The organism is Pseudoxanthomonas putridarboris (assembly GCF_038321125.1).
Lineage (GTDB): Bacteria > Pseudomonadota > Gammaproteobacteria > Xanthomonadales > Xanthomonadaceae > Pseudoxanthomonas_A > Pseudoxanthomonas_A putridarboris.
Genome location: NZ_JBBWWT010000007.1, coordinates 1 through 113,207, shown reverse-complemented (window position 1 = coordinate 113,207; position 113,207 = coordinate 1). Strand labels below are relative to the sequence as shown.

The 113,207-nt window shown below is 68.8% G+C and carries 102 protein-coding genes, 1 tRNA gene and 2 pseudogenes (1 of these 105 running past the window's edge); 41 read left to right on the top strand and 64 right to left on the bottom strand.

Features of this window, described 5'->3' with window-relative positions; all coding sequences use genetic code 11:
* On the bottom strand, positions 1-392 hold the 5' portion of the coding sequence (gene prmC / locus AAD027_RS14775; protein ID WP_341726791.1) for a peptide chain release factor N(5)-glutamine methyltransferase. The gene continues 457 nt to the left of window position 1, outside the view; the window shows 392 of its 849 coding nt (coding positions 1-392); the start codon lies at positions 390-392; its stop codon lies off the left edge, out of view.
* Between the two features lie 425 nt (positions 393-817).
* On the opposite strand from prmC, the gene ahpC reads away from it, so the two are divergent.
* From ahpC to AAD027_RS14745, 6 genes are all read left to right on the top strand, one after another.
* The gene (gene ahpC, locus AAD027_RS14770) at positions 818-1,381 is read left to right on the top strand and encodes an alkyl hydroperoxide reductase subunit C (RefSeq protein WP_341726790.1); all 564 of its coding nucleotides are present in this window, start codon (positions 818-820) and stop codon (positions 1,379-1,381) included.
* A 231-nt stretch (positions 1,382-1,612) separates the two neighbouring features.
* Positions 1,613-3,193 (top strand): alkyl hydroperoxide reductase subunit F, encoded by a 1,581-nt coding sequence (gene ahpF, locus AAD027_RS14765; protein WP_341726789.1) that lies wholly within the window; start codon positions 1,613-1,615, stop codon positions 3,191-3,193.
* 163 nt (positions 3,194-3,356) lie between these two features.
* Entirely contained in the window at positions 3,357-4,325 is a 969-nt protein-coding gene (gene oxyR, locus AAD027_RS14760) for a DNA-binding transcriptional regulator OxyR (RefSeq protein WP_341726788.1), read from the top strand.
* Positions 4,326-4,438: 113 nt separating this feature from the next.
* Positions 4,439-4,840: a nucleoside diphosphate kinase regulator gene (rnk, locus tag AAD027_RS14755; RefSeq protein WP_341726787.1), complete on the top strand. Its 402-nt coding sequence runs from the start codon at positions 4,439-4,441 to the stop codon at positions 4,838-4,840.
* Between the two features lie 965 nt (positions 4,841-5,805).
* Entirely contained in the window at positions 5,806-6,783 is a 978-nt protein-coding gene (locus tag AAD027_RS14750) for a transaldolase (protein ID WP_341726786.1), read from the top strand.
* A gap of 22 nt (positions 6,784-6,805) precedes the next feature.
* A complete protein-coding gene (locus AAD027_RS14745; RefSeq protein WP_341726785.1) occupies positions 6,806-7,447 on the top strand; it encodes a hypothetical protein in 642 nt (213 codons plus the stop codon).
* A gap of 119 nt (positions 7,448-7,566) precedes the next feature.
* Here AAD027_RS14745 and msrA read toward each other — a convergent pair whose 3' ends face one another.
* On the bottom strand, positions 7,567-8,241 hold the full coding sequence (gene msrA, locus AAD027_RS14740) for a peptide-methionine (S)-S-oxide reductase MsrA (protein WP_341726784.1): 675 nt from the start codon (positions 8,239-8,241) through the stop codon (positions 7,567-7,569).
* A gap of 31 nt (positions 8,242-8,272) precedes the next feature.
* The gene (locus tag AAD027_RS14735; RefSeq protein ID WP_341726783.1) at positions 8,273-8,542 is read right to left on the bottom strand and encodes a putative signal transducing protein; all 270 of its coding nucleotides are present in this window, start codon (positions 8,540-8,542) and stop codon (positions 8,273-8,275) included.
* A 310-nt stretch (positions 8,543-8,852) separates the two neighbouring features.
* On the opposite strand from AAD027_RS14735, the gene AAD027_RS14730 reads away from it, so the two are divergent.
* The 6 genes and pseudogenes from AAD027_RS14730 to AAD027_RS14705 all read left to right on the top strand — a co-directional run.
* A complete protein-coding gene (locus tag AAD027_RS14730) occupies positions 8,853-10,610 on the top strand; it encodes a glutamine--tRNA ligase/YqeY domain fusion protein (RefSeq protein WP_341726782.1) in 1,758 nt (585 codons plus the stop codon).
* Between the two features lie 78 nt (positions 10,611-10,688).
* Positions 10,689-11,111 carry a hypothetical protein gene (locus tag AAD027_RS14725; protein ID WP_341726781.1) on the top strand — a complete coding sequence of 141 codons (423 nt, stop codon included), beginning with the start codon at positions 10,689-10,691 and terminating at the stop codon, positions 11,109-11,111.
* Positions 11,111-11,671 carry a nucleoside deaminase gene (locus AAD027_RS14720; protein WP_341726780.1) on the top strand — a complete coding sequence of 187 codons (561 nt, stop codon included), beginning with the start codon at positions 11,111-11,113 and terminating at the stop codon, positions 11,669-11,671. The genes AAD027_RS14725 and AAD027_RS14720 overlap by 1 nt, the downstream gene beginning before the upstream one ends.
* Positions 11,672-11,761: 90 nt before the next feature.
* Positions 11,762-12,805, top strand: coding sequence for a 23S rRNA (cytidine(2498)-2'-O)-methyltransferase RlmM (gene rlmM, locus AAD027_RS14715; RefSeq protein ID WP_341726779.1), 1,044 nt, complete (start codon positions 11,762-11,764; stop codon positions 12,803-12,805).
* Positions 12,806-12,914: 109 nt separating this feature from the next.
* Complete coding sequence (locus tag AAD027_RS14710) at positions 12,915-13,253, top strand: hypothetical protein (protein WP_341726778.1); 339 nt, start codon at positions 12,915-12,917, stop codon at positions 13,251-13,253.
* A gap of 59 nt (positions 13,254-13,312) precedes the next feature.
* Positions 13,313-13,420 (top strand): annotated as a pseudogene (locus AAD027_RS14705) (SMP-30/gluconolactonase/LRE family protein); the annotation flags it as partial.
* 13 nt (positions 13,421-13,433) lie between these two features.
* Here the strand turns inward: AAD027_RS14705 and AAD027_RS14700 are convergent.
* Entirely contained in the window at positions 13,434-14,216 is a 783-nt protein-coding gene (locus tag AAD027_RS14700; protein ID WP_341726777.1) for an SGNH/GDSL hydrolase family protein, read from the bottom strand.
* Between the two features lie 157 nt (positions 14,217-14,373).
* On the opposite strand from AAD027_RS14700, the gene AAD027_RS14695 reads away from it, so the two are divergent.
* The gene (locus AAD027_RS14695; protein ID WP_341726776.1) at positions 14,374-15,096 is read left to right on the top strand and encodes a hypothetical protein; all 723 of its coding nucleotides are present in this window, start codon (positions 14,374-14,376) and stop codon (positions 15,094-15,096) included.
* 9 nt (positions 15,097-15,105) lie between these two features.
* On the opposite strand, the gene AAD027_RS14690 is transcribed toward AAD027_RS14695, so the two are convergent.
* The 3 genes from AAD027_RS14690 to ubiH are packed head-to-tail and all read right to left on the bottom strand — an operon-like array spanning position 15,106 to position 18,694.
* Positions 15,106-16,242 (bottom strand): Gfo/Idh/MocA family protein, encoded by a 1,137-nt coding sequence (locus tag AAD027_RS14690; protein ID WP_341726775.1) that lies wholly within the window; start codon positions 16,240-16,242, stop codon positions 15,106-15,108.
* Between the two features lie 59 nt (positions 16,243-16,301).
* Entirely contained in the window at positions 16,302-17,489 is a 1,188-nt protein-coding gene (locus tag AAD027_RS14685) for a UbiH/UbiF family hydroxylase (RefSeq protein WP_341726774.1), read from the bottom strand.
* Entirely contained in the window at positions 17,486-18,694 is a 1,209-nt protein-coding gene (gene ubiH / locus AAD027_RS14680; RefSeq protein WP_341726773.1) for a 2-octaprenyl-6-methoxyphenyl hydroxylase, read from the bottom strand. The genes AAD027_RS14685 and ubiH overlap by 4 nt, the downstream gene beginning before the upstream one ends.
* Before the next feature lie 96 nt (positions 18,695-18,790).
* Between ubiH and AAD027_RS14675 the strand changes: the two genes are divergently transcribed.
* The 10 genes and pseudogenes from AAD027_RS14675 to AAD027_RS14630 all read left to right on the top strand — a co-directional run bounded on the left by AAD027_RS14675 (position 18,791) and on the right by AAD027_RS14630 (position 28,811).
* Positions 18,791-19,396, top strand: coding sequence for a hypothetical protein (locus AAD027_RS14675; protein ID WP_341726772.1), 606 nt, complete (start codon positions 18,791-18,793; stop codon positions 19,394-19,396).
* Between the two features lie 22 nt (positions 19,397-19,418).
* Entirely contained in the window at positions 19,419-19,994 is a 576-nt protein-coding gene (locus AAD027_RS14670) for a cob(I)yrinic acid a,c-diamide adenosyltransferase (RefSeq protein ID WP_341726771.1), read from the top strand.
* Entirely contained in the window at positions 19,991-20,899 is a 909-nt protein-coding gene (locus AAD027_RS14665) for a histone deacetylase family protein (protein ID WP_341726770.1), read from the top strand. Before AAD027_RS14670 ends, AAD027_RS14665 begins: the two co-directional genes overlap by 4 nt.
* Positions 20,900-21,030: 131 nt before the next feature.
* Entirely contained in the window at positions 21,031-23,472 is a 2,442-nt protein-coding gene (gene lptD, locus AAD027_RS14660) for an LPS assembly protein LptD (protein ID WP_341726769.1), read from the top strand.
* Entirely contained in the window at positions 23,469-24,800 is a 1,332-nt protein-coding gene (locus AAD027_RS14655; protein WP_341726768.1) for a peptidylprolyl isomerase, read from the top strand. Before lptD ends, AAD027_RS14655 begins: the two co-directional genes overlap by 4 nt.
* Positions 24,801-24,803: 3 nt before the next feature.
* Complete coding sequence (gene pdxA, locus AAD027_RS14650; protein ID WP_341726767.1) at positions 24,804-25,802, top strand: 4-hydroxythreonine-4-phosphate dehydrogenase PdxA; 999 nt, start codon at positions 24,804-24,806, stop codon at positions 25,800-25,802.
* Between the two features lie 164 nt (positions 25,803-25,966).
* Positions 25,967-26,755 carry a 16S rRNA (adenine(1518)-N(6)/adenine(1519)-N(6))-dimethyltransferase RsmA gene (gene rsmA, locus AAD027_RS14645; RefSeq protein ID WP_341726766.1) on the top strand — a complete coding sequence of 263 codons (789 nt, stop codon included), beginning with the start codon at positions 25,967-25,969 and terminating at the stop codon, positions 26,753-26,755.
* A gap of 122 nt (positions 26,756-26,877) precedes the next feature.
* Positions 26,878-27,258: a Co2+/Mg2+ efflux protein ApaG gene (gene apaG / locus AAD027_RS14640; protein WP_341726765.1), complete on the top strand. Its 381-nt coding sequence runs from the start codon at positions 26,878-26,880 to the stop codon at positions 27,256-27,258.
* Between the two features lie 13 nt (positions 27,259-27,271).
* A pseudogene (locus tag AAD027_RS14635) lies at positions 27,272-28,096 on the top strand (symmetrical bis(5'-nucleosyl)-tetraphosphatase); the annotation flags it as partial.
* Between the two features lie 58 nt (positions 28,097-28,154).
* Positions 28,155-28,811: a DUF1287 domain-containing protein gene (locus AAD027_RS14630; protein WP_341726764.1), complete on the top strand. Its 657-nt coding sequence runs from the start codon at positions 28,155-28,157 to the stop codon at positions 28,809-28,811.
* A gap of 159 nt (positions 28,812-28,970) precedes the next feature.
* Here the strand turns inward: AAD027_RS14630 and AAD027_RS14625 are convergent, their stop codons facing one another.
* The 8 genes from AAD027_RS14625 to AAD027_RS14590 form a co-directional block, all read right to left on the bottom strand.
* On the bottom strand, positions 28,971-29,474 hold the full coding sequence (locus AAD027_RS14625; RefSeq protein ID WP_341726763.1) for a dihydrofolate reductase: 504 nt from the start codon (positions 29,472-29,474) through the stop codon (positions 28,971-28,973).
* A gap of 71 nt (positions 29,475-29,545) precedes the next feature.
* A complete protein-coding gene (locus AAD027_RS14620) occupies positions 29,546-30,340 on the bottom strand; it encodes a thymidylate synthase (RefSeq protein ID WP_341726762.1) in 795 nt (264 codons plus the stop codon).
* Complete coding sequence (gene lgt / locus AAD027_RS14615) at positions 30,337-31,227, bottom strand: prolipoprotein diacylglyceryl transferase (protein WP_341726761.1); 891 nt, start codon at positions 31,225-31,227, stop codon at positions 30,337-30,339. The genes AAD027_RS14620 and lgt overlap by 4 nt, the downstream gene beginning before the upstream one ends.
* Positions 31,228-31,493: 266 nt before the next feature.
* Positions 31,494-31,985, bottom strand: coding sequence for a TPM domain-containing protein (locus tag AAD027_RS14610; protein ID WP_341726760.1), 492 nt, complete (start codon positions 31,983-31,985; stop codon positions 31,494-31,496).
* Entirely contained in the window at positions 31,985-32,890 is a 906-nt protein-coding gene (locus tag AAD027_RS14605; protein WP_341726759.1) for a TPM domain-containing protein, read from the bottom strand. The genes AAD027_RS14610 and AAD027_RS14605 overlap by 1 nt, the downstream gene beginning before the upstream one ends.
* A 16-nt stretch (positions 32,891-32,906) precedes the next feature.
* Positions 32,907-33,539 (bottom strand): LemA family protein, encoded by a 633-nt coding sequence (locus AAD027_RS14600; RefSeq protein WP_341726758.1) that lies wholly within the window; start codon positions 33,537-33,539, stop codon positions 32,907-32,909.
* A gap of 287 nt (positions 33,540-33,826) precedes the next feature.
* The gene (locus AAD027_RS14595; RefSeq protein ID WP_341726757.1) at positions 33,827-34,561 is read right to left on the bottom strand and encodes a TerC family protein; all 735 of its coding nucleotides are present in this window, start codon (positions 34,559-34,561) and stop codon (positions 33,827-33,829) included.
* A 42-nt stretch (positions 34,562-34,603) separates the two neighbouring features.
* On the bottom strand, positions 34,604-34,984 hold the full coding sequence (locus AAD027_RS14590; RefSeq protein WP_341726756.1) for a diacylglycerol kinase: 381 nt from the start codon (positions 34,982-34,984) through the stop codon (positions 34,604-34,606).
* A 206-nt stretch (positions 34,985-35,190) separates the two neighbouring features.
* On the opposite strand from AAD027_RS14590, the gene AAD027_RS14585 reads away from it, so the two are divergent.
* From AAD027_RS14585 to AAD027_RS14570, 4 genes are all read left to right on the top strand, one after another.
* Positions 35,191-35,913, top strand: coding sequence for an SGNH/GDSL hydrolase family protein (locus AAD027_RS14585; protein WP_341726755.1), 723 nt, complete (start codon positions 35,191-35,193; stop codon positions 35,911-35,913).
* A gap of 37 nt (positions 35,914-35,950) precedes the next feature.
* On the top strand, positions 35,951-36,367 hold the full coding sequence (locus AAD027_RS14580) for a hypothetical protein (protein WP_341726754.1): 417 nt from the start codon (positions 35,951-35,953) through the stop codon (positions 36,365-36,367).
* Positions 36,364-36,711, top strand: coding sequence for a nucleotide pyrophosphohydrolase (locus tag AAD027_RS14575; protein WP_341726753.1), 348 nt, complete (start codon positions 36,364-36,366; stop codon positions 36,709-36,711). Before AAD027_RS14580 ends, AAD027_RS14575 begins: the two co-directional genes overlap by 4 nt.
* 146 nt (positions 36,712-36,857) lie before the next feature.
* Complete coding sequence (locus AAD027_RS14570) at positions 36,858-37,316, top strand: VOC family protein (protein ID WP_341726752.1); 459 nt, start codon at positions 36,858-36,860, stop codon at positions 37,314-37,316.
* A gap of 250 nt (positions 37,317-37,566) precedes the next feature.
* Here AAD027_RS14570 and AAD027_RS14565 read toward each other — a convergent pair whose 3' ends face one another.
* The 9 genes from AAD027_RS14565 to AAD027_RS14525 form a co-directional block, all read right to left on the bottom strand.
* Positions 37,567-37,944, bottom strand: coding sequence for a VOC family protein (locus AAD027_RS14565; protein ID WP_341726751.1), 378 nt, complete (start codon positions 37,942-37,944; stop codon positions 37,567-37,569).
* A 26-nt stretch (positions 37,945-37,970) separates the two neighbouring features.
* Entirely contained in the window at positions 37,971-38,615 is a 645-nt protein-coding gene (locus tag AAD027_RS14560; RefSeq protein WP_341726750.1) for a sigma-70 family RNA polymerase sigma factor, read from the bottom strand.
* 110 nt (positions 38,616-38,725) lie between these two features.
* Complete coding sequence (locus AAD027_RS14555; protein ID WP_341726749.1) at positions 38,726-39,682, bottom strand: isoaspartyl peptidase/L-asparaginase family protein; 957 nt, start codon at positions 39,680-39,682, stop codon at positions 38,726-38,728.
* 75 nt (positions 39,683-39,757) lie between these two features.
* Positions 39,758-40,993: an ABC transporter permease gene (locus tag AAD027_RS14550; RefSeq protein ID WP_341726748.1), complete on the bottom strand. Its 1,236-nt coding sequence runs from the start codon at positions 40,991-40,993 to the stop codon at positions 39,758-39,760.
* 70 nt (positions 40,994-41,063) lie between these two features.
* Positions 41,064-41,807, bottom strand: a complete 744-nt coding sequence (locus tag AAD027_RS14545) for an ABC transporter ATP-binding protein (RefSeq protein WP_341726747.1) — start codon at positions 41,805-41,807, stop codon at positions 41,064-41,066.
* Complete coding sequence (locus AAD027_RS14540) at positions 41,804-43,339, bottom strand: efflux RND transporter periplasmic adaptor subunit (protein WP_341726746.1); 1,536 nt, start codon at positions 43,337-43,339, stop codon at positions 41,804-41,806. Before AAD027_RS14540 ends, AAD027_RS14545 begins: the two co-directional genes overlap by 4 nt.
* Positions 43,340-43,452: 113 nt before the next feature.
* Positions 43,453-44,724 (bottom strand): sensor histidine kinase, encoded by a 1,272-nt coding sequence (locus AAD027_RS14535; RefSeq protein WP_341726745.1) that lies wholly within the window; start codon positions 44,722-44,724, stop codon positions 43,453-43,455.
* A gap of 51 nt (positions 44,725-44,775) precedes the next feature.
* Entirely contained in the window at positions 44,776-45,477 is a 702-nt protein-coding gene (locus AAD027_RS14530; RefSeq protein ID WP_056879702.1) for a response regulator transcription factor, read from the bottom strand.
* A gap of 222 nt (positions 45,478-45,699) precedes the next feature.
* Positions 45,700-46,248, bottom strand: coding sequence for a TetR/AcrR family transcriptional regulator (locus tag AAD027_RS14525; protein WP_341726744.1), 549 nt, complete (start codon positions 46,246-46,248; stop codon positions 45,700-45,702).
* Between the two features lie 159 nt (positions 46,249-46,407).
* Between AAD027_RS14525 and AAD027_RS14520 the strand changes: the two genes are divergently transcribed.
* A complete protein-coding gene (locus AAD027_RS14520; protein ID WP_341726743.1) occupies positions 46,408-47,022 on the top strand; it encodes an NAD(P)H-dependent oxidoreductase in 615 nt (204 codons plus the stop codon).
* Positions 47,023-47,030: 8 nt separating this feature from the next.
* On the opposite strand, the gene AAD027_RS14515 is transcribed toward AAD027_RS14520, so the two are convergent.
* The 4 genes from AAD027_RS14515 to nudE form a co-directional block, all read right to left on the bottom strand.
* Positions 47,031-47,333 (bottom strand): Mpo1-like protein, encoded by a 303-nt coding sequence (locus AAD027_RS14515; RefSeq protein ID WP_341726742.1) that lies wholly within the window; start codon positions 47,331-47,333, stop codon positions 47,031-47,033.
* A 149-nt stretch (positions 47,334-47,482) separates the two neighbouring features.
* Positions 47,483-48,319 (bottom strand): nucleoside triphosphate pyrophosphohydrolase, encoded by an 837-nt coding sequence (gene mazG / locus AAD027_RS14510; RefSeq protein WP_341726741.1) that lies wholly within the window; start codon positions 48,317-48,319, stop codon positions 47,483-47,485.
* Positions 48,297-49,136, bottom strand: coding sequence for a 3'(2'),5'-bisphosphate nucleotidase CysQ (gene cysQ, locus AAD027_RS14505; protein ID WP_341726740.1), 840 nt, complete (start codon positions 49,134-49,136; stop codon positions 48,297-48,299). Before cysQ ends, mazG begins: the two co-directional genes overlap by 23 nt.
* Positions 49,133-49,681, bottom strand: a complete 549-nt coding sequence (gene nudE, locus AAD027_RS14500) for an ADP compounds hydrolase NudE (protein ID WP_341726739.1) — start codon at positions 49,679-49,681, stop codon at positions 49,133-49,135. Before nudE ends, cysQ begins: the two co-directional genes overlap by 4 nt.
* Positions 49,682-49,755: 74 nt before the next feature.
* Here nudE and bioA point away from each other — a divergent pair, with 74 nt between their 5' ends.
* Both bioA and AAD027_RS14490 read left to right on the top strand, forming a co-directional pair.
* Positions 49,756-51,150, top strand: a complete 1,395-nt coding sequence (gene bioA / locus AAD027_RS14495; protein ID WP_341726738.1) for an adenosylmethionine--8-amino-7-oxononanoate transaminase — start codon at positions 49,756-49,758, stop codon at positions 51,148-51,150.
* A 106-nt stretch (positions 51,151-51,256) separates the two neighbouring features.
* The gene (locus AAD027_RS14490) at positions 51,257-51,988 is read left to right on the top strand and encodes a 16S rRNA (uracil(1498)-N(3))-methyltransferase (protein ID WP_341726737.1); all 732 of its coding nucleotides are present in this window, start codon (positions 51,257-51,259) and stop codon (positions 51,986-51,988) included.
* Between the two features lie 62 nt (positions 51,989-52,050).
* Here AAD027_RS14490 and AAD027_RS14485 read toward each other — a convergent pair whose 3' ends face one another.
* From AAD027_RS14485 to AAD027_RS14455, 7 genes are all read right to left on the bottom strand, one after another.
* A complete protein-coding gene (locus AAD027_RS14485) occupies positions 52,051-52,425 on the bottom strand; it encodes an EF-hand domain-containing protein (RefSeq protein ID WP_341726736.1) in 375 nt (124 codons plus the stop codon).
* Between the two features lie 137 nt (positions 52,426-52,562).
* A complete protein-coding gene (locus AAD027_RS14480; protein WP_341726735.1) occupies positions 52,563-53,033 on the bottom strand; it encodes a chemotaxis protein CheW in 471 nt (156 codons plus the stop codon).
* A gap of 10 nt (positions 53,034-53,043) precedes the next feature.
* Positions 53,044-54,258 (bottom strand): chemotaxis protein CheB, encoded by a 1,215-nt coding sequence (locus AAD027_RS14475; protein WP_341726734.1) that lies wholly within the window; start codon positions 54,256-54,258, stop codon positions 53,044-53,046.
* A complete protein-coding gene (locus AAD027_RS14470) occupies positions 54,251-60,376 on the bottom strand; it encodes an Hpt domain-containing protein (protein ID WP_341726733.1) in 6,126 nt (2,041 codons plus the stop codon). The genes AAD027_RS14475 and AAD027_RS14470 overlap by 8 nt, the downstream gene beginning before the upstream one ends.
* A 90-nt stretch (positions 60,377-60,466) precedes the next feature.
* A complete protein-coding gene (locus AAD027_RS14465) occupies positions 60,467-62,503 on the bottom strand; it encodes a methyl-accepting chemotaxis protein (protein WP_341726732.1) in 2,037 nt (678 codons plus the stop codon).
* A gap of 34 nt (positions 62,504-62,537) precedes the next feature.
* Positions 62,538-63,068 carry a chemotaxis protein CheW gene (locus tag AAD027_RS14460; protein WP_341726855.1) on the bottom strand — a complete coding sequence of 177 codons (531 nt, stop codon included), beginning with the start codon at positions 63,066-63,068 and terminating at the stop codon, positions 62,538-62,540.
* 54 nt (positions 63,069-63,122) lie between these two features.
* Positions 63,123-63,524, bottom strand: a complete 402-nt coding sequence (locus tag AAD027_RS14455; RefSeq protein ID WP_056879689.1) for a response regulator — start codon at positions 63,522-63,524, stop codon at positions 63,123-63,125.
* A gap of 246 nt (positions 63,525-63,770) precedes the next feature.
* On the opposite strand from AAD027_RS14455, the gene gshB reads away from it, so the two are divergent.
* Together gshB and AAD027_RS14445 are read left to right on the top strand one after the other, a co-directional pair.
* Positions 63,771-64,721, top strand: a complete 951-nt coding sequence (gene gshB / locus AAD027_RS14450) for a glutathione synthase (RefSeq protein ID WP_341726731.1) — start codon at positions 63,771-63,773, stop codon at positions 64,719-64,721.
* A gap of 195 nt (positions 64,722-64,916) precedes the next feature.
* Positions 64,917-65,792: a TonB family protein gene (locus AAD027_RS14445; protein ID WP_341726730.1), complete on the top strand. Its 876-nt coding sequence runs from the start codon at positions 64,917-64,919 to the stop codon at positions 65,790-65,792.
* 24 nt (positions 65,793-65,816) lie between these two features.
* Here AAD027_RS14445 and tsaB read toward each other — a convergent pair whose 3' ends face one another.
* The 4 genes from tsaB to mrcB all read right to left on the bottom strand — a co-directional run bounded on the left by tsaB (position 65,817) and on the right by mrcB (position 71,783).
* Positions 65,817-66,512: a tRNA (adenosine(37)-N6)-threonylcarbamoyltransferase complex dimerization subunit type 1 TsaB gene (gene tsaB, locus AAD027_RS14440; RefSeq protein ID WP_341726729.1), complete on the bottom strand. Its 696-nt coding sequence runs from the start codon at positions 66,510-66,512 to the stop codon at positions 65,817-65,819.
* A 73-nt stretch (positions 66,513-66,585) separates the two neighbouring features.
* Positions 66,586-68,676: a DNA repair helicase YoaA gene (gene yoaA / locus AAD027_RS14435; protein ID WP_341726728.1), complete on the bottom strand. Its 2,091-nt coding sequence runs from the start codon at positions 68,674-68,676 to the stop codon at positions 66,586-66,588.
* Between the two features lie 96 nt (positions 68,677-68,772).
* Positions 68,773-69,366, bottom strand: a complete 594-nt coding sequence (locus tag AAD027_RS14430; RefSeq protein WP_341726727.1) for a tetratricopeptide repeat protein — start codon at positions 69,364-69,366, stop codon at positions 68,773-68,775.
* The gene (gene mrcB, locus AAD027_RS14425; RefSeq protein WP_341726726.1) at positions 69,363-71,783 is read right to left on the bottom strand and encodes a penicillin-binding protein 1B; all 2,421 of its coding nucleotides are present in this window, start codon (positions 71,781-71,783) and stop codon (positions 69,363-69,365) included. The genes AAD027_RS14430 and mrcB overlap by 4 nt, the downstream gene beginning before the upstream one ends.
* Before the next feature lie 303 nt (positions 71,784-72,086).
* On the opposite strand from mrcB, the gene AAD027_RS14420 reads away from it, so the two are divergent.
* Together AAD027_RS14420 and AAD027_RS14415 are read left to right on the top strand one after the other, a co-directional pair.
* Positions 72,087-73,226: a glycosyltransferase family 4 protein gene (locus AAD027_RS14420; RefSeq protein WP_341726725.1), complete on the top strand. Its 1,140-nt coding sequence runs from the start codon at positions 72,087-72,089 to the stop codon at positions 73,224-73,226.
* Positions 73,226-74,509, top strand: a complete 1,284-nt coding sequence (locus tag AAD027_RS14415; protein ID WP_341726724.1) for a glycosyltransferase — start codon at positions 73,226-73,228, stop codon at positions 74,507-74,509. The genes AAD027_RS14420 and AAD027_RS14415 overlap by 1 nt, the downstream gene beginning before the upstream one ends.
* A 24-nt stretch (positions 74,510-74,533) precedes the next feature.
* On the opposite strand, the gene AAD027_RS14410 is transcribed toward AAD027_RS14415, so the two are convergent.
* Together AAD027_RS14410 and AAD027_RS14405 are read right to left on the bottom strand one after the other, a co-directional pair.
* Positions 74,534-76,018: a tetratricopeptide repeat protein gene (locus tag AAD027_RS14410; RefSeq protein WP_425605471.1), complete on the bottom strand. Its 1,485-nt coding sequence runs from the start codon at positions 76,016-76,018 to the stop codon at positions 74,534-74,536.
* Between the two features lie 116 nt (positions 76,019-76,134).
* Positions 76,135-78,291, bottom strand: a complete 2,157-nt coding sequence (locus tag AAD027_RS14405) for a RelA/SpoT family protein (RefSeq protein ID WP_341726722.1) — start codon at positions 78,289-78,291, stop codon at positions 76,135-76,137.
* 76 nt (positions 78,292-78,367) lie between these two features.
* Here AAD027_RS14405 and AAD027_RS14400 point away from each other — a divergent pair, with 76 nt between their 5' ends.
* Positions 78,368-78,889: a hypothetical protein gene (locus AAD027_RS14400; protein WP_341726854.1), complete on the top strand. Its 522-nt coding sequence runs from the start codon at positions 78,368-78,370 to the stop codon at positions 78,887-78,889.
* Positions 78,890-79,180: 291 nt separating this feature from the next.
* On the opposite strand, the gene hrpA is transcribed toward AAD027_RS14400, so the two are convergent.
* Positions 79,181-83,296 carry an ATP-dependent RNA helicase HrpA gene (gene hrpA, locus AAD027_RS14395; protein ID WP_341726721.1) on the bottom strand — a complete coding sequence of 1,372 codons (4,116 nt, stop codon included), beginning with the start codon at positions 83,294-83,296 and terminating at the stop codon, positions 79,181-79,183.
* 91 nt (positions 83,297-83,387) lie between these two features.
* Here hrpA and AAD027_RS14390 point away from each other — a divergent pair, with 91 nt between their 5' ends.
* The 3 genes from AAD027_RS14390 to AAD027_RS14380 all read left to right on the top strand — a co-directional run bounded on the left by AAD027_RS14390 (position 83,388) and on the right by AAD027_RS14380 (position 87,322).
* On the top strand, positions 83,388-83,948 hold the full coding sequence (locus AAD027_RS14390; RefSeq protein ID WP_341726720.1) for a Dps family protein: 561 nt from the start codon (positions 83,388-83,390) through the stop codon (positions 83,946-83,948).
* 1,022 nt (positions 83,949-84,970) lie between these two features.
* Positions 84,971-86,767: a DNA helicase RecQ gene (recQ, locus tag AAD027_RS14385; RefSeq protein WP_341726719.1), complete on the top strand. Its 1,797-nt coding sequence runs from the start codon at positions 84,971-84,973 to the stop codon at positions 86,765-86,767.
* 102 nt (positions 86,768-86,869) lie between these two features.
* Entirely contained in the window at positions 86,870-87,322 is a 453-nt protein-coding gene (locus AAD027_RS14380; protein WP_341726718.1) for a hypothetical protein, read from the top strand.
* Positions 87,323-87,438: 116 nt separating this feature from the next.
* Here AAD027_RS14380 and AAD027_RS14375 read toward each other — a convergent pair whose 3' ends face one another.
* The 21 genes from AAD027_RS14375 to AAD027_RS14275 form a co-directional block, all read right to left on the bottom strand.
* Positions 87,439-88,608, bottom strand: a complete 1,170-nt coding sequence (locus AAD027_RS14375) for an MFS transporter (RefSeq protein WP_341726717.1) — start codon at positions 88,606-88,608, stop codon at positions 87,439-87,441.
* 25 nt (positions 88,609-88,633) lie between these two features.
* Positions 88,634-90,814 carry a beta-glucosidase BglX gene (gene bglX, locus AAD027_RS14370; RefSeq protein WP_341726716.1) on the bottom strand — a complete coding sequence of 727 codons (2,181 nt, stop codon included), beginning with the start codon at positions 90,812-90,814 and terminating at the stop codon, positions 88,634-88,636.
* 244 nt (positions 90,815-91,058) lie between these two features.
* A tRNA-Lys gene (locus AAD027_RS14365) sits at positions 91,059-91,134 on the bottom strand.
* 69 nt (positions 91,135-91,203) lie between these two features.
* Positions 91,204-91,869 (bottom strand): 7-cyano-7-deazaguanine synthase QueC, encoded by a 666-nt coding sequence (gene queC / locus AAD027_RS14360; RefSeq protein ID WP_341726715.1) that lies wholly within the window; start codon positions 91,867-91,869, stop codon positions 91,204-91,206.
* Positions 91,870-93,130: 1,261 nt separating this feature from the next.
* Positions 93,131-93,805, bottom strand: coding sequence for a 7-carboxy-7-deazaguanine synthase QueE (gene queE, locus AAD027_RS14355; RefSeq protein ID WP_341726714.1), 675 nt, complete (start codon positions 93,803-93,805; stop codon positions 93,131-93,133).
* 167 nt (positions 93,806-93,972) lie between these two features.
* Positions 93,973-94,791 carry a tol-pal system protein YbgF gene (gene ybgF / locus AAD027_RS14350; RefSeq protein ID WP_341726713.1) on the bottom strand — a complete coding sequence of 273 codons (819 nt, stop codon included), beginning with the start codon at positions 94,789-94,791 and terminating at the stop codon, positions 93,973-93,975.
* Positions 94,792-94,806: 15 nt separating this feature from the next.
* Positions 94,807-95,322 carry a peptidoglycan-associated lipoprotein Pal gene (gene pal, locus AAD027_RS14345; protein ID WP_341726712.1) on the bottom strand — a complete coding sequence of 172 codons (516 nt, stop codon included), beginning with the start codon at positions 95,320-95,322 and terminating at the stop codon, positions 94,807-94,809.
* A 56-nt stretch (positions 95,323-95,378) separates the two neighbouring features.
* Entirely contained in the window at positions 95,379-96,698 is a 1,320-nt protein-coding gene (tolB, locus tag AAD027_RS14340) for a Tol-Pal system beta propeller repeat protein TolB (protein WP_341726711.1), read from the bottom strand.
* Between the two features lie 100 nt (positions 96,699-96,798).
* Positions 96,799-97,158 (bottom strand): hypothetical protein, encoded by a 360-nt coding sequence (locus tag AAD027_RS14335; protein WP_341726710.1) that lies wholly within the window; start codon positions 97,156-97,158, stop codon positions 96,799-96,801.
* Positions 97,159-98,160, bottom strand: coding sequence for a cell envelope integrity protein TolA (gene tolA, locus AAD027_RS14330; protein WP_341726709.1), 1,002 nt, complete (start codon positions 98,158-98,160; stop codon positions 97,159-97,161). It lies immediately after the preceding gene.
* Positions 98,150-98,593: an ExbD/TolR family protein gene (locus AAD027_RS14325; RefSeq protein ID WP_341726708.1), complete on the bottom strand. Its 444-nt coding sequence runs from the start codon at positions 98,591-98,593 to the stop codon at positions 98,150-98,152. The genes tolA and AAD027_RS14325 overlap by 11 nt, the downstream gene beginning before the upstream one ends.
* A gap of 12 nt (positions 98,594-98,605) precedes the next feature.
* Entirely contained in the window at positions 98,606-99,382 is a 777-nt protein-coding gene (gene tolQ, locus AAD027_RS14320; RefSeq protein WP_341726707.1) for a protein TolQ, read from the bottom strand.
* Between the two features lie 48 nt (positions 99,383-99,430).
* Complete coding sequence (gene ybgC, locus AAD027_RS14315; RefSeq protein WP_341726706.1) at positions 99,431-99,889, bottom strand: tol-pal system-associated acyl-CoA thioesterase; 459 nt, start codon at positions 99,887-99,889, stop codon at positions 99,431-99,433.
* Between the two features lie 54 nt (positions 99,890-99,943).
* Positions 99,944-100,981 carry a Holliday junction branch migration DNA helicase RuvB gene (gene ruvB, locus AAD027_RS14310; RefSeq protein WP_341726705.1) on the bottom strand — a complete coding sequence of 346 codons (1,038 nt, stop codon included), beginning with the start codon at positions 100,979-100,981 and terminating at the stop codon, positions 99,944-99,946.
* A 118-nt stretch (positions 100,982-101,099) separates the two neighbouring features.
* Positions 101,100-103,022: a potassium transporter Kup gene (locus tag AAD027_RS14305; protein WP_341726704.1), complete on the bottom strand. Its 1,923-nt coding sequence runs from the start codon at positions 103,020-103,022 to the stop codon at positions 101,100-101,102.
* Positions 103,023-103,074: 52 nt separating this feature from the next.
* A complete protein-coding gene (gene ruvA / locus AAD027_RS14300; RefSeq protein ID WP_341726703.1) occupies positions 103,075-103,659 on the bottom strand; it encodes a Holliday junction branch migration protein RuvA in 585 nt (194 codons plus the stop codon).
* A 121-nt stretch (positions 103,660-103,780) separates the two neighbouring features.
* Positions 103,781-104,302, bottom strand: a complete 522-nt coding sequence (gene ruvC, locus AAD027_RS14295; protein WP_425605468.1) for a crossover junction endodeoxyribonuclease RuvC — start codon at positions 104,300-104,302, stop codon at positions 103,781-103,783.
* 108 nt (positions 104,303-104,410) lie between these two features.
* Positions 104,411-105,142 carry a YebC/PmpR family DNA-binding transcriptional regulator gene (locus tag AAD027_RS14290; RefSeq protein ID WP_341726702.1) on the bottom strand — a complete coding sequence of 244 codons (732 nt, stop codon included), beginning with the start codon at positions 105,140-105,142 and terminating at the stop codon, positions 104,411-104,413.
* Between the two features lie 64 nt (positions 105,143-105,206).
* On the bottom strand, positions 105,207-105,842 hold the full coding sequence (locus tag AAD027_RS14285; protein WP_341726701.1) for an esterase/lipase family protein: 636 nt from the start codon (positions 105,840-105,842) through the stop codon (positions 105,207-105,209).
* Between the two features lie 87 nt (positions 105,843-105,929).
* The gene (locus tag AAD027_RS14280) at positions 105,930-107,054 is read right to left on the bottom strand and encodes an efflux RND transporter periplasmic adaptor subunit (protein WP_341726700.1); all 1,125 of its coding nucleotides are present in this window, start codon (positions 107,052-107,054) and stop codon (positions 105,930-105,932) included.
* On the bottom strand, positions 107,051-110,245 hold the full coding sequence (locus tag AAD027_RS14275) for an efflux RND transporter permease subunit (RefSeq protein ID WP_341726699.1): 3,195 nt from the start codon (positions 110,243-110,245) through the stop codon (positions 107,051-107,053). Before AAD027_RS14275 ends, AAD027_RS14280 begins: the two co-directional genes overlap by 4 nt.
* Before the next feature lie 199 nt (positions 110,246-110,444).
* Here AAD027_RS14275 and AAD027_RS14270 point away from each other — a divergent pair, with 199 nt between their 5' ends.
* Complete coding sequence (locus tag AAD027_RS14270; protein ID WP_341726698.1) at positions 110,445-111,386, top strand: AraC family transcriptional regulator; 942 nt, start codon at positions 110,445-110,447, stop codon at positions 111,384-111,386.
* 15 nt (positions 111,387-111,401) lie between these two features.
* Here the strand turns inward: AAD027_RS14270 and AAD027_RS14265 are convergent, their stop codons facing one another.
* Positions 111,402-112,232, bottom strand: coding sequence for an AraC family transcriptional regulator (locus AAD027_RS14265; RefSeq protein ID WP_341726697.1), 831 nt, complete (start codon positions 112,230-112,232; stop codon positions 111,402-111,404).
* 116 nt (positions 112,233-112,348) lie between these two features.
* On the opposite strand from AAD027_RS14265, the gene AAD027_RS14260 reads away from it, so the two are divergent.
* Positions 112,349-112,777, top strand: a complete 429-nt coding sequence (locus AAD027_RS14260) for an organic hydroperoxide resistance protein (RefSeq protein ID WP_341726696.1) — start codon at positions 112,349-112,351, stop codon at positions 112,775-112,777.
* A 43-nt stretch (positions 112,778-112,820) separates the two neighbouring features.
* Positions 112,821-113,207 (top strand): alpha/beta fold hydrolase (locus tag AAD027_RS14255; protein WP_341726695.1); only part of this gene is annotated, 387 nt, incomplete at its 3' end.

Here is a 113,207-nt window from a genome sequence, read left to right as displayed (position 1 = left end):
AGGGCGATGGCGCCGCTGCCGGTACCCAGGTCGGCGACCCGCAGCGGCGCGTCGCCGGGAAGCCGCTCCAGCGCAAGCTCCACCAGCCGTTCGGTCTCCGGGCGCGGGATCAGCGTGGCCGGTGTGACCCGCAGGTCCAGCGTCCAGAAGCCGCGTCGGCCGACCAGGTAGGCGACCGGTTCGCCCGCCGCGCGACGGGCCAGCAAGGCCTCGAAGGCGACCGCCTGGTCCGTCGTCATCGGGTCGGTGCCATGCGCGAACAGCCACGCGCGGTCGCGGCCCAGCGCGTGCAGCAGCAGGTGTTCGGCCTCGTGGCGGGCCTCGGGGCCGGCGAGCCGGGCCGCGCCATGGCGTACCGCCGCGTCCAGCCGGAGCGGTAGGGGAAAAGTCATCGGCCTCATGGTACCCGGGCCGGCCCTTTCCGCCGCTGGACTGCGGCAGCGCACCATCATCACGCCCTATGGCGTATGGAGGCGGCGGATGGTGCCGCACGACCATCCGCTGGCCCGGCCCGACTCGTCCGGCAGCGCGCGATATGCCGAATACCCCGTCCCCTGGCCTGACCGACCACACCGGTACGGCGGACCACGCCCTTGAATTTCCCTTGTCGATCCGCAACTTGCCGTCAGGCAGGCGGCCGGCATCGGCCCGCACTGGCCCATCCGGCACTGTCTGCGGCGGCCAACGACAGCGGCCCCATCACATTGATAGTTAGAAACTATCTATTCAATGTCATCAATCGATTTGAAATATCAATAGACCCTGCCTACCATGGCGCCATCGTTTCACCACACCCACTCCACTACGAGGATCACCGATGTCCCTGATCAACACGCAAGTCAAGCCGTTCAAGGCGACCGCCTTCCACAACGGCGAGTTCATCGAAGTCACCGACGCCAGCCTGAAGGGCAAGTGGTCCGTGGTGGTGTTCATGCCGGCCGCGTTCACCTTCAACTGCCCGACGGAAGTGGAAGACGCCGCCGACAACTACGCCGAGTTCCAGAAGGCCGGCGCCGAGGTCTACATCGTCACCACCGACACGCACTTCTCGCACAAGGTGTGGCACGAGACCTCCCCGGCGGTGGGCAAGGCCCAGTTCCCGCTGGTCGGCGATCCGACCCACCAGCTGACCCGCGCGTTCGACGTGCACATCGACGAGGAAGGCCTGGCCCTGCGCGGCACCTTCATCATCAATCCGGAAGGCGTCATCAAAACCCTCGAGATCCACGACAACGCCATCGCCCGCGACGTGTCCGAGACCCTGCGCAAGCTGAAGGCCGCCCAGTTCGTCGCCGCCAACCCCGGCCAGGTCTGCCCGGCCAAGTGGAAGGAAGGCGCCCAGACCATCGCCCCCTCGCTGGACCTGGTCGGCAAGATCTGAGCAATCCCTGTCCGCCCCGAGCGGACACACGCGACACGCATCAAGCAACACCGCAATCCGCCATCTCCGGGCGCGCAGCGCGCCCGGAGACTGGCCAGGACACCGCAAGGCGTTTGCAGCAGCGGCTTGTGCCGCTACCGGTTCCCCTCCCCGCCGGCACTCTCTCTCTCCCGGCACAGGCCGCTTCTGCAAGCGCCCCCCCTCCCCCACGCCATCCACGGAGCCGTTCCCATGTTGGACGCCAACCTCAAGACGCAACTGAAGGCCTACATGGAAAAGGCCGTGCGCCCCATCCACATCACCGCCCGGTTGGACGACAGCGACAGTTCTGCCGAACTGCAGGCGCTGCTGAAGGATCTGCAGGACGTGTCGGACAAGATCAGCGTCACCGAACAACGCGGCGGCGAACGCACGCCTTCGTTCTCGCTCGCCTCGCCCGGCCAGGACATTCACCTGACCTTCGCCGGCCTGCCGATGGGGCACGAGTTCACCTCGCTGGTGCTGGCGCTGCTGCAGGTGGGCGGCCACCCCTCCAAGCTGGCGCAGGACGTGATCGAGCAGATCGCATCGCTCGACGGCGATTACGCGTTCGAGACCTATTTCTCGCTGTCCTGCCAGAACTGCCCGGACGTGGTGCAGGCGCTGAACCTGATGGCCGTGCTGAACCCCAACATCAAGCACGTCGCCATCGACGGCGCGCTGTTCCAGTCGGAAGTCGAGCAGCGCCAGGTGATGTCGGTGCCGACGGTCTTCCTCAACGGCGAAGTCTTCGGCGCCGGCCGCATGGGCGTGGAAGAGATCGTCGCCAAGCTGGACACCAATTCCATCGCGCGCGAAGCCGAGAAGATCAAGGCCAGGGCGCCCTACGACGTGCTGGTGGTCGGCGGCGGCCCCGCCGGCGCGGCGGCGGCGATCTATGCCGCGCGCAAGGGCATCCGCACCGGCGTGGCGGCCGAGCGCTTCGGCGGCCAGGTGCTGGACACCATGGCCATCGAGAACTTCATCTCCGTGCCCTACACCGAAGGCCCCAAGCTGGCCGCGGCGCTGGAACAGCACGTCAAGGACTACCAGGTCGACGTGATGAACCTGCAGCGCGCGGAGAAGCTGGTGCCGGGCAAGGAATTCGTCGAGGTGCAACTGGCCAACGGCGCCACGCTGAAGGCGAAGACGGTGATCCTGTCCACCGGCGCCCGCTGGCGGCAGATGAACGTGCCCGGCGAGAACGAATACCGCAACAAGGGCGTGGCCTACTGCCCGCACTGCGACGGCCCGCTGTTCAAGGGCAAGCGCGTGGCGGTGATCGGCGGCGGCAACTCCGGCGTGGAGGCGGCCATCGACCTGGCCGGCATCGTCAGCCACGTCACCCTGGTGGAGTTCGACGGCAAGCTGCGCGCCGACGAAGTGCTGCAGCGCAAGCTGCGCAGCCTGCCCAACGTGCGCATCGTCACCAGCGCGCAGACCACCGAGGTGCTGGGCGACGGCGGCAAGGTCACCGGCCTGGTCTACAAGGACCGCGAGGGCGGCGATTCCCACCGGGTGGAACTGGAGGGCATCTTCGTGCAGATCGGCCTGCTGCCCAACACCGAATGGCTGAAGGGCAGCGTGGCGCTGTCGCCGCGCGGCGAGATCGAAGTCGATGCGCACGGCCGTACCTCGGTGCCCGGCGTGTTCGCCGCCGGCGACGCCACCACGGTGCCGTACAAGCAGATCGTCATCGCCATGGGCGAAGGCTCCAAGGCCGCGCTGAGCGCCTTCGACCACCTGATCCGCACGTCGGCGCCGGTGGAAGTGGCGGACGCGGTGGCGGCCTGAGCCCGGGGTGGCGGTACGGCGCGTTTTCGGCCGCTGGCCCGCACGGATGTCCGCGGATAGTGCGCGCCATCGCGTCGTCCGCGACCATCCACGCGAATCCGTGGCACATTGCAGGCTGTCCGGCTGAACCGGACGGCCTTCGTACGTCGGGAGGGGTCCCACGATGAACCTGCGCGATCTGAAGTACCTGGTGGCGCTGGCCGACCACAAGCATTTCGGCCGCGCCGCGGCAGCGTGCTACGTCAGCCAGCCCACGCTTTCCACGCAGATCAGAAAGCTGGAAGACGAACTGGGGGTGTCGCTGGTCGAACGCGCGCCGCGCAAGGTGATGCTGACGCCCGCCGGGCGCGATGCGGCCGACCGCGCGCGCCGCATCGTGGCCGAAGTCGAACAGATGAAGGAAGCCGCCCGCCGCAGCCAGGACCCGGAAGCGGGCACGGTGCGCCTGGGCATCTTCCCCACCCTCGGCCCCTACCTGCTGCCGCACGTGGTGCCGCGCCTGCGCGCGCGCTTCCCGCAGCTCGAGCTGCTGCTGGTCGAGGAGAAGAGCGACGTGCTGCTCTCGCGGCTGCGCGAAGGCAAGCTGGACGCCGGCCTGCTGGCGCTGCCGGTGATGGACGACCAGTTGCACACCGAGTTCCTGTTCGAGGAGCCCTTCCTGCTGGCGGTGCCCGAATCGCACCCGCTGGCGCAGCGCGATTCGCTGACGCTGGCCGAACTGTCCGACCAGAAACTGCTGCTGCTCGAGGACGGCCACTGCCTGCGCGAACAGGCGCTCGACATCTGCCGCATCTCGGGCGCCAACGAGAAATCCGAGTTCCGCGCCACCAGCCTGGAAACGCTGCGGCAGATGGTGGCGGCCGACGTGGGCATCACCCTGCTGCCGACGCTGGCGGTGAAACCGCCGGTGGCCCGTTCGGAGAACATCCACCTGCTCGGCTTCAGCGATTCGCACCCCAGCCGGCAGATCGCCATGGTCTGGCGCAAGAGCTCGGCGATGAGCGGATTCCTGGGCGAACTGGCCAAGGTCTTCCGCGAACTGCCGCAGTCCCTGTTCGAGCCCGAGGCGCCCGGCGTCCGGCTGCGATCCGCAGGCAGGACCGCGCCACGTCCCCGCCCGCGCGCGGCTTGAACCGGCTCCGCTTCCCGGCTACGGTAAGCGCGCAAACTGGAATCCGATGGGCGGCGCGGCGACGCGTCGCCCGTTTCCTTTTCTGCGTCCACGAAAACCCACAGGAATCCGTCATGAACAACACCCGCACCAGCGGCCTGCCTCCCTCGCTGACCGTCTCCAGCCGCGACCTGTCCCGGCTGGAAGCCTTGCTCGACACGCCCGCGCTGCGCCGCCACCCCGCCGCGCTGGCGCTGATGGAAGAACTCAACCGCGCCGACGTGCGCGCGCCGGACGAGATGCCGGACAACGTGGTGACGATGCATTCCCGGGTGGAATGCGAGGACGAATTCACCGGCGAGCACCATCGCCTGACCCTGGTGTATCCCCACGAGGCCAACGTCGAGACCGGCCAGGTCTCCGTCCTGGCGCCGGTCGGCAGCGCCCTGCTGGGGCTGTCCATCGGCCAGAGCATCGACTGGCACGCGCCCGGCAACCGCCCGCTGCGCCTGCGCGTGACCGGGATCAGCCAGTAGGGTGCGCCCTGGCGCACCACTGCTCACCGACATGCACGATCCAAGCCACCTCCCACCGGGAGAGGGGTTGGGGAGAGGGGCAAACGAAGCCTGTCTGTGTCTTGCCCCTGTATCGGCGGCAAGTGAATTCACTTCTTGCGTTCATTCACGTTGAACGCAATGTGTTCACTCTTCGGAAGGGTCTGCTTTCGCTTCCGGCATGGCGCGCTCGCCGCGAGGCGTCACTTTCTTTGCTTGTGCAAAGAAAGTAACCAAAGAAAGCACACCCCAGGCGGCACGCCCTGCGCGCTGCGCGCTCCGGGTCCGCAAGCGGGCCGGGAATTTCCGTAAGGCACATCCATGTGCCATACGGAAACGCCGCCCATCCCGGGCGGCGCCCTTCGGGTTTAACCCGGCCCGCTTGCCGCGCCTAAATGGGGGCCCCTGAAAGCAAGAGCACAAGCAGGCTGCCCCAGCATCCGGAAGCCCGCTGTCGGGGCCCCTTTAGGTCCGGCAGTCCCGGCAGGTACAACCCGCAGGGCGGCGCACAAGGATGTGCGCCGTTTTCGTATGGGCCAGGATGGCCCTTACGAAAATTCCTGCCGGGACTGCGCACCCGCCACGCAGTGGCGGGCGGACCGCCGGGGTGTGCTTTCTTTTGCCTACTTTTCTTTGCACAAGCAAAGAAAAGTAGGGCCCCCGCGGCAAGCGGCGCCATGCCCGATGAAAGAAGACCTTTCCGAAGGTAGCCGCCTGGTCGAGCGAAGAGGGATGGTGCGCCAAGGCGCACCCTACGTGCTTGTTCTCGCCATTCCGGTCCACCAAGACAAAGAGACTCCGTTCGCCCCTCTCCCCAACCCCTCTCCCGATGGGAGAGGGGCTCAAAGTCATCCGCGAAACGCTGCAAACCGCCCCGTATGGCGGGAAATCCCGCCCGCACAAGGCATACTTGCGCACTCGATTCCCGCCTGTCCGAGCCCCCACGCATGAACTCCCCCGCTCCCAGCAAACTCCAGCAGCTCCGCGAACTCTCCGTCGTCGTCGCCGACACCGGCGACTACGACGCCATCAAGCGCCTCAAGCCCGTGGACTGCACCACCAATCCCACTCTGGTGAAGAAAGCCCTGGACCTGCCGGTGTACGCCGACCTGATCGAGGAACAACTGGCCTGGGCGCGCGCGCAGGGCGGCGGCGAAGCGTGGGTGAACGAAGTCGTCGATCGCCTGACCATCGGCGTCGGCGCCAGGCTGTCCGGCCTGATCCCCGGCCGCGTCTCCACTGAAGTGGACGCCGACCTGGCCTACGACACCGCCGCCACCGTGGCCAAGGCCCGCAAGTTCGTCGCCATGTACGCCGAACAGGGCATCGGCCGCGAGCGCATCCTGATCAAGGTCGCCTCCACTTGGGAAGGCGTCGAAGCCGCGCGCCAACTGCAAGCCGAAGGCATCGACTGCAACCTGACCCTGATCTTCAACCCCACCCAGGCCATCGCCTGCGCCGAAGCCGGCGCGTTCCTGATCTCGCCGTTCGTGGGCCGCATCCTCGACTGGTACGTCGCCAACGGCCAGACCCCGGCCAGCATCGACGAAGACCCGGGCGTGGTGTTCGTGCGCGGCGTCTACGACGAATTCAAGCGCCGCGGCGCCGCCACCGTGGTGATGGGCGCCTCGTTCCGCTCCACCGCGCAGATCGAGGCCCTGGCCGGTTGCGACCGCCTGACCATATCGCCCGACCTGCTGGAGAAACTGGACCAGGACCACGGCGACCTGCCGCGCAAGCTGGCGCCCCTCGCGGCGCAGCCGGTCACCGCCGCGCCGGTGACCGCGGAAAGCTTCGCCGCCGCCATCGAGGCCGACCCGATGGCGAAGGAAAAGCTGTCCACCGGCATCGAGATCTTCGCCAGGGACCTGGTCGAACTGCGCAAGACCATCGCGCAGAGGCTGGCGGAAACCGCGACGGCCTGACACCGCCATACAGGGGACAAGGATGAGCCTGCGTACGTTGCTGGTGCTGGGCATCCTGGCGTGCATCGCCGGCTGGTGGTTCTCCGACCACCGCAAGGGACCGCAGGCGCCCGCCGCCGCCGGCGACCTGACCCTGGAATGCCCGCTGCCGCCGCGCGTGGCGGCGGGCGATCCGCCCTTGCAGACCGATGCGCCCGGCCAGTTGGCGCCCTTCGCCTTGCGTGCCGCCACGCTGACGCCGCTGGCCGGTTTCAGCGTGGACGCGCGCGTGCTGTCGCGGAAGGATTATGCCAGTGGCCGCGAAGCGGACCTGTCGCCCACCGACCTGGCGCTGGGCTGGCAACGCATGTCCGACGATGACGTGCTCAACGCGCTGGCCATCAGCCAGTCGGGGCGCTGGTACCACTACCGCTGGAGCGACCAGCCACCGTTGCCGCCGGCGGAAATCGTGCGCAGCAGCGCCAACATGCACATGATCCCCGGCACCGACGCGGTGGCGCGCGCGCTTGCCGAAGTGCGCGCCGACCAGCGCGTGCGCATCGACGGCTGGCTGGTCGAAGCCAAGGCCGGCGATGGCTGGCGCTGGCGCAGTTCCACCAGCCGCACCGACAGCGGCGGCGGCGCTTGCGAAGTGGTCTACGTCTGCGCGATCACCCGGCTGTAAGACGTTTCTTGGCGGCTGTGAGACATTTCTTGCTTGTAGGAGCGCCCTTGGGCGCGATGCTTTTCTCCATAAACATCATCGAAGAGCATCGCGCCCAAGGGCGCTCCTACAAAGGTGGTTCAGGCCTCCAGCCCGATCGGGCAGCTGACGCCGGTGCCGCCCAGGCCGCAATAGCCATTCGGATTCTTCGCCAGGTATTGCTGGTGGTAGTCCTCGGCGTAGTAGAACGGCGATGCCGGGTACACGATCTCGGTGGTGATGTCGCCATATCCCGCCGCGCGCAGGCGCTGCTGGAATGCCTCGCGGCTGGCTTCCGCGGCGACCTGCTGCTCCCGCGTGTGGCAGTAGATGCCCGAACGGTACTGGGTGCCGACGTCGTTGCCCTGGCGCATGCCCTGGGTGGGATCGTGGCTCTCCCAGAACACCTGCAGCAACCGGTCGAACGACACCTGCGCCGGGTCGTAGACCACGCGCACGACTTCGTTGTGCCCGGTCATGCCGGAGCACACTTCCTCGTAGGTCGCGTTCGGCGTGCCGCCGCCGGCATAACCCACCGCGGTGGTGAACACGCCCGGCAGCGTCCAGAACGTGCGTTCGGCGCCCCAGAAGCAGCCCAGGCCGAACTCGACCTGCTGGAGGCCGGCGAAGCTTGCCCCGGACCCCGATCCGGGGTCGTCCCGCAGCGGATTCCCGTTGACGAAATGCACGTTGTGCAGCGGCAGCGGCGCATCGCGGCCCGGCAGCATGTCCTCCGCGCGCGGCATGCGCTGCTTGTACGCACCAATACCCAGCATGGCGAACCTCGTTCCGGTTGGGATGCGGCCATCAGGCGGGCAGGATGCCCAGGCCTTCGCCGTCGCCTTCCAAGATGGGGCCGTCGGCCGGGGATTCCAGCCCCAGGGCCTGCACCACATCGCGTGCCTCGGGGAACGCCGTGTCCGGCACGCAGACCCGCAGCACGCCGAACAGCGGCAACTCGCCCATGCCGCCCAGCAGCGATTCGCCGAACACGAACGCGGGCAGGCCCGCATCTTCCAGCGCATGTTTCACCAGATGGGCATCGAACAGGTTGTCGGCCAGGTAGGCAACGCGCATGGGCTTCTCCTTTGCCGGCAGGTTACACCCGCGGCGGTTCGCGGCGACTGGCGCGGCTTTTCCCTATCCGGTACCGATTCAGGCTCCACCGCATCGGCGGCGCGAAGGCGTCGGTGTCACGGCAGCAGGCGGATTTCGTCTGACTCCACCCCCAGTGCCGCAGCGAAAGGAACGAGCAGTCCTTAGTTGCCGATGACCGGGACGGGACGGCCCATGCAGGGTCGGGCGCGCGCGACGGGCGTTCAGGATGGACCAGCCCGGCGGCCGGACCGGCTAAACTTGCGGTTTGCCACGCCAGCCCCTGCCCCCGATGTCCGACGCCGCCTCCGCCCCCGACGCCCTTCCGGAAGACACCACGCCCGAGAAGCGGGACTTCATCCGCCAGATCGTCCGAGACGACCTGGCCAGCGGCAAGCATCGCGCCGTCAAGACCCGGTTCCCGCCCGAGCCCAACGGCTACCTGCACATCGGCCACGCCAAGGCGATCTGCCTGAACTTCGGCATCGCCGGCGAGTTCGGCGGCGTCTGCAACCTGCGCTTCGACGACACCAACCCGGCCAAGGAGGACCCCGAGTACGTCGCCGCCATCCAGGACGACGTGCGCTGGCTGGGTTTCGAATGGAATTCGCTGCGCCACGCCTCGGATTACTTTGAGGTCTACTACCTGGCCGCCGAGAAGCTGATCCGCGACGGCAAGGCCTTCGTCTGCGACCTCAGCGCCGAGGAAGTGCGCCAGTACCGCGGCACCCTGACCGAGCCGGGCCGCAATTCGCCCTGGCGCGACCGCAGCGTCGAGGAGAACCTGGACCTGTTCCGGCGCATGCGCGCGGGCGAGTTCGCGGACGGCGCGCGCACGCTGCGCGCCAGGATCGACATGGCCAGCGGCAACATCAACCTGCGCGACCCGGCGCTGTACCGGATCAAGCATGTCGAACACCAGAACACCGGCGACGCCTGGCCGATCTACCCGATGTACGACTTCGCTCATTCCCTGGGCGATGCGGTGGAAGGCATCACCCATTCGTTGTGCACGCTGGAGTTCGAGGACCACCGCCCGCTGTACGACTGGTGCGTGGACAACGTGGACCTGGGCGGCCATGCGGAACTGCTGCAGCCGCTGCTGGACAAGGGCCTGCCGAAGGAAGCGGCCAAGCCGCGCCAGATCGAATTCTCGCGGCTCAACATCAACTATACGGTGATGAGCAAGCGCAAGCTGATGGCGCTGGTCGGCGAAGGACTGGTGGACGGCTGGGACGATCCGCGCATGCCGACCCTGCAGGGCCTGCGCCGGCGCGGCTACACGCCGGCGGCGATGCGCCTGTTCGCCGAGCGCGTGGGCATCAGCAAGCAGAATTCGCTGATCGACTTCAGCGTGCTGGAAGGCGCGCTGCGCGAGGACCTGGACGCGGCCGCGCCGCGCCGCATGGCGGTGATCGACCCGCTGAAGCTGGTGCTGGCGAACCTGCCGGAAGACCACGAGGAGACGCTGGCGTTCTCCAACCACCCGAAGGACGAGGGTTTCGGCAAGCGCAGCGTGCCGTTCGCGCGCGAACTGTGGATCGAACGCGAGGACTTCGCCGAAGTGCCGCCGAAGGGCTTCAAGCGCCTGATTCCCGGTGGCGAGGTGCGCCTGCGCGGCGCCGGCATCGTGCGCTGCGACGAGGTGATCAGGAACGACGCCGGCGAGATCGTCGAACTGCGCGGCTGGCTGGACCCCGAATCGCGCCCCGGCATGGCCGGCGCCGAGCGCAAGATCAAGGGCACCATCCACTGGGTCAGCGCCAGGCACGCGGTGGAAGCGGAGATCCGCCTCTACGACCGCCTGTTCACCGTGGCCGACCCGGACGACGAATCGGAAGGCAGGACCTACCGCGACCATCTGAACCCGGCATCGCGCCGCATCGTCGCCGGCTACGTCGAACCCGCCGCCGCGGCCGCCGCGCCGGAGCAGTCGTTCCAGTTCGAACGCATCGGCTACTTCGTCGCCGACCGCTACGACCATACCGGGGAGCGCCCGGTGTTCAACCGCAGCGTGACCCTGCGCGACACCTGGACCAGCAAGGGCTGACACGGCGGCTTCACCGCCCGTTGAGGCGGTGCGCCGCAGGCTGTGGGTTCCGCCATCCGGACCGAGAGGGATTTCGCCATGCCACGTTCCAATCCGTTGCTGTCGCTGGTCCTGTCGTGCGCGCTGCTGGTGCTGGCCGCCTGTGCGGCCCCTGCATCTTCGAACGGACCGTCGGAGGCCTTGCCGCCGGCAACATCCGGGACTTCGCCGTCGAAACCGATGAGTTCACCCTATCCGCCGCGCGAAGTCGCCACGCCGGCCAACGTGGATTACAGCTGCCGCAGCAACGCCGACTGCGCCGTGAAGGACGTCGGCAACTGCTGCGGCGCCATGCCGGCCTGCGTCAACAAGGACAGCCCCACCGATCCGCAGGCCGTGCAGGCGCAATGCGCCGCCAGTGGCCGCATGGGCATCTGCGGCTTCGTCGACATCACTGCCTGCCAATGCGTCAGCGGACGCTGCGAACCCGACAATTCCTCCCACCATTTGCCCGTACAGTAATGCTCTACCAACAGATCCACCTGACCCTGCCCGCCTGGACGCACGATGTCGTCGACACGGCGGCCGCGTACGCCAGCGACGACGCCAAGGTCGCGCTCGCCATCGAACTGTCGCGCCGCAACGTGGACGCCGACACCGGCGGCCCGTTCGGCGCGGTGGTGTTCGGCCCGGACCACCGCGTGATCGCCGTCGGCGTCAACCGGGTGATGCCGCACACCTGCTCGCTGGCGCATGCCGAGAACATGGCCTACATGCTGGCCCAGCAGCGCCTGCAGACGCCGCGCCTCAACGAGCGCATCGCGCCGATCGCGCTGGCCACGTCGTCGCAGCCCTGCTGCCAGTGCTACGGCGCCACGGTGTGGGCCGGCATCGACCGGCTGCTGATCGGTGCGCGCGCCGAGGACGTGATGGCACTGACCGAGTTCGACGAAGGCCCGTTGCCCGCCGATTGGGTGGGCGAACTGAACAAGCGCGGCATCGAAGTCGTGCGCGATCTTCGCCGCGACGAAGCGCGTGCCGTATTGAAGCGCTATGGGGAAATGGGCGGCGACAAATATTGAGCCTCCATCCTGCAGAAGGGGCTTTAGCCCCGGCATCTCCTGTACTCTGTCGCGGCTGAAGCCGCTCCTACATCTCACTACATGCCATCCATGACCGGTCTGCTGGCCTACTGCCGCCAGGGCTTCGAGCCCGAGCTCGCCGCGGAGCTGACCGAGCGCGCCTCGCTGCTCGGCTTCGCCGGCCATGCGCGCGCGCAGCGCAACGACGGTTATGTGGTCTTCGCCAGCGACCAGGGCGAAGCGCTGGACCGCGCGCTGCCGTGGCGCGATCTGATCTTCGCGCGGCAGAAGCTGCGGATGCTGGCGGAACTGCGCGCGATCAACCCCAGGGACCGCATCACGCCGATCCTCGACGCCTTGGCCGGCGCCGGCCGCTACGGCGACCTGTGGGTGGAGCACCCGGATTCGGACTCCGCCAAGCCGCTGGCCGGACTCGCCCGCAGCTTCGCCAACGCACTGCGGCCGGCGTTGCGCAAGGCCGGTTTCCTGACCGAGAAGGAGGACGCGCGACTGCCGCGGCTGCACGTGGTGTTCGTGCAGGGCGACCATCTCTTCCTTGCCGCCAGCGTTGCGCACGACAGTTCGCCGTGGCCGCTGGGCATTCCGCGCCTGAAGCTGCTGCCCGATGCGCCCTCGCGCTCGGCGCTGAAACTGGAGGAAGCCTTCCTGGTCCTGCTGGACGCGGACCAGCGCGCGGCATTGCTGAAACCCGGCATGACCGCCGCCGACCTGGGCGCCGCGCCCGGCGGATGGACGTGGGTACTGACCCGCCACCACCTGCGCGTGACCAGCGTCGACAACGGACCGCTGCGCCAGCATGTGCTGGATACCGGGCTGGTGGAGCACCTGCGCGCCGACGGCTTCCACTGGAAGCCTTCGCAGCCGCTGGACTGGATGGTCTGCGACATGGTGGAACAGCCGCGCCGCGTGGCCGAACGCATGGCGCAGTGGTTCAGCGAGGGCTGGTGCCGGCATGCGGTGTTCAACCTCAAGCTGCCGATGAAGAAGCGCTGGGACGAAACCAGGCTGTGCCTGGAACTGTTCGCCGGACAGGCGGGCCGCCCGTTGCAAGTGCATGCGCGCCAGCTCTACCACGACCGCGAAGAGATCACGGTGTTCGCGACACCGCATTGACATCCTTCTTGCTTCTTGTGGGAGCGACGCGAGTCGCGATGAAGCTTTCCCGGGAAAGTCCGTCGCGACTCGCGTCGCTCCCACAATGCAGACCGACACGGAGCACCGCATGGCCGCCACCTGGATCACCATCGCCGCATCGTCCCTGCCCGAGATCATCCGGCTGGCGCGCCCGCTGTTCACCCCCGCGCCGCCGCAGATCGACAACAGCCAACGGTTGCGGCTCGACATCATCGGCGAACAGATCACCGAGCTGCAGAATGCCGCCACCCAGAACGCGGATTCGATCAACAAGCTGGCCACCGACATGCAGAGGACCATCGAGGTGCTGCAGGTAGGGGCGGAGAAACTCGAGCGGCAACTGGTCCGTTCGCACCGGCTGGCCGTCGTGTCCACCACCGTGGCCGTACTCGCGTTCGTGGTGGCGCTGTACGCGCTGGGCCGGTGACGGGGACGACTGGGGATGAGGACAGCGCTGGGCGCGCCGCGGCCATGATGGCGCTCATGCTGGCCTTCGGCGGCGCGGATGGGCGGACGGTCCACATCACCCTGCAGGGCCGGGGCGCCATCGAAGTGTTCCGTGCCGAATATCCCGGGCGCGAAACCGGCCACTGAGCCGGCCTGGCGCCTATTCGCGGACCAGGGCCGCGTCGACCGCTTGCTGCGCCAGCGGCGCCATCGCCTCATAGCCGGCCGGCGTCGGATGCACGCCATCGTCGGCCAGGCGCGCGTCGAGCCCACCCTCGGCATTGGCCATCGCCGTGTGGTAGTCCAGGTACACCGCGCCGGACGCGTGCGCGTACTGCTCGATCCAGCGGTTCAGCGCGCGGATCCTCCCGGCTGGCCGGTAACCCGGCCGCCACGGGTACTCGCTGGCCGGCAACACGGAAGCCAGCACCACGCGGATGCCGTTGGCCTGCGCCAGCTGCGTCATCGAGCGCAGATTGTCTTCGATCATGCCCTGCGTGGCCGGGCCGGTGTTGCCGGCGATGTCGTTGGTGCCGGCGAGGATCACGACCGCCTCCGGATGCAGTGCGATGACGTCCTGCCGGAAGCGCACCAGCATCTGCGCGGTGGTCTGGCCCGAGATGCCGCGGTTCACGTAGGGCTTGCCGGGGAAGAACGCGGTGCCGGGGACGCGGCCCCAGCCGTCGGTGATGGAATCGCCGTAGAACACCACCCGGCCGGGCTCGCGTGGCGGCAGGCGGGCGTTGTCCTCCCGGTAGCGCGCCAGTCCGGGCCAGTCGAGCAGGCGGCGCTGCATGTCCTGGACGCGTTCCGGCGCGAGGGAGGCGGCCGGCGCCACGTAGTCCGGCTCCACCGCGGGCGGTTGCGCCGGCTCCGCGCCATGGGCCAGGACAGGACCCAGCGCCGCCACGGCCACCACCCACACTCCGAACAACGTCTTCATGCCTGGCCTCTTCATCCGCAGGCCGATACCGTACGCCATTGCCGGGGCGCCATGCACGCGGCCAGGCGATGCGGTACGGTCGCCGGTGGCCGGGCCGGACGTCTCAGCTCCTGCAATGCGGAGCCGGCATAGTGCCCCACCTGCCGAGGAGCGCGCCATGAACGCCATCGAACTCAAGGACCCCGCCGCCTTCGGCAACGAGTTCCTGCGCCTGACCCTGCTGCAGGGCTTCCAGTCGCTGACCAAGCGCGACCTGGAACTGCTGATCTTCGTGCTGCTGGAGCGCGATGGCGCGATCGGCCGCGACGAATCCAATTTCACCGTCGCCGGCAAGCTGCGCGTCACCCCCGCCAAGGCCAAGGCGCTGCGCCGCGACGGCTATGCGCGCTGGCGCGCGCTGGTGCCGGAGGAACGCGACGCGGCCCTGCAACGGATCGTGGCCGTGGCGCTGACCGAGGCCAACCTGCGCGCCGGCGCCAAGCACGTCAGCGAACGCAGCCGCAAGGAAGGCTTCCTGGCCATCCGCATCGAGCATCCGGACGATCACCAGCAGTTCGAGCAGGCGATCCTGGACGTGGGCGCGCTGCCGGTCTACGAACGCAACCGCGAAGTGGTCGCGGTGCGCTTCGACACGCTGCTGTCCATCGCCGAGCGCTGGGGCTACCTGCAGCCCGACCCGGCGGCGGTGGCGGGCGAGTTGAAGAAACTGGCGCCCGTCGCCGAGGAAGTGGCCGACCTGCTGAAGAAGGACATCGCCAAGCTGCGCTGGCAGGACGCGCGCAATGCGCTGAACAGCCTGGGCGCGAAGGCCATCGCCAGCACCGCCGAAGGCGGGCTGAAGGGGCTGCTGAGGATCGTGTTCCCCTTCATCCCGGGTTGAGGCGGCGCTTCAGCCGGCGGCGATCTCCACGCGCTTCCTGTCCGCGCGCGCCGAGGCGAAGATCGCGTCGAGCACGCGCATGTCGCGCAGGCCTTCCTCGCCGGGCACGCGCGGCGGCGTGCCCTCCAGGATCGCCAGCGCGTCCTCGTCCATCTGCAAGGCCTGCATCGCCGGCCTGGGGCCGAGCGAGGCATCGAAGCGCCGGCCGTCGCTGGCCTCGCCCTTGATGCCGTCGTAGGTCTGGAAAGGTTCGAGCTGGTACCAGCCATCCTCGCACTCGGCGCGCAGCAGGTTGATATTCATGCCGAAACTGGTGACGCAGTCGGCCACGACACCCTCCGGAAATTCCAGCTGGAAGCGCATGGTCTCGTCCACGCCGCGGAAAATCTCCGGGCGCTGGATCTCCTGCCTGGCGGTGACCGCCAGCGGCTCTCGGCCGGTGGTGTAGCGCGCCGCGTTGAGCGAATAGACGCCCATGTCGTACATCGCACCGCCACCACGGGCGGGATCCAAGCGCCAGGCGTCGCCGGGATTGTTGCGGAATCCGTTGAAACCGGCATCGGCCTTCACCCGCAGCAGGCGGCCGAACGGGCGCGTTTTCGCCAGTTCCCTCCATGCCCGCGTGTTGGGCTCGTGCTGCAGGCGGTAGCCGATGGTCAACTGCACGCGGTTGCGGCGGCACGCGTCGATCATCTCCTGCGCCTCGGCGGCATCCATCGCCATCGGCTTCTCGCACCACACGTGCTTGCCCGCCGCGGCCGCTTCCACGGTGAAGCGCTTGTGCAGGTGGTTGGGCAGGACCACGTAGACCACGTCGATGTCCGGGTTGTCGGCGATGCGCGCGAACCCGTCGTAGTCGTAGACGTTGCGGTCGGGGATGCGGTAGCGGCGCTGCCACTCTTCCGCCTTGGCGGGCGTGCCGGTGACGATGCCGGTCAGGCGGCAATGCCGCGTCGCCTGCAGGGCCGGCGCCAGCAGGTCGCGGCTGTACCCGCCGAGGCCGATCAGGGCCACGCCCAGCGGGCTGCGGCGCTTGCGGCTGCTACTGGCCGCCCAGCCCGGCAGCGCGCCGGCGGCGCCACCGGCGGCAAGCGCCGCCGCAAGCCGGCGGCGGAGGGGATCGATCGGGGACGGAGGAGCGCTCATCGGTCTCACCCTGCGGCGATGTCGGGGCGAGCCTACCGCAGTCGGCGTCGTCGATGCGTTCAGCGCCCGGATTGTCCCGCCGCATGCCGCCAGAACAGGTCCATCAGCGGCGGCAGCTTTCCCGCCAGTCCCAGCAGCGGCCCGCGCAGCAGGGTCAGGTGCATCTCGTCGTTGGAGAACAGCCGGTTGATGCCGTCGAAGGCGTAGGCGGCGGTGGCGTTCTCGCTGCGGCGCCGGCGCGCCCAGCGTTCCAGCCGGTGCGAAGCCGCCCAGTCCACGCGCTTGTCCTGCGCCGCCCGGATGCCGTCGCGCAACGCGGCCACGTCGCGCAGGCCCAGGTTGACGCCCTGCCCGGCCAGCGGGTGCACCACGTGCGCCGCATCGCCGGCCACGATCACGCGGCCCGCGACGTAGTCCCTGGCCAACTGGCGACGCAACGGGAACGCCGCGCGCGGCGACACGACGCGCACGTCGCCCAGCCGTCCTCCCATCGCCAGCGTCAGCTCGCGACCGAAGGCTTCGTCGTCCACCGCCAGCAGGCGCTGCGCTTCGTCGTCCGGCAACGTCCACACGATCGAGCTGCGTCCCTCGGCGAACGGCAGGAACGCCAACGGGCCAGTCGGCAGGAAGCGCTGCCAGGCGGTGTCTTCGTGCGGCGCGGCGGTCTCGACGAAAGCGACCACGCCACGCTGCGAATACTCATGCGCGGCAACCTCCAGGCCGGCGAGCCTGCGCAAGCCGGAATCGGCGCCGTCCGCGGCCACCACCAGGCGGGCGTCGATGCGCGCACCGTCGTCCAGCCGCAGCTTCACGCCGTCTTCGTCCTGCTCCATCGCCTCGACGCGGGCAGGACAATGCGGCTGCACGCAGGCCGCCGGCAGGGCCGCCCACAGGCGGTCCACCAGCAGTGCGTTCTCGACGATCCAGCCGAGCTGCACGCGGCCCAGCGCGTCGGCATCGAAGGTCAGCTCGCCGCCCCCGGCCGCGTCCCATACGCGCATGCGCCGGTAAGCCTGCGCGCGCGCGCCGCACACCGACTTCCATATGCCCGCTTCGTCCAGCAGGGCCGCGTTGTCGGCTGCGAAGGCGTACACGCGCAGGTCCGGCCCGGCGGCCGACCAGCGCGGCGGTTCACGCCCCTCGACCAGCGCGACCCGCAGGCCTTCCCGCGCCAGCACCAGCGCGCACGCCGCGCCCACCACGCCGCCGCCGACGACGGCCACATCGATCTGCCCGCGCCGGCTCATGCGGTTTCCCCGCGGCACAGGGCCGGCACATCGCCACGGAACCCCATCGCGCCGCCCACCAGGAACGACTGCAACGAGGTGTGCGCATCCACCGCCACCAGGCCCAAGCTGCGCAAGGGCTTCAGCAGCATCGCCGGATTGCTCGTCAATCGCGCCAGCCCATCGGAGAACGCCAGCGTGCGCTCGCGATCCTCGTGCCGGCGCTGCGCGTAGGACGCCAGCAATGCGTAGTCGCCGGGATCGCCGGCGCCCGCCAGTTGTTCGGCCAGGGTCAACGCATCGCGCAGGCCGAGGTTGAAGCCCTGCGCGCCGATCGGGTGGATGGTCTGGGCGGCATTGCCCAGCAGCACGGCGCGTTCGGCGACCAGTCGCTCGGCCACCACGCGGACGATCGGATAGGCGCTGCGCTCCCCGCTGCCGGTCAGCCGGCCGACGCGCCAGCCCAGGTGCTGCTGCAACCGCCGCAGCCAGGCGGTTTCGTCCAGTGCGGCCACGGCATCGGCCTGGTCGTTCGACACGCCATGCACCACGCCCCAGTGGCGGTCGCCCCGCGGCAGCAATGCGGTCGGGCCGTCGTCACAGAAGCGTTCGTAGGCGGTGCCGTCGGGGGCGCGGTCGGCACGCACTCGGGCGACGAACAAGGTCTGCTGGTAGTCGTGTTCCTGCGTGTCGATGCCCAGCGCCTGCCGGACCGCGCTGCGGGTGCCGTCGGCGGCGACCACCAGCCGTGCCTGCAATTCGCGCTCGCCCCGCGCATCGGCGATACGGACGTTGCGCAGGCCGTCGTCGCTCGCACCCCATCCCACGAAGCGCGCGGGTCGGTAGCGCGCCAGCCGGGGCAGTTCGCCCAGACGGGCTTCCAGCGCATCGCCGAAATCCCGCGCCACCACGACCTGGCCGAAGCTGTCGCGGCCGTATTCGGAAGCGTCCAGCCTGACCCGGCCGAAGTCGCCCTGCCGGCTGATGTGGATCCGGCGGATCGGGCCGGTGGGCGTGCGCAGTTTGGCCATCACGCCCAGCGCGGTCAGTGCGTTGACGGTGGCCGCGGCGAAACTGAGATTGCGCTGGTCGAATACCGCCGGCATCTCGCCGGGCGGCGTGGCCTCCACCAGTCCCACGTCCAGCCCCAGCCGGTCCAGGGCGATGGCCAGGCTGGCACCCACCAGGCCGCCGCCCACAATCACTACATCGTGCCGTTCAGTCATGCGGCCATGATACCGGCTCGGCTCCGGCCACCGCCTTGCGGCCGCCAGGGCCACGGTCCGGTAGAATGCGGGCCTGAGTTTCCGGAACGGTCCTTGATGAACACCACCACCCAACGCGCCATCGTCCTGGTCCTGGTCGCCGCCCTGATGGCCGTGACCCGCCTGCACCTGCCGACCTCGATCACCCACTTCGGCCCGGTGCCGGACGCCTCGTGGGCGGCGTTCTTCATCGGCGGCTTCTACCTGCGCCAGTGGAGCCGCTGGGCGTTCCCCGCGATGATGGCGCTGGCGGTGCTGGTGGACTACATCGTGATCAGCGGCCACGGCATCAACTTCTGGACGCACTACTGCGTGTCGCCGGCGTACTGGTTCCTGGTGCCGGCCTATTTCGCGCTGTGGGCGGGCGGATCGCTGGTGCGCCGTTTCCGCACCGCCAGCCACGGCCGCACGCTGGCGATGCTGGTCGGCAGCCTGGTGGTGTCGGTGGCGCTGTGCCACCTGCTGAGCCAGGGCAGCTTCTACTGGATGAGCGCCAGCGCAGTGCCCGATCCGACCTTCGCCGGCTGGTGGAAGAACTACACCGACTGGTTCGTGCCGTACCTGCGCGTCTCCGCGATCTACGTGGGCCTGGCGGTCATCGCGCACGTGGGCGTCGAACAGATCGTGCGCCTGGCCAAGCCGCACGGCCGCACGACGCGCTGAGCGCTTCCCCCGGCTTTCCCGGATGGGCAACCGCCTCTCGAAGATCTACACCCGTACCGGCGACGACGGCAGCACGGGCCTGGGCGACGGCACGCGGGTCGGCAAGGACTCCGCGCGCGTCACCGCCTACGGCACGGTGGACGAAGCCAATTCCGCCATCGGCGTGATGCTGGCCGCGCCCGGCGTGCCGGACGACATCCGCGCGCTGCTGACCACCGTCCAGCACCAGTTGTTCGACCTGGGCGGGGAACTGTGCATCCCCGGCCATGCGGCGATCGCCGGCGACGACGTCGACGCGCTGGAACGCCAGCTGGACCACTACAACGACGACCTGCCGGCGCTGAAGGATTTCATCCTGCCCGCCGGCGGCGAAGCGGCGTCGCGCTGCCACCTGGCGCGCACCATCGTGCGACGCGCCGAACGCGAGGCCGTCGCCCTGGCCCGCCACGACGCAGTGCGCCCGGAGGCGATCCGCTACCTCAACCGGCTGTCGGACCTGCTGTTCGTGCTGGCCCGCGTGCTGGCCCGCGCCGAGGGGCATGGCGAAGTGCTCTGGAACCACGAACGCCGGCACGACCGGCGCCGACCCGCCCCGTGATCATCTTCACCCACCCCGCCTGCCTGGCCCACGACCCCGGCCCCGAACACCCGGAGCGGCCGGCGCGGCTGGAGGCGGTGCTGGGCGGGCTGCGCGCCGAGCATGGCGACCTGGAATGGCGCGAAGCGCCGATGGTCAAGCTGGGCGACCTGCGCCGCGTGCACGACGAGGCACTGATGCACGAAGTGCTGGAAGGCGATTTCGACGGCTACCGCATGCTGGACCCGGACACGGTGATGGGCCCCGCCTCGCGCGCGGCCGCGCTGCGCGCCGCCGGCGCCGGCGTGGCCGCCGTGGACGCGGTGATGAACGGCGAAACGACCACCGCCTTCTGCGCGGTGCGGCCCCCGGGCCACCACGCCACCAGCCATGCGGCGATGGGCTTCTGCCTGTTCAACAACATCGCCATCGCCGCCGCCTACGCCTGCGACCGGCACGGGCTGGAACGCGTGGCGATCGTCGATTTCGACGTGCACCACGGCAACGGCACCCAGGCGATCTTCGGCAACGACCCGCGGGTGGCCTACTTCAGCACGCACGAGTCCGGCATCTACCCGCACAGCGGCGCGCCCTACGAGCGCGGCGTGGGCAACGTGTTCAACGCGCTGCTGCCGCCCGGCAGCGGCGGCTTCCGCTTCCAGAACACCTGGGCCGACGAACTGCTGCCGGCACTGGATGAATTCAAACCGCAACTGCTGCTGATCTCGGCCGGCTTCGACGCGCACATGCGCGACCCGCTGGCCGACCTGATGCTGGAAACCGAGGACTTCACCTGGCTGACGCGCCAACTGCGCGACATCGCCCGCCGCCACGCCAGCGGCCGGGTGGTGTCGATGCTGGAAGGCGGCTACGACCTGGACGCCCTGCGCGAATGCAGCACGGCCCACGTGGACGAACTGCGCTGAACGGCCCGCCCACGCCACGCCATGCACGCTGAACCCCGACCGACGCCGGCCCACCGCCTTCATTGCCCGCATGCATGCGATGCGGCAAGCTAACGGCCGTTTTTCCACCCATTCAGCGAGACCCGCACCGCGTGCGCCCAGCCCTTCGCCTGCTCCCGTTGCCCTTCAGCATCGCCCTGTGCCTGCCTGCGCTGGCCGCGGATGAAAAGCCCGAAAGCTGGGCCCTGTGCCCGATCCAGGACGTGATCCCGGCCTTCGGCGGCGCGCCGGAGCCCACCTTCGGCACCAGCCCGCAGGCCAGCCGCGAGCAGCGCGTCGAACAACCGACCTCGATCGAGGGCGACCAGCTGGGGGGCACCGAAAGCAACCTCGAGTACCAGGGCAACGTGGCGCTGAGCCGCGGCGACCAGTTCCTGGGCGCGGACAACCTGAAGTACGACCAGGAAAAGGACACCTACGTCGCCGAAGGCCACATCCGCTACCAGGACGCCGGCATCCGGCTGGTCGCCGACAGCGCGCGAGGCGACCAGAATGCCGACTCGCACCAGATCGACAACGTCCGCTACCAACTGGTGTCGCGGCGCGGCAACGGCGGCGCCGACCGCATCGACATGAGGGGGCCCCAAGGCCAGCTGCTGCACTCCACCTATTCCACCTGCGATCCCGACGACCGCCGCTGGGACCTGCGCGCGCGCCGCATCGACGTGAACACCGACGACGGCTGGGGCGTGGCGCGCGGCGCGACGATCCGCCTGGGCAAGGTGCCGGTGCTGTACGTGCCCTACCTGAAGTTCCCGATCGACGACCAGCGCCATACCGGCCTGCTGTATCCGGCCATCGGCCTGTCCGGCCGCAATGGCTTCGACTACACCCAGCCGATCTACCTGAACCTGGCGCCGAACTACGACGCCACCCTGGAACCGCGCATCATGACCGACCGCGGCTTCCAGTTGGGGGCCGAGTTCCGCTACCTGTACGAGAATGGACGGGGCCAGATCGAAGGCGCCTGGATGGAGAGGGACGACCTTCTGCGCGATCGTGCCAATGAACCAGGTTACGTGGCCGATCCGGACGAGCCTGATCCGGATGCGGGGCGCGGCTACTTCTCCTTCAGGGGCAATCACAGAATCAACCGCCACTGGCAGGCACGCGCCAACCTGACCTGGCTGAGCGACGCCCGCTACCAGGAGGACTTCGGCAATTCGCTCTACGGGCAGGCGTCCACGTCGGTGACCAGCACGGCGGGCATCTATGGCGTGGGCGAATACTGGAGCGCCGGCGCAATGGCCGAACATTGGCAATTGTCCGACTACACCAGCAGTGAATTGCGCCTGCCCTACAACCGCCTGCCTCGCGTCTATGCCAGGTGGGAGCGCCCGTGGAATCACTGGATCGTCACCGGCGCGTACGCCGAAGCCGTGATGTTCCAGCACGACGAAAGGCCCGGCGGCAACCGCGTGGACATCAGGCCCTATGTCTCGTTCCCGCTGCAGGGCGCCTCATGGTACGTGACGCCGACGCTGGCTTACCGGCACACCGAGTACCGGCTGGAAGGCGAGCTGGCCGACCAGATCGCCACACGCCGTGCCAACGACTATGTCCGCGAGAACGGCGGTACCGTGACTCCGGAGCTGATCGCCGGTTTCCGCGACCGCGCGCCCAGCCGCAGCCTGCCGATCGGCTCGCTGGACGCCGGCGTGTACTTCGACCGCGAGACGGAGATCAAGGGCAACCAGTTCCTGCACACGCTGGAGCCGCGCCTGTTCTACCTCAACGCGCCCTACCGCGAGCAGGACGGCCTGCCGATCTTCGACACCCGTCCGTTCAACTTCAGCTACGGCCAGTTGTTCCGCGACAACCGCTACACCGGCCCGGACCGCCAGACCGACGCCAACCAGCTCACGCTGGCGCTGAGTACCCGCCTGCTGCGGCAGCGGGACGGTTTCGAGCGGCTGTCGGCCAGCATCGGCCAGATCCGCTATTTCGAGGACAGCCGGGTGACGGCGCCCAACGAAGTCTCGCTGGAACAGGGCAAGTCCGCCTGGGTCGTGGACACCAACTACGCCCCCACCGACCGCTGGAACATCGGCGCGTCCTACCAGTGGGACCCCAAGTTCCGCCGCGAGGACCTGGCCAGCCTGCGCGCGCGCTATCTGTTCCCCGACGACGGCATCGTCAACATCACCTACCGCCGCCGCCGCGACCTGCTGGAACAGGGCGACTTCTCGTTCCTGTACCCGGTCACGCCGGCCTGGAGCGTGGTGGGCCGTTACTACCATTCGTTCGAGGACGACAAGATGCTGGAAGGCATCGCCGGCGTGCAGTGGGACAGCTGCTGCCTGGCCGTCCGCACGCTGGTTCGCCGCTACGTGCGCAACCGCGAAGGCGACATGAACACCTCCTTCCAGGTCGAATTCGTCCTGAAGGGCCTGGGCTCGGCCGGCCAGGACACGGAACGCACCCTGCGCCGTGCTATCCTCGGCTACTACCGAGACGACCTCTATCTCGTCCCGCCGAGCAATATCGCGCCCGCACCGGACGATACCAACAACGCTCCGGATCCGATCCCATGAAGACAACATTCCACCCCTTGTTGATGGCCGGCCTGCTGGCCGCTTCCTCGCTGTTTCCGCCCGCCCAGGCGCAGACGCTGCAACCGCTGGACCGCATCGCAGCCGTGGTCAACGAGGACGTGATCCTGCAAAGCGAACTGGACCTGGCCGTGCAGAACGTGCTGAGCCAGTACGCCAACCAGCCGGGCCAGTTGCCGCCGCGCGCGGTGCTGGAGCGGCAGGTGCTGGAGCGCCTGGTGCTGGTGAAGCTGCAGGTGTCGCGCGCCGCCGAATCCGGTATCCGCGTCAGCGATGCCGAACTCAACAATGCCGTCGCCGCGGTGGCCCAGCAAAACGGCACCACCCCCGACGGATTGCGCCAGCGGCTGGAGGCCGACGGCATGTCGTTCGACGAGTTCCGCAGTTCGCTGCGCGACGAGATCACCATCCAGCGCCTGCGCCAGAGCTTCGCGCAGAGCCGCGTGCAGGTCAGCGAAGGCGAAGTGGACGCCGCGCTGGCCGCGCAGACCGCCAGCGGCACGCAGTTTCATCTGGCCCACATCCTGGTCGGCCTGCCCGACGGCGCCAGCGCCGAGCAGATCAGCACGGGCCAGGGCAAGGCCGAGGGCGTCAAGGCGCTGATCGACAAGGGTGAGCTGGACTTCTCCGCCGCCGCGGTGCGCTATTCGGACAGCCCCAACGCGCTGGAAGGCGGCGACCTGGGCTGGCGCAGCCTGGACGAAATCCCCACCGCCTTCGTGGAAATGCTCAAGGGCATGAGTCCGGGCCAGGTGGTGGGTCCGCTGCGCGGTCCCAGCGGCTTCCAGTTGCTCAAGCTGGTGGAAGTGCGCGATGCCTCGCAGGCCGACAAGCGCACCGTCACCGAATACAACGCCCGCCACATCCTGGTGCGCGTGACCGACACGCAGGACGTGGCGGCGGCCAAGGCCAGGATCGACACGCTGCGCGCACGCATCGCCGGCGGCGTGGACTTCGCCGAAGTGGCCCGGGAATCGACCGAGGACATCAACAGCCGCGATGACGGCGGCGACCTGGGCTGGTTCCCCGGCGACGCCTTCGGCCCGGCCTTCGGCCAGCAGGTCGCCGGCCTGTCGGACGGTCAGGTCAGCGCGCCGTTCCAGACCGATGCCGGCTGGCACATCGTGCAGCGCGTCGGCAGCCGTGAAACCGACGTCACCGACCAGAACCAGCGCGCGCAGGTCCGCGAAACCATCGGCCGCCGCAAGGCCGAGGACGAATACAACCGCTACCTGCAGGAACTGCGCGGCGAAGCCTACGTCAGCTTCCGCAGCGGCGACCGCGCCGAGAACACCGACGCCGGCGGCTGAGGCATGACGCCCCGGCTGGCGCTGGTGCCGGGCGAGCCGGCCGGGATCGGCCCCGAACTCTGCGTGCGGCTGGCGCAACAACCGCGCAGCGACTGCCGCTTGCTGGCCTTCGCCGATCCGGATTCGCTGCATTCCGCCGCCGAGGCCCTGGGACTTCCGCTGCGCCTGCTGGACGAAACCACCGGCGCATCCGCGCCGGGCGATCTTCCGGTACATCCCGTCCGCAACGTTACGGCCACGCGCTTCGGGCACACCGATCCGCGCAACGCGCGGGCGGTGATCGACGCGCTCACCCGGGCCGCCGACGCCTGCCTGCGCGGAGAACTGGACGGCATGGTCACCGGCCCCGTGCACAAGGCCGCCATCAACGCCGGCGGCATCGCCTACACCGGCACCACCGAATTGCTCGCCACGCACGCCGGCTGCGACGTGGTGATGATGCTGGCCAACGACATCGTGCGCGTGGCGCTGGCCACCACCCACCTGCCCCTGCGCGACGTGGCCGATGCGATCACCGCACCGGCGCTGACCCGAGTGCTGCGCATCACCCATGCCGCGCTCCGGCGCGACTTCGGCATCGCCGACCCGGTGATGGCCGTGCTCGGCTTGAACCCGCATGCGGGCGAGGCGGGGCACCTGGGGCACGAGGAGATCGAAGTGATCGAACCGGTCCTCGCCGCGCTCCGCGCCGACGGCATGCGACTGGTCGGGCCGCTGCCGGCCGACACCGCGTTCCTGCCCAGCAAGCTCACAGGCTTCGATGCCGTGGTCGCGATGTACCACGACCAGGGCCTGCCGGTGCTGAAGTACAGCGGCTTCGAGCACGCCGTGAACCTGACCCTGGGCCTGCCCTATCCCCGCGTGGCGGTGGATCATGGCACCGCGCTGGAACTCGCCGGCAAAGGCGTGGCCGATCCGTCCAGCCTGTTCGCCGCGACGAGGGTGTGCGCGGAGTTGGCGGGGCGCAGGATGCGGGAACGGGAAACAGGCAACGGTGAGTGACGCATCACCGTGATCGGACCATAACCCTGTAGGAGGGGCTTCAGCCCGACGCCTTTGCCGCCCCGCTGTCGGGGCTGGCTTTCAACAGCCGAATGACTGGTCAGCCTCTCCTGCATTCCCCGTTCCCGCTTTCCATTCCCCGTCTCCTGCCCCATATTCCCTCCATGTCGCACTTCAAGGCCCCCCCGAAGAAATCCCTCGGCCAGCACTTCCTGACCGACCACGGCTACATCGACAAGATCGTGATGGCGGTGAACCCGAAGCCGGGCGACCGGCTGGTGGAAATCGGCCCGGGCCAGGGCGCGATCACCTTCCCGCTGCTGCGCAAGCATGGCGAACTCACCGCCATCGAGTTCGACCGCGACCTGATCACACCGCTGATGGAAGCCTCCGAAGGCGTGGGCCGGCTGACCATCATCCACAAGGACGTGCTGTCGGTGGACTTCGGCAAGCTGGCCGGCGAAGACAAGCTGCGCCTGGTCGGCAACCTGCCCTACAACCTGTCCTCGCCGATCCTGTTCCATGCCATCGAGCACGCCGGCGCGATCCGCGACATGGTCTTCATGCTGCAGAAGGAAGTGGTGGACCGCATGGCCGCCGGGCCCGGCAGCAAGGTCTATGGCCGGCTCAGCGTGATGCTGCAGGCCTACTGCCAGGTCGATGCGCTGTTCGTGGTGCCGCCGGGCGCGTTCCGGCCGCCGCCGAAGGTGGATTCGGCGGTCGCCCGCCTGGTCCCGCGCGATCCCGCCTCGATCGGCATCCACGACCCGCGCCGCTTCGGGGACGTCGTGCGCGCCGCCTTCGGCCAGCGCCGCAAGACGCTGCGCAATGCGCTGTCGGAGGTATGCAGCAGCGAGCAGATCGAAGCCGCCGGCGTGCGCCCGGATGCGCGCGCCGAACAGGTGGCGGTGGTGGATTTCATTCGCTTGGCGAATGTGGTTGTGGGTTCCTAGTTGCTGGTTGCTGGTTGCTGGTTGCCGGGAAGCGCCTGCGGCAAGCTCCGGGACCGGCGATCCGGAACTCCCGGGGCCACGCCCTATTTCCGCTTTCACAGCCCATTGAATACACTGCGGGGATGAATTCCCCCGACTACGCCATCGACGTCGACGTAGCCACGCGCTTCCTGGACGACCAGTCCGCGCCCGAGGACGGGCGCTATGTGTTCGCCTACTCCATCCGCATCCACAATCGCGGCCGCGTGCCGGCGCGCCTGCTGTCCCGCCACTGGATCATCACCGACGCCAACGGCAAGGTGCAGGAAGTGACCGGCGAAGGCGTGGTGGGCGAACAACCCTGGCTCCGGCCGGGCGAGGATTTCCGTTACACCTCCGGCGCGATACTCGAGACCGCGCTGGGCACCATGCAGGGAAGCTACGACATGCTCGCCGACGACGGCACCCGCTTCGACGCCCCCATCGCCCCCTTTACCCTGTCCGTCCCGCGGACCCTGCACTGAAGGCGCCGCCAGGATGACGGTTTGGGCCATCGGCGACCTGCAGGGCTGTTACGACGCCACGCAACGATTGCTGGAAAAGATCCGCTTCGACCCGGCGCAGGACCGGCTGTGGTTCTGCGGCGACCTGGTCAACCGCGGCGGCCAGTCGCTGGAAACGCTGCGGCTGGTGCATTCGCTGCGCGAGCACAGCGAGGTCGTGCTGGGCAACCACGACCTGTCGCTGCTGGCCATCGGCGAGCGCTCGCCGGACGAACAGCGCAAGGTCAACCCCGACCTGCAACGCGTGGTGCTGGCCGACGATGCGCGCCCGCTGCTGGACTGGCTGCGCATGCGGGAACTGCTGCACGTGGACCGCGAGCTGGGCTGGATGATGGTGCACGCCGGCCTCGCGCCGAAGTGGACCACCGCGCTGGCCGAGAAGCACGCGCGCGAAGTCGAGCAGCAACTGCATGGCAACGCCTACCGCAAGCTGTTCCGCAACATGTACGGCGACAAGCCCAACTGGGCGCCGCACCTGTCCGGCCACGACCGCTCGCGCGCCATCATCAACGTGCTCACCCGCATGCGCTATTGCACGCCGCGCGGACGCATGGCGATCGAGGAGAAGGGCGCGCCGGGCGAACAGGCGCAGGGCCTGTACCCGTGGTACGAGGTGCCCGGCCGCGCGCCGCGCGACCTGAAGATCGTCTGCGGCCACTGGTCCACGCTGGGGCTGATGATCGGGCATGGTGTGCACGCCATCGACACCGGCGCGGTATGGGGCGGCAAGCTGACCGCGCTGCAACTGGATACCGACGACATCCGGCTGGTGCAGGTGCCGGGGCGGGATGCGACGGCCGGCTGAGCGCGAAGCTCCGTCGTCGGGGAGCAGGAGAATATCCGTGCCGCCATCCGGCATGCCGTCACGACGCGGCGCAATCCTGATCGCCTGGATGATGATGGCGCTGGCTGCGTGCCGGGTCGAGCCGCCCGCCCCCGTGAACACCGGGAACGCACCATCCGACGCCGACCCCGTTGCCAGCGCGCTGCCGCCATCGCCACCGCTGGTCGCCGCCGCGCGCCGGCAGATCGGCGTGGTGCGCCACTACGATCCTGCGTACTTCAGTCTCGCCTACCCCGGTGGGGACGTACCCGCCGACCGCGGCGTCTGCACCGATGTCGTCATCCGCACGCTGCGTACGCAGGGACTGGATCTGCAGCAACTGATCCACGAGGACATGCGCGCGAATTTCGCGGCCTACCCGCGCGATTGGGGACTCAGCCGGCCGGACCGCAGCATCGACCATCGCCGCGTGCCCAACCAGATGCGCTGGTTCGAACGCCATGGCTGGAACCTTCCGATCGGCGAACGGGCCGGAGCCTTCGCCGCCGGCGACATCGTGGCATGGAAACTGGCCGGCAGCGGCCTGCTGCATGTCGGCATCGTCTCCGACCGGAAGAGCGCCGGGAACATCCCGCTGATCATCCACAACATCGGCGCGGGCACGCAGGAAGAAGACCTGCTGTTCGACCATCCCATCATCGGCCATTACCGCCCGCCGCATCCCCTGTAGGAGCGACGTAAGTCGCGACCACCCCCATGGAGGCGCAAGGCAGTCGAGTCCCCGATGTCCGATCGGGAAAGCCCCTCTGCCGACCATTCCCGGCCCACGCAAGCCCGGCAGCGTTTGTGATTCGGGATTCCGTTTCCGCGGTCGCGACTTACGTCGCTCCTACAACGCCGGCGCGTAGTCCACGAACTCGAAGCCGAACGCGTGCTTCGCATCGGCAGGATGGGCCCGTCGTTCCAGCACATGCCATTGCGTCGGGTCGAAAGAAGGGAAAAACGCATCCGCGCCCTGCACCACGGTATCGACGTGGGTCAGGTGCAAGGCATCGGCCATCGGCAACGTCAGCGCGTAGATCTCCGCGCCCCCGATCACGCACAGTTCGCCGGCACCCAGCTCGGTGGCGACGCGCACGCCCTCTTCCAGCGACGCCACCGCCTGCATGCCCTCGAACGGCACACGACCATGGCGGGTCAGCACCAGGTTCAAGCGGCCCGGCAATGCGCGCCCCAGCGATTCGGCGGTCTTGCGGCCCATCAGCACCGGCTTGCCCAGCGTCAGCGCCTTGAAGCGCTTCAGGTCGTCCGGCAACCGCCACGGCAGGTCGTTGTCGCGGCCGATGGCGCGGTGGCGGTCCAGCGCCGCGATCAGGACAACGCGAACCCGCATTTCCTGCTTTTCCGAATCACGTCTTTCAACAGCCGAATGGCTGGTCATCACGAATCCCTAATCCCGGCCTTTCACACCGCCACCGGCGCCTTGATGGCCGGATGCGGGTCGTAGCCGTGGATCTCGATGTCGTCGTAGGCGAAGGCGAACAGATCGGTGACGTCGGGGTTCAGGTGCAGCCTGGGCAGCGCGCGCGGCGTGCGCGAAAGCTGCTCGCGCGCCTGCTCGTAGTGGTTCGAATACAGGTGCGCATCGCCCAGCGTATGCACGAAGTCGCCCACGCCCAGTCCGCACGCCTGCGCCACCATGTGCGTCAGCAGCGCGTAGCTGGCGATGTTGAACGGCACGCCCAGGAAGATGTCGCCGCTGCGCTGGTACAGCTGGCAGCTGAGCTTGCCGTCCACTACGTAGAACTGGAACATGGTGTGGCACGGCATCAGCGCCATCTTCGGCAGGTCGGCCACGTTCCACGCCGACACGATCAGGCGGCGCGAATCGGGGTTGCGCTTGATCTCGTCCACCACCCAACGTATCTGGTCGATCTCGCCGCCTTCGGCCGTGGCCCAGCGGCGCCACTGCTTGCCGTAGACCGGGCCCAGTTCGCCATCGGCACCGGCCCACTCGTCCCAGATGCTGACCTTGTTGTCCTTCAGATAGGCGATGTTGGTTTCGCCTTTCAGGAACCACAGCAGCTCATGCACGATGGAATGCAGGTGCAGCTTCTTGGTGGTGACCAGCGGGAAGCCTTCGTTCAAGTCGAAGCGCATCTGCCAGCCGAACACGCTGCGCGTGCCGGTGCCGGTGCGGTCGGACTTTTCGGCGCCCTGCTCCAGCACGTGGCGCAACAGGTCCAGATACTGCTTCATGCTTGCTGCTCCTTCCCGGCGGGGGCGGCTGAAACCACGGGCTGCAGCGTGGGCGAACGGCGCGACAGCCACAGCAGGTACAGGCCCAGCAGGATCAACGGCACGCTGAGGATCTGGCCCTTGGTCAGCCAGCCCCACGCGACATAGACGCCCTCGTCCGGGACGCGCACGAATTCCACGATGAAGCGGAACACACCGTACATCAACGCGAACAGGCCGGAGATCGTGTAGCGCGGGCGCGGCTTGCGCGACACCGTCCACAACACGACGAACATCACCAGTCCTTCCAGCAACGCCTGATAGAGCTGCGACGGATGCCGCGCGAACTGGTCCAGCGCACCGGCGGCGTATTCGGCCTGCAACTGCGCGGGGGTGAAATCGTGCAGCCTGGGATCGGTGGGGAAGATCACGCCCCAACCGGCCTGCGTGTACTTGCCCCACAGTTCCGCGCCGATGAAGTTGCCGATACGGCCGAAGCCGAGACCCGCCGGGGCCAGCGGCGCCACGAAATCCATCGTGTCGAAGTAATGCAGCCTGTGCTTGCGCGACCACCACAGCGCCGCGGCCATCACGCCCAGCAGGCCGCCGTGGAAGCTCATGCCGCCTTCCCACACCTTGAAGATCGACAAGGGGTTTTGCAGGAAGCCGTCGAAGCCGTAGAACAGCACGTAGCCGATGCGCCCGCCCAGCACCACGCCCAGCATGCCGTAGAACATCAGGTCGGAGAACGCATTGGCGTCCACACCCGGCAGCCGCCCCTGCGCGGCGCGCGCCCGCCCCAGCCACCATGCCACCAGGAACGCCAGCAGGTACATGAGCCCGTACCAGTGCAGCTTGACCGGGCCCAGCGAAAAGATGATCGGATCGATCTGGTGGAGGTAGATCATGCGCCTCGGCGTGGCCGGTGGGGATGGGCTATTTTGCCCCACTCCGCCCATGCGTGGATGACTCCGGCCCGGCCGCCGCTTGACGTGCTGTCCGTGGGAGCGCCCCGAGGCGCGATGCCGTTGCCCTTCCGGCCTTTCCGCCAAAAGCATCGCGGCCGAGGCCGCTCCTGCAAATCCTGCAGTTGCCTGTAGGAGCGCCCTCGGGCGCGATGCTCTTGGCCAAGACAAGGAAAAGCATCGCGCCCCAGGGCGCTCCTACGGGGGTATCAATCCAGCAGATGCGGCCGGTTGGGCAGCTCGTCCTCGTCGGCGTGGCCTTCCAATTGCGGGAAATGCGTCGCCAGCAGGTCCGAGACGGCATGGATGCCCTCGATGATCGCCTGCTCGGCCCTGTCCTCGCGCATGCCGGCTTCGATCAGGTGGCAGACCTCGCGCCACTGCGCATCGCTGACGCGCCCATTCAACCCCCGGTCGGCGACGATCTCGATGCGGTGGTCGGCCAGCAGCAGATAGATGAGGACGCCGTTGTTGCCCTCGGTGTCCCAGGTGCGCAGCCGCACGAACACCTCGTGCGCACGTTCGCGCGGCTCCACGCCACTCAGCACCGCGCTGACCGGCAGGTCCGATTCCACCGCGAACATCACCTCGCCCCGGTGCCGGCGCTCGCCCTCTGCGATGGCCTCGGTGATGTGCTGCAGGCTGGCCTCAGGGAACAGCCGGCGCGCGGAACGGGCGAACAGATGGCGGAAGACGCGCATCACCAGCTCCCCGAGGCGCCACCGCCTCCCGACATGCCGCCACCGCCGCTCCAGCCTCCCCCGCCGAAGCCGCCCCCGCCGCCGCCGAAACCACCTCCGCCCCAGCCACCGCCGCCACCTCCCCAGCCGCCCCAATCGCGATGACGGGCGTAGCCGCCGCGGGTGGACACCGACATCAGGCCGTAGAGCAGGCCGAGCACGCCGGCGATGCCGCCGACCGTGAACAGCGAGGACAGCAGCAAGGCCACGCCGCCCGCTGCGCCACCGGTGAACAGGCCTCGGATGCCGGACGGCGCCCGGCTGAACATGCCGCGCACGATGGTCGCCACGATGAAGGCCGCGAACAGGGCGAACAGCAGGCCGCCGCCACGCCCTTCGCCATCGGAGGCGCGATGCGTGCTGACCGGTTCCGGCAAGGGCTCGCCATCGATCAGCTTCACCAGCGCCGCCGTCGCATCGGCGATGCCGCCGCCGAAATCGCCGGTGCGGAACCTGGGCGCCAGGTATTCCTGGATCACGCGGTTGGCGACGGCATCCGGGATGGCGCCCTCCAGCCCGTAACCGGTCTCGATGCGCACGCGGCGGTCGTCCTTGGCCACCAGCAGCAGCACGCCGTCGTCCACGCCCTTGCGGCCGAGCTTCCACTGCTCGAACACGCGCACCGCGTATTGCTCGATGGTTTCCGGCTGCGTGGTGGGCACCATCAGCACCTGCAACTGGCTGCCCTTGCGCTGTTGCAGGGCCAGCGCCTGCTGTTCCAGTTGCTGCTTCCGGGCGGCGTCCAGCGTGCCGGTGGTATCGACCACCGGCGAATCCAGTGCGGGAATGCCCGCCAGCGGCTGCGCCCATGCCGGCGCGCAGGACAGCAGCAGGCAGAGCGAGAGCGCCAGCGCACGCACCGACATGGCGCCGTGGTACCGGTCAGTTGCCGGGCGGCGGGGACTGCGGCTCTGGCGATGCGGCGGGCGCTGGCGCGCCGAAATCGACCGCGGGCGCTTCGGAGATCGCCGCTTCGTTCTCGACGGTGAAGTTGGGCTTTTCCTTGTAACCGAAGATCTTGGCGGTGATGACCTGCGGGAACGAACGGATGTAGGTGTTGTAGTCCTGCACGGTCTGGATGTATCGGCCGCGCGCCACGGTGATGCGGTTCTCGGTGCCTTCCAGCTGCGCCTGCAGGTCGCGGAAGGACTGGTCCGACTTCAGGTCCGGATAGTTCTCGGTGACCATCAGCAGCCGCGACAACGCGCCGGACAGTTCGCCCTGCGCCTGCTGGAACTGCTGCAGCGACGCCGCGTCGTCCGCGTTTACCTGGATCTGGCCGACCCGTGCGCGCGCGTTGGTCACCTCGGTCAGCACCTGGCGCTCCTGCTGCGCGTAGCCCTGCACGGTCTTCACCAGGTTGGGAATCAGGTCCGCGCGGCGCTTGTACTGGTTCAACACCTCCGACCAGCCGGCCTTCACCGCCTCGTCCTTCTGCTGGATGGTGTTGTAGCCGCAACCGGAAAGCAGTGCGGTCAGCACGACGAGCAACCACAAGCGCGGTACCTGACGCATGGCACGGTTCTCCAAGGAGACGAAACTGCGTGGATTGCAGCACCTTGCCCCCATCGGCGCAAGCGCTGTTCAACGAACGCTCGCATCGTGCCCGCTTGTTAGAAACAGGTGAAGCGAGAGGTGTCCGGAATTGGGTGCCGTGGGTTGGCGGGGAACCGAACCGTATCCCTTTCCCCGTCAGCAGGGAGAAGGACAGCCCCGCACTGGAATCCGGATACCCAAGGAAAAAGGGCCCTCCGCGAACGAAGGGCCTTTCGATGGCATTGAACCCGCAGGCCCCGAGCCGCCTACTCGCGCAGCATGCGCTGGTTGGCGCGCTTCTTCGCCCACAGGTTGAGGCACTCGACCGCCGCCGAGAAGCCCATCGCGCCGTACAGGTAGCCCTTCGGGATGTGCATCTCGAAGCCATCCAGCAGCAGGTACGCGCCCACCAGCACGATGAAGGCCAGGGCCAGCATCTTGATGGTCGGGTTGTTGTCGATGAACTGGCCCAGCGGCTTGGCCGCCAGCAGCATCACCGCCACCGCCAGCAGGATCGCCGCCACCATCACCGGCGTGTGGTTGGCCATGCCGACCGCGGCGATCACCGAATCCAGCGAGAACACGATGTCGATCACCGCGATCTGCGCGATCACGCCGGCGAACGACACCGCCGGACGCGTGTGCACGTCTTCGGACTCGGGCTCGCCCTTCACCAGTTCCAGGATTTCCTTGGTGCCCTTCACCAGCAGGAACAGGCCGCCGATGATCAGCACCAGGTCGCGCACCGAGATGCCCTGGCCGAACAGCGTGAACAGGTCCTGGGTCAGTCCGGCCAGCCAGGCCAGCGTCAGCAGCAGGCAGATGCGGGTGATGCACGCCACCGCGATGCCGAACTTGCGCGCCACTTCGCGCTGGTGCGGCGGCAGTTTGCTGACGGCGATGGAGATGAACACCAGGTTGTCGATGCCCAGCACGATCTCGATCGCGCTCAGCGTGACCAGTGTGATCCACACCTGCGGATCGGTAAGCAACTCCATCATCGGGAAAACACCTTCATGGGATCAATTCGGAAAAGCGTGGTTTCAGAAAAAGCGCGGCGCCAGGATCAGGGCCCAGCACAACAGGACATTCATCATCAGCACGAACACCGCCGCAGAACCCATGTCCTTGGCGCGGCCGGCCAACTCGTGGTGTTCCGGGCCGTAGCGTTCGATCACCGCTTCCACCGCCGAGTTCAGCAGTTCGGCCGCCAGCACCAGCAGGCAGCTGCCGATCATCAGCGCGCGTTCCAGTCCGTCCTGGCCCAGCCACAGCGCCAACGGCACCAGCACGGCCAGCAGGTAGACCTCCAGCCTGAACGACGACTCGTGCAGCCATGCCGCACGCAGGCCCTGCAGCGACCACACCGCGGCTTTCAGGATGCGGCCCGGGCCGCGGGGGAGGTGTCCGGTTTCGTCGGCCATGGAGTCCAGGCAATCAGCGGGCAAAGGGCGGTCGGTCGACACCATCCCGGCCTGGCGACCAGAAGGCGGCGCCGTGGAGCGAGTGGCGCGGGTGGAAAGGCGCAATTTTGCCACAAGGCGCCTGCCGCCGCCGTCCGCGAGCCCGGTTTGCATCGCCGGGCCACGGCTGGTCCACTATCCCCTGCCTTTCGTTGGAGTCATCGCATATGTCCCCGGGTCGCTGGAATGTCCGCTGGAACGCCCTCTCTTCGCTCGCCCTGGCCCTGCTGCTGGCCGCCTGCACCAGTGCCCCGCCGGCCGCGACCGCGCCGGCCGCCCCGCCGCAGGTGCCGGAACAGGTTTCCAGTACGAACTGGGAGCAGGACATGCAGCAGTTCGAGGCGGCGGACGCGCAGTCGCCGCCACCGCGCGGCGCGGTGCTGTTCATCGGCAGTTCGTCGATCCGCTTCTGGGAGGCGCTGGCGCAGGACTTCCCCGGCGTGCCGGTCATCAATCGCGGTTTCGGCGGTTCGGAACTGCGCGACAGTACCTGGTACGCCGACCGCATCATCGTGCCCTATGCGCCGCGGCAGATCCTGCTCTATGCCGGCGACAACGACCTCAACGCCGGCCGCAGCCCGCGGCAGTTGCGCGACGACTTCCGCGCGTTCGTCGAACGCGTGCGCCGGGACCTGCCGGACGTCAGGACCGCCTACATCAGCACCAAGCCCAGCCCCTCCCGCGCGCACCTGTTGCCCGCGCAGCGCGAGGCCAATGCGCTGGTGCAGGCCGAGGCGCAGCGGCTGGGCGTGGACTACATCGACATCTTCACGCCGATGCTGGACGCCAGCGGACAACCGAACGAGGCGCTGTTCATCGAGGATCGGCTGCACATGAACCGGGCTGGTTACGAGATCTGGCAGCGGGTGATCGCGCCGTATATTCGCTAGATGGGCTGCTCAAAATTTCTCGCAATAAGGATTGACCATGTTCCTATTCAAGACTTCAGGGGCGACGCTTGCCAGTGTCGTGAAGAATCAGAAGCATGCGTTTAGAGGTCAGCCTCGCGACTGGCATATGGGCGAGATCGTCCTTGTCAGCAAGAACCGCGCGGACTGCGATAAGAACGAGCGCCAAATTCAATATGTCATGGTGCTTGATTCAATACGCCACATACAACCGGGCGAATCGGAGCGGTACTGGCCAGGTACAGAGGGGCGGTGGCGCTATCTTGTTCAGTGTCGCGACACACAGCGGGTCAACCGCCCGTTCAATCTACAAGAAGCACTTGGTATTTCTGCAAAGGAGTACTCGGCAGTTATGACCTTCAAACGCCTCAATCCAGAACATGAAGTACAACTCCGCACATTCCTGAAACATCGTGAGCCAGAACTATTGCCATGAGCTCAGTCCCGGAACTACAGAAAAGACTAAGAGCCTTTGTTGCTGCCCGTGATTGGGCCCAGTTTCACTCACCAAAGAACCTTGCTGCAGGCCTAGCCACTGAAGCAGCGGAGATTCTTGAGATATTTCTTTGGCTCACAGAAAAGGAAAGCACACAGCTGAGTGCCGACAAACTCGCACGCCTTAGAGACGAGCTTGGAGATGTGCAGTTGTATTTGGTGAACCTTGCCGACAAATTTGGGCTTGACCCTCTTGAGTGCGCCTCGGCTAAGCTCGAAATTAATGAGACAAAATATCCGGCGGAGCTCGTGCGTGGTAGCGCCAAGAAATACAACGAATATTAGACAGTCGCAGTCTGAAAATTTACTCAAACCGAACTCACTTTTCGGTGCAGAGTGATTCCGCACCCTTCAACACCCAACCTCCTCCACACCTGCATAACCCCCACCGCCGTATGTTCGGGCTCCCGCCGCCGCGCGAGTCCCCGGCCATGCATACCACCTCGTACAAGCCCGACGGCTACCACACCGTCACCACGTACCTGATCGTCGACGACGCGACGCGCGCGCTGGATTTCTACCGCGATGCGTTCGGTGCGCAGGAACTGTACCGGCTGCCGATGGGCGACAGGATCGGCCATGCCGAATTCCGCATCGGCGATACCCCACTGATGATCGCGGACGAATTCCCCGACCTGAACGCCCTGTCGCCCAGTACGCGCGGCGGCCCCACGTCCACCTTCCTGATCTACGTGGAGGATGCCGACGCCGCCTACGCGCGCGCGGTGAAGGCCGGCGCCACGGCGGACCGGCCGGTCAAGAACGAATTCTGGGGCGACCGCATCGGCACCGTGATCGACCCCTTCGGCCATAAGTGGTCGCTGGCCACGCACGTGGAAGACGTATCGCCCGAAGAAATGCAGCGCCGCATGGCGGAGTGGGCCGCCTAAGAACCTGTTCACGATCTCGAAAAAAAGGAGTTCGTCATTCCGGCGGCTTTCAACAGCCGAATGGCTGGTCAAGCCGGAACCCAGTGTCTTTGCTCTTCGGAATGCTCGCGTCGACTCAATGAAAGTCGCTGGGTTCCGGCTTGCGCCGGAATGACGGGTCTTTTTTCTCGAATACCGGCCGCGCTTATCGAGATCGTGAACAGGCTTTAAGGCCTGGCGCCGACAGCCGGCGCCAGGCACTCGTTCGCGGTCAGGCCCTCCGTGCCGCGCCCGGCGGCTGGTGCAGGCTCAGCGCGTTGCCGTCCGGGTCCAGGAAATCCATCGACAGCCCGCCATCGGGCGATTCGCTCACCGGCACCACGATCTCCACGCCTTTCGCCGCCAGTGCGTCGGCATAGTCGTCGATGCCGCCCTCCAGGCTGAACACCACCACCGGCGATTCGCCGATGCGGGCCGGGCGCGGGATGAACACCAGCGTCAGCCCGCCCACTTCGCCCATCGCCCAGGGCCCGTCGTGGCCGTCCAGCGGTTCGACCGGCAGACCCAGCGTGTCGCGATAGAACGCCACCGACCGGGCCAGGTCGGAGACGAAGAAAACGATGGCGCCTATCTTGCAATTCGTCAGCATCGGGAATCCTCCTGTGTTGGTCCCGTCTATCCGTTGCCGCGGGAAGGCGAAGCGTGAGCAGGCGCATCGATCAGGATCAGGTGGCCATCGGCATCGTGCGTGCCCAGCCCCTCGCCGACCCGCATCGCCGCCATGAGCGCACGGCGCGCCAACCCGAACGGCAGATCGACGCTGCGCGCCGGATCGCGCAGGTAGGCCAGTGCGATGCTTTCGGCGCGGACGTCGCCGGGCTGGACCGCCAGGGCCTTGCGGATCGTGGTCAGGCGCTGGCGGAACGCCGCCGGTTCGATCCGCAATATCCAGCGGATCTCGTCGGCCGACAGGCCATGCAGTGCCAGCACGGCGACCCGGCGGGCGGCGGGCGGCAGTGCCTCCATCCAGGCCGGGGCACGCACCTGTGCGTGCGTGGCGGCATCGCCGGAAGCGCTGTCGGCAACACTGTCATCCTCGGAGTCCGCCGATGCCCGAGCTTCGCGCTGCCGACGCCTCGCCGCCGTCCGCGCGGCGAACGCCGCCTGCCGGCGCAGCACGCCCGACAGCCATGGCAGGTCGCAACGGCCCGCCGCGAGCGCGGCCATCAGGGTATCCTGCACCAGGTCTTCCGCGTCCTCGGCGCGTCGGCACAGGCGCAGGGCCTGCGCGCGCAGTTGGCGGTAGGTGTCCAGGTCCATTGCGCCATGGTGGCATGCCACGACCGTTACCCGGTAGGAACGCCCCATGGGCGCGATGCTTTTTCCGTCATCGTGCGGAAAGCATCGCGCCCGTGGGGCGCTCCTACGCATCAAGGGTCGTGGTGGATGGCGGTGCCGCGCGTGCCGTCGGGCCGTATCCACCCGCGGTACATGCCCGACGTGCTGAACGCCATGGCGACATGGCCTTCGCGATCCAGCGCGATCGCTCCGCCATCGCCGCCGTGCGCGGGCACTTCGCCCAGGATCACGTCCTCGGTGGCCGTCTGCAGGCGATCGCCGCGATAGGCCACGCGCGCGGCGATGTCGTGCGCCGCCGCGTTGCGGATGTAGAACTCGCCCCAGCCGGTGCACGATATCGCGCAGCGCGCGTCGGCCCAGGTGCCGGCGCCGATCAGCGGCGAATCGCCCACGCGGCCCCAGCGCTTGTTGGTCATGCCCCCGGTGGACGTGGCCGCGGCCACGTGGCCATGCGCATCCAGCGCCACCGCGCCCACGGTGCCGAAGTATTTCCCGCGCAGGTCCTGGCTGGCCTGCCAGGCGTTCTGTTCGCGCTGCTGCGCCTGTCGCAGTTGTTCGCGCCGCGCATCGGTGCCGAACCATTCGTTGGGCACGCGCTCGATGCCGGGCTGCGTATCGGCGAACTGCTCCGCGCCGCCGCCGATCAGGAACACATGTGGAGAGTCTTCCAGCACGCGGCGCGCCAGCCGCACGGGATTGCGCACCGTGGACACGCCGGCCACCGCGCCGGCACGGCGGCCGTGGCCGTCCATGATGGAGGCGTCCAGCTCGTGCCGGCCATCGGCCGTGAACACGGCGCCGTGTCCCGCATTGAAATAGGGGGAATCCTCCAGCCGCGCCACCGCGGCTTCCACCGCGTCCAGCGCGCTGCCGCCGGTGGCCAGCACCGCATGGCCGGCATCCAGCGCGCGGTCCAGGTCGGCCAGGATGGCGCGTTCGGTCGCGGCGCCCAGCAGTTGCCGCTCGATCACGCCGGCACCGCCATGGATGGCCAGCGCCAGGGGCCTGCGAAGTTGACGTGCACTCATGGCATCCGGCCACCGAACGACGCAACGGGCTGCCAGCATACTCCCGCCGGCGGGCCCTGCCACCCCACGGATGGCCTATTGCGAACGCAACGCTTCGATGGGATCCAGCTGCGACGCCTTGCGGGCCGGGTAATAGCCGAAGAACAGGCCGGTGGCGATGGAGAAGCCGGCCGCCAGCCCGATCACCTGTCCGTTCAACGCCACCGGCAGTTCGCTGAACCTGCCGACCAGCAGCGCGCCGACCATGCCGATGCCGATGCCCAGCACGCCGCCGATCAGCGAGATCAGCATCGCCTCGGCCAGGAACTGCCTGCGCACGTCGCTGGGCCCCGCGCCCACCGCCATCCGCAGGCCGATCTCGCGGATGCGTTCGGTCACCGACACCAGCATGATGTTCATGATGCCGATGCCGCCGACGATCAGCGAGATGGTGGCCACCGCGCCCAGCAGCAGCGACATCAGCTTGGTGGTGGCGGTGCGCGTGGCGACGATCTCCGAGATGTTGCGGACGTTGAAATCGTCCTCGGCGCCGGGCGCGATCTTGTGGCGCTGGCGCAGCAGCGCTTCCACCTCGCCCTGCACGTAGCCCAGGTCCTTGGCGTCGGCCACCGTCAGCGCCACCTGCATCACCGCGCCGGGCGGCAGGCCCATCGACCCCAGCAGGCGGCGGCGCGCGGTTTCCAGCGGCACCATGATCACGTCGTCCTGGTCCTGGCCGAAGCCGCCCTGCCCCTTCGGCGCCAGCGTGCCGACCACGGTGAACGGCACGCGCCCCAGCCGCACCGTCTGGCCGACGCCGCTGTCCTCGCCGAACAGCGTGCGCCGCACCGTCTCGCCCAGGATCACTTCCTTGCCGGCGCTGGAATAGTCCTGCGCGTCGAAGCCCTCGCCGTTGGCGATGGTCCAGCCGTTGATGTCGAAGAAATCCGCCTGCACGCCCTGCCAGCTGGTGCTGGCGTTGTTCTCGGCGAACACGATCTGGGTGTTGCCGCGCAGCGCGCCGGCCACGTACTGCACTTCCGGTATCTCGTTGCGGATGGCGTCCACGTCGCCCTGGTTGAGGGTGAAGAAGCTGCTGGAACTCATCCGCACGCCACCGCCGCCGCGGGCGGCGCCGGGGCTGATGTCCAGCCGCTGCGAACCCAGGCCGGAAACCAGCTTGTCGATCTCCGCCTGCGTGCCCTGCCCCACCGACACCATCACGATGACGGCGGCGATGCCGATGATGACGCCCAGCGAAGTCAGCGCGCTGCGCATCCAGTTGCCGCGCAGCGCATAGATCGCGGTGCGCAGGATGTCGGAGAAATTCATGGGATTCGTGATTGGGGATTGGGGATTGGCAAAGCGGCTTCCTGTTCCGGCAGGGCGGGATGCGAGGTCTTCATGGCGTGGCTCCTCCGAATCCCGAATCCCGTCTCCCCGATCCCGGCTCTTCGTGCAACTCCCCGTCGCGCATCACCAGGATGCGATCGGCGTGCGCGGCCACTTCGGGGTCGTGGGTGATCAGGATGACGGTGTGGTCATCGTCGCGCAGGCGCTTGAACAGGGACAGGATTTCCTCGCCGGTCTTGCTGTCCAGGGCGCCGGTGGGTTCGTCGGCCAGCAGGATCGGCGGCTTGTTGATCAGCGCGCGCGCGATGGCCACGCGCTGCTGCTGGCCGCCGGACAACTCGCTGGGCTTGTGCCCGGCGCGTTCGGCCAGGCCCACCGCGGCCAGCGCCTCCTGAGCACGCGCAGCGCGCTCGGGCACCGGCACCTGGGCGTAGCCCAGCGGCATGGCGACGTTCTCCAGCGCGCTCATCCGCGGCAGCAGGTTGAAGCCCTGGAAGACGAAACCGATCTTCTCCCGTCGCAGGATCGCCAGTTCCTCGGCGTCCAGCGTGGACACGTCGATGCCGTCGCACAGATAGCTGCCGGTGCTGGGCGTGTCCAGGCAGCCGATCAGGTTCATCAGCGTGGACTTGCCGGAACCGGACGGCCCCATGATGGCGACGAAGTCGCCCCGCCCCACCCGCATGTCCACGCCCTTCAGCGCGACCACCTCGGCCTCGCTGCCGGGCGAATAGACCTTGCTCAACCCGAAGGTCTGGATGACCGGGACGGTGTCGGGAAGAGGCGCGCTCATTCCTTCGCACGCTCGCCGACGACCACCACGTCGCCTTCCTTGATGTCGCCGGACACCTCGGTGCTGGTGCCGTCGCTGGCGCCCACGCGCACCTGCACCTGTTCCGGCTTGCCGGCGACCAGCTTGTACAGCGGCGCACGCCTGGCGCCCAACAGGGCGCGCAGTTCGCTGTCCCAGCGCTGCCGCTGGGCGTCGTCCAGCGTGGCGCGGAACGGCGCGAAGTCCTGCTGCATCCGCTCGACCATGCGCTGGCGGATCTGCGCCTGCATCGCGCCACTGCCCGCACCGGAGGACACGACCACGCGCGGTCCGCCGCCGGGGCCGCCGCCGAACATGCTGGCGCCGCCCTGCTGCACTTGCGCCGTGCGCGCCGCCTGGCGTTCGCGCACAGCCGCAGCGGCGGCATCGAAGGCGGCCTGCTGCTCGGGCTTGAGCTGCAACGCGCCGGCCACGCGCGCCAGGTCGTCGCTGATGCCGCCGCCGCGCGGCTGCCCCGCCTGTTGCTGCGTGGCGACGGTCGCGCCGGCTTGCTCGCCGGTGGGCTTGTAGCGCAGCGCCGCATTGGACACCTTGAGGATGTTGTCGCGCTTGCTGACCTCGATCTCGGCGTTGACGGTCAACCCCGGCAACAACGTGCCATCGCTGTTGTCCACGCTGACCACCACCGGGTAGGTCACGACGTTGCTGGTGGTCGTGGCCGCCAGCCGCACCTGCTGCACCTCGCCACGGAACTGGCGGTCGGCGAAGGCGTCCACGGTGAACGACACCGCCTGCCCGACCTTGACCTGGCCGATGTCGGCCTCGTCCACGGCCAGTTCGATCTTCATCTTGCTCAGGTCTTCGGCGATGGTGAACAACTCGGGCGCCTGCAGGCTGGCCGCCACGGTCTGGCCGGGTTCGATGGTGCGGGTCAGCACCACGCCGTCCACCGGCGAACGGATCACCGTGCGGTCCAGGTTGACCCGCGTGGTCTGGGTGGCTGCGGTCTGCTGCTGGATCTGCGCCTGCGAGGCGTTGACCTGCGCGCGGGCCTGGTCCAGCGCGGCGCGCGCCAGGTCCACGTCGCTCTGCGCGACCAGTTGCTGCTTGCCCAGGTCGGCCTTGCGCTGGTAATCCAGTTCCGCGTTGCGCAGGGTGGCCTGCGCCTGCCGCAGGCTGGCCCGGGCGCTGGCGATCTGCGCGTTGCCCTGCTCGATCTGCGCCTCATAGGTGCTGGGGTCGATGCGCGCCAGCACCTCGTCCTTCTTCACCTCGCTGTTGAAGTCGACCAGCACGTCGGTGACCTGGCCGGAAATCTGGCTGCCCACGGTGACGGTGGAAATGGCGCTGAGGGTGCCGGTGGCGGAAATCGCCACCCGGATGTCGCCGCGTTCCACCGTGGTGGTGCGGTAGGCGCCTTCGGCCGCCTCGTTCTTGCGCGAGTTCCAGAACCACAGGCCCGCGCCGGCGATGGCGACGACGGCCACCCCGGCCAGCAGGCGGGGCAGCAGGGAGGATTTCTTGCGGAGTGCGGTGCGCGGGGGCTGGCTCATGCAGTGAGTCGGCTCGGGAAGGGAGGGGACGGAAGGGTTAACGTACTACAGGCACGCCGGTTGACAGCGCCATTGCAGGCCCGGTTCCCGTTGGGATCGGTTAACGATAGGGACTACGGAACGAAGCGGATGGTCGCAGCCGTGCCCCGGCCCAGTTCGCTGTCCAGTTCGATCTTCCAGCCGAAGCGGTCGCACAGCCGGCTGACGATGGACAGGCCGAGTCCGCTGCCGTGCGGGCGGCTTGGGTCGGCGCGGTAGAACGGCTCGAACACCCGCGTCATCGATTCGGCCGCCATGCCGATGCCGGTGTCGCGCACGATCACCCGGTCCGGTTCCAGCACCACGTCGATGCGGCCCTGGTCGGTATAGCTGCAGGCATTGCGCAGCAGGTTGCTGACCACCACCTGGAACACCCGCGGCGGCGCGTGCAGGCGCGGCTTGGCGTTGCAGGTCACTTCCAGGTCCACCGGCTTGTTGAGCAGCAGCGCGCGCGCGTTCTCGGCCTCGTCCAGCACGATGTCGGCCACGTCGAAATCCTCGCTCTGCGGCTCGACCTCGGCCTCGCGGGCCAGGATCAGGAAGGCGTCGATCACCGCCTCCATGTCGCGGCCGGCGCGCTGGATGCGGGTCAGCGCGCGGGCCACCCGCGGCGGCGAGTCCTCGGCCATCGCCATGTCGCTGGCCACGCGGATCACCGTCAATGGCGTGCGCAATTCGTGGCTGGCATCGCGGGTGAAATCGCGTTCGCGGGCCACGTGCGCGGAAACGCGCTGGGCCAGCCCGTGCAGCGCGGACGCCAGTTGCCGGGCCTCGCCCTGCACTTCCTTCGGCAGCCGCTCGGGTCCCAGCCCACTGACGTCGGGCCGGCGCGGGTCCCATTCGGCCACCTGTCGCGCCAGCCAGCTGACCGGCGACACCAGCCGCTTGGACGCGCGGTAGGTCAGCCACGACACCAGGTAGATCGCCACCAGCGTCATGATGATGGGCAACGTGCCGAAGTAGAACGCCAGCCGCTCGGCCTGCGAGCGCAGGAACACCAGGTAGAGGCGTCCGGCGGGCTGTTCGTCTACCAGCACCAGCAGATCGTCGGCCTTCAGTTCGTGGAAGCCGGGCTTCAGCCCACGCAGGTTCTCCGGCAGCACCAGGTTGGAATGGCCCTTGACCACCAGGTAGCCGCGCAGGTTGTGCGTGTTGGGCGGCGGCTGCGCGGTGGACGCGCTGTAGAGCTGCCAGAAATGGCTGGCCTCCTCCTGCAACGCGGTGTTCATCAGGCTGTGCTTGATGACCGCCGAGATCAGGTAGACGCCCAGCACGATGGCCAGGCTGACCATCACGGCCTGCAGGATGAAGGCGATGCGGAGTTTGCGGGGCAGGCCGTGGGGCATGGCGCGTCCGTCAGACGAAGGCCGGATTATGCCGTGCCCGCACTGCCGCGGTCAGCCGATGTCCGCGATGCGGTAGCCGGCGCTCTGCACGGTATGCAACAACGGCTTGTCGAAGGGTTTATCGATGACCTTGCGCAGGTTGTACAGGTGGCTGCGCAGGGTGTCCGAATCCGGCAACCCGTTGCCCCATATCTCGCGCTCGATCTCCTGCCGGGTGACCACGCGCGGCGACTCGCGCATCAGGATGGTCAACAGGCGCAGGCCTATGGGCGAGAGCATCAGTTCGGTGCCGCCGCGGGTGGCGCGCATACTGACCGGATCCAGCACTAGGTCGGCCACCTTCAGCACTTCGGCACCGACCTGCCGCCGCTCGCGGCGGATCAGCGCGCGCAGGCGCGCTTCCAGTTCCTGGATGGCGAACGGCTTGGTGAGGTAGTCGTCGGCGCCGGAACTCAGTCCGGTGAGCTTGTCGTCCAGCGTGTCGCGCGCGGTCAGCATCAGCACCGGCGTGGACTTGCGCGCCTCGTTGCGCAGGCGCTTGCAGACTTCCATGCCGTCCAGGCGCGGCAGCATCAGGTCCAGCACCAGCACGTCGTAGCTGTTCTCCACCGCCAGGCGATACCCGTCCAGGCCGTCCGTGGCGTAGTCGACCTCGAAACCGCGACCTTCCAGGTATTCCCCGATCATCTCCGAGATATTGCGATTGTCTTCCACCACCAAGACCAACCCCGCGGTTTCCTGACTGTGGCGCATGACGGCTCCTTTTGGCTTCAGGTTTGTGAAACTACCGGCCGCCCGGTTGAGGCCACGTGAAGGCGCGATTACCCGTTCAGCCGCCAGTGGGCAAGCGACGTCCTGTGCCGCGGGCATGCGCGCCGCACAAGGGCGCGGACGCCGCTAAGCTGCCGTCCCCACCCCGACCCGCGCGCCCATGACCGCCCGACTGCTGCCCCTGTCCGCGGCGTTCCTGATGTTCTACGAGTGAGGCGCGGCCGCTCGCCGGCCGCGCTCGACCATCGCCACGATGATCTCGAAAAGCTCCTGCTTGGCCTGCGCCGCGGTGAGGTCGCCGACCACCGCGGCCTCGGACAACGCATCGGCCGCGCCGAGCATGCCCCAGAACACCGCCTTCGACAGTCCGCCGGCGAACGGCGCCAGCATCGCCCGGCACTTGCCGATGAACACTTCCTGGTACTGGCGCTTGATCGCGGCCAGTTCCGGCGAGCCCGCCAGCGCGGCCACCACGCCCGGGATTTCGCGCCCCTGCGAAAGCACGCAGTCCACGTAGGAAGACGCGATCACCGACGCCCGTGCGGCCAGCCTCGGTTCGCTGTCCGCGAAAGCGGCATCCATCGCCGCGGTCTGCCGCGCATCGAAGTCCTGGTAGAGCGCCGCCAGCAACCCGGCGCGGGTGCCGAAGTGGCCGTACACCAGCGGCTTGGTCACACCGGCCCGCTCGGCGAGCCGCCCCAGCGTCAGCGCATCGGTGCCTTCCTCGCGCACCAGCCGCCATGCCTCGTCCAACAGCTGGCGCAGGCGGTCCCCGCGCGCCAGGCGCTGGCGCGGAAGAAGTTGGGGTGGCCGGGGATGCCTGTGGCTTGACACCGCTTATATACCAAAAGTAAGTTACTATTAGTATATAAGAATCGCACCGCCACGCCAACCGCCTTCACGGAGTTCCCCATGCACGCATTGATCGTCACAGCCCACCCTCGCCCGGAATCGTTGACCCACGCGGTGGCTGCGCGGCTCGCGGAAGGCGTGGCCGCGTCGGGTCACACCGCCGAGATCGCCAACCTCGCCGCGGAAGGCTTCGATCCGCGCTTCAACGCGAACGACATCGCCGTCCACCTGCGGCAGGCGCCTCCCGCCGCGGACGTGCTCGCCGAACAGGCCCGGCTGGACCGCGCCGACGCGCTGGTGCTGGTCTACCCGGTGTACTGGTGGTCGATGCCCGGCCTGCTGAAAGGATGGATCGACCGTGTCTTCACCAACGGCTGGGCATACGACGAAGACGCCGAGGGCCGACTGGCGAAGAAGCTTCAGCGCCTGGCCGTCCACCTGGTCGCCATCGGCGGGGCCGACATGCGCACCTATGCCCGCCATGGCTACTTCGGCGCGATGAAGACGCAGATCGACCACGGCATATTCGGCTACTGCGGCGCCCGCGTGATGACATCGGAGTTGCTGCTGCCGTCGGCGGACGGCGACGCCGCCCGGCACCTGGAAACGGCGCGCGGCCTGGGAACGGGCATCTTCGCGGTGCATCCACGATGCGGCATCGCGGATGCGGCCTGAGCGGGAACTCAGAAGGGAATCCGACCGGTGACGATGTCCCTGAACATCACCCAGTCGCCGGCGAACGAATAGAAGGGATGCTTGAACGTGGCGGGCTTGTTCTTCTCGAAGAAGAAATGCCCGATCCATGCGAAGGCATAGCCACAGACCAGCGCGCCCAGCAGCCACCACGCGTTGCCGTCGACGATGGCCCACGCCACCAGCAGCAGGGCGCCGCAGCTGCCGATGAAATGCAACCGGCGCGAGGTGCGGTTGCTGTGTTCGTTGAGATAGAACGGATAGAACTCGCGGAAGCTGGCGAAGCGGCTCATGTCCCCTCCCAGGGTCAGGCGGCGCGTGGCGGAGACATGATCGCCGCCACGCCGGCCAGGCACAAGCCCGCGCCCGGCAGGTGGGAGCGGCCTCCGGCCGCGATCCCTTTTGCCCGATAAAAGCTCGCGCCGGGACGGCGCTCCCACCGTCAGAAGGTGGGCTCTCGCTTGCGTTCCTGCTGTTTCACGCGCTGCCACAGCGCTTCCTGCTGCTCCAGCGACAATGCGGACAACGCCGTGCCATCGGCGGCGGCGAACGCCTCCATCGCGCGGAAGCGGCGCTCGAACTTGAGGTTGGCGCGGCGCATCGCGCTGCCCACGTCCACCCTGGCGTGGCGGGCCAGGTTGGCAGCGACGAACAGCAGGTCGCCGATCTCGTCCTCCAGCCGCTCGCGGTTGTCGGCCACGTCGCCACGGGCGAACTCGGCGCGCACTTCCTCGATCTCTTCGTGCAGCTTGGCGATCACCGGCTGCGGGCCGGGCCAGTCGAAGCCCACGCGCGCGGCGCGCGATTGCAGCTTCACCGCGCGCTGCCATTCCGGCAAGCCGCGCGAGACGCCGGCGAGCGCGGACGCGTCCTGTTCGCCGGCGGCTTTCCGCTCGGCGGCCTTGATCGCTTCCCAGCCGACGGTCTGCGCCTCGGCATCCTCGAACGAGGCATCGCCGAACACGTGCGGGTGCCGGCGCACCATCTTGTCGCAGATGGCCGCCACCACGTCGCCGAACGCGAACGCGCCCTGCTCCTGCGCCATTTGCGCGTGGAAGACCACCTGCAGCAGCAGGTCGCCCAGTTCGTCCTTCAGCGCCGGCAGGTCGTGGCGGTCGATGGCGTCGGCGACCTCGTAGGCTTCCTCGATCGTGTACGGCGCGATCGTGCCGAAGTCCTGTTCCAGGTCCCACGGGCAACCGCCATCGGGATCGCGCAGCCGGGCCATGATGGCCAGCAGCGCGGCGATGTCGGTCTCAGGCCTGGCGCGCGTATCCATGCTCGTTCCCGCCACCGTCCGCGTCCAGCCAGTCGCGCCACGGCAACGTCATGTCGCCCAGCGCGACGAAGTCGCCATTGAGCAGGGTCTCGCGGCGGTTGTAGCGGAACGCGCGGCCGTCCGGCGCCAGCAGCGCGCCCCCGGCGGCTTCCAGCACGCATTGCGCCGCGGCGGTGTCCCACTCGCTGGTCGGGCCGAAACGGGGATAGACGTCCAGCGCGCCCTCGGCGATGCGGCAGAACTTCAACGACGAGCCCAGCGCGACCTCCTCGATGTGGCCCATGCGGTCGAGGAACGCCTGCGTGCGCGCATCCCGGTGCGAACGGCTGGCGGCGACGCGCAACGTGCCCGTGGCCGGCGCGCGCGTGCGGATCTGCGCATCGACCTCGCCGACCCGGCGATAGGCATTGCGTCCCTGGCGCGCATGCCAGGTCTCGCCGGTCGCCGGCGCGTGCACCACGCCGAAGATGGGCTCGTTCTGCTCGATCAGCGCGATGTTGACGGTGAATTCGCCGTTGCGCTTGATGAATTCGCGGGTGCCGTCCAGCGGGTCCACCAGCCAGTAGGTGGGCCACTGGCTGCGTTCGGCCCAGGGGATGTCGGCGGCTTCCTCCGACAGCACCGGCCATTGCGGGGTCAGTCGCCGCAGGCCGTCGGTGATGACGCGGTGCGCGGCCAGGTCGGCGGCGGTCAGCGGGCTGTCGTCGGTCTTGCGTTGCACATCGAATGCGTTTTCGTACACGGCCATGATGGCCTGGCCCGCTTCGCGGGCGATGACGATGACGGCTTCGTGCAGGTCGGTGGTCATGCGGCTCATCTACGGCCTTGCAACCATTCGCGGGCGATGAACAGAGCCGCCAGCGAACGACCTTCCGAAAAATCCTCGCGCAGCATCAGCTGGTCGAGGGCATTAATCTTCCACGGCACTACTTCCAACTCCTCGGGTTCGTCCCCGGGCAAGCGCTCCGGGTACAGGTCTCTCGCCACCACCAGCCAGGACTGGTGGCTCATGTAGGTGGGCGCCAGGCTCAGGCTGCGCAGCACGTCGATGCGGCGCGCGCCGTAGCCGGCCTCTTCTTTCAGTTCGCGGTCGGCGGCCTGTTCCGGCGTCTCGCCGGCGTCGATCCTGCCCTTGACCAGGCCCAGCTCGTAGCGGTGCATGCCGGCGGCGTATTCGCGCACCAGCAGCACCGTTTCCTCGTCGATCATCGGCACCACCACCACCGCCCCGTGGCCGCTGGACTTCAGCCGGTGGTAGCGGCGGCGTTCGCCGTTGCTGAACTCCAGGTCCAGTTCCTCGACATGCCGGTCCGGGCCATCGGCCCGTTCGGTGATGCGATGGATGGTGGGGAGGCGGTTCATGCCGCGCCGCGCTGCCCATGCCCGGTGTCGGGACGACGGGGACGGCAGGGGGCGGTGGCCGATATCATGAGGGGATGCGACAGACGGATCATCAAGTGGGAATGCTAACAGAGGCGGACGACTGGCGTGTCCGCGATCTGTCGGTGGTATGGCATCCGTGCACGCAGATGCGCGAACACCCAGACACCTTGCCGCTGGTGCCGATCCTGCGCGGCGAAGGCGCGTGGCTGGTCGGCCACGACGGCAAGCGCTACCTGGATGCGGTCAGCAGTTGGTGGACCAACCTGTTCGGCCATGCCGAACCGCGCATCGCCGCCGCCGTGGCCGCGCAGGCGGGACAGCTGGAACAGGTGATGCTGGCCGGCTTCACCCATGCGCCGGCGGTGGAACTGGCGGAGCGATTGCTGGCCGTCGCGCCACGGCAGGCGGGCCGCGCGCCGCTGGCCAAGGTGTTCTACGCGGACAACGGTTCGGCCGGGGTGGAGGTGGCGCTGAAGATGGCGTTCCACTGGTTCCACAACCACGGCGAGCACCGGCGCACCAAGTTCGTCGCGCTGGAGAACGGCTACCACGGCGAGACGCTCGGCGCGCTGGCGGTCGGCGATATCCCGCTGTACCGGCGCGTGTACGCGCCGCTGCTGAGCGAAGCGCTGTTCGCGCCCTCCCCCGACGCCTACCTCGCCCGGCCGGACGAATCGCCGGCCGACTGCGCCGCGCGCGCCGCCGACGCGCTGGCCACGCTGCTGGACCGGCATCCGGGCGAAGTCTGCGCGGTGATCGTGGAGCCCCGCGTGCAGTGCGCCGGCGGCATGCGCATGCACCATCCCGACTATCTGGCCCGCGTGCGCGCGCTGTGCGACGCCAGCGGCGCGTTCCTGATCGCGGACGAGATCGCCGTCGGCTTCGGCCGTACGGGCACGCTGTTCGCCAGCGAACAGAGCGGCGTGATGCCCGACCTGCTGTGCCTGTCGAAGGGCCTCACCGGCGGCTTCCTGCCGCTGGCGGCGGTGCTGGCCACGCAGGCGATCTACGACGGCTTCCTGGACGACTCGCGCGAGCGCGCCTTCCTGCATTCGCACAGCTATACCGGCAATCCGCTGGCCTGCGCGGCGGCACTGGCCTCGCTGGAGATCTTCCGCGAAGACGACATCGTCGCCCGCAACCTCGCCACCGTCTCCGCGATGGCGGCCCTGGCCGAACCCCTGTCGCGCCACCGGCACGTCGCCGACGTGCGCCAGGCCGGCATGATGCTGGCGTTCGAACTGACCCGGGACGGCGACAAGGCCGCCCCCTTCCCCGCCGCCGCACGGATCGGCCTGAAGGCCTATCGCGCGGCGCTGGCCCGCGGCGTGGTGCTGCGCCCGCTGGGCGACGTGCTGTACTGGATGCCACCGTATTGCGTGGACGAGGAACAATTGCAGTTGCTGGCGGACGTCACCCGCGCCGCCATCGACGAGGCGACGGCGTGATGTGCCTCCGCCGCCAGAACGGCCCATGCAGGAGGGGCTTTAGCTCCGACCGCGAATTCAAAGAAAAAAGCATCGGGGCTGAAGCCCCTCCTACAGGGAATGCGCCATGCGTTTGACCCGCAGCTACGTGGATGCGCCGCTTTCGCCTGGCCGCAGCCTGGCCCTGCCGGAATCGGCGGCCAACCACCTGACCCGCGTGCTGCGCCTGCGCGAAGGCGACGCGTGTGTGCTGTTCAACGGCGACGGCCTCGACCATGCCGCCCGCATCGTCACGGTCGGCAAGCGCGAAGTCGTCGCGGAAGTGCTGTCCTCGCGCGCCGTAGACAACGAATCGCCGCTGCGCATCACCCTGCTGCAGGGCATCGCACGCGGCGAGAAGATGGACCTGATATTGCAGAAGGCCACCGAACTGGGCGTGGCCGCCGTGCTGCCGGTGGTCGCCGAACGCACGGAAGTGAAGCTGGACGCCGAGCGTACGGAGAAACGGCTGGCGCACTGGCGCAGCGTGATCGCATCGGCCTGCGAACAGAGCGGGCGCGCCACGGTGCCGTCGTTGTCGCCACCGTTGCCGCTGGCCGACGCCGCACGCGGCCTGGCCGATGCCGGCACGCGCCTGACGCTGGACCCGACCGGCGAAGTCTCGCTGGCGACGGTGAGCGTGGAAGCCGCGTCCGTGGTGGTCGCCATCGGCCCGGAAGGCGGCTGGTCGCCGCGCGACCGCGAGACATTGCGCCTGGCCGGTTTCACCGGCCTGCGCCTGGGTCCGCGCATCCTGCGCACGGAAACGGCGGGCATGGCCGCCATCGCGGCGCTGCAATCGCGGTTCGGGGATTTGTAGGGCGGGCGAAGGCCCGCCGTCAGCATGGCGATGGTGGGCCAGGGCCCACCCTGCACTCCGGTTCAACGCCAGTTGGCGAGTTCTTCCGGGGTGATGCGGCCATCGCGGTTGCTGTCGACCAGGCGGAACTCGCTGTACAGCGCATGGCTTTCCGGAATCTCGTCGCGGGTCAGCACGCCATCGCCATCGGCATCCAGATCGGCCACGGTCACGCGGTAGTCGGCGGCATTGGACAGCGCCTGCGGTTGGCCCCAGTTGACGATCACCGGCCCGGTGCCGGCCTGCAACTGCGTGCTGCCGCCATTGAGGCGGGCTTCGGTCTGCGCCTGGTAGGTGATCGGGTTCTGCACGACCGGCGAAGTCTCGACGGCCCGGGTCTGCGCCTGCGCCATCGGAGCGGCGGCCAGCAGCGTCATCAGGATCAGTGGCGTCTTCATGGTGCTTCCTCCTCTTGCGTGGTGAAGCTGCCCATCGCTGGCGGAACCGACGGTGAACGACGCCACGGCGCGCGATGCAGAATTCAGCCAGGTCCGGGCCGCATGAAAGCCGGGCCGCGAGCGCGGCTCCGGCCGCGTCAGGCCGCCTGCTCCAACGCCTCGCCGATCATCGCCTCGACGGTTTCCAGGTCCGGCAGCGCGGCCGATTCGTCGCCCAGCAGCACGCGCACCTTCACGCCCACCGGCAATTCCTCCTCGGTCGCGTCGGCCAGCAGGCCGTCGCGCGGCACCGACACCAGGCGCGGGAACGAAGGCGTCAGCAGGGCGAAGTACGGGCGGTCCTTGTTGCCGCTCAATGCCTTCAGCACGACGATCTTGCTGTTCAGCGCGACCGCTTCGGACGGGTTGCCGGCCAACCGGCCGAACGCCACCAGCGGCACCGGCCAGCCGTGCCAGTCGATCCGGCCGACCAGCCAGCCGGGCATGTCGGCGATGGGCTCCACCGGCGCGCGGGTGAGCACTTCGGCGACCGTGGCGTTGGGCAGCAGCAGGCGGTGATCGCCAGCCTGGATCAGGACGCCGCGGATTTCGTCGTTGGAATGGGCCATGGTGTGTTCCTCAGAACCAGCGGTCGGTCAGACGTTGCGCCAGTTGCGCCGGCGTTCCCAGTTCGCCGCCGCGCGCGGCCAGCGCCTTGGGCGCGGCCGGGTCGTAGCAGCCATCCTGCGACTGGCCCAGCACGAGTCCGCCGGCGGCCGCCAGCGCGGCGGCCGAATCGACCAGCGCGGTATCGCTGCCGCTGAGCAGCAGCACCGCACTGTCCGGCGGCGGCAGCTGCGCGATCACGCCGCTGATGACGGCGCCGGGACGGAAGCTCACCACCCCGCCATCCACCATCGGCACCACGTCGCCGGGCATCACGTAGATGGTACCGGCGTCGGCCGGCGTGCCCGCTTCGGCCAGCGCGACCGGCATGTGCGCGATGCGCGCCATCTGCCGCACCAGGTTGTCGTAGCGGCCGCCGTCCAGGCGCAGGTGCACCAGCACCGGCTTGGGGAAGCCTTCGGGCAGTTCGATCAGCAGCTTGCGCACGGCGTCGGGGCCGCCGATGCCGGCGAACACCAGCACCGCACCCTGCACGCGCGCCGCGGCGGCGGCGCCGACCGGCTCCAGTTCCACCAGCGACAGTTCCAGCCTGGGCTTGGGCGCTTCGGCCGCGGCCACCGCGGGTTCGGCCGCCAGGTCGGGCAATGGCGGCGGCACGGGTGCGGGCGCTTCCGGCGGCGCGGCATTGCGCAGCCACTGGTCGACATCGACCACCGGGGCGGAATCCGCCGGCGCGCCGGTGGTGAAGGCGAAATCGTCGCGCGGCAGGTCCAGCGCGACGTCGGCGGCTTCTTCCACGTGCAGGCCGAGCTCCGCGTCTTCGTGCAGTTGCGCGGGCGTGACCGGCAGGCCCGGTTCCAGCGTCACTTCCTCTTCGCGGCCGGGCGGCAACACGTCCTGGTGGCCGTGCAGTTTGGCGGACAGATGGCGCGCCCAGCGTTGCGCTTCCCAACCCTGGCGGCGCGCGGCCAGTTCGGCCTCGTCGAAGATCACCGCCACCGACGGGTCGTGCAACACGCTGTCGAAACGTTCCAGGCTGTCCTCGATGGCCGGCTCCAGCGCCACCAGCACCACCTGCGGCGCGCTGTCGCCCAGCGCGGCGCCGTCCAGGCCGTTGGGGTCGTCTTCCAGCACGATCTCCGCGCCGGCCTCGTTCAGCGCCGCGCGCAGGCGCTCGCGCGCCTCGCCCGGGCGCGCCAGCAGGGCGACGCGTTTGGTTTCACTCACGGACACGGGCGATTCCCAGCAGGTCGTACACGTTGCGCATCAGGTCGAGCTCCTGGTACGGCTTGCCCAGGTAGCGCTGCACGCCGATGTCGAAGGCGCGCTGGCGATGCTTGTCGCCGGTGCGCGAGGTGATCATCACGATGGGCACGTCCTTGAAGCGCGGATCGGCCTTCATCGCGGTGGCCAGCTCGTAGCCGTCCATGCGCGGCATCTCGATGTCCAGCAGCATCAGGTCGGGCACGCGCTCTTCCAGCTTCTCCAGCGCTTCGACGCCGTCGCGCGCGGCGGTGACTTCGAAGTTGTGGCGTTCCAGCACGCGGCTGGTCACCTTGCGCATGGTCAGCGAATCGTCGACCACCATCACCAGCGGCACGCGGCGCTGTTCGGTGGCGGCGACCGCCTGGGCGGGCTGTTGCGGTGGCTGGGCCAGGTGGCGGCGCACCAGCGGCGCGGCGTCCAGGATGACCACTACGCTGCCGTCGCCGGTGATGGTGGCGCCGTAGATGCCGGGGATGGAAGCGATCTGCGGACCGACCGGCTTGACCACGATCTCGCGGTTGCCCAGCACCTGGTCCACCGCCACGGCCGCGCGCAGGTCGCCCGCGCGCACCAGCAGCAGCGGCACCTGCGCCTGGCCTTCGGCCTTGGCCGGACTGTGGCCGACCAGGTGCCCGAGGTTGTAGAGCGGATAGTCCTCGCCAGCGTAATGGTAGCCGCCGGTACCGGCCTCGAAGCGCGCGTGGCTGATGCGGCCGATGCCGCTGACCGCCGCCACCGGCACCGCGAACTGCGCTTCGCCGATCTGCACGAACACCGCCTGCGTCACCGCCAGCGTCTGCGGCAGGCGCAGCGTGAAGGTGGCGCCCTTGCCCGGCGTGGAGCGGATGTCGAGCGTGCCGCCGAGCTGGCGCACTTCGTTGTAGACCACGTCCATGCCCACGCCGCGGCCGGCCAGCTGGCTGACCTGGTCGTAGGTGCTGAAACCCGATTCGAGGATCAGCCGGTCCAGGTCGGCATCGGTCAGCACGGCACCCGGCTGGATCAGCCCGCGCTGTTCGGCGCGGCGGCGGATCGCGTCGCGGTTCAGGCCGGCGCCGTCGTCCGACACCTCCAGCACCATTTCCGAGCCTTCGCGGCGCAGCGTGACCTGCACCTTGCCCTCTTCCGGCTTGCCCGCCTTGCGGCGTTCCTTCGGCGTTTCCAGACCGTGCGCGACGGAGTTGCGCAGCAGGTGCTCCAGCGGCGCGGTCATGCGCTCCAGCACGTTGCGGTCCATTTCGCCGTGGGTGCCGGACAGTTGCAGGCTGACCTGCTTGTGGGTGTCCGTGGCGGCCTGGCGCAGCACGCGGCGCAGGCGCGGCACGATGCCTTCGAACGGCACCATGCGCGCGCGCATCAGGCCGTCCTGCAGTTCCGAGCTGACGCGCGACTGCTGCTGCAGCAGGATGTCGTACTGGCGCGTCAGGTCGTCCAGCACGCCCTGCAGGCCGCTCAAGTCGGCGGCCGATTCGGCCAGCGCGCGGCTGAGCTGCTGCAACGTGGAGAAGCGGTCCAGTTCCAGCGGATCGAACGTGGGGTCCTGCTTGTCCTGTTCGCGCTGGTAGCGGGCGACGATCTGCGCCTCGGTTTCCAGGTCCAGGCGGCGCAACTGGTCGTGCAGGCGGATGTTGGTGCGGTCCAGTTCGCCCATCGCGCCGCGGAACGCGCCCATCTGCTGTTCCAGGCGGGCGCGGTAGATCGCCACTTCGCCGGCATGGTTGACCAGGCGGTCGAGCAGGTCGGCGCGCACGCGCACCTGCTCCTGCTGGCCCTGCGGGAAGAACTCTTCTTCCACCGGCGCGGTGAACTCGGTCTCGATGGGCGCGGACAACGGCGTCAGTTCGACCGGAGCGGCCGATTCGGCGGACTCGACCGCGGCGGCGGGCAGTTCGATGCCGCGGGCACGCGCGTTGAACTCGGCGATCATGCCGTCCGGGACCTTCACCGTGCGGCGCGCGGTGACGCGGGCCAGCTGCGCATGCAGCGCATCGAAACCGCGCTCCAGCAACTGGATCGCCGGGCGGTCCATCTCGGTGCGCTGGCCGACGATGGATTCCAGCATCGATTCGATGGCGTGGCCCAGGTCGCCGACGGCATGGATGCCGGCCATGCGCGCGCCGCCCTTCAGCGTGTGCAGGTCGCGCTGCAGGCTGGTGACCAGGGTGCGGTCCTCCGGCGTCTCGCGCAGCTTGGCCAGCAGGTCGTCGGAATGGTCGAGCAGGTCGTTGCCTTCCTCGATGAAGATCTCGACCAGGTCCAGGTCCAGCCCGGTCAGGTCGAGGGCATCTTCCGGCTCCGGCATGTCGGCGGGCGCGCTGGTCACGGCGGACTCCTCGGCTTCTGCGGAGGCGACGACTTCGGGCACGACCTCCTCGACGGTGTCCGCCGGGAGGGCCACGATCGCCTGCTCGGCGACTTCTTCTTCGATGGCCACCGCCTCTTCCGCGGCGGCGGCAGGCTCTTCGAAAACGGGCTCTTCAAGGACAGGCTCTTCAAGAGCCGGCGCGTCGGCCTGCGGCGCGTCTGCGTCCTGCGTGGCCTCCACTTCTTCAGGCGCGGCATCGGCCGGGACTGCGTCGGCGTCTTCGACCGTCGCGGCCGGTTCGACCGGCTCGGCCTCTTCGACCGGCACAGTCGCGGCGGCATCGGCCGCCGCAAGGTCCTCGACCGTTTCGGCGAAGATGGATTCTTCCTGCGTATCCGCGTCCGCCAAGCTCGATTCGTCCGGGGTATCGGCGTCCGTCGAAACCAGTTCGATGACCTGTATGTCGTCCTCGATGGCGTCCGCGATATCCTCGGCGGCATCGTCGTCTTCGCTGGCCAGCTCGATGGTCTCGAAGCCGGCTTCGCCGACATCCAGCGCATCGGTTTCGCCGATCTCCAGCGCCGGCGCATCGTCCACCACGATCGTCGAGGCCGCTTCGGCATCCGCCGCCACGATCGAAGCGTCATCCGCCGGCGCATCGGCGGAATCCAGCACGATCTCCTCGACCACCAACGTGTCGTCGCCAACGGTTCCGGTTTCCGGGATGTCGTCGGCGGAAGGCGTCGCGGCGACCTCTTCGACTGGCGGCGGCGCGGCGGCCTCGGTAGCTGCGCGCTCGGGCGCCCGGCGCGGCAGGATTTGGTATTCGATATCGAAGAAGGTCACGCCCTGCGCGGCAGGCGCGGCGGTTTCGGCAGGCGTCGCCGGTCCGGTCACGGTGGCGGCGGCATCTTCGGCGCCTTCCGCCCCGTCCGGCGTCTCGACGCCGGCGACCGCCAGGCCGTCGATGGGCGCGACGGTGTCCCGCACCGGCGCATCGTCGACACGCTGCGTCCCGCCCGCGCCGCTGGCAGCGGTCGTATCCAGGTAGGCCGACAGGTCCATCGCGGCCAGTTCGATGCCGGCGGGCGCCAGCGGCGGCTCGATGGACGGCATCTGTTCGGTGTAGGTGCTCTGGTGCGTGTCGTCGACGATCTGCGCGCCGCTGCGCGGCTCGGGCAGGCTGTCGCGCAACGCGGCCAGCCGGCCGGACAGCGCGGCGAACACCGGGATGCGCGGCGACGGCGCCTGCAGCGCGGCCACGCTGCGGCGGATCGCCTGCGCGGTGTCGGCCAGTGCGGCGACGCCTTCCGGCGTGGGCGTCTCGCCCGTCGACAGCAGGCGCTTGATGTATTGCTCGGCCGGGCCGGTGACTTCGGTGACCTCGGGCACGTCGGCCATCGCCAGCGCACCGTTCATGGTGTGCACGGCGCGCAGCAGGTCCTCGGTGACCGGCAGCGTGTCGACCTGCGCCTTCTGCAGCCAGGTATCGACCGTGTCCAGGTGGTTGTCGACTTCGGTTTCCAGGATCTCGCGCAGCACCGCGTCCACCGATGCGGGCGTGCCTTCGATCACCGGCTCGAACACCGCCGGCGCGTCCTCGACGACCGGCGCGGCCGCGATCGGGGTTTCCGGCTCGATGAAGTCGTCGTCGGCCAGCACACTGGGTTGCGCGCTCGCGCTGTAATAGGCGTCTTCGCCCGCGGCCAGGCGGTCGGCCACGTCCTGCAGGCCGGCCAGGTCGGCGGTGACGCTGCCCTGGCCGCGCAGGGCGGCGTTGAGCTGCGGCAGCGCCTCGCAGGCCTGCTCCAGGAACACCTCGACGGCATGGCTGGGCGTGCGCGAGCGATCCAGCACGCGGTTGAGCATGTTCTCGATCTTCCAGCTGAACTCGCCCAGCGTCTTGGCGCCCACCAGGCGACCGCTGCCCTTCAGCGTGTGGAACACGCGCCGGATCGGCCGCAGGCGTTCCAGGTCCTCGGTGTTGCTGCGCCAGACCGGCAGCAGCTGGCGGAGGTTGACGATTTCCTCGTCGAACTCCTCGAGGAAGACATCGCGGATCTCGTCGTCGATATCGACGGCATCGCCGTCGAAACCGCCCAGCGTGGCGGCGGGAATCGCGGCCGCGGCCGCGGCGACTTCGTGGCGCAGGTCGGGCATGTCCGATGCCGCGAAATCGTCGGCTTGCGTGGACGCGTCCGTGGCGAAGGCGAAGGCGTCGTCCGGCTCGGTTGCAGTGGCTTCGGCGGGTTCCTGCGTCTCCGGCGTTTCGACGGCGTCGAACGTGGTGTCGAGGGTGAAGGCACCGACCGATGCCGCGTCCGCCAGGACGTCTTCCTCGAAGCTCACCGGATCGAACGGATTGCCCGCTGGCGCGGACGCCGGTGCGGCGTCCTGCGGCTCCGGCGACGCGCTGGTGAATGCGGGCGCCTGTTCGGCGACGGCCACCGTCTCCTGCACCGGGCTGGATGCGGGTTCGACGGCAGCGGGCACCGGGGCGGCGACGGGCTCGGGCGCGGCTTCGGCCGGCAGCGGCCAGTAGCGCAGCGTTTCCAGGCTGCCGCGGGTGATCTCCAGGATGTCTTCGCGGTTGGGGCGACGCTCGCGCAGCGCCTCCAGGTAGTACTCCAGGCTGGCCATCGCGTCGGCCAGCGTGTCCAGTTGCTGGCCGCCGGGCACGCGCTTCTTGCCGATCAACTCCTTGTCGACGTACAGGCGCACGCCGATCACGTAGTCGCTGGCCTGGGCCAGTTCCAGCATGCGCAGCGCGCCGGCCACTTCGTCCAGCAGGCGCGGCACGTCGGCCAGTTCGGCGTGGTCCCAGTTGGTCTCGATGAAGGCGACGAAGCGTTCGCGCGCACCGGCGAAATTGATGATGGCTTCCTGCGCCAGCACTTCCACCGTGCGCTGCGATTCGGCGGTGCTGGGGTCCGGCGCACCGTCGCCGGCCGTGCCCAGGCGCGCCACCTGGTCGTCCAGCGAAGCGTCGACGTAAAGCAGGGCGCCCGCCACGTCGAGCAGCGTGCCCTCGTCGGCCGGACGCTGGCCGGCGACGACTTCGCGCAGGGTGTCGCGCTGCTGCACGACCACGTCGCGCGCCATGCCCAGGCCCATCATGCCCAGCGTGTCGGCCACGTTGCCCAGTTCGGCGACCTGCGGCTCCAGTTCGTGCGCATCGTTGCCGGTGCGCAGATGCAGGTCCAGCGCGTCCTTCACGCGCAGCAGTTCTTCCTTCACCGCGTTGCCCACGGTGTCCAGCAGCTCGCGGTTGCGGCCGCTCAGGCTGCTGCGTGCGTGGTCGATCTCGGCCTCGCTGGGCGCGGCGGCATCGGCCTGCGTGCCCGGCGGGAACAGCATGCTTTCGTTGATCAGCGAGGCGCCGCGCGCGGCGCGGATCTCGTTGAGCAACGGCAGCAGCACGATGGGAATGTCGCGATGGCCTTCCTGCAGGCGCTCCAGGTAGTCCGGCAGCAGCACGGCGCCGCGCATCAGCGTGGAGCACGCTTCGTCGCGGTCGGCGGTGTTGCCCTCCTGCAGGGCCTGCGACAGCAGTTCGAGTTCCTCGGCGACCATCGCCGGGGCGTACAGTTCGACCATCCGCAGCGTGCCCTGCACCTGGTGCAGGTAGCCGGCGCAGAAGCGCATGCGGCTGGTGTCGGTGGGCGCTTCGACGAAGGATTCGATTTCCTGCCGCACCAGGCGCAGGGTTTCGTCCAGCTCGGGCTTGACCCAGCCGAGGACCGCGTGGCTCATCGCTTCGCGCAGCGCGCTCATGGGCGCGCTCCCGCGGCGATGGCGGAACCGTCGGCCTCGCGCTGCTGGCGGGCGGGATGGACAAGGAGGTTCATGCAGTGATTCCCGTCCTCAACCCGGCAGCTTGAAGTCGGCGACCGAGCGGCGCAGGTCGGCGGCCAGTTGCGCCAGGTGGCCGATGGACTCCGCCGTCTGCCCCGCGCCCAGCGAGGTCTGCGAGGTGATCTGGCGGATCACGCCCATGGTCTGGGTGATGTCCAGTGCCGCCGAGGACTGCTGCTGCGCGGCGCTGGAGATGTTCTTGATGAGGTTGTTGAGGTCGTGGGACACGCGCTCGATCTCGCCCAGCGCGGTGCCGGCGTCCTCGGCCAGGCGCGCGCCGGACACCACTTCGGCGGTGGTCTGCTCCATCGAGCTGACCGCTTCGTTGGTGTCGGCCTGGATGGTCTGCACCAGCGATTCGATGCGGCGGGTGGCGCCGGAGGTGCGTTCGGCGAGGCGCTGCACTTCGTCGGCCACGACCGCGAAACCGCGGCCCGCTTCGCCGGCCGAGGCCGCCTGCACGGCCGCGTTGAGCGCCAGGATGTTGGTCTGTTCGGAAATGTCGTTGATCAGTTCCACCACCGAGCCGATTTCCTGCGACGACTCGCCCAGGCGCTTGATGCGCTTGGAGGTTTCCTGGATCTGGTCGCGGATCTGGTCCATGCCGCGGATGGTCTCGCGCACCACGCCGGCGCCCTCGGTGGCGATCTGCACCGAGCGCTGCGCCACTTCGGCCGATTCGGTGGAGTTCTTCGACACCTGGTCGATGCTGGTCGCGATTTCGCTGATGCGGTCGGAGGCGGTGGTGATCTGGTCGGCCTGGTGGCCGGCGGCCTCGGCCAGCTGCAACGCGGTGGCCTGGGTTTCCTGGGTGGACGCCGCCACCTGCACCGAGGTGTCGTTGATCGTGGTCACCAGGTTGCGCAGTTCGTCCACGGCGTAGTTGATGGCGTCGGCGATGGCGCCGGTCATGTCTTCCGTCACCGAGGCCTTCACCGTCAGGTCGCCTTCGCCCAGCGAACTGATTTCGTCCAGCAGCCGCATGATCGCCTGCTGGTTGCGGCTGTTGTACTCCACCTGCGTCTGGTAGCGCACTTCCTGCTCGCGCTGGCGGGTGCGGTACAGCGACCACAGCAGGCCGACGATGGAGATCAGCGCCAGCACGCCAGAGGCGATGCCCAGCCAGAAATTGGGGAAGAAGCGCGTGTCGCGCGCCGAGCCGAACGCCGAGAACGCCTGGAACAGATTGGTGCTGTCCTGCAGCATCTGGCCCGAGCCGTTGGTCAGCGCCGCTGCCGCCGCCTGCGCGGCGAACAGGTTCTTGGAACTGGCCAGGATCGCATCCAGGTCCTTCTTCATGTTGATCCACAGCGTCTGCGATTGTTCCAGCGCCGACAGCGCGCCGGCATTGCGCACCGCGGCGATGCCCAGGTCGGCGTTGCCGTCGCGCAGGCCGTCCAGCACCTGGCCGAACAGCACGGCGTCGCGGCCCAGCGCGTCGCCGGCGGTGGCGGCACCCGCGCCACCGGCGCGGATTTCCGTCACGCGACGGGCCATGGTGCCGGCCAGCACGACCTGTTGCAGCGCGCTGTAGATCTGCGACGATGGCGCGCCACCGGCGGACATCGCCCGCACCACTTCATTGAGCTGCGCCTGCAGCTGCGGCACCTGGGTGGCGAAGCGGTCGGCGTTGCCGGCCAGCGCCAGCACGGCGGCCTCGGAGGTGACGATCTGGTTGGCGCTCCTGCCCAGCGGCGCCCAGGTGGCGGTCAGCTTGGACAGCGGCCCGGACACGGTGCCTTCGCTCCCGAAACGGCTCTGCAGCTGGCCGACGGTGGACTCGATGGACTGCTTGGTTTCCTTGAACGCCTTGAACGCTTCCGCGTTGCCGGCCACCGCCTCCCTGCCCTGGTTGGCCAGCTGCTGCGACAGCACGCGCATGTCCGATGCGCCGGTGCTGGCGCCGGACAGGCGGCTGCCCTGGTACGTGGCGACGCCGGTATTGGCGCCGAAGACCAGTACCGACAACGCCAGCAACAGCAACCAGAAGCTGTTGCCGAAACTGCCGATCTTGCTGGCGCTGGGAGAATCCGTCGCGGTGCTCATCGTTCGACCCCTGAAATTTCAAATGTTCCCGCGCTCACAGCGCGGCTTGACGGAACTCTGGCGTCCGCGCCAGCAACGCCAGCGCGAACACACCCCAATGCTGATCGTCGCTGCGGAAGGCGCGATCGATGAAATGGCCGTAGCGGCCTTCGGCCAGTTCCCCCGGCTCGACCTGCTGCGATTCGTGGAAGCTGCGCTGGCCGTACAGTTCGTCGATGGTCAGCGCCACGTCGCCGCCGGCCTGGCGCATGACCAGCACGCGCTGGCCCTCGTGCAGCACGGTGCGCTCGCCTTCCAGGAACTGCTTCAGGTCCACCACCGGGAACAGGTTGCCGCGCAGGTTGCCGATCCCCAGCAACCACGGCTGGCCGCCCGGCACCGGCGTGACCGGCGGCATCGGCACGATTTCCACCACTTCCCCGAAGTTGGAAATCAGCCGGCGCTTGCCGACGCGGTAGCCGACGCCGCGGTACTGGTCCTGCGCCACTTCGCGCGCGGGCTGCAGCACGGCGTGCGCCAGGCTGCGGCGCTCGTATTCGGCAAGCGTATCGAACGGTGTGCGGATCATGGCCCGCCCCCTGTGCACTCAGTGCGAATGGTTGCCACGGCGCCAGCCCGCTCAGGTGCTGACGTGGGCGCGGATCGCGTCGAGGAGTTCCTCGCGCGTGAACGGCTTGGTCAGGTACTGCTCCGAGCCGACGATGCGGCCGCGCGCCTTGTCGAACAGGCTGTCCTTGGAGGACAGCATGATGACCGGCGTGGACTTGAACACCTGGTTGTTCTTGATCAGCGCGCAGGTCTGGTAGCCGTCCAGGCGCGGCATCATGATGTCCACGAAGATGATCTGCGGTTGCTGGTCGGCGATCTTGGCCAGGGCCTCGAAGCCGTCCGTCGCGGTCACGACCTCGCACCCTTCGCGTTTGAGCAAGGTTTCCGCGGTGCGGCGGATGGTTTTCGAGTCATCAATCACCATGACCCGTAGGCCGTTGAGTCCGCCGGCCTGGCCTTCATTCTGCGTCATTACCTTATTTTCCCCGTGCGCGCGGCGCTTCTTCGACGAACCGGCCCCGCTGCGTTGCTACTTATATCCCAGCCACGCCACACACTGTCAAGCCACGCCTTGGCGCGCCCCCAAGCTGAATGGCGCGATGCGAACTGCGTCGCACTTTTTGGCCGGCCCCGGACCGACAGCGTTCCACTCCTGCGCCGGGTCGCGCGTGCGCGGCCTGCTAACATCCCCGCGTCTTCCGCAAGACCCTCCTCACCCATGCCGCTGGACGTCGTCGTCGTCATGGACCCCATCGGGTCCATCAAGATCGCCAAGGACACCACCTTCGCCATGCTGCTGGAAGCCCAGCGGCGCGGCCACCGCCTGCATTACGTCATCCCCGGCCGGCTGGCGCTGCGCGACGGCGTGGCGGTGGCGCAGGCAGCCCCGCTGACCGTGAAGGACGACAAGGCCGGCTGGTACACGCTGGGCGAGGCGCGGGAACTGGCGTTCGGCCCCGGCCAGGTGGTGCTGATGCGCAAGGACCCGCCGGTGGACGAGGAATACCTGTACGACACCCATGTGCTGGGCATCGCGCAGCAGGCCGGCGCCTTGATCGTCAACGACCCGCAGGGCCTGCGCGACTTCAACGAGAAGCTGGCCGCGCTGCTGTTCCCGCAGTGCTGCCCGCCCACCCTGGTCAGCCGCGACCCGGCCGCGCTGAAGGCCTTCGTGGCCGAACACGGCGAAGCCGTGCTGAAGCCGCTGGACGGCATGGGCGGCCGCTCGATCTTCCGGGTGAAGGCCGGCGATCCCAACACCAACGTCATTCTGGAGACGCTGGTGGGCGACGGCCGGCTGACGCTGGCGCAGCGCTTCATCCCCGGCATCAAGGACGGCGACAAGCGCGTGCTGCTGGTCGACGGCGAGCCGGTGGACTATGCGCTGGCGCGCATCCCGCAGGGCGACGAGTTCCGCGGCAACCTGGCCGCCGGCGGCCGCGGCGAGGGCCGTCCGCTGAGCGAACGCGACCGCTGGATCGCCGCCCAGGTCGGCCCGGAAATGAAACGCCGCGGCATGCTGTTCGTCGGCCTGGACGTGATCGGCGACTACCTGACCGAAGTCAACGTCACCAGCCCCACCTGCGTGCGCGAGCTGGATGCGCAGTACGGGTTGAACATCGCCGCGCAGTTGTTCGACGCGATCGAAAGACGAATTTCCAGCACATGATCGCCTTCGATGCCGGCTCGATCCCTTCTTCCCCCGGAAGAAGCGGCCCCGGAGGGGCGGATGAGGATGAGGTGAAATCCGTGGCGTCCGTGTCATCCGGATTCCGCCGGACTCTCACCCCAATCCCTCTTTCCCACGGGGACTTCCTTCCCCACGGGGACTTCCTTCGGTCGCCGGCGGGAGAAGGGCAATAGCATGTCCGCGGTACCGGCCACTCCGCCGAAGATCGGCGCCAACGAGCGACTGGGCGCCACGCTGGCGCTGTCCTTGATCGTGCACGGCCTGCTGGTGCTGGGGGTGGGTTTCGCGCTGGACGACGCCGCGCCGGTGATGCCCACGCTGGACGTGATCCTCAGCCAGACGCAGACGCCGCTGACGCCGAAGGAAGCCGACTTCCTGGCCGCCGCCAACCAGGAGGGCGGTGGCGAACACGACCAGGCCAAGCGCCCGCGCGACAGCCAGGCCGGCTGGATCCCGCAGCCGGAAACCGGCCTGGCGCCGCAGCCGTTGCGCGCGCAGACGCCGCAAGCCGTACCGCCGCCGGAAAGCCGCGTGGTCACCACCCGCGACAGCGACCTCACCACGCCCACGCCGGAAACCCGCCCGCAACCGGACCAACCGGAATTGCCGCAAGGCGAGCTCAAGGTGCAGCGCGACGCCGAGATGGCGCGGCTGGCGGCCGAGTACCACCTGCGCTCCGAGTTGTACGCCAAGCGGCCGAAACGCAAGTTCGTCTCGGCCAGCACCAAGGAATACGCGTACGCCAACTACCTGCGCGCGTGGGTGGACCGCGCCGAGCGCGTCGGCAACCTCAACTACCCCGACGAAGCGCGCCGCAAACGCCTGGCCGGCACGCTGGTGATCAGCGTGGCCGTGCGCAAGGACGGCAGCGTGGAGCAGACCCGCATCATCCAGTCCAGCGGCATCCCGCTGCTGGATTCCACCGCGCTGCGCATCGTCAAGCTGTCCGAGCCCTTCCCGCCCCTGCCGGACACCGGCGAGAACGTGGACGTCCTGCACGTCACCCGCACGTGGAACTTCCTGCCCGGCGGCGAAGTGCGCGATGAGTAGCCTCCCCGCCCAGGCGAAGGCGGCTCACCGCGAGGCGCGCAGCGCCTTCTGTTCTTCCAGCGTCAACGCGACGTTGTTGCGCAGGTAGGCCGGTTCCACCCGCTCCGGCGCGATCGCTTCGCCGTGTGCGTAGGCCTGTGCGGCCAGGCGCGCGAGGTCGGCCGCGTGTGGCAGCACGGTGGCGTCGATATGGGTGAAGCGCTCGGCCAACCGGATCTGCAGGGCGCCTTCGGCGGCGGCGAAGCCGGTGCCGACGCCGTGCCAGTCTTCGTCGTCGCCGGCCAGCGCGTAGTCGGCGGGCGCGATGACGGATTCCGGCGACGTGGCTTCCAGGGCATCGCCATCGCGGATGAAGGTGCCGGCGTAGATTTCGCCCATGCGCGCATCGATGGCGGCGAGGATGCGCGTACCGTTGGCGCGCGCGGCCAGCACCGCCAGCGTGGACACCGGCACCAGCGGCCGATCCAGTGCCAGCGCGATGCCCTGCGCCAGCGCGATGGCCAGGCGCACGCCGGTGAACGCGCCGGGACCGCGGCTCAGCGCGATGGCATCCAGTTGCGAACGCGCGATGCCGGCTTCTGCCAGCAACGCCTCCGCCCAGGGCAGCGACAGTTCGGCATGGCGGCGAGGCGCGACCTCGAAACGCTCGCGCACCTCGCCGTCGACGTAGACGGCGACGGAACAGGCTTCGGTGGCGGTTTCGAACGCGAGCAGCTTCATTTCGGGATTCGGGATGACCAGCCATTCGGCTGTTGAAAGACGGGATTCGGGAACCAGCATACCCGTGCGGCGATCAGAATCGCGCGGCGGCGTACCAGTCGGAGGCATCCGGTGCGGCAGGCGCATCGTCGCCGTCGTCGTCGGTCGCGGGCGTGACGCCGAAGAAAGCCTGCACGTCCTGCACGCGGCGGGTCCGCGAGAACGGCGGCAGCGAATCCAGGAACACGCGGCCGTAATGCTTGCCGGTGATGCGCGGGTCGCACAGCACCAGCACGCCGCGGTCGGTCTCGCTGCGGATCAGCCGGCCCACGCCCTGCTTCAATGCGATCACCGCCTGCGGCAACTGTTCGTCGCGGAACGGATTGCCGCCGGCACGACGCACCGCTTCCAGCCGCGCCTCGAACACCGGGTCGTCCGGCGCGGCGAACGGCAGCTTGTCCACCACCACCACGCTCAAGGCATCCCCCACCACGTCCACGCCCTCGCGGAAGCTGGCCGCGCCCAGCAGCACGCCGTTGCCGGATTCGCGGAAGCGTTGCAGCAGGGTGGCGCGCGGCGCCTCGCCCTGCACGAACAGCGGCCAGGGCGCGTCGCGCAGGGTTTCGGCCGCCTCGCGCAACGCACGGTGCGAGGCGAACAGCAGGAAGGCACGGCCCCTGGAGGCTTCCAGCACCGGATACAGCGCCGCGATCAGCGACGTGCCGTAGCCCTGGGCATTCGGGTCCGGCAGGCCGGTGGGCAGGTAGCACAGCGCCTGCCGTGGCCAGTCGAACGGGCTGGGTTGCAGCAGCGTGGGCGGATCGTCCAGCCCCAGCCGCGTGGCGAAGTGATCGAAACGGCCGCCGACCGCCAGCGTGGCCGAGGTGAACACCCAGGCCGCGCGCGACTGTTCGCGATGCTGGCGCAGCGGGCCGGACACGTCCAGCGGCGTGCGCTGGCAACGGAAACCGCGCTGGGTCAGTTCGTACCACAGGACGTCGGTGGAACCGGGATTCGGGATTCGGGATTCGGGATTCGAAGAAGCAGTGGATCCCGTGGCGTCCGCGGCCGCTTTCTCCAGTCCCGAATCCCCAATCCCCAATCCCGGCTCCTCCCGCCACCGCGACAGCCGTGAGGCGAACTCCTTCGCGCGCGCGGCGCAGGCTTCCAGGCCGACGGAGGTATCCGCCAGCGGCGCCAGCGCGGCGGACAATTCGCCCAGCGAGGCGAGCAACGTATCGAAACCGGCACCGACGTCGGGCTTGGCCAGCGCGCGTTCGCGCGTGCCGCGTACCGGCAGCCCTTCCATCGCCGCGCGCAGTTCGCGCAGCGCCTGTTCCAGCGCGCGCACCGGCGCTTGCAGCACGGCCAGCGAGCCGGCCACGTCCTTGCACTCGGCCAGGCAGTCGCGCGCCAGTTCCTGCAGCGGGCGCATGCCGAAGCCTTCGCCGAAGAAATTCGCGGCCAGCTCCGGCAACTGGTGCGCCTCGTCGATGACGAAGGCCTGCGCGCCCGGCAGGATTTCGCCGAAGCCTTCCTGCTTCAACGCCAGGTCGGCCAACAAGAGATGATGGTTGACCACCACCACGTCGGCGGCCTGCGCACGCTGGCGCGCCTGCACGACGAAGCAGTCTTCCCAGAACGGGCAGTCGCTGCCCAGGCAGTTGTCGATGGTGGAGGTGACCATCGGCAGCAGCGGCGAGTCTTCCGGCAGCGCGGCCAGTTCCGCCATGTCGCCGAACTGGGTGCGCCCGCCCCACGCGACGATGCGCTGGAACTGGTCGACCTGCTCGCGGCTGGTGAAGCGCGGCTCGCCCTTGGCCTGCTGCAGGCGGTAGCGGCACAGGTAGTTGCTGCGGCCTTTCAGCAGCGCCGATTTCAGGCCCACGCCCAACGCCTCGCGCACGCGCGGCAGGTCGCGGTGGTAGAGCTGATCCTGCAGCGCGCGGGTGCCGGTGGACACGATGGTCTTCAACCCGGACAGCAGCGCGGGCACCAGATAGGCGAAGGTCTTGCCGGTGCCGGTACCGGCTTCGGCCAGCAACACGTTGCGCGAGTCGAAGGCGTCGGCGATCGCCGCCGTCAGGCGTTGCTGGGCGGCGCGCGGGGCGAAGGCTTCGAGGCGGGTAGCCAGTGCACCGCCCTCGCTGAGGGCTTCACGGCTGGCCTGGGCGAGCTGGCTCATGGGTTGCGGGTTCTTGGTTCCTGGTTGCCGGTGGCGAGCGATGAGTCGATCAGTCAACCATGGACCAGTCACCCGGAACCGGCAACCGTCCCCGCACTACATCCGCTCGATCACCGGCACCGTGCACGCATCGCGCTGGCGCTCGGCGTCGGCGATGGCCGCGTCCTGCGCGGCCGCTAGCGCCGCATGTTCCGCGGCATCCTCCGGACTGTGGCGCGCGGGCAGCGGAGCCATCACCGCCCGCTGGTGCTGGCGTACCTGGCGCACGGTTTCCCAATGCTGGCGGCACAGTGGGCCGACCTGCGAACCCAGCTGGAAGGCGCGCTGGGCCAGGGTCTCGGCGCGCGCGTAGTCGTGCTGCAGCAGCGCCACTTCGGCGCGCTCCTGCAGCACGGCGGGATCTTCCGGCACGATCAGGATGGCCTGGTTCAGCGCCTCGGCGGCGGTGGCGTAATCGCGCGCGGCCAACGCCTGCCCGGCCTGCTCGCGCAGGTCCTCCACCTGCGGGTCGCGCAGCGGCTGCACGGCCAGTTCGCGGTCGTCCTGGCCGGCGGCGGCGCGGATGGCGGACACGCGCTGTTCGGGTGCGACCGGATCGCTCGCCGGGGGGATCGCGGGAATCGGCGCGGACACGCAGCCGGCCAGCAGGACCGTCAGCGCGAACGTCAACAGGAAATGATCGGATTTCATCGTTGCGGTGGTGGTGGGGGAGTTTCGTTCTCGGCCTGCGGCGCGGGCTCGTCCTTCCTATCCAGGCTGAACCAGCTTCGCCAGCCGCCGCCTTGCGATTGTTCACCCTCGACCGCAGGCTGTTCAATCACGCAGGCGGCATAAGGCGGGGCGGAACCGGATACGAAGGGCAACTGGCGCGCGCCGGGGCAGCCGGCATCGGTGGCGTTGGAACCCACCACCCATTGCCAATCCAGGCCCTTGCCGGACACCTTGAGCGGCGCGCTGGGCAGGCGCGCGAACAGGCCCGACCACACGCGCATGGCGCCGGTCGCCCCGTACAGGCCAGTCTGTTCGTTCTGGTCGTTGCCCATCCACACCACGGCCAGGTGGTCGCCGGTATAGCCGGCGTACCAGCTGTCGCGGCCGTCGTTGCTGGTGCCGGTCTTGCCGGCCGACTGCAGGCGGCCCAAACCGTCGTTGAGCAACTGGCGGCCGGTGCCGTTGGCGACCACCTGCTGCAAGGCCACGCTGATGAGGTTGGCGGCGATGGAATCGCCTTCCTGCGCCGGCGCGGGCGTCTTGTCGTAGCGCTTGAGCAGCTTGCCGCTGGGGTCCAGCACGCCACGCACCGCATGCAGCGGCTGGATCTCGCCACCGGAAGCGAGGAACTGGTAGAGCTGCGCCATCGCGTACGGGCTCTGGTCGGTGGCGCCGAGGATCAGGGCCGGATTGGGCTCGGCCTGGATGCCGGCCAGCACGCGGAGCAACTGCGCCAGCCGGTCCGGGTCCACCTTCATGCCCACCCGCACGGTGGCCTGGTTGTAGGAATGCGCCAGCGCATCGACCAGCCGCACGCTGCCGTGGCTGCGGCGGTCGGAGTTGGCGGGCGTCCAGCGCCTGTTCTTGCCCAGTTGCACGGTGACCGGCGAGTCGTCGACCCAACTGGCCAGCGAATAGTCGTCCGGCTGCGCCAGCGCCAGCAGGTAGACGAACGGCTTGAGCAGCGAGCCGACCGGCCGCTGCGCCTCGACGGCGCGGTTGAAGCCGGGCTCGGACACCTGCCGGTTGCCGACCACGGCCAGCACGTCGCCGTCGTGCACGTCGGTGACCACCATGCCCACCTGCAACGGCGGGCGGCGCGCGTTGTCCAGCGATTTCAGCGTGCGCGTCACCGAGGCCTCGGCGTAGGCCTGCGCCGAGGGCGACATGCCGGTGAGCACGGTCAGGCCGGCACCCTGCAGCGCGCTTTCCGGATAGTCGCGGGCCAGTTGCCGGCGCACCAGGTCCACGTAGGCGGGAAAGCGGTTGGCGGCGGCCATGCCCGGCGTCTGGGTCACGCCCAGCGGCGCGGCGCGGGCGCGCTTGTGTTCGGCATCGTCGATCAGGCCGGTCTCGCGCATCTTGTCCAGCGCCAGGTTGCGGCGCGCCAGGGCGCGCTCCGGGTTGCGGCGCGGGTCGTAGTACGAGGGCCCTTTCACGATGCCGATCAGCAGCGCGATCTGCTCGGTGGTCAGGCTGTCGAGGTCGCGGCCGAACCAGAATTCAGACGCGGCCGACACGCCGTGGATCGCCTGGCCGCCGCGCTGGCCCAGGTAGACCTGGTTGAAATAGGCCTCGAGGATGGTGCGCTTGTCGTAGCGCGCGTCCAGGATCAGCGCGTAGAGGATCTCGTTGAACTTGCGGCTGGGCGTGACTTCCTTGCCGATGCCCAGAAGGCCGCTGCGCGCCAGCTGCTGGGTCAGCGTGCTGGCCCCCTGCCGCGTCTCGCCGCCGGAGCGCACCGCCAGCCACACCGCGCGGACCATGCCGCTCAGGTCGATGCCGTGGTGGTCCTTGAAGTCGCGGTCCTCGACCGCCTGCAGGCCGGTGACCAGCAGCTCCGGCACCTCTTCCAACCGCACCAGCCGGCGCTCTTCCTGCTTCTGGCCGTACAGCGTGGCGATGCGGGCCGGGTCCAGCCGCGCCGCCTTGAGGTTCTGCTTGCGCGCCACGTCGCGCACGCTGGCCACGCGCCCCCCGGACAGGACGACCTGCAACTGACGCGGCGCCACGCGGCCATCCACGTCGATGTAGCCGCGGCTGGAAATGGTGAACCGCCCGCTCTCGTGGGCATAGGTTCCCGGACGCACGCCGGCGCCGTCGTCGCGGTAGGACGCGGCATCCAGTTCGGTCTTCAGGGTCTGCGCGTCCATCGCCAGCCCCGGGGCCAGTTGCAGCGGCCGCGCATAGACGCGGGTGGGGATCTGCCAGCGCAGCTCGCCGAAGCGCTGGGTGACCTGGTGGTTCAGGTACAGCGTGTACGGGATCAGGAAGCCCAGCCCCAGCCCGACCGCCGCCAGGCCCCACGTCAACAGCCGCTGGCGCCAGACCGGCACGCCGTCGTGGTCGATATCGTCTTCGTCCTGGTCTTCGTCGTCGTAGTCGTTGCGGGCCACAGGGGATGCGACAATGGGAATTCGGGCGAGTCTAGCGCAGTACCGAAACCCTCGCCCGGCCCCATTTCCTGCCAATTCAGATTGAGCTGCGTGCCCGCCCTGATCCGCTACTACCTCCGCAATGCGCTGTCACAGATCCATCGCGCACGGGTGATGCTCCACTCCAGAGGAATTCGCGGACTGATGGCCCGATGGAGACAGAAGCCGGTTCAAGGCCCGTCGCCGTCCCCTGCAAGTGCGAGTCGTCCGGGGTTATCCGCACACCTCACTGCCGCTGGCGAAAACGGGCTCCGGGTACTGTGGGTGGACGAGCGCCTGCCCGATCCAAGCCGGGACTCGGGATCGTTGAGAACGTTCAATCTGATGCGCCTGATGCGCACGATGGGCCATACCGTCCATTTTCTCCCTACGAAGGGGCGATTCGAGGACCCGCTTGCCCCTCAGTTGCATGACATCGGAGTGGGGCTGCCCCATGGCATGAGCGCCACCCACTCCGCTTCGGCTCCTGCCTGGCTGAGGCGGCACGCCGGTGATTACGACGCCATCATCGTCAGCCGTTACCACCTGGCCTGGTCCTGGCTGCCCTTCCTGCGCAGCGCTTTCCCCCGGGTTCTCCGCATCCTGGATACCGTCGACCTTCATCATCTGCGCGAATCGCGGGAAGCGGCGGCGAAAAGCAGTCGCCTGCTGGCCTGGGCCGCACGCGGCACGCGCCGACGCGAACTGGCCGCCACGTCGCACGCCGATGTGACGTGGGTGGTGAGCGATTCGGAGAAGAGGCTGCTGGCCAAGGCATTGCCCTCGGCGCGCGTCCGGGTAGTGTCCAACCTGCACCAGCTGCCCGCCTCGGTCCCCGGATACGAACAACGCCGCGACCTGGTCTTCGTGGGGGGCGCGCAGCATCCGCCCAACGTCGATGCCGTGCACTGGTTGCTGACGGACATCTTCCCCCGCGTCCGGCGATTGTTGCCGGACTGCCGGCTGCACCTGGTGGGTGCCGGCCTCCGCGAGGCCACCGCCCACCTCGCCACGGTCGACGGCGTGCACCTGCATGGTCATGTACCCACGTTGGACAGCCTGTTGGAAGGCAGCCTGGTGGGGCTGGCGCCGCTCCGGTTCGGTGCGGGCGTCAAGGGCAAGGTCAACCAGTACATGGCCCATGGCATTCCCACGGTGGGCACGCCGATGGCCACCGAAGGCATGGGCCTGACGCACGGCGTGGATGTCATGGTCGCCGAGGACGCCGACCAGTTCGCGGCGGCCGTCGTCCAACTGCACGCGGACCCGCGGCTCTGGCGGCAAATTTCCGAACATGGATTGAAGAACGTGAGCCGCCACTTCTCCGCCGAAGCCGCCGCCCCTGAAATCGTCGCCACGCTTTCCGGCAGGCGTACCGGGCCGGCACCGCCGGCCGACCGGCCAGGAAACGGGACGACGCGCTGATGCACGTGCTGTTGATCGCCTACGAATTCCCTCCCAGTCCATCGCCGCAATCGCTGCGCTGGGCCTATCTCAGCCGTCACCTTGCCGCACGGGGACACCGGGTCACGGTGCTCACGATCCATCTCGGCGGTCGGGCGATCGGCCTTCCCGACATCCCGCCCTCCATTGGCGTGCACCGGACGTACGCCGGGCCCGTGCGCGGCACGCTGGCCGCATTGCGCGACCGGAAATCGCGCAGGCAAGCGCCATCGCGCCTGGACGCCGCGGGCGGCGGCGAAGCGTCGCGCCATAGTGGCCATGGCTGGAAGCAAGCGCTTTCCGATGGCCTGCAAGGTCTGGCCGCCAAGGTGGTTTTCCCGGACGTCAGGGGCGAATGGTTTCCCTGGGCGCGCCGTCGCCTGCTTTCGTTGCTGGAGACCGATCGCCCTGACGTGGCGATCAGTTCCCATGAACCGGCCACCACGCTCGAACTGGGATTGATGGCACGCGAACGCGGCGTACCGTGGATCGCGGACCTGGGGGATCCCGTGCTCGCGAGCTACACGCCGGCACGCTGGCGGCGACGTTCGTTCCGACTGGAACAGGCCGTGTGCCGGCAAGCCGACCACATCATCGTGACCACGCCCACGGCGGCCGGACTGCTGGCCGACAGGCACCAGCGCCATGAACGCGTCAGCGTGCTGACGCAGGGATTCGAATCCGCGACCGGATTCGATGGAACGGCCCCATCCATCGACTTCGATCCTGGCCGGCTCGAGCTTCTCTACACCGGCAGCTTCTACAGCTTCCGTCGACCGGACGAGCTGCTGCGGGCGCTGGCCGCCCATCCCGGCGTACGCCTGAACGTCGCCGCGGTCACTGTGCCGGAAGAACTGCTGGAGGCGGCACGCCGGTTGCCGTCGCAGGTCCGCCTATTGGGCTTCCTGCCCCACCGTCGTGCGCTCCAACTGCAACGCGGCGCCGATGTCCTGGTCAACATCGGCAACCAGGATCCTGCCCAGGTCCCCGGCAAGATCTACGAATACCTGGGATCGGGACGTCCGATTCTTCACCTGGGCACCGATGACGACGCCATCAGCCGACTGATCGGACAATTGAAACGCGGATGGAACTGCGAGAACCACGCCGCGGCCGTCAGCCGCTGGATGGAGGACACGGCCCAGGCCAAGACGGATGGCAGCCTCGATCAGGGGCTGGACCTGACCGGGGATCGGATCGCTGAGTATTCGTGGGAAAGGCTTGCGTCAAGATTGGAAGCCATTGCCCAATCGCTTCTGCGCTGACCGCGGTAAACCTAGTTCTCCACGTCACTGCGCGGCCTGCGCACTGGTCACCCGCGCCGCGAACGCCTCCAGCCCCGGCGCTTCCGCATCCAGCGCCCTGGCCTCGGCCAATGCCTGCGCGGCGAAGGCCACCTCGCCCGCGCCGAGGCGTTCGCCGCCCACCGCGATCCATTTCTCCGCCAGCCGACGGCGTGCGCCCGCCAATTCGGGAGCCGTCGGCTGCAGTGCCTGCCACGCCTGCAGGCAGGCCTGTGCGCGGCGGATGCGATTGCCCCGCAGTTCGTCCTCGAAGCACCGCCGGGTCGCGGGCAGCAGGCGCGTCGCGGCCTGCCGGACTGCGGGATGGTCGGGCGCCAGTGCCTGGGCGGCGCGCAGCTTGTCGTAGGCGCTGTCGCCCGGCGGCGTCAGCCACTGGCCCCGCGCTTCGGCCTGCGCCATCTGGGCAAGCAGCACGCGTACGCGGTCGTCGCGTTCCCGCGCCGGCAGGGAGGAATCCAGCCGCGCCTGCGCCTGTCGCCCACGCATGATGCTTTGTTCGGCCTCGGCGACCTGCGGCGACTGCGGGGCCAGCGTGCGGGCCTGCGCCAGGTCCGCCAGCGCCTGCTCGAAACGGAAATCGGCGGCCTTCTGCATGGCGGTCCGCGCATGGGCGATGCCGACCTGCTCGATGCCCTGGCGCGCCTGGGCGTCGTCCGGCGATACGGCCACCACGGCCTGATAGCCTTCCAGCGCCTGCGCCAAGCGGCCTCGCCGCAGATCGCGGTCGGCCTGTTGTCGCCTGGACTCCAGCGCGCGGGCCAGCGCCGCCTGCGCCCCGGGGAGATCGACGTGCCCCGGATCGTATTCGCGCGCCTGTGCGATCAGGTCGGCAGCCGGTTGCACGTCTCCCTTCGCCAGTTGTTGTCCGGCCTGTTGCAGCAAGTCGGACAGCGCATCCTCCCGCCCTTCCAGCGCGGCCAGGTGCGAAGGTTGCAGCGCGAGGACGCGCCGGTACAACGGCAGCGCGGCATCTTCCGAACCGACCAAGCGGCCGGCCTGCTGGGCCTGTTGGGCCGCCTGCACGAATCCTTCGATGCCCGCGTGTTCGCTCTCGCGTGCGCGCAGCCGCGCGGCGACCTCATCGGCCGGCGCGCGCGGCACCTGCAGGTCGCGCGCCAGCGCCAGCAAGGCGCGGGTTTCCTCGAAGCGGTTCTGTTCCAGCGCCTTGCTGGCCTGCAACAAGGCCGCCTGTCCGACGCGCTGCAATCCGGTGATCGCCTCGCTGCGATCGTTGTCCAGCGCCTGGGCGGCTTCGTAGAGCTGGCGTGCGCCGGTGCCATCGGCGGCATCCAGCCGCCCCTGCTGCAGTGCTTGGCCGGCCTGGTCGAGCAGTTGCTGCACCCGCGTTTCCGGCCACAGCGCATCGGCCAGCGGTCGCCTGAACACCACCACCAGGATCGACAGCACGAGAAGACACGCCAGCCCCCACCGCCACGCGCTCCCACGGACGCGCCGCGTCTCCGCGGGCATGGAGCGCGCGGGCGAACGCGGCGCCAGCGGGCGACCCTCCAGAGTGGGTTCGATGCGACGTCCCTGGCCCGGCGTACGGCTTTCCTGATCCTGCGTCACCGGAACAGGATACCGATTCAGGCTGAACGTCGTGCCTCTTCCACCCCGGGCAGCGCATCGAGTTTGCCCAGCAGCGTGGAAAGCTGGCCGAAGTCGGCCACCTTCAACCGCAGGCGCAGGCGCACCCGGCCGCTGGCCCGCGTGTTCTGGCTGTTGATGTCCAGCACGTTGGCGTCTTCCTGCGCGATCAGCGTGGTGATGTCCTTCAGCAGCCACTTGCGGTCGATGGCGGCGATCTGCACGTCCACCTCGTAGCCGCCGCTGGCCTGGCCCCATTCCACCGGCAGGACGCGGGGGGGATTGGCGGCGGCCAATCGCACGAACGACGCGCAGTCGGCGCGGTGCACGGTGACGCCGCGGCCGCGCGTCAGGTAACCGGCGATCGGCTCGCCCGGCACCGGCTGGCAGCAGCGGGCGAGCTGCACCAGCAGGTTGCCGACGCCCTGCACGGTGAACTTCGACCTGGACGGCGGCGGCGCGCGTTTGGGCGCCCGCCTTGCCGGCAAGGCGGGCGTGGCGGGCGCCGCAACGGCGCGCTGCTCCTCGTGCAGCGCGCGCCCGATCTGGTGCGGCCCCACGTCGCCCAAGGCCACCTGGATGTACAGGTCGTCGATGCTGTCGGCATGGAATTTCTTCGCCACGCCGGACAGGTCGGACTGGTGCAATCCCAGGCGCTTGAGCTCCTTCTCCAGCAATTCGCGCCCGGCCTGCAGGTTGCGGGTGCGGTCCAGCTTGTGGAACCACGCGCGCACCTTGTCGCGCGAACGGCCGCTGGCGAGGAAGCCGTTGGCCGGCAACAGCCAGTCGCGCCGCGGCTCGGCCGTCTTCGACGTGAGTATCTCCACCCGGTCGCCGCTGCGCAGCGCATGGTTCAGCGGCACGATGCGGCCGTTGACCTTGGCGCCGCGCGTGCGGTGTCCCACCATGGTGTGCACGTGATAGGCGAAGTCGAGCACGGTGCCGCCCCGCGGCAGGTCCACCACCTCGCCCTTCGGCGTCAGCGCGTAGACGCGGTCCTCCACCAGTTCGGCGTCCAGGTCCCCGGCCAGCGCGCCGTCGCCGGCGGCGCCTTCGGCCGCGCTGTCCAGCAACCTGCGCATCCACGCGATCTTGCGGTCGAACGCATCGCCGGCGGACTTGCCTTCCTTGTACTTCCAGTGCGCGGCCACGCCCAGTTCGGCCTGCGCATGCATCTCGTGCGTGCGGATCTGCACTTCCAGCGTGCGCCCTTCCGGGCCTACCACGGCGGTATGCAGCGAGCGGTAGTCGTTGGCCTTGGGGCGGGCGATGTAGTCGTCGAACTCGCTGGGGATCGGCACCCACAGCGCGTGCACGACGCCCAGCGCGGCATAGCAGGCCGCCACGTCGTCCACGGCGATGCGCACCGCACGCAGGTCGTACAGCTCGTCGAACATCACCTGCTTGCGCTGCATCTTCCGCCAGATGCTGTAGATGTGTTTCGGCCGCCCGCTGATGTCGGCGGCGATGCCGTTTTCCCGCATCGCCCCGCGCAGCGTGTCGATCACGGCCGCGATGTAACGCTCGCGGCCCGTGCGCTTCTCGTCCAGTTGCGCGGCGATCTGCCTGTAGGTGTCCGGCTGCAGGTAGCGGAAGGCCAGGTCCTCCAGCTCCCACTTCAGCTGCCAGATACCCAGCCGGTTGGCCAGCGGCGCATGGATGTCGCGGGTCAAGCGCGCCAGTGCCTGGCGCTCTTCCGGAGGCAGCGTGCCGGCGGCCCGCATCCGCGCCAACTGGCGCGCCAGCAACACCGGCACCACGCGCAGGTCGCGCACGATGGCCAGCAGCAGCCGGCGCAGGCCCTCCGAGTTCGCTCCTCTCGCCTGCTCGGCATGCAGCGCCCAGACCTGCGCCGCCGCGGCCTGGCCTTCGATCAAGTCCGCCAGACCGGGCGAGGATCTGGACAGATCGGCCATCACCGCCGGCTGCACGGCCGGCAGGCCGAACAGCAGCGCCGCCGCGACCACCTCGCCATCGGCCGACAAGGCGGCCAGCGTGTCCAGCGTGTCGGCCAGCACCGGCAGCGGGTCGCGCATGCCCTCGGCCGCGTCCACGTCCTGGGCCGCGGTTTCGATCGCCTGCCGCATCGCGGGCGTCAACGCCGCGACGGCGGATCGCTGCAACAACGTGGCAATGTCGTGGCCGGGAGTGTTCATGGAGTGCGGGCATGCGGCCATTCGCCGCCGGAATGACTACACTACCGGCCAGTCGCCCACAGGAACAGCCACGAAGATGACCCGCTTGTTTCTATCCATCGTACTTCTGACCGCCTCGTCCTGGGCATTCGCGCAGGACACGTCCGCCGAAGCGCGTTTCGGCAACCTGCGCGAAGCCATGACCGAGGCCGAGTTCAAGGCGGCCGGCCTGGACAAGCTGAGTGCGGCCGAACTGGCGGCGCTGGATGCCTGGCTGCAGCGGAAGGTCAGCACCGAAACGGCCGTGGCCGTGGAGCAGGTGCGCGAGCGGGCCAGGGAGGAAGGCCGCAAGGCGGTGGTGGACGAGAACCGCGGCTTCTTCCATTTCGGTTCCACCGATCCGATAGAAAGCAGCATCGCCGGGGAATTCACCGGATTCGGCAAGGGCAGGCAATACACACTGGAAAACGGCCAGGTCTGGGAGCAGACTGACAATGCCCAGCTCGCCGGTGTCCGCCGCAGCTCCCCCAAGGTCAGCATCAAGCCCGGCATAGTGGGCGCTTGGTATCTGCGCATCGAAGGCTCCAATTCGACGGCCAAGGTCCAGCGCATCAAATGAACGGACGCGCTGGCCCGATCTCTTTCGTTTCACGCAGAACGTGATCCCACGCGTATCCGCCTTTCCCTGACGCCGGCCACCGTACTGTTGGCGCTGGCGGGGCGCCGACGGCGACTTCCGCCTGGGCAAGCCGTTGACCGCTTCCAAGGTCGCCATCACGCCGGGCAGGATCGGCGGCTGGTATCTGCATGTCGAAGGCCAGATCCATGTGGGAGCGACGCAAGTCGCGATGAAGCTTTACCGGCCGAGCATCGCGACTCACGTCGCTCCCACAACAGTGTTCGGATCGTCTCAGCTGCGCAGCGACGCCAGCCGCTGCGCGAGCTTCTTTGGTGAAATGCCGGCGCGTGCACCCAATTCCTGCGCGAATACCGAGATCCGCAGCTCTTCCAGATCCCAGCGCAGAGCCTGCCACTCAGGCGCCTGCGCCACGTCGCATGCCATCGCTTCTTCCAGGGCCTGCACGAACGGCCGGATCTCCAGCATCCGCGCCTGGTCGCGGGCGGGATCGCGCTTGGCGCGCTCGGCGCGCAGCGCCATGCCCTTCAGGTAGCGTGGCAACTGCGACAGTGCATCGGCCGGCGTCTGCCGCAGGAAGCCGGGATGGATCAGCGCCCGCAGCTGCGCGTTCAGGTCGTCCAGGTTGCCGCGCGCCCAGCCCATCAGCGGCGCTTCCAACTGCGGCTTGAGCTCGGCCACCGTGGACAGGATCGCGTCGGCCAGTTTCAGCCGCTCCATCGCCTCGCCGAACAGGCGCCTGCCGGCCTCGTCGCGGCGCCGTTCGAAGGTGGCGCGATCGCGGATATCCTCCAGGCCTTCGGCCAGCACCGCGTTCATCGCCGCGTCGACGAGGTCGCCGCGCAGGCGGTCCTGCCGCGTGGAGGCCTTGGCCTCCACGCCAGCATCGAACTCGTGGATGGCGGCGTACAGCAGGCCGGTCTTCGGCGACACCGGCAGTTGCTTGCGTGCCTGCTTTACCTTGTCCGCCAATGCGATCTCCAGCAACCGGCGCATGCCGCCGGGATGGGCCGCCTGCGCCTCGGCACGGTCGGCGAACACCTGCAGGGCCACCGATTCGCCGTCGTCGCGCAACGCCGGATAGGCCGGTACGCCGGCCTCGCCCGGCACTTCCACCGGGATGGGCGTGGCGGGAAACTCGCGCAGGCCGCTGGCGGCCATCGCGCGGCCCGCGCGCGCCGCGAACGCGCGGCCGGCCCGGTCGCCGAACCGGGCGCGCAGTTCGTCCAGGTCGCGCGATTCGGCCAGCACGCGGCCCTCGCCGCCGCCGCGTGGATCTTCGCGCAGGCGCAGGTTCATGCGCAGGTGCGGCTCCAGCGCCGCCTCGTCGAAATCCAGCGCGCCCACCGCCGCGCCCGTGGCGCGGCTGAGGAACCGCGCCAGTTCGCCGCGCACGTCGTCGGCGGTGGGCTGCGGGTACGCCTCGAAGAACGCGCGGCCGAAATCCGGCGCCGGCACGTAGTTGCGCCGCATCGCCTTGGGCAGGCTGCGGATCAGGCCCGCCGCCTTGTCGGCGATGAAGCCCGGCGCCAGCCAGGACAGCCGCGCCGGGTCCAGCGCGTTGAGCAGGTGCAGCGGTACTTCCAGCGTCACGCCATCATCGGCCGCGCCGGGCTCGAACGTGTAATGCAGCGGCAGGCGCGCGTCGCCCAATGCAAAGTATTTCGGGAACCGGTCTTCCTCGCTGCCCTCGCCGGGCAACAGGTCGACCAGCGTCCATTGCAGCTTGTGGCGCGCTTCCGGCGCCAGCGCCTTGTACCAGGCATCCAGCCCGGCGGCGGAATGGATGTCCGCCGGAATGCGGTCCAGGTACCAGCGCGCCTGCCAGTCCTCGTCGGCGACGAGGCCGGCGCGGCGCAGCTTGGCTTCTTCCTCGCGCGCCTGTTCCAGCGTCTTCAGGTTGTCGGCCACGAAGCCGGCGCGGATGTCGATCTCGCCTGTCACCAGCCCTTGCCGCACGAAGATGTCGTGCGCCTCGCCTGGCGCGATGCGGCCGTAGTGCACCGGCTTCTTCGGCGCCAGCACCAACCCGAACAGGCTGATCTGCTCCGAGGCCAGCACGTGCCCCTGCGCGCGCGACCAGTGCGGATCGAAGTGCTTGCGCGCCAGCAAGTGCGGCAGTTCGGCGATGACCCAGTCCGGTTCGATGACGGCATTGGTCAGGCCCCATACGCGCTGGGTGTCCAGCAGCGTGGCGCTGAGTACCCACGGCGGTGGTTTCTTCGCCAGCGCCGAACCCGGGAACAGGTGGAACCGGCGCTGGCGCGGCGCCTGGAAGTCGCCCTTCTCGGTGCGATGGCCGACCTGCGTCGGCAGGCCGGCGATCAGCGCGCGGTGCAGCGCGACATAAGCGGCGGCGCGCTCGCGTTCGCTGATTTGGCCGGCATCCACTTCGGGCGCCTGCGGCGCACCGGACCCGGCAAGGCGGGCGGCGCGATGCAAGGCGCCTTGTGTGGACGTAGGCTTCGCGGCGCGCGCCGGTTTGCCTGTGCTCTTCGTTGCGGGCGCCGCACCGGGGGCCGGTCCCGCGCTCGCATCCCAGCCCAGTTCCTGGCACAGCAGCAGCAACTGCCGGTGCAGTTCGCGCCATTCGCGCATGCGCAGGAAGCCCAGGAAGTGGCGCTCGCACCAGTCGCGCAGCCTGGACTGGGTCAGCTCCTCGTGCGCCTCCCGATAGGCGTCCCACAGCCTGACGATGCCCAGGAATTCCGAGCGCGGATCGGCGAACTTCGCATGCGCGTTGTCGGCCGCCTCGCGCGCTTCCGGCGGGCGTTCGCGCGGGTCCTGGATGCCCAGGAACGAGGCGATGACGATCATCTCGGGCAGGCAGCGGTGCTGTTGCGCGGCCACCAGCATGCGCGCCAGCTTCACGTCCACCGGCAGGCGCGCCATCTGCCGGCCGATCGGCGTGAGCTTGCGATCCTTGTCGATGGCGCCCAACTCGGAAAGCTGCTGCCAGCCATCGGCGATGGCGCGTTCGTCCGGCGGTTCGAGGAACGGGAAATCCTCGATCCGTCCCAGCCCCAGCGACAGCATGCGCAGGATCACCCCGGCCAGGCTGGAGCGGCGGATTTCCGGATCGGTGAACTCGGCGCGCGACTGGAAATCGGCTTCCGAATACAGCCGGTAGCAGATGCCTTCGGCGATGCGTCCGCAGCGGCCCTTGCGCTGGTTGGCGCTGGCCTGGCTGACCGGCTCGATGTGCAGGCGGTCCAGCTTCAGCCTTGGGCTGTAGCGCTTCACGCGGGCGAGGCCGGGATCGACCACGTAGCGGATGCGCGGCACGGTCAGCGAGGTTTCGGCCACGTTGGTGGCCAGCACCAGCCGCCGCTTCGGGCCGGGATCGAACACGCGGTCCTGGTCGCGCGCCGACAGCCGCGCGTACAGCGGCAGCACTTCGGTCTCGCGGTACTTGCGCCGCTCCAGCGCCTGGTGCGCATCGCGGATCTCGCGTTCGCCCGGCAGGAACAGCAGCACGTCGCCACGCGGATCCAGCCGGGTGATCTCGTCGATGGCGGCGACAATGGCGTCGTTGACGGTGCGGTCGCCGGCACGCGCGTCCTCGCCGTCGCTGCCCTCGCCTTCCAGCGGCCGGTAGCGCACTTCCACCGGATAGGTGCGGCCTTCCACGCTGATCACCGGCGCGTCGTCGAAGTGGCGCGAGAAGCGTTCGGTGTCAATGGTCGCCGAAGTGACGATGACCTTCAGGTCTCGGCGCTTGCGCAGCAGTTGCTTCAAATAGCCCAGCAGGAAGTCGATGTTGAGGCTGCGCTCGTGCGCCTCGTCGACGATGATGGTGTCGTAGGCCGACAGCCAGCGATCGCTGGCGATCTCCGCCAGCAGGATGCCGTCGGTCATGAACTTGATGTGGGTGTCCTCGCCCACCTGGTCGGTGAAGCGCACCTGGTAGCCCACGCCGCGGCCGACCTCGGTCTTGAGTTCCTCGGCCACGCGCCGGGCCACCGCGCGGGCGGCGATGCGGCGCGGCTGGGTGCAGCCGATCATGCCGGCCACGCCGCGGCCGGCCGCCAGGCACAGCTTCGGCAACTGGGTGGTCTTGCCCGAACCGGTCTCGCCGGCGATCACGACGACCTGGTGGTTGCGGATCAGTTCGACGATGCGTTCGCCCTCGCGGGCGATGGGAAGGGACGCGTCCAGCGTCACCGCGGGCACGGCCGATCGACGGCGCTCCCGGGTCGCCATCGATGCGGCCAATGCCTGCTCGAACGCCCGGCGCGCGCCGGCGTCCGCCGGCTTGCCCTGCCAGCGCGACCACAGGCCGTGCAAGCGGCCGCGGTCCCGGCTCAGCGCACGGTCGAGCGACCGGCGCGCCTGCTCCAGGGCGGCGCGGTGGGAACTGGCGGGGGAAGGTTCGTGCGGGGTATTCATTAATTTCGGCAAACGGTTGAAACTTTTCGCTCACGCCACATGTTCTAGTCTGTCTATTGTGACGCCTCAACCCACCCTCAGGAGAACCCGCATGGCCAAGCCGAAGACCAAGCCCGCCAAGACCAAGGCAGCGCCCGCGTCCGTCACCGCGCCGATCCCGTCCGCGCCGACCGCACCGAACATCGACATCGGGATCAGCACGGGCGACCGCAAGAAGATCGCCGACGGCCTGTCGCGGTTCCTGGCCGACAGCTACACGCTGTACCTGAAGACCCACAATTTCCACTGGAACGTCACCGGCGCGATGTTCAATTCGCTGCATACGATGTTCGAGACGCAGTACACCGAGGAGTGGAACGCGCTGGACGAGATCGCCGAACGCATCCGCGCGCTGGGCTACAACGCGCCGGGTTCGTACCGCGAGTTCGTCGGCCTGACCTCGATCCCGGAAGAGCCGGGCCTGACCGACAGCGCCGACTGGCGCGAGATGGTACGCCAGTTGACCGTCGGCAACGAGGCGGTCTGCCGCACGGCGCGCAAGGTGCTGAAGGTGGCCGACGATGCCGGCGACGATCCGTCGGTGGATCTGCTGACCCAGCGCCTGCAAACCCACGAGAAGTACGCGTGGATGCTGCGCTCGCTGTTGCAGTAAGCGGTTCGCGACACCCCGGCTGCATCGGAAACGCCCGGCACGCCCGGGCGTTTCGTTTTTCCCCTTGTGTAGGGTGCGCCCCGGCGCACCACCGCGCTCCGACGCACGCTATCCAAGCCCCTCTCCCGCCGGGAGAGGGGTTGGGGTGAGGGCCGAACGAAGCCCGCCTGTTTCTTGTCTCCTGCACCGATCACATGCGGAATTCACTCAAAACGTTCATTTTCATTGAACTCGGAACGTGCACCTCCGGAATGACCTGTGCTGCTTCCGACATGGCGCGCTCGCCGCGAGGCGTCACTTTCTTTGCTTGTGCAAAGAAAGTAACCAAAGAAAGCACACCCCAGGCGGCGCGCCCTGCGCGCTGCGCGCTCCGGGTCCGCAAGCGGGCCGGGAATTTTCGTAAGGCACATCCCTGTGCCATACGAAAACGCCGCCCATCCAGGGCGGCGCCCTACGGGTTTTACCCAGCCCGCTTGCCGCGCCTAAATGGGGGCCCCAAAGGCAACAGCAAAAGCAGAAGCAACTGGGCTCCGGATGTATCCGCGTCGCCTTGGGGCCCCTGAGGTCCGGCAGTCCCGGCAGGTACAACCCGCAGGGCGGCGCACAGGACGTGCGCCGTTTTCGTATGGGCCAGGATGGCCCTTACGAAAATTCCTGCCGGGACTGCGCACCCGCCACGCAGTGGCGGGCGGACCGCCGGGGTGTGCTTTCTTTTGCCTACTTTTCTTTGCACAAGCAAAGAAGCGCTTCTCAACAGCCGTAGGCTGGTCAAAGTAGGGCCCCGCGGCGAGCGGCGCCATGCCTGAGCAGCGGAAGACCTTTCCGAAGGTAACCCGCTAGGTCGAACGAAGAGGGATGGTGCGCCAAGGCGCACCCTACGTACTTGTTCTCGCCATTCCGGTCCACCAAGACAATAGGGACTTCGTTCGCCCCTCTCCCCAACCCCTCTCCCGGTGGGAGAGGGGCTTCTGAATTAAGGGTCAAGCCGCCTCGCACGCTCCCCGCCTGCTACCCTATCCCGCATGTCAGAAAGCCCCACCGACCTGCTGCAGCGGGTCTTCGGATACCCCGCCTTCCGCGGCCCCCAGCAGGCCATCGTCGAAACCCTGACCGCCGGCCACGACGCCCTCGTGCTGATGCCCACCGGCGGCGGCAAGTCGCTGTGCTACCAGGTGCCGGCCCTGCTGCGCGACGGCGTGGGCATCATCGTCTCCCCCCTGATCGCATTGATGCAGGACCAGGTGGAGGCCCTGCGCCAGCTCGGCGTGCGCGCCGCCTTCCTCAATTCATCGCTGGACGCCGCCACGGCGCAGCAGGTGGAACAGGACCTGCTGCGCGGCGAACTGGACCTGCTGTACGTCGCGCCGGAACGGCTGCTGACGCCGCGCTTCCTGTCGTTGCTGGACCGCAGCCGGATCGCCCTGTTCGCCATCGACGAAGCGCATTGCGTCTCCGCCTGGGGCCACGACTTCCGCCGCGAATACCTGGAACTGACCCTGCTGCACGAGCGCTGGCCCGACGTCCCGCGCATCGCGCTGACCGCCACCGCCGACCCGCCCACCCAGCGCGAGATCGCCGAGCGGTTGAACCTGACCGAGGCGCAGCGCTTCGTCAGCTCGTTCGACCGGCCCAACATCCGCTACACCGTGGTGCAGAAGGACAACGCGCGCCGGCAGTTGCGCGACTTCCTGCAGAAGCACCGCGGCGAGGCCGGCATCGTCTACTGCCTGTCGCGCAAGCGGGTGGACCAGACCGCCGAGTTCCTGGCCGAACAGGGCTTCAACGCCCTGCCCTACCACGCCGGGCTGGCCGCCGATGTGCGCGCGCACCACCAGCGCCGCTTCCTGCGCGAGGACGGCATCGTCATGGTGGCCACCATCGCGTTCGGCATGGGCATCGACAAGCCGGACGTCCGCTTCGTGGCGCACATCGACCTGCCCAAGTCGCTGGAAGGCTATTATCAGGAGACCGGCCGCGCCGGCCGCGATGGCGAAGCCGCCGAGGCGTGGCTGTGCTACGGGCTGGGCGACATGGTGCTGCTGAAGCAGATGATCGAGCAATCCGAGGCCGGCGAGGAGCGCAAGCGGCTGGAACGCCGCAAGCTGGACCAGTTGCTGGGCTACTGCGAATCCACCCAGTGCCGCCGGCAGGTGCTGCTGGCCGGCTTCGGCGAAACCTACCCGCACGAGTGCGGCAACTGCGACAACTGCCTGAGCCCGGCCGAGACCTGGGAAGCCACCGAGGCCGCGCAGAAGGCGCTGAGCTGCGTCTACCGCACCGGCCAGCGCTTCGGCGCGGCGCACGTGATCGACGTGCTGCGCGGCAGCGAGAGCGAAAAGGTCCAGCAATGCGGCCACCAGCACCTGACCACCTACGGCATCGGCAAGGACCTGGACGCGGCCACCTGGCGCAGCGTGTTCCGGCAACTGGTCGCCACCGGCGTGCTGGAAGTGGACGCCGAAGGCTTCGGCAGCCTGCGCCTGACCGAGGCCAGCCGCGCCGTACTGCGCGGCGAGCGCCGCCTGCAATTGCGCAAGGACAGCCGCACGACGCGCGAGAAGGATCGCGGACCGCGCACCGGCGTGTCGGTGGCGCCGGACGACCTGCCGCGCTTCCAGGCCCTGCGCGACCTGCGCGCGCAGCTGGCGCGCGAGCAGAACGTGCCCGCCTACGTCATCTTCCACGACAGCACCCTGCGCAACATCGCCGAACAGCAGCCAGTCACGTTGGACGAACTGGCCCAGGTCGGCGGCATCGGCGGCACCAAGCTGGCCCGCTACGGGCAGCAGGTGCTGGACGCGCTGCGGGCGACGGGCTGAAGTTCCCGCCGGACCCGGCCCGCATCAGCCCGCGTTCAAACCCGGCTTGCTAGTTTGGCTGGACAGCCGGTCCCGGACTGGCCACTTCCCTTGGGAATCCCCATGAAGACCCTGCCGCTCGCCGTGCTGCTCGCCGCCCTTCCCGCCATGTCCGCGTGGGCGCAGTCGTCGGCCGAAGCGCTGGACCTGAGCCTGCCGCGGGACGCCGCATACACCGCGGACCCGCCGGGCACCTTCTACGGCGACAAGAGCGGGCGCACCGCGGCGAGGGCGGCCGATGCGGCCAGGGAAACACGGGACCCGTGCGTATTGATGCACGACGACCGCGACGGCGACGGCATCACCGGCAGCGTCACCACCGGGATCGGCTACAGCAAGGGCTACGGCAGCAGCACCTACAACGCCGCCAACCTCAACCTGTGCAAGTCCTACACGGACGACGACGGCGACACGCGCACGTTCAATTTCAACATCCATGTGGACCGTTACGACGGCCCGGGTGGATACGGCCGGCCGTACGGACCGATGCCACCGCAAGGCCCCTACCGCCCGTAGGAGCGCCCCACGGGCGCGATGCTCTTCCAGTCCCTCGCAAAAAAGCATCGCGGGCATGGCCCGCTCCTACAAAGGTCAGGCTCGGCTGCAGGAGCGCCCTCGGGCGCGATGCTTTTTCAATCGGCGACCGCGCGCCGGGCCAGCATCGCCACGCCGGCCAGCAGCAACGCCAGCAATCCCAGCGCGATGGACAGCGACGAGGCATGTGCGATGAAGCCCAGGGCCGCCGGCCCCAGCAGCACGCCGGCATAGCCCATCGTGGTGACCGCGGCCACCGCCAGGTGGGTGGGCATGCTGTGCTGGCGACCGGCCGCGGAGAACATCACCGGCACCACGTTGGCCGCGCCCGCGCCCACCAGCGCGAAGCCCGCCATCGCGGCCAGCCACGACGGCACCAGCACCGCCAGCGCGAAGCCGGCCGCGGCCAGCAAGGCGCCGAACATCACCACGCGCAGCCGGCCCAGCGCCTGCACGATGCGGTCGCCGGTCAGCCTTCCTAGCGTCATGGTGATGGCGAAGGCGACATAGCCGAAGCCGGCCGTGGCCAGGTCCAGATGACGCACGGTGGCCAGGAACACCGCGCTCCAGTCCAGCACCGCGCCCTCGGCCAGGAACATCGAAAAACACACCGCACCGATCAGCAGGACGCGCCCGCGCGGCAGCGCGAACGCGGGGTGGTCGGCTTCGCCGCCATAGGGCAGCAACGCACGCAGCGACCCTGCCAGCAGGACCGCGGCCGTCGCGGCCATCGCCAGCACCGCCGACAACGGCGTGGCGCCCAGCGCGATCAGCCCCGATACGCCACCCGCGCCGGCGATGCCGCCGACGCTGTACATACCATGGAAGCCCGACATCATCGCGCGGCGACTGGCGCGTTCCACGATGACCGCCTGGATGTTCATCACCACGTCGAAGATGCCGATGCCCGCGCCGATCACCAGCAGCGTGATCGCCAGACCGGGCGAGGTGCCGGCCAGCACCAGGAACGGCAGCACCGCGCAGACGATGGCGCCGGTCGCCGCCAGTACGCGGCGGCAGCCGAAACGCGCCGCCAGCCCACCGGCCAACGGCATCACCAGCACCGAGCCGATGCCCAGGCACAGCAGCATCAGGCCCAACTGCGCGTCGTCCAGGCCCAGCCGGCGCTTGGCGTGCGGGATCAGCGGCGCCCAGGCCGATACGGTCAGCCCGGCGACGAAGAACGCGATGCGCGTGGAGACCTGTTCGCGGAAGCCCGGCGCATCGCCATCCGCGACCGCCGCGATGCGCGGAGTGGATTCGTTCAAGGGTATCGCCCGCCGTGCGGCCCGCTCAGGACGCCAGCAGTTCGAACGTCACCGCGTCGCCGACGGCGGAAGAGGGCGCCACCCACAGGTCGAACAGGCCCGGCTCGGCCACGGGCCGGTTGTCGACGCCGTGGAACTCGAAGTCCGCACGCGTCAGCGCGAACTCGACCTCGCGCGATTCGCCCACGGCCAGCGCCACCTTGGCGAAGCGCTTCAGCTCGCGCACCGGGCGCACGCGGTTGGCGGTGCGGTCGCGCAGGTAGAGCTGCGCGACGTCCTCGCCATCGCGCGGCCCGGCATTGGTGATGCGCGTGCGCACGGTCAGCGTTCCGTTCCAGCCCAGCTTGTCCGTGCCGAGCTGCGGCGCGCCGTAGTCGAAACGCGTGTAGCTCAGCCCGTGGCCGAACGGATACAGCGCCGCATGCGCGACCTCGCGCCAGCGTGCCTGGAAGGAGCGCGGCGTGCCGGGCACGTTGGGGCGGCCGGTCGCCGGATGGTTGTAGAAATACGGCTGCTGGCCGGAGTCCTGCGGGAAGCTCACCGGCAGGCGCGCGGACGGGTTGTAATCGCCGAACAGCACATCGGCCACCGCCGGACCGGTCTGAGTGCCCAGGAACCATGTCACCAGGATCGCCTGCGCATCGCGTACCGCGCCTTCCAGCGCCAGCGCGCGGCCATTGCGCAGCAGCACCACGACCGGTGTGCCGGTGGTGGCCACGGCCTCGGCCAGCGCCTGTTGCGCGGCCGGCAGCACGATCTGCGTGCGCGACTGCGCCTCGCCGGAATAATCGTGCGGCTCGCCCAGCGCCAGCACCACCACGTCCGCTTCGCGCGCGGCGGCGACGGCGGCCTCCAGGCCACCTTCCACGGGCTCCTCGATGGCGCAGCCCGGCACCACCACCAGCGAGGCGGCATCGTCCAGCGCGGAACGCAGGCCGGTCTCCACGTCGATCATGCGGGCGGCGTCGCCGAAGATGTTCCAGCAACCGCCCAGGTGGGCCGTATCGCTGCCGAACGGGCCGATCAGCGCGATGCGCTGGCCGGACTTCTTCAGCGGCAGCACGTCGTCCTCGTTCTTCAGCAGCACGATGGAGCGACGCGCGCAGTCGCGCGCCAGCGCGTCGTGCGCGGCGATGTGCGACGGGTCGGCTTCGCGCGCCGCGTCCAGCGAGCGATAGGGATCGTCGAACAGGCCGATGGCCGCCTTCACCGCCAGCACCCGGCGCACGGCTTCGTCCACCACCGCCATCGGGATCTCGCCCCGCTCCACCAGTGCGGCGACGTGCCCGGCGTAGATGCCGCTCTGCAGGCTCATGTCCAGGCCGGCGGTCAGCGCTTTCTTCGCCGCGTCGGCCTCGTCGCTGGCATAGCCGTGCGCGATCAGTTCCAGGTCGGAGGTGTAGTCCGAGACCACGAAGCCTTCGAACTTCCACTCGCCGCGCAGCAGATCGGTCAGCAGCTCGCGATTGGCCGACGCCGGCACGCCGTTGATGTCGTTGAACGAGCTCATCAGCGTCAGCGCGCCGGCGTCGATCGCCGCCTTGAACGGCGGCAGGTGCACGTCGCGCAGCGTCTGCGGGGCCAGGTCGACGAAGTTGTAGTCCAGTCCCGCCGACACCGCGCCGTAGGCGGCGAAGTGCTTGGGCGTGGCGAGCAGCGAATCAGCCGCGGTCAGGTCCCCGCCCTGGAAGCCGCGCACGCGCGCCGCGGCGAATTCGCAGGACAGGTGCACGTCCTCGCCGGATGTTTCCGCCACCCGGCCCCAGCGCTGGTCGCGCGCGACGTCCACCATCGGCGCGAACGTCCAGTGGATGCCCGCGGCGGTGGCTTCCTTGGCGGTGGCGCGCGCGGTGCGCTCGGCCAGGTCGGGCTCGAAGCTGGCAGCCTCGCCCAGCGGGATCGGGAACACCGTGCGCATGCCGTGGATCACGTCGGCGCCCAGCAGCAGCGGGATGCCCAGCCGGCTTTCCTCCACCGCGATGCGTTGCGCCTCGCGGCCTTCCGCCGCGCCTACGCCGTTGAACAGCGCACCGACGCGGCCGGCACGGATCTGCTCGCGCACCTGCTCGGCATCGCGCGCGAAGGTCTCGGGATTCACCTCGAAGGCGAACGGACGCAGTGCATCGGCGAAGGCGCCGAGTTGGCCGATTTTTTCTTCCAGCGTCATCCTGGTGATCAGGCCCTCGATCCTTGGCTGATGCGGCATGTAAGCGGTCCTCCCAAGGACACGGGTGCTGGCGAGGCGACATTATGAAAACGTTTACAGTACGGGTCAAACAGGCCGGGGCCGGGGCGGATACGGATGGCGGCCACGGACCCGGGTATCTGTAGGAGCGCCCCATGGGCGCGATGCTTTCCCCTCCACCCCACACAAGAGCATCGCGGGCGTGGCCCGCTCCTACGGGCACGGCGCGTGGACGCATGGCGCGCGCGATCGGGAGAGGGGGAAATGGTGGGCCGTGAAGGATTCGAACCTTCGACCAAAAGATTAAAAGTCTTCTGCTCTACCGACTGAGCTAACGGCCCGGTGCTGCGCCCGGCCTTGCGCCGGGGGGCGCCATTCTACCGTATCACTCGGGATGGAGTGAAACACGCTCAGGCGTAGTGCGTGGGATCGGCGACGCCGGCATCGGCGAAGCCGGCGGCGCGCAGGCGGCAGGCATCGCAATGGCCGCAGGCGCGGCCCTGCTCGTCGGCCCGGTAGCACGAGACCGTCTGCGCGAAATCCACACCCAGGCGCACGCCCTCGCGCACGATGTCGGCCTTGCCGAGTTGCAGCAAGGGCGCGTGGATGCGCAGCCCCGCGCCTTCGACGCCGGCCTTGGTCGCCAGGTTGGCCAGCTTCTCGAACGCGTCGATGAACTCCGGCCGGCAATCGGGATAGCCCGAGTAGTCCACCGCGTTGACGCCGCAGAAGATGTCGTTGGCGCCCAGCACTTCGGCCCAGCCCAGCGCGACGGACAGCATGATGGTATTGCGCGCGGGCACGTAGGTGACCGGAATGCCCGGCCCGCCCGCCTCCGGCACCTCGATGTCGTCGGTCAGCGCCGAGCCACCGATACTGCGCAGGTCCACGTGCACGGTCTTGTGCGCCACCGCGCCCTGCGACGCCGCCACGCGCGCGGCCGCATCCAGTTCGGAGGTATGGCGCTGCCCATAGCGCACGCTGAGCGCATGCACGGCGAAACCCTGCTCGCGGGCGATGGCGACGACGACGGCGGAATCCATGCCACCGGAAAGGAGGACGACGGCTTTTTTCATGGCGGAATTGTATCGCTTGTAGCCCCTCTCCCACCGGGAGAGGGGTTGGAGTGAGGGGTGAACGGAGCCCGTTCGCCTCCGCCATCCGATGCGTAGGGTGCGCCCTGGCGCACCATCGCCATCCGTCCAGACTGAAGCCATTCCACCTTCGGCATGACTTGCTTCGCTTCTGGCGTGGCGCCGCTCCCGGCATGCCACTTCCCGCTGACGCATGCGGTCCAAGCCCCTCTCCCATCGGGAGAGGGGTTGGGGTGAGGGACGAACGGAGCCCGTTCGCCTCCGCCATCCGATGCGTAGGGTGCGCCCTGGCGCACCATCGCCATCCGCCATTCCACCTTCGGCATGACCTGCTTCGCTTCCGGCATGGTGCCGCTCGCCGCGGAGGCCCTACTTTCTTTGCTTGTGCAAAGAAAGTAGGCAAAGAAAGCACACCCCGGCGGTCCGCCCGCCACTGCGTGGCGGGTGCGCAGTCCCGGCAGGAATTTTCGTAAGGGCCATCCTGGCCCATACGAAAACGGCGCACGTCCTGTGCGCCGCCCTGCGGGTTGTACCTGCCGGGACTGCCGGACCTCAGGGGCCCCAAGGCGACGCGGATACATCCGGAGCCCAGATGCTTCTGCTTTTGCTGTTGCCTTTGGGGCCCCCATTTAGGCGCGGCAAGCGGGCCGGGTTAAACCCGTAGGGCGCCGCCCTGGATGGGCGGCGTTTTCGTATGGCACACGGATGTGCCTTACGAAAATTCCCGGCCCGCTTGCGCACCCGGAGCGCGTAGCGCGGAGGGCGCGCCGCCTGGGGCGTGTTTCTTTGGTTCTTTCTTTGCACGAGCAAAGAAGCGCTTCTCAACAGCCGAATGGCTGGTCAAGAATGCCCCCGCGGCGAGCGGCGCCATGCTTGGGCAGCGGAAGACCATGCCGAAGGTAGCTCGCAGTCTGGTCGAGCGAAGAGGGATGGTGCGCCAGGGCGCACCCTACGTGCTTGTTCTCGCCATTCCGGTCCACCAAGACAAAGAGACTCCGTTCGCCCCTCTCCCCAACCCCTCTCCCGATGGGAGAGGGGCTCGAATCGTGCGCAAGGAATTAACGCCGCGAGCGTCGACATGCCTCTGCGGCAAAGAACGCAAAAAAAAAGAATCCGACAAGTTCACTACGAATATACGTCGCGTATCCGTCACGCGTTCAATGCGCATATCGCGGGATCGCAAGCAACCTTGGGGAGATGGCTTCGTTACCCTCTCCCCAACCCCGCAAGCAGCAGGCAGGACTCAGCGCCCCGGTTCGTCGTTCCACAGCAGCTTGTGCAACTGCATCTGGAAGCGCACCGGCAGGCGGTCCTCGACGATCCAGTCGGCCAGGTCGCGCGGGTCCAGTTCGGTCTTGCTGGGCGAGAACAACACGTCGCAGCGCTCGGCCAGGCGGTGTTCGGCCAACATGCCGCGCGCCCATTCGTAGTCGGCGCGGCCGCACAGCACGAACTTCACCTGATCGCGCGCGGTGAGCAGCGGGAGATTCTCCAGCCGGTTGCGCGCCATTTCCTTCGAGCCGGGCGTCTTCAGATCTACCACGCGCGACACGCGCGGATCGACTTCGGCGATATCGAGGGCGCCGGAGGTTTCCAGCGAGACGTCGTAGCCGGCATCGCAAAGCTTCTTCAGCAACGACAGGCAGCGCTTCTGCGACAGCGGCTCGCCGCCGGTCACGCAGACGTGGCGCACGCCGTGGCGCGCCACTTCCGCCAGGATCGCGTCGATGTCCCACCACTGGCCGCCATGGAAAGCATAGGCGGTATCGCAGTACTGGCAGCGCAGCGGGCAGCCGGTCAGGCGCACGAACACCGTGGGCCAGCCGACCGCGTTCGCCTCGCCCTGCAGGGAAAGGAAGATCTCGGTCAGCTTCAGGCGCTCCTGCGGGAGCGCGGCGGCGGGGGCAACGGCGTTCATGGGGTGCGCATTATGAGGCCTGACGGCCTGCCCGGCCCGGATCGCCCGACCCGGGAGATGTGGGAGATGTGGGAGCGCCGTCCCCGGCGCGAGCCTTTGCCGGATTCAAGGAAAGAAAAGATAGAGCCAGGCTCGCGGCCGGAGGCCGCTCCCACACTATCCGGGGTTCAGCGCAGGCGGCCGAACTGGATGGCTTTCAGGCGGTCGTCGGCGGTACGGGCGACATCGGTGCCCGGGTACCGGGCGATGACGTCGGCCAGGGTGCTCTCGGCTTCGGCCAGCCTGCCCAGGCCGTAGTCGCACAGGCCCAGCTTGAGCAGCGAGCCCGGCGCCTTGTCGTGCGTGGGGTATTGCGCCAGCAGCGCGCGGAACTGGTCCGCGGCCAGCGCGTAATTCTGGGTGACGTAGTAGCTTTCGCCCAGCCAGTACAGGGCGTTGGGGGCATACACGCCATTCGGGTACAACTGCAGGAAGCTGGTGAACAGCTCCGCGGAATCGGCGTACTCGCCGGCCTTCAGACGGTCGAAGGCGACGTTGTAGGCGGTGCGTTCGTCGCCGGCGGCAGCCACCGCGCCCATGTCGCCATGGACGGTGGGGGGACGTTCTGCCGGTACGCTGGCGGCGGCAGGTGTGGCCGGCTTGGGCGCCGGTGCGCTGCTCACAGGCGGGGCGATCGGGGGACCAACCGGCGCACTGCCTTCCAGCCGGTTGAGCCGGCTATCCAGGTCCAGGTACTGGTCGCGGTTACGCTGCTTGAGCTGCTCGTTCTCGTTCTGCAGCTGTTCCAGCTGCGCGCGCAATTCCCGCACTTCCGCTTCCAGTTGGTTGGCCCTGTTCAACAGGTCCAGGTTCTGCTGCGGATTGTTGGCCTTGGCTTCCAGCGCGGCCACGCGGTCGGCCAGGCTCTGGCGTTGGGCGTGGGCGGCGGGTGCGGCGGCCACCAGGGCCGCCGCGAGTACCAGCATGTATTTCTTCGCGATCATCATCGTGGCGACGGCGGCTTACCTGGCCGTGTAGACGATCTCGACGCGACGGTTCTGCGACCAGCAGGACTCGTTGGAGTCGGTGCAGACCGGACGCTCTTCGCCGTAGCTGACGACGCTGAGCTGGCTGGCCGAACCGCCGTTGGCCTGCAGCGCGGAGTTCACCGCGTTGCCGCGACGCTCGCCCAGGCCCAGGTTGTATTCGCGGCTGCCGCGTTCGTCGGCATGGCCTTCCAGGGTGATGCGCGAGGACGGACGGTCGCGCAGGTACTTGGCGTGGCAGCCCATGATGGCCTGGAACTCCGGCTTCAGGGCGTCCTGGTCCAGGTCGAAGTAGACCACGCGCTGGCGCAGGCAGGCATCGCGGTCCAGGTCGTCCGGGCCGTACAGGCCGGAGGTGGTCGGGCCGGTCGGAGTGGTCGGCACGGTGGTGCCGGTGTCGGTCGGAGCTTCCGGCTTGACGGCCTTCTTGCAGCCGGCCAGCACGGCGACGGACATCAGCGACAGCATCAGAACACGGGTGGTGTTGTTCATGGTCATTCCTTCGTCGTTGTTAGGGGGGTCAGGGGGACAACATTGTAGACACAAAATTAACGGACAGTGCGGTACGGCGACCAGGCCGGTTCGCGCACGTCGGCATTCGCCACGACCAGGCGCTGGCGCACCCGCGCGTCGGCCGACACGGCGTACAGCACGCCACGGCCGCCTTCGCGCGCGGCGTACAGCACCATGCTGGCGTTGGGGGCGAAACTGGGGGATTCGTCCAGAGAACCCGGCGACAGCGACGACCAGCGGGCGCCGCCCAGGCTGCTATCCATCAGGGCGATGCGGTAGTTGTTGCCGCTGCCCTGCACCACCGCGATCTTCTTGCCGTCGTAGGACACGCTGGCGGTGGCGTTGTAGTTGCCCTCGAAAGTCACCCGGGTGGCGCTGCCGCCGCTGGCGGCCACGCGATAGATCTGCGGGCGTCCACCGCGGTCGGAAGTGAAGTAGATGCTGCTGCCGTCCGCGCTCCAGGTGGGCTCGGTGTCGATGCTGGAACTGTTGGTCAACTGGCGCAGCTGGCGACTGCCCAGGTCCATCACGTAGATCTCCGGGTTGCCGCTGCGCGACAGGGTCAGCGCCAACTGGCGGCCATCCGGCGAAAACGACGGGGCCCCGTTGATGCCGCGGAAACTGGCGACCTTTTCGCGCGCACCGGTGGTGATGTCCTGCAGGTAGATGGCGGAGTTGCCGCCCTCGAAGCTGACGTAGGCCAGGCGGCGACCGTCCGGGCTCCACGACGGCGACAGCAACGGCTCGGCCGAGCGCACCACGGTCTGCGGATTGAAGCCGTCCGAGTCGGCCACCATCAGCGCGTAGCGGGTGTCCTTGCCGGTGCCGGCGGCGGTCACGTAGGCGATGCGCGTCCAGAACGCACCGCGCACGCCGAGGATCTTCTCGTAGATGGCATCGGCCATCTGGTGGGCCACGTCGCGCATGGCGTTGGCCCGCGCGGTCATGGCCAGGCCCAGCATGCGTTCCTGCTTGGCCACGTCGAACAGTTCGTATTCCACGCGGTAACCGCCGTCGCCGCTGTCCACGACGCGGCCGACCACGATGTAGTCCTGCCGCAGCTGGCGCCAGGTGGGGTACTGGATCTCGCTGCCGCGGGTGGGGCGTTCGATCAGGCTGGCTTCGGGCAAGGTGCGGAAGGCGCCGGAACGCTCCAGGTCCGACCGCACCACGCCGGCCACGTCGGTGGGTGGCGCGCCGGCCGCGCCCTGGTAGGGCATGGGCACGATGGTGATGGGCAGCGCCGAGGCGTTGCCGCCGATGATGTCGATCTCCAGCCCCTGCTGCTGGGCCGAGGCCAGCACGGGGAACAGGGACAGGACGAACAGGGCGAACCAGTGCAGCGGTCTCTTCATGGGCGGCGGCGACTCGGGTTTGGCGGGCGGGAGAGAGATACCAGCTTGCGCGTGAACGTTTTAACAATTGTGAACGAAGACGATCGAAACAGGGGCGAAGTCACCGTCCCGGCGCCTCGAAGGTCAGCGCCAGCAAGCGGCTGAACTCCCGTTCGTGCCCCCGGTAAGGCAACGGCTGGGCGCGCAGGACGGCTTCTTCCAGCAAGTCACGGTCGCGGTCGCCGAAGGCGCAGTCCGGATGGGCCCACGCCTCGAGCACATCGCCGCCGGGAAGCTGGCGGATCACCACCTTGCAGCGCGCGCCGGCCGGCACCTCGGCGGACGGCCGCCACTCGCGGGCGATGGCCTCCCGCAGCACGGCCTGGTAACGGGCGTAGGGCTCATCCGCTTCCTGCGCGACGGCCGCCCCCGCCCACAGCGGAAGCAGCCAGAGGACCCGATGCAGCGCGAGCGCCTTCATTCAACGGTCCCGCGCCTCGAAATTGAGCGTCAGCGTACGGCTGAAGACCGACTCGAAGCCGCGATAGGGCAGCGGCTGGGCCTTCAGCACGGCGCGCTCGACCGAATCCTGGCCCAGCCGATCCATCGCGCAGCCGGGCTGGACCTCCGCGCTGATGACTTCGCCGCCGGGCAACTGCCGGATCACCACGCGGCAGCGGGTACCCACCGGGACCGATTCCGGGCGCGTCCATTGGCGCAGCACCGCTTCCTGGATCGCCGCGGCGTAGCGCGCCTGCAATCCATCATCGGTGCCGCCCTGCCCGACCGGCGTCGTCGATTGCGCGCCGGCCTGGCTGGCGGCGGCCGCACTGGCGACCTGCCGCTCGCGGGCGGCCTGTACCTGGCGCAGCTTCTGTTCCGCCAACTGCGCTTCGCGCGCGGCCTGCGCGCGCTGGCGGCGGATCTCGTCGAGCTTCTTCTGGCGGTCGGCCTCTTCCTGCTGCGCGGCCAGCCGGCGCTGCTGTTCGGCCTGTTCCTGGCGGGTGCGTTCGGTCAGGTCGATCTGTTCCTGCCTGCGCTTGGCTTCCTGTTCCTGGCGGGCCTTTTCCTGGGCGATGGCGTCGCGCCGCGCTTCCTCCTGGTCGACCTCGTCGGGCACGGGAATGCGTTCCTGCGCCTGGGCCTGCCGCTGCACGGGGGCGTCCTGCGGCGCCGGCTCGGGGACGGGCTGCGGCGGCGGCACGGTCTCTTCCTCGACGACCTCCTGCACCGGTTCCGGCAGCGGCTCGGGCCGGAACCGCAGGGCCTGATCGACCATGCGCTGGTCGGCGGCGGACACGTCCAGCGTCGCCTCCATCGCTTCCGACCCCGATGCGCTCAGTCGGCCGCGGTCCCATGTCAGCAGCGGCGAGACCAGCAACAGCAGGGCCAGCAGGACGTGCAGTCCGACGGCCCACGCCACCGCCCTGCCCAGCCCCTCGTCCCGCGGGACCCCATGGCGCTGGATGGCATCAGCGTGCATTGCCACCCGCATTGGTCATCAGGCCGACATTGCCTACCTTGGCGCGGCGGAGCACGTCCATGGCGTCCAGCACCTTCTGGTACGGCGCATCGCCTTCGGCCGCCACCATGATCCGCAGTTCGCTGCCCTGCTGCTCGCGGATGGCCGCCACCTTGGCTTCCAGCCCGGCGGCATCCAGGATCTCCGGCTGCTTGGCTTCAGGCAGCTTCAGGCCGAACCGCCCGTCGGGGTAGGCGATGACGACGACCGGCTCGTTGCGCGTCTCCACCGCCTTGGCGTTGGACGAGGGCAGCTTGACGTCCACGCTGAGCGTCAGCAGCGGCGCGGTCACCATGAAGATGATCAGCAGCACCAGCATCACGTCGATGTACGGCACGACGTTGATCTCGGATTTCAGCTTGCGCTTGTGGCGGCGCGAAATGGTGGCGGTCATGGCGTACTCCGCTTATTCCTCGCCCGGGGCCTGGCGCTGCAGGATGGAGCTGAACTCCTCGGCGAAGGTCTCGTAGCGCACCGCCAGCCGCTCGACGCGGGTGGTGAAGCGGTTGTAGGCCCACACCGCGGGGATCGCCACGAACAGGCCGATGGCGGTGGCGAACAGCGCCTCGGAAATGCCCGGCGCGACCGAGGCGATGCCGGCCTGCTCGCCGCTGTTGAGCATGTCGTGCATGGTCACCATGATGCCGAACACGGTGCCCACCAGGCCCACGTACGGCGCGGTGGAGCCGATGTTGGCCAGCAGTTCCAGGTTGCGCTCCAACTGGTCCACTTCGCGGGCGAAGGTGGCGCGCATGGCGCGCTGCGCGCCTTCCAGTTGCGCGCGACCGTCCAGCTTGCGCTTGTCGCGCAGGCGGGCGAACTCGCGGAAGCCGGCCTCGAAGATCGCCTCCAGCCCGGTGACCACGCGGTTGCGGTCGGCGGCGCCGGCATACAGCTTGTTGAGCTCGGCGCCGGACCAGAACCGGCCCTCGAACTCGTCGGCGTCGCGGTTGGCGTTCTTGAACACGCGCGCCTTGCGGAAAATGATCACCCAGCTGATCAGCGACCCGGCCAGCAGCAGCAGCACGATCAGCTTGACCGGCAGGCTGGCCTTCAACATCAGGTCGAAGTAGTTGATGCCGCTGTGGACGGTGGCGGCGGTGGCCTCCGCGGCGGCGGCGGCGGTTTCGGGCGGCAACGCCTCCACCACGGTGTCCTGGAATGCCAGCAGCGATGCGATCATCCGTTGTTCCTCGATTCTCTTGGTCGTGTTGCGTATCGGGTGGTGTGACTAGGCTTGCGCGCGACCCGGAACTTCGAGCCGCCTGAACTCTTCATACAACGCCCCGGGCAGCGGAACGGGTTTGAACCCGGACGCGCTGAGCGCGGCGACCTTCACTTCGGCGGTCAGCAACACCTCGCCGTCCCGCTCGATGGACTGCGCGAAGACCACGCTGGCCCGCCTGCACTGCTCGATCCTCGCGGTGACCCGCAGCAGGTCGTCCAGCCGCGCGGGGCGCAGGAAATCCAGGCGCATCGCACGGACGGCGAACACCAGGTCGTGGGTCTGGCGCAGCTGTTCCTGGGCATGCCCGCGCGCGCGCAACCACTCCGTGCGCGCGCGTTCCAGGAAGGCGACGTACTGCGCGTGGTAGACCACGCCACCGGCGTCGGTATCTTCCCAATAGACGCGTGTCGGCCAACTGAACGGCGCGGAACCGGCGCCCGGCACCGGGGGGTCAGTCGTCAAAGTGAGTGCTCCGGCACGTTGTGGCGCATACCGTCATGGATCCCGTGGCCCGCCTCAGAACAGTTCGCCGGCCGGCTCGCCCGGCTCCGGCACCTGCCCCTTCGGCGTCAGCCCCAGGTGCAAGTAAGCCTTGCGCGTCGCCATGCGGCCGCGCGCGGTGCGGATCAGGAAGCCCTGCTGGATCAGGTAGGGCTCGATGACGTCCTCCAGCGTGCCGCGCTCTTCCGAGAGGGCGGCGGCCAGCGATTCCACGCCGACCGGACCGCCATCGAAACTGTCCACGATGGTGCGCAGCATGCGGCGGTCCAGCTCGTCGAAACCCTCCGGGTCCACCTTCAGCATCTGCATCGCGGCGCGCGCCACGGCCACGTCGATGTGGCCGTCGGCCTTGACCTGCGCATAGTCGCGCACGCGCCGAAGCAGGCGGTTGGCGATGCGCGGCGTGCCGCGCGCGCGGCGGGCGATCTCGTCCGCGCCTTCCGGCACGCAGTCCATGCCCAGGATGCGGGCCGAACGCTGCACGATGCGGGTGAGTTCCTCGGGCGTGTAGAACTCCAGCCGCTGGACGATGCCGAAGCGGTCGCGCAGCGGCGCGGTCAGCAGGCCGGCGCGGGTGGTGGCGCCGATCAGGGTGAACGGCGGCAGGTCCAGCTTGATCGAACGCGCGGCCGGGCCCTCGCCGATCATGATGTCGATCTGGAAGTCCTCCATGGCCGGGTACAGCACTTCCTCGACCACCGGCGACAGGCGATGGATCTCGTCGACGAACAGCACGTCGTGTGGCTGCAGGTTGGTCAGCAGCGCGGCAAGGTCGCCGGCCTTCTCGATCACCGGGCCGGAGGTCACGCGCAGGTTCACGCCCAGTTCGTTGGCGATGACGTGGCTCAGCGTGGTCTTGCCCAGGCCGGGCGGGCCGAAGATAAGCACGTGGTCCAGCGCCTCGCCGCGCCCCTTCGCCGCCCGGATGTAAATGTCGAGCTGCTCGCGCACCGGCTTCTGGCCCAGGTACTCGTCCAGCCGCTTGGGCCGGATGCTGGCCTCGATGGCGTCGTCCTCGCGGGTGGCGACGGAGGTGATGATGCGGTCGTTCACAGGGACGGGATTGGGGATTGGAGATTCGGGATTAGCGGAAGCGTAACAGCATCGTTGCCGGCCGACACGGACGCCGCTCTTGCGAATCCCCAATCCCGAATCACGAATCCCGGCCCCATCAGATCTCCACCTGCGCGCCCAGCTCCACCAGCCGGTTGCCGGGGATGCGGAAGAAACCGGTCGCCGGGGCGGCGTTGCGGTGCATGATGGCGAACAGCTTGTCGCGCCAGATCGGCATGCCGCGGCGGCGGCTGGCCACCACGTTCTCGCGGCTGGCGAAGTAAGTGGTATCCATCGGATCGAAATAGATGCCGCCCTTGTCGCAGGAACGCATCAGCGCCGCCGGCACGTCGGGGGTCTGCATGAAGCCGTAGCGGACGATGACGCGGTAGAAGTCGTCGCCGATGGACTCGATCTTCAGCAGCTTCTCCGGCGGCGCGAACGGCACCGGCAGGGTTTCCACGGTCAGGAACACGTTGCGCTCGTGCAGCACCTTGTTGTGCTTGAGGTTGTGCATCAGCGCGTGCGGCACCACCCCGGTCTGCGCGGTCAGGAACACCGCCGTGCCCTGCACGCGCACCGGCGGGGCCAGCATCAGGCCGGGCAGGAAGGTGTCCAGCTGGATGCCTTCCTTGCGGATCTCCGCCGCCAGCAGCTCGCGCCCGCGCCGCCAGGTGCGCAGCAGGGTGAACAGCAGCATGCCCAGCACCACCGGGAACCAGCCGCCCTGCAGGATCTTGGCGCCGTTGGCGATCACGAAGGCGACGTCGGCGACCAGGAACAGCACGCAGGCCGGCAGCACCCAGCGCCGCCACTTGGGCCACAGCGCGCGCGCCACGATCGCCAGCAGCAGGGTGTCGATCAGCATGGTGGCCGAGACCGAGATGCCATAGGCGGTGGCCAGCGCGGAAGAGGTGCGGAACGACAGCACCAGCCCGATCACGATCACCATCATCATCCAGTTGATGCCGGGGATGTAGATCTGGCCGATGGTGTCGTGCGAAGTGTGCTTGATGTGCATGCGCGGGATGTAGCCCAGCTGCATGGCCTGGCGGGCGATGGAGAAGCCGCCGGTGATGACCGCCTGCGAGGCGATCACCGTGGCCGCCGTGGCCAGCACGATCATCGGGATGCGGCCCCACTGCGGCACGCCGATGTAGAACGGGTTCTTGATGGCGGCCGGGTTCTCCAGGATCAGCGCGCCCTGCCCCAGGTAGTTCAGCATCAGCGCCGGCAGCACGAACCAGTACCACGCCAGCCGGATCGGCCGTGCGCCGAAATGGCCCATGTCGGTATAGATCGCCTCGCCGCCGGTGACCGCCAGCACCACCGCGCCCAGGATGAAGATGCCATGCCAGTGGTGTTCGGCGAAGAAGCGCGCCGCCCACCAGGGATTGATGGCGTGCAGCACTTCCGGCTCGTGGGTGATGTTGACCACGCCCAGCACCGCCAGCACCAGGAACCAGACCACCGTGATGGGGCCGAATACCTTGCCCACCTTGGCCGTGCCGTAGCGCTGCGTGGCGAACAGGCTGACCAGCACGACCAGCGTGATCGGCACGATCCAGCTGTGCAGCTGCGGCGCCACCACCTCCAGGCCCTCGACCGCTGAAAGCACCGAGATGGCCGGCGTGATCACGCCATCGCCGAAGAACAGCGACGCGCCGAAGATGCCCAGGATGCCCACCATGTAGGCCGACCTGGAGCCTTTCGGCAGGCTGCGCTGGGCCAGCGCCATCAGCGCCATGATGCCGCCCTCGCCCTGATTGTCCGCGCGCATGATGATGGTGACGTACTTGACCGTCACCACCATGGTCAGCGCCCAGAACACCAGCGACAGCACGCCCAGCACGGTGTTGTGGTCGGCGGTCAGGCCGTAGTGGCCGGAGAAGGCTTCCCTGAGGGTATACAGCGGGCTGGTGCCGATGTCGCCGAAGACGACGCCGATGGCGCCGACGACCAGGCCGGCCAGGCCGATGTTGCCATGGCCATGCTGGCCGGAATGCCCGGCATTGGCCTGCGAAGACGGAGAAGTGGACATGGCGGCCGGAAGGGTAGCGCTGGGAAAGTGAAGCCGGGCTCTAAATCCGCGATCAGCGCAGCGCGGACTGCAACGCCTTGCGGATGATGGCGGCCGCGTCGTCGCCCGCCGCGGTCGCATCGCGCGCCATGCGGGTGGCTTCGGCCGGCTTGTAACCCAGCTGCTGCAACGCGATGGTCGCTTCGGACTGCGGATCGGCCGGGATCGGACTGCCGCCCGGCAGGCCGCCCATCAGGTCGGCGGCGCGGTCGCGCAGTTCCACCACCATGCGCTCGGCGGTCTTCTTGCCGATGCCGGGGATGCGCGTCAGCGCGGTGACGTCGCCGGACTGCACCATGCGGGCGAACTCGTCCACGCTGGCGCCGGACAGCACGGCCAGCGCGATCTTGGCGCCGATGCCGCTGACCTTCTGCACGTCGCGGAACAGCCTGCGCTCGTTCTCGCGCAGGAAGCCGTACAGCGACACGCTGTCCTCCTTCTGCGCGTAGTGGGTGAACAACAGCACCTCGCGGCCCACGTCGGGCAGGTCGTAGAAGGTGCTCATCGGCGCTTCGAGTTCATAGCCCACGCCGCCTACGTCGATCACCAGCCACGGCGGCGACTTGTGGGCGAGGATGCCGCGCAGGCGACCGATCATGATTGCGCCCTCCGGGCGCAACGGGATTGGTGATTTGGGATTGGGGATTCGCAAGCGCAGCAGGCGCCGGTGCGAGCCACCGCTTTCCCAATCCCGAATCCCGAATCCCGAATCCCGATCTTCATTTGCGACTCCACGCCTGCTGCGCGCTCACGCCCAGCCGCGCGGCGGTGGCACGCACGTGCGCATGGGTGATGGCCACCGCCAGCGCGTCGGCGGCGTCGGACTGCAGCTTGCCCTGCAGGTTGAGCATGATGCCGACCATGTGCTGGATCTGCGCCTTCTCGGCGCTACCGCGGCCGACCACGGCCAGCTTCACTTCCTTGGCGGCGTATTCGTGCACCGGCAGGTCGCGCAGCACCACCGCGCTGATCGCCGCGCCACGGGCCTGTCCCAGCTTCAATGCGGAATCCGGATTGCGCGCCATGAACACCTTCTCGATCGCCACTTCGTCCGGTCGCCAGGTCGCGATGACGTCGCCCAGCCCGTCCAGCAGGCGCCGCAACCGCTGCGGGAAGTCGTCGGCGCCCAGCAGCACCAGCGGCGCATGATAGACGTGCGTGGTCTTGCCCGCCGCGTCCACGTCGATGATGCCGATGCCGGTGCGCTGCGAGCCGGGATCGATGCCGAGGATGCGGGTCATGAGAGCCGGGATTGGGGATTCGGGATTGGAGATTCGCAGGGGCGGTCCGCGATTCCGGCCGTGCTGGCGGCTCTTATCGAATCCCGAATCCCGAATCCCCAATCCCGGCTACGCATACGCATCCGCGCCCAGTTCGGCGTTGGAGTACACGTCCTGCACGTCGTCCATGTCTTCCAGCATGTCCAGCAGCTTCCTGACCTGCACGGCGGTGTCGCCCTGCACGGCGATGTCGTTGTCGGCGCGGAAGGTGATCTCGGCATGGTCGGGCTTCAGGCCGGCGGCTTCCATCGCCTCCTTCACCGCCAGGAAGCTTTCCGGCGCGGTGACGACATCGACCGAGCCGTCGTCGGGATAGCCGACGATGTCGTCGGCGCCGGCCTCGATGGCGGCCTCGGTGATCTTCTCTTCGTCCGCGCCGGGCGCGTAGCTCAGCACGCCCAGGCGCTTGAACATGAAGGCCACCGAGCCCTCGGTGCCCATGTTGCCGCCGCACTTGCTGAAGGCGTGGCGCACGTCGGCCACGGTGCGCACGCGGTTGTCGGTCAGGCAGTCGACGATGACGGCCACGCCACCGGGCGCGTAGCCCTCGTAGCGGATTTCCTCGTAGACCACGCCTTCCAGTTCGCCGGTCGCCTTCTTGATGGCGCGCTCGATGACGTCCTTGGACATGTTGGCCGACAGGCCCTTGTCCACCGCCGCGCGCAGGCGCGGGTTGTTGGCCGGGTCGCCGCCGCCCATGCGCGCCGCCACGCCGATCTCGCGGATGATCTTGGTGAAGATCTTGCCGCGCTTGGCGTCGGTGGCGTTCTTGCGGGCTTCGATGGACGGGCCTCTACCCATGGGGACTTCCGGAGGTTGCGATGATGAGGGCGCGGATTATACCGGCGCCGCGCGCGCGCAGCGTCTACGCCGGCTGGAAGCGTCCATCGCGCAGGAAGGCGGCCGCCTGGCGGGCGGCATCGGCCGAGAACACCAGCCCGGTATGGCTGGCCGGGACGACGCAGTGCGCGGCCAGGCCGGGCAGCCGGGTCTCGGCCACCGCCACCGTGCCGTCGGAATCGCCGTCGAAGCGGGTCAGCAGGCGGCCGACGCCGCGCGCCACGTTGCCGGCGACCATGCCCACCGGCACCCTGCCCTGCCAGGGCGGGCATCCCGTCTGCAGCAGGGCGCCGCTGCGCCCCAGCACCGGCCCGGTCCAGGCGCGGCGCCCGAGGCTGCGCGCGGCGCCGCTGCCGCAGAGGGGCGACCCCAGGCAGACCATGCGCCGCACCGGCAACGACGGCGCGCGGCGCAGCGCTTCCAGCCCGATCAACCCGCCCAGGCTGTGCCCGGCCAGGTGCGTGGGCGATCCGTCCTGCAGCCGTTCGATCAGCGCCGCGATGGCGGGCTCGGGCCCGCCGAAGACGCTGGGATAGCCGAACACTTCCACCTCGAAGCCCTCGGCGCGCAGCCGCCGCGCCAACGGCGCCAGCCACGACTTCGCGTTCCAGATGCCGTGCAGCAGCACGACGCGTCGGACCGGCTCGTGGGATTCTTCCATGGCCGGAGTGTCGGGCAAGCCGCCGGCGCTGACCAGTGGCCGCTCCTACAAGCGATAGGTACGGGCGAATGCCGTCGCGCGGCGGCCTCAGCGCGCGGGTTGCGGCGGCGGTTTCACCGCCACGCGCGCACCGGCCTGCAGCAGCGCGTTCGGCGCCAGCACCACCTGGTCGCCCACGGCCAGCCCGTCCAGCACTTCCACCTCGCCGCCCAGGTCGCGGCCGAGCAGCACGGGGCGGAACTCGAGCAGCGAATCCGCACCGACGCGCGCCACCCGCGACTGTCCGGCCGGGCCGGAAATCGCCGACAGCGGCACGATCACCGCGGGCGCGGCGCGCGGCACCTGCAGACTGACCTGCCCGACCATGCCGGCGGGGATGCGGCTGCCGGGGTTGGGCAGGCGCAGTTCCACGCGCATGCCGCCGGCATCGTCGGAAATGCTCTGCGCGCTGCGCACGACCTCGGCGGCGAAGCGCTCGCCCGGCAGTTCGGGGAAGCTGACCTCGGCCTTCAGGCCGGGGCGCACCTGTAGCGCCGCGCCCTGCGGCACGTCGACCAGGATGCGCAGCGGGTCCAGCGCGTTGATCTCGAACAGCGGCACGGCGGAAGCGGCATCGCCGACCACGCGGTCGCCGCGGTCCACGTAGCGCGCGGCGATGACGCCGGCGAACGGCGCGCGCACGCGCTGGAAGCCCTGCCGTTCGCGCGCGCTCTCCAGCCGCGCCTGCGCCGCCGCCAGCGCGGCCTGCGCGGCGTCGCGGTTGGCGCTGCGGTCGCTGTAGGTCTCGCGCGAGACCGCACCGGATTCCACCAGCACGGCGGCGCGGTCGTAGTTGACCCTCGCCAGTTCCAGCGCCGCGCGCGCGCGGCCGACTTCGGCCTGCGCCTCGCGCACGGACTGGTCGATCTCCGGCGTGGCGATCACCGCCAGCACCTGCCCGGACTGGACCTGGTCGCCCAGGTCCACCAGGCGCTCGCTGACGAAGCCGGTGGCGCGCGGATAGAGCTGCGCGGTCTCGCCGGCCAGCGCGCGCGCCGGCAGTTTCATCGTGTAGTCGGCGTCGGCCGCGCGCGCCCGCGCGGTGAGCACCTCGGGCACCGTCTGTGCGGCGGGCGTTTCCGCCACCCCGCGGTTGCAGGCGGAAAGGGCCACCGCCAGCGCGACGGCCGTCACGGCCATCGGAACATGACGCAAGGCAAGCATCGGCTTCATATCGCAACTCCTGCATCGGCGCTTTCCGCGCCCTTTTCTGTGGTGTGCGCGGCGCGCCGCTGGCGTCGGCCCAGCACGGCCAGGATGGACGGCACGATGACCAGCGTGGCCGGTGTGCCGAACAGCAGCCCACCGATCACCGCGCGTCCCAGCGGCGCGTTCTGTTCGCCACCCTCGCCCAGGCCCAGCGCCATCGGGATGATGCCCAGCACCATCGCGCTGGCGGTCATCAGCACCGGCCGCAGGCGCACGGCCGCGGCTTCGTAGGCGGCCTGTTCCGGATCGTGGCCCTCGGCGATCAGCCCGCGCGCGAAACTGGTGACCAGCACGCTGTTGGCGGTGGACACGCCGATCACCATCATCACGCCCATCAGCGCGGGCACGCTGAGCGGCGTGCCGGTGACCAGCAGGCCGACGGCCGCGCCGGCGATGGCGATGGGCAGGCCGGACATCGCCACCAGCGGCTGGATCCACGACTGGAAGTTCACCACCAGCACCAGGAAGACCAGCACCGCCGACATCAGCAAGCCGCCGGCCAGTTCGCCATAGGCGCTCTGCATCTCGCCGGCCTGGCCGACGATCTCGATGCGGTTGCCCGGCTTCAGGCGCGGCTCCAGGTCGGACACGATGCGGCCGAGCGCCGAGTGGACCGAGCCCAGATCGGTGCCCTGCACGTTCGCCAGCACGCTGACGGTGGGCGCCATCATCGTGCGGCCGATGCTGGCGGGCACCGTGCGCGGCGATACCTGGGCCACGTTGCGCAGCAGCACCGTCTGCCCGTCAGCGCCGATGCGCAGCGGCGTGTTGAGCAGCGTCTCCATGCTCTCCAGGCTGGCCGGCGGCGCCTGCACCTGCACGGTGTAGGACGTGGCGTTGGCCTGATCCACCCAGTACACCGGGCTGACCGTGCCCGCCGAACCCAGCACCGCCAGCACGGCGCGGCTGGCGTCCTGCGAGGTGACGCCCAGTTGCGCGGCGCGGGTCCGGTCGATCGACACGTAGTATTCCGGCAGGTCCAGCACCTGCCGCAGCATCACGTCCACCGCGCCGGGCACCTCGCGCAGGCGCGCTTCCAGCTCGCGCGCGATCACCAGGTTGCCGGCCGCGTCGCGCCCGTTCACGCGCACTTCCAGCGCACCCACCGCCGAACCGGCCAGCGTCCGGCTGGTGGCGTCGGGCGGCCGTTCGAACACTTTCACATCGGGGAATTTCTGCGCCACCCGTTCGCGGATCCGCGCCAGGTATTCCGCGCTCGGGCCGTGCGGCGTGCGCAGCTGCAGCATCACTTCCGCTTCGAACGAACCGACCACCGCGCTGTCCACCCATGCCAGGTTGACCGCGTCGGGAATGCCGATCTGCTCGTAGACGGTCTGCAGTTCGCCGGCCGGCACGATGCCGCGGATCTCGCGCTGGATGTCGGCCAGTTGCTGCGCCGTTTCCTCCAGCCGCAGGCCGGTGGGCAGGCGGACCTGCAGGCGGATCTGGCCCGCGTCCACGTGCGGGAAGTATTCGCGCCCCAGCGACAGGGCCGACACCGCACCGGCGCCGATCATCAACAGCGCGACCAGCAACAGCACGCCACCGTGGTGGCCCAGCCTGACCAGCAGCGCATGGTGGCGCTCGCGCAGGTTGTCCAGTACGTGCTCGACCTTGTGGTTGACCGCCAGCAGGCGGCGCTCGGCGGCCCAGCGCGGCGCCTGCCGGCTGCTGATGTCGGCCGGCAGCAGCAGGTAGCACAGCACCGGGATCAGCGTGCGCGACAGCAGGAACGAGGCCGCCATCGCGAAGATCACCGCCAGCGCCAGCGGCGTGAACACCCAGGCCGACAGGCCGGTCATCAGCAGGATCGGCGTCAGCACGATGCAGATGGACACGGTGGAGACGAATTCGGGGAAGACCACTTCCTTCGCGCTGTCCAGGATCGCGGTGCGCACATCCTTGCCCAGGGCGATGTGGCGGTTGGTGTTCTCCACGTCCACCACCGCGTTGTCCACCAGGATGCCGATGGCCAGCGCCAACCCGCCCAGCGTCATCACGTTGAACGTGTAGCCCAGCAGGTTGAGCATGGCCACCGACGCCAGCAGCGCCAACGGGATCGCCGACAGCACGATCAGACTGGAGCGCCACGAACCGATGAACACCAGCACGACCAGCGCGACCAGCAGGCCCACCAGCATGGCTTCGTGGCGGATCGAGGCGATCGCGTTGTCGACGAACACCGACTGGTCGAAGATCGGCTCGATGCGCATGCCAGGCGGCGCGGACGCCTCGATCTCGGGCAAGCGTTCGCGCACGGAGCGGACGATCTCCACCGCCGAGGCGCCGCCCATCTTGATCAGCGCCACCGACACCGCGCTGGCGCCGTCCATGCGAGCGATGTTGGTCTGCAACGCGCCGCCGTCGCGCACCGAGGCCACGTCGCGCACGTAGATGACGTTGCCGCCGCGCGTGGCGATCGGCAGGTCGAGGAAGCCGGCGGCATCGACCGGGCTGGTTTCCAGCGCGATCTGCAGTTCCCGCTCGCCCTCGCGGATCGTACCGGACGGCAGCGTCGGACTGCCGCGCTCCAGCGCGCCGGTGACCTGCGCCGGCGTCAACCCGTGGGTCTGCAACGCGCGCGGGTCCAGATCGACCATGATCTGCCGCGCCGCGCCGCCGTAGGGCAGCGTCATGCGGATGCCGGGGATGGACTGGATCTGCGAGCGCAGTTGCAGGCGCGCGTAGTCGAACAACTGCGCCTCGCTCAGCGAGTCGGACGACAGCACCAGTTGCAGCACCGGCGTGCTGGACACGTTGTTGCGCACCACCAGCGGCGGCGATGTGCCCGGCGGCATGCGCCGCAGGATGGTCTGCGAGACCGCGGTGATCTGCGCCAGCGCGCGCTCCAGGTTGACGCCCGGCTGGAAGTCAACGCGGACGATGCCGATGCCGCTGAGGCTTTCCGAGCGGACTTCCTTGATGTCGTCCACGTTGTTGAGGACGGAGATCTCGGAGAACGACGTCAGCTTGGCGGCCATCTCCGCGGCCGGCAGGCCGCTGTAGGTCCAGATGACGTTGACCGAGGGGATGCCGACCTCGGGCAGGATGTCGGTGGGCATGCGCCGCGCCGACTGCACGCCGAACAACAGGATCAGGATGGCCAGCACGCCGATGGTGTACCGGCGCGACAGCGCGTATTGAACGATCCACATCAGGTGGGGGTTCCGATGAGGTGAAGGAAGCCGCCCTGGCTGAGGCGACGGCGAGGTTAACGTTAATCGAAGCCACAGGCGTATGGTTAGCGCATTGCTGCCCAAAAGTTGCCTGATTCTGCAAATCGATCACCGCTTGCGATGCCGCCGCACGCTTCATCGCGATAAAGTCACGCTTCACCGCATGGAACCCCACGCCATGAACGCCAATACTTCCGCCGACACCATCGCACAGCGCGCCAGCCAGGCGCCGCAGACTGAACTGGCCGACCGGATTGCCCGATTGACGAACGAGGACGGCGTGCACGCCACCGCCATCCCCTCCCTCTACCTGATGCGCTTCAGCACGCCGCGCCCGTGCACGGCGGTGCTTTACGATCCACGCCTGTGCATCGTGGCGCAGGGCCGCAAGATCGCCATACTGGCGGGCGACACCTACCACTACGACCCGCTGCACTACCTGGTCGTGTCGATGACCCTGCCCGCGCTGGGGCAGATCATCGAGGCCACGCCGGAGCACCCCTACCTCAGCCTGCGGCTGGACATCGACATGGAGCAGCTGCGGACGACGGTGCTGGAAACGCCGCCCGCGCGCGCCGCCGACATGATCGACCGCGGCCTGTATTCGGCGCGCGCCAGCGGCGCCCTGCTCGATGCGGTGCTGCGCCTGGTCCGGCTGCTGGACGAGCCCGAGGACCTGGACGCGCTGGCGCCCCTGATCCAGCGCGAGATCTACTACCGCGTGCTCAGCGGCGACCTGGGGCACCGCCTGCGCGAACTGGTCACCACGGGCAGCCGCTCGCATCGCATCGGCCGCGCGGTGCAGGCGCTGCGCGACCACTACCTGGAACCGCTCAGCATCGACGCACTGGCCGAATCCCTGCACATGAGCGTGTCCTCGCTGCACCACCAGTTCAAGGCCGCCACGTCGATGTCGCCGTTGCAGTTCCAGAAACACCTGCGCCTGCACGAAGCCCGCCGGCTGATGCTCAGCGAGGGCCTGGAAGCGAACTCGGCCGCGCGCCGGGTGGGCTACGAAAGCCCTTCGCAGTTCAGCCGCGAGTACAAGCGGCTGTTCGGCGCCCCGCCCCGCTCGGAAATCGTGCAATTGCGCTCGCTGCCGCAGTCGCAGGAAGCCTGACCGCCGGTACCCGCCTCAGGCGTTGAGCGCCTGCCCGCGCTTCCATTCCCGCGGCGAGTGCCCGCTGTGCGCCTTGAAGGCGCGCGACAGCGCCGCCTCGCTGCCATAGCCCACGTCGGCGGCGACCACCTTCAGCGGCCGTCCCTGGCGCAGCGCCTGCTGCGCCAGGCCGACGCGCCAGCCCTGCAGGTACTGGCCCGGGGTCAGGCCCACCACGTCGCGGAAACTGGCGGCGAACACACTGCGCGACATGCCGGCCACGTCCGCCAGCGCCTCCAGCGACCATTCCTTCGCCGGCGCTTCGTGCATCGCCACCAGCGCGTTGCGCAGGCGCGGATGCGACAGCCCGGCGAGCATGCCGCTGCGCACCTCGCCGGTTTCCATCAGCTGGCGCAGGATCTGGATCATCACCACTTCGAACAGCCGGTTCACCAGCGCGTGCCGGCCGCAACGCTGCTCGAACGCCTCCTCGAACAGCAGCGCCAACACGTCGGAGGCGCCGAAGACGCCATCCAGCGGCAGGCAGACGAATTCGGGCAGCGCCGCGCTGATCGGGTTCCCGGCACCACCCTCGAAGCGCAGGTTGGCGCAGACCATGTCGGCGCCGCGCTCGGGGTCGGTGACGAAGCGGTGCGTCATCGGCCGCGGATACAGCAACAGGCTGGGCTGTTCGATCCGCACCGACTCCTTGCCGTGGAACACCTCGATGGGGCCACGCCGCACCAGGTGCAACTGGCCTATGTCGCCCTCGGCTTCCAGCGTGTTGATGCCGCACAGCGCGCCAGTGTGGAACACCTGCGCATTGACCGAGAAACGCTCCAGCAGGACAGCAAGCCGATCGACCATTTCGTACTCCTGATCAATTTTTCAGGATTTTACATCACCAATCGTATCGGATGGTGGCGCAAAGTACGTCCTGCCGATTGGCAACGCACTTTCCCATCACCCACAGGAATACCACCATGTCCATCGAGAAGATCCTTTATACCGCCACCGCCACTGCCACCGGCGGCCGCGAAGGCCAGGCCGCCTCCTCCGACAATGCGCTGAACGTGAAGCTGTCCACCCCGCGCGAGCTGGGCGGCGCCGGCGGCGACGGCACCAATCCCGAGCAACTGTTCGCCGCCGGCTACTCCGCCTGCTTCCTGGGCGCGCTGAAGTTCGTCGCCGGCAAGCAGAAGGTCGCCCTGCCCGCCGACACCAGCGTCACCGGCAAGGTCGGCATCGGCCAGATCCCCACCGGCTTCGGCATCGAGGCCGAACTGACCATCGCCGCCCCGGGCGTCGCCCGCGAGCAACTGCAGACCCTGGTCGATGCGGCCCACATCGTCTGCCCGTACTCCAACGCCACGCGCGGCAACATCGACGTGACGCTGGTGATCGCCGAATAACGCCTTCTTTCCGAAAGGCCCTCATTCCACAGGAATCGACACCATGAACGCCATCACCCGCACCTTCGCCGCCACCCTGCTGGCCATCGCCACCCAAGCCAGCTTCGGCGCCCACGCCGCGCAACCGGCTTCCCCCGCGGAAGTCACCACCATCGCCCGCACCGCCAGCTACGTGACCACCGCCGACGGCGTGCAGCTCTACTACAAGGACTGGGGCCCGAGGAACGGCCCGGTCGTGACCTTCAGCCACGGCTGGCCGCTGAACTCGGACAGCTGGGAATCGCAGATGATCTTCCTGGCCTCGCAAGGCTACCGCGTCGTCGCCCACGACCGCCGCGGCCATGGCCGCTCCAGCCAGCCGTGGGACGGCAACGACATGGACCACTACGCCGACGACCTGGCCGCCGTGATCGATGCGCTGGACCTGAAG

Bases quoted from the DNA above. Each gene is read 5' to 3' on its own strand.
- AAD027_RS14410 (WP_425605471.1), bottom strand. From the start codon at position 76,018: ATGCCCGCGGAGACGCGGCGCGTCCGTGGGAGCGCGTGGCGGTGGGGG.
- AAD027_RS14655 (WP_341726768.1), top strand. From the start codon at position 23,469: ATGAAGACAACATTCCACCCCTTGTTGATGGCCGGCCTGCTGGCCGCT.
- AAD027_RS14685 (WP_341726774.1), bottom strand. From the start codon at position 17,489: ATGAGCCGGCGCGGGCAGATCGATGTGGCCGTCGTCGGCGGCGGCGTG.
- AAD027_RS14690 (WP_341726775.1), bottom strand. From the start codon at position 16,242: ATGAGCGCTCCTCCGTCCCCGATCGATCCCCTCCGCCGCCGGCTTGCG.
- AAD027_RS14745 (WP_341726785.1), top strand. From the start codon at position 6,806: ATGAGCCTGCGTACGTTGCTGGTGCTGGGCATCCTGGCGTGCATCGCC.
- yoaA (WP_341726728.1), bottom strand. From the start codon at position 68,676: ATGAGCCAGCTCGCCCAGGCCAGCCGTGAAGCCCTCAGCGAGGGCGGT.
- ybgF (WP_341726713.1), bottom strand. From the start codon at position 94,791: ATGATGATCGCGAAGAAATACATGCTGGTACTCGCGGCGGCCCTGGTG.
- AAD027_RS14605 (WP_341726759.1), bottom strand. From the start codon at position 32,890: ATGTCGGTGCGTGCGCTGGCGCTCTCGCTCTGCCTGCTGCTGTCCTGC.
- AAD027_RS14565 (WP_341726751.1), bottom strand. From the start codon at position 37,944: ATGCTGACGAATTGCAAGATAGGCGCCATCGTTTTCTTCGTCTCCGAC.
- nudE (WP_341726739.1), bottom strand. From the start codon at position 49,681: ATGAACCGCCTCCCCACCATCCATCGCATCACCGAACGGGCCGATGGC.
- AAD027_RS14695 (WP_341726776.1), top strand. From the start codon at position 14,374: ATGAACGCCATCGAACTCAAGGACCCCGCCGCCTTCGGCAACGAGTTC.
- AAD027_RS14545 (WP_341726747.1), bottom strand. From the start codon at position 41,807: ATGAGCGCGCCTCTTCCCGACACCGTCCCGGTCATCCAGACCTTCGGG.
- mazG (WP_341726741.1), bottom strand. From the start codon at position 48,319: ATGGATACGCGCGCCAGGCCTGAGACCGACATCGCCGCGCTGCTGGCC.
- AAD027_RS14600 (WP_341726758.1), bottom strand. From the start codon at position 33,539: ATGCGTCAGGTACCGCGCTTGTGGTTGCTCGTCGTGCTGACCGCACTG.
- hrpA (WP_341726721.1), bottom strand. From the start codon at position 83,296: ATGAATACCCCGCACGAACCTTCCCCCGCCAGTTCCCACCGCGCCGCC.
- AAD027_RS14455 (WP_056879689.1), bottom strand. From the start codon at position 63,524: ATGACGCAGAATGAAGGCCAGGCCGGCGGACTCAACGGCCTACGGGTC.
- AAD027_RS14620 (WP_341726762.1), bottom strand. From the start codon at position 30,340: ATGAAGCAGTATCTGGACCTGTTGCGCCACGTGCTGGAGCAGGGCGCC.
- bioA (WP_341726738.1), top strand. From the start codon at position 49,756: ATGCGACAGACGGATCATCAAGTGGGAATGCTAACAGAGGCGGACGAC.
- ruvA (WP_341726703.1), bottom strand. From the start codon at position 103,659: ATGATCGGTCGCCTGCGCGGCATCCTCGCCCACAAGTCGCCGCCGTGG.
- tsaB (WP_341726729.1), bottom strand. From the start codon at position 66,512: ATGAAGCTGCTCGCGTTCGAAACCGCCACCGAAGCCTGTTCCGTCGCC.
- ubiH (WP_341726773.1), bottom strand. From the start codon at position 18,694: ATGACTGAACGGCACGATGTAGTGATTGTGGGCGGCGGCCTGGTGGGT.
- AAD027_RS14570 (WP_341726752.1), top strand. From the start codon at position 36,858: ATGCATACCACCTCGTACAAGCCCGACGGCTACCACACCGTCACCACG.
- AAD027_RS14325 (WP_341726708.1), bottom strand. From the start codon at position 98,593: ATGACCGCCACCATTTCGCGCCGCCACAAGCGCAAGCTGAAATCCGAG.
- AAD027_RS14575 (WP_341726753.1), top strand. From the start codon at position 36,364: ATGAGCTCAGTCCCGGAACTACAGAAAAGACTAAGAGCCTTTGTTGCT.
- gshB (WP_341726731.1), top strand. From the start codon at position 63,771: ATGCCGCTGGACGTCGTCGTCGTCATGGACCCCATCGGGTCCATCAAG.
- AAD027_RS14405 (WP_341726722.1), bottom strand. From the start codon at position 78,291: ATGAACACTCCCGGCCACGACATTGCCACGTTGTTGCAGCGATCCGCC.
- tolA (WP_341726709.1), bottom strand. From the start codon at position 98,160: ATGCACGCTGATGCCATCCAGCGCCATGGGGTCCCGCGGGACGAGGGG.
- AAD027_RS14700 (WP_341726777.1), bottom strand. From the start codon at position 14,216: ATGAAGACGTTGTTCGGAGTGTGGGTGGTGGCCGTGGCGGCGCTGGGT.
- AAD027_RS14520 (WP_341726743.1), top strand. From the start codon at position 46,408: ATGCACGCATTGATCGTCACAGCCCACCCTCGCCCGGAATCGTTGACC.
- AAD027_RS14270 (WP_341726698.1), top strand. From the start codon at position 110,445: ATGAACGCCAATACTTCCGCCGACACCATCGCACAGCGCGCCAGCCAG.
- AAD027_RS14490 (WP_341726737.1), top strand. From the start codon at position 51,257: ATGCGTTTGACCCGCAGCTACGTGGATGCGCCGCTTTCGCCTGGCCGC.
- AAD027_RS14465 (WP_341726732.1), bottom strand. From the start codon at position 62,503: ATGAGCACCGCGACGGATTCTCCCAGCGCCAGCAAGATCGGCAGTTTC.
- AAD027_RS14580 (WP_341726754.1), top strand. From the start codon at position 35,951: ATGTTCCTATTCAAGACTTCAGGGGCGACGCTTGCCAGTGTCGTGAAG.
- AAD027_RS14590 (WP_341726756.1), bottom strand. From the start codon at position 34,984: ATGGCCGACGAAACCGGACACCTCCCCCGCGGCCCGGGCCGCATCCTG.
- AAD027_RS14470 (WP_341726733.1), bottom strand. From the start codon at position 60,376: ATGAGCGCGCTGCGCGAAGCGATGAGCCACGCGGTCCTCGGCTGGGTC.
- AAD027_RS14515 (WP_341726742.1), bottom strand. From the start codon at position 47,333: ATGAGCCGCTTCGCCAGCTTCCGCGAGTTCTATCCGTTCTATCTCAAC.
- queC (WP_341726715.1), bottom strand. From the start codon at position 91,869: ATGAAAAAAGCCGTCGTCCTCCTTTCCGGTGGCATGGATTCCGCCGTC.
- AAD027_RS14285 (WP_341726701.1), bottom strand. From the start codon at position 105,842: ATGGAAGAATCCCACGAGCCGGTCCGACGCGTCGTGCTGCTGCACGGC.
- AAD027_RS14390 (WP_341726720.1), top strand. From the start codon at position 83,388: ATGGCCAAGCCGAAGACCAAGCCCGCCAAGACCAAGGCAGCGCCCGCG.
- AAD027_RS14265 (WP_341726697.1), bottom strand. From the start codon at position 112,232: ATGGTCGATCGGCTTGCTGTCCTGCTGGAGCGTTTCTCGGTCAATGCG.
- AAD027_RS14290 (WP_341726702.1), bottom strand. From the start codon at position 105,142: ATGGGTAGAGGCCCGTCCATCGAAGCCCGCAAGAACGCCACCGACGCC.
- AAD027_RS14720 (WP_341726780.1), top strand. From the start codon at position 11,111: ATGCTCTACCAACAGATCCACCTGACCCTGCCCGCCTGGACGCACGAT.
- AAD027_RS14735 (WP_341726783.1), bottom strand. From the start codon at position 8,542: ATGCGCGTTGCCTACCTGGCCGACAACCTGTTCGATGCCCATCTGGTG.
- AAD027_RS14675 (WP_341726772.1), top strand. From the start codon at position 18,791: ATGAACACCACCACCCAACGCGCCATCGTCCTGGTCCTGGTCGCCGCC.
- AAD027_RS14610 (WP_341726760.1), bottom strand. From the start codon at position 31,985: ATGCGCGTCTTCCGCCATCTGTTCGCCCGTTCCGCGCGCCGGCTGTTC.
- AAD027_RS14630 (WP_341726764.1), top strand. From the start codon at position 28,155: ATGCCGTCACGACGCGGCGCAATCCTGATCGCCTGGATGATGATGGCG.
- pal (WP_341726712.1), bottom strand. From the start codon at position 95,322: ATGAACAACACCACCCGTGTTCTGATGCTGTCGCTGATGTCCGTCGCC.
- AAD027_RS14445 (WP_341726730.1), top strand. From the start codon at position 64,917: ATGTCCGCGGTACCGGCCACTCCGCCGAAGATCGGCGCCAACGAGCGA.
- rnk (WP_341726787.1), top strand. From the start codon at position 4,439: ATGAACAACACCCGCACCAGCGGCCTGCCTCCCTCGCTGACCGTCTCC.
- AAD027_RS14415 (WP_341726724.1), top strand. From the start codon at position 73,226: ATGCACGTGCTGTTGATCGCCTACGAATTCCCTCCCAGTCCATCGCCG.
- queE (WP_341726714.1), bottom strand. From the start codon at position 93,805: ATGAACGCCGTTGCCCCCGCCGCCGCGCTCCCGCAGGAGCGCCTGAAG.
- AAD027_RS14430 (WP_341726727.1), bottom strand. From the start codon at position 69,366: ATGAAATCCGATCATTTCCTGTTGACGTTCGCGCTGACGGTCCTGCTG.
- tolB (WP_341726711.1), bottom strand. From the start codon at position 96,698: ATGAAGAGACCGCTGCACTGGTTCGCCCTGTTCGTCCTGTCCCTGTTC.
- AAD027_RS14625 (WP_341726763.1), bottom strand. From the start codon at position 29,474: ATGCGGGTTCGCGTTGTCCTGATCGCGGCGCTGGACCGCCACCGCGCC.
- AAD027_RS14485 (WP_341726736.1), bottom strand. From the start codon at position 52,425: ATGAAGACGCCACTGATCCTGATGACGCTGCTGGCCGCCGCTCCGATG.
- oxyR (WP_341726788.1), top strand. From the start codon at position 3,357: ATGAACCTGCGCGATCTGAAGTACCTGGTGGCGCTGGCCGACCACAAG.
- cysQ (WP_341726740.1), bottom strand. From the start codon at position 49,136: ATGAGCCGCATGACCACCGACCTGCACGAAGCCGTCATCGTCATCGCC.
- AAD027_RS14750 (WP_341726786.1), top strand. From the start codon at position 5,806: ATGAACTCCCCCGCTCCCAGCAAACTCCAGCAGCTCCGCGAACTCTCC.
- bglX (WP_341726716.1), bottom strand. From the start codon at position 90,814: ATGCCGCATCAGCCAAGGATCGAGGGCCTGATCACCAGGATGACGCTG.
- apaG (WP_341726765.1), top strand. From the start codon at position 26,878: ATGAATTCCCCCGACTACGCCATCGACGTCGACGTAGCCACGCGCTTC.
- AAD027_RS14585 (WP_341726755.1), top strand. From the start codon at position 35,191: ATGTCCCCGGGTCGCTGGAATGTCCGCTGGAACGCCCTCTCTTCGCTC.
- AAD027_RS14275 (WP_341726699.1), bottom strand. From the start codon at position 110,245: ATGTGGATCGTTCAATACGCGCTGTCGCGCCGGTACACCATCGGCGTG.
- ahpC (WP_341726790.1), top strand. From the start codon at position 818: ATGTCCCTGATCAACACGCAAGTCAAGCCGTTCAAGGCGACCGCCTTC.
- ahpF (WP_341726789.1), top strand. From the start codon at position 1,613: ATGTTGGACGCCAACCTCAAGACGCAACTGAAGGCCTACATGGAAAAG.
- AAD027_RS14305 (WP_341726704.1), bottom strand. From the start codon at position 103,022: ATGTCCACTTCTCCGTCTTCGCAGGCCAATGCCGGGCATTCCGGCCAG.
- AAD027_RS14535 (WP_341726745.1), bottom strand. From the start codon at position 44,724: ATGCCCCACGGCCTGCCCCGCAAACTCCGCATCGCCTTCATCCTGCAG.
- lgt (WP_341726761.1), bottom strand. From the start codon at position 31,227: ATGATCTACCTCCACCAGATCGATCCGATCATCTTTTCGCTGGGCCCG.
- AAD027_RS14335 (WP_341726710.1), bottom strand. From the start codon at position 97,158: ATGAAGGCGCTCGCGCTGCATCGGGTCCTCTGGCTGCTTCCGCTGTGG.
- AAD027_RS14560 (WP_341726750.1), bottom strand. From the start codon at position 38,615: ATGGACCTGGACACCTACCGCCAACTGCGCGCGCAGGCCCTGCGCCTG.
- msrA (WP_341726784.1), bottom strand. From the start codon at position 8,241: ATGCTGGGTATTGGTGCGTACAAGCAGCGCATGCCGCGCGCGGAGGAC.
- AAD027_RS14595 (WP_341726757.1), bottom strand. From the start codon at position 34,561: ATGATGGAGTTGCTTACCGATCCGCAGGTGTGGATCACACTGGTCACG.
- AAD027_RS14530 (WP_056879702.1), bottom strand. From the start codon at position 45,477: ATGCGCCACAGTCAGGAAACCGCGGGGTTGGTCTTGGTGGTGGAAGAC.
- rlmM (WP_341726779.1), top strand. From the start codon at position 11,762: ATGACCGGTCTGCTGGCCTACTGCCGCCAGGGCTTCGAGCCCGAGCTC.
- AAD027_RS14260 (WP_341726696.1), top strand. From the start codon at position 112,349: ATGTCCATCGAGAAGATCCTTTATACCGCCACCGCCACTGCCACCGGC.
- AAD027_RS14730 (WP_341726782.1), top strand. From the start codon at position 8,853: ATGTCCGACGCCGCCTCCGCCCCCGACGCCCTTCCGGAAGACACCACG.
- AAD027_RS14710 (WP_341726778.1), top strand. From the start codon at position 12,915: ATGGCCGCCACCTGGATCACCATCGCCGCATCGTCCCTGCCCGAGATC.
- AAD027_RS14380 (WP_341726718.1), top strand. From the start codon at position 86,870: ATGAAGACCCTGCCGCTCGCCGTGCTGCTCGCCGCCCTTCCCGCCATG.
- AAD027_RS14555 (WP_341726749.1), bottom strand. From the start codon at position 39,682: ATGAGTGCACGTCAACTTCGCAGGCCCCTGGCGCTGGCCATCCATGGC.
- ruvC (WP_425605468.1), bottom strand. From the start codon at position 104,302: ATGACCCGCATCCTCGGCATCGATCCCGGCTCGCAGCGCACCGGCATC.
- AAD027_RS14550 (WP_341726748.1), bottom strand. From the start codon at position 40,993: ATGAATTTCTCCGACATCCTGCGCACCGCGATCTATGCGCTGCGCGGC.
- AAD027_RS14280 (WP_341726700.1), bottom strand. From the start codon at position 107,054: ATGAAGCCGATGCTTGCCTTGCGTCATGTTCCGATGGCCGTGACGGCC.
- tolQ (WP_341726707.1), bottom strand. From the start codon at position 99,382: ATGATCGCATCGCTGCTGGCATTCCAGGACACCGTGGTGGAGGCGTTG.
- AAD027_RS14480 (WP_341726735.1), bottom strand. From the start codon at position 53,033: ATGGCCCATTCCAACGACGAAATCCGCGGCGTCCTGATCCAGGCTGGC.
- AAD027_RS14670 (WP_341726771.1), top strand. From the start codon at position 19,419: ATGGGCAACCGCCTCTCGAAGATCTACACCCGTACCGGCGACGACGGC.
- pdxA (WP_341726767.1), top strand. From the start codon at position 24,804: ATGACGCCCCGGCTGGCGCTGGTGCCGGGCGAGCCGGCCGGGATCGGC.
- AAD027_RS14725 (WP_341726781.1), top strand. From the start codon at position 10,689: ATGCCACGTTCCAATCCGTTGCTGTCGCTGGTCCTGTCGTGCGCGCTG.
- AAD027_RS14400 (WP_341726854.1), top strand. From the start codon at position 78,368: ATGACCCGCTTGTTTCTATCCATCGTACTTCTGACCGCCTCGTCCTGG.
- recQ (WP_341726719.1), top strand. From the start codon at position 84,971: ATGTCAGAAAGCCCCACCGACCTGCTGCAGCGGGTCTTCGGATACCCC.
- AAD027_RS14540 (WP_341726746.1), bottom strand. From the start codon at position 43,339: ATGAGCCAGCCCCCGCGCACCGCACTCCGCAAGAAATCCTCCCTGCTG.
- rsmA (WP_341726766.1), top strand. From the start codon at position 25,967: ATGTCGCACTTCAAGGCCCCCCCGAAGAAATCCCTCGGCCAGCACTTC.